Genomic DNA, 115,343 nt, shown 5'->3' on the forward strand with positions numbered 1-115,343 from the left:
TTGGAATCGACTTGGGCACAACCTCCATTATCATCGCAACCGAGGAGCAGGGGGTGATTTTCCGCCAGCCGACCATCGGCGCGGTGGATACCCGCACCAACTCCATCCTTGCGGTGGGGGACGAGGCACTGAAAATGGTGGGCCGCGCACCCGCCCATATTGATTTGGTGCGCCCCCTGCGGGACGGCATCATTCAGGACCACCGCATGACGAACGAGCTGATTGTGCGCTTTGTCAACGAGGTTTGCCGTTCGCGCATCTTCAAGCCGCGCATTGCGGTCTGCGTGCCCGCGGCCATCACCGGCATTGAGGCGGACGCCGTTGTGGAGTCCGTTATGGCGGCGGGGGCCAAGCAGGTGTTTCTGGTCGATGAGCCGGTAGCGGCTGCACTGGGCGCAGGCCTGCAAATCCGCCAGCCCCACGGCTGTATGGTTGTGGACATCGGCGGCGGCTCCACCGATATTGCCGTGATCAGTATGGGCGGCCGTGTCAAAGCGGCCAGCCTGCCTGTGGCGGGCAACGCCTTTGATAACTGCATTGCCCAGTATATCCAGGAAAAATACCAGATTGCCATCGGCCCGCTGACAGCCGAGCAGCTGAAAAAACAGGTTGCCTGCTGCACCAAGAGCGAGTTTGAGGGTGTGATGGAGGTGCGCGGCCATTCGTGGGAGACAAATCTCCCGGCGCGCCGCCTTGTCTACACCCGCGATTTGTATGAGCCTGTGCAGGAGCTTGCCGCCCGCATTGCCACCACGGCCCGCAACGTGCTGGAAAGCACCCCGCCGGAGCTGGCGGCAGATGTTTCCTCCACCGGCGTGCTGCTCACCGGCGGCGGGTCCCTGCTGCGCGGCCTTGCCAGCTATATTGCAGGGGAGCTCCACACCGATGTGGCCATTGCGCCTGACCCGCTGAACTGCGTTGCCCGCGGCACGGCCATCAGCCTGAGCGAGGGTAAGTACCTGACGGCGGGTTTCCGGGACGCCACGCCCAAAACGTGGAACCGCCGCCTGAACCATACCCATGACCCCTTCACCGGGGAGTAAGGTTGCTACCTTATAATATATATCACCAACGAGAGGTCATTATTATGTCCGATATTACCGCTGAATATCTTGCCCTTCGCGACCAATATATCGAAGCCCGGTTTACCCGGCTCAACCCGGTGCAGCGTCAGGCCGTCTTTGCTACCGAGGGGCCGCTGCTCATTCTGGCAGGCGCGGGCTCCGGCAAGACCACCGTGCTGGTCAACCGCATTGCCAACATCATCCGGTTCGGCTCGGCCCATGGCAGCCGGGAACTGCCCCGCCCTGTGACCCAGACCGACCTTGACGAGCTGCGCAGCGCCGTGGCCAGCGGCCGCGACCTGCCGCGGGAAACCGCCTACCTTGCGGTGCGCCCGGCACGCCCCTGGAATGTGCTGGCCATCACCTTCACAAACAAGGCGGCCGGGGAGCTGAAGGAACGTCTGCGCGCCATGCTGGGGGACACCCTCGGCGGGGACGTAAACGCCTCCACCTTCCACTCGGCCTGTGTGCGGATGCTGCGCCGCGACGCTGAGCGTATCGGCTTCCCCAAGAGCTTTACCATCTATGACTCGGACGACCAGCAGCGTGTCATCAAGCAAATCTACAAGGATTTGATGATTGATGACAAGTTCCTGCCGGTCAAGTCGGCCATCGGGCAGATTTCCTCCTACAAAGATAAGCTCATGTCTGCGGAGGATGTGGCCGCGGAGGTTCCCGCCAACACGAAGGCACAGCTGATTTCCAAAATCTACACCGCTTACGCCAACCGCCTGAAGGCGGCGGGCGCAATGGACTTTGACGATCTGATTTTCCACACGGTCAAGCTGCTGCAAAATGACGCGGAAGCGCGGGAATACTACCAGAACCGTTTCCGCTATGTGGTGGTGGACGAATATCAGGACACCAGCATTGCGCAGTTTCATCTGGTGCGCCTGCTGGCGGGCGGTACCAACAACGTCTGCGTTGTCGGTGACGATGACCAGTCCATCTATAAATTCCGCGGCGCCACGATTGAGAATATCCTCAACTTTGAAAAGGTCTTTACCGGTGCCAAAACCATCCGTTTGGAGCAGAACTATCGCTCCACCGCCAATATTCTGAACGCCGCCAACAGCGTTATCAAGAACAATATGGGCCGCAAGGGCAAGACCCTCTGGACCGAAAGCGGCGAGGGCGAAAAAGTCCACCACTACACCGCCACGAACGAGCAGGACGAGGCCAGCCATATCGCAGATATCATCGGTGAGCATCTGCGCGAGGGTGCCAGCCTGAAGGACCATGCGGTGCTCTACCGTATGAACGCCCAGTCCAACCCCATCGAGACCTACTTCGCCCGCGCCGGTATCCCATACCGCATTGTGGGCGGCCAGCGCTTCTTTGACCGCAAGGAGGTCAAGGACATCAACTCCTATCTGGCCGTCATCGTCAACCCGCGGGACGATGTGCGCCTGCGCCGTATCATCAACGAGCCGGCGCGCAAAATCGGCGCAACCACGATTGAAAAAATCGGTGAGCTGGCCGCAGGCAAGGGCGTCCCTATGCTGGAAATCATTGCCCATGTCCGTGACTACCCCGAGCTGCAGCGCGCCGCCGCCGCATTGGAGCGCTTCTATGAGATGTACCGTGAGCTCTGCGATTTGTCCGTGAGTGAGCCGCTGGACGAGTTTGTCGGCGATGTGATTGCCAAAACCGGCTATGAGGCCATGCTCAAGGCGATGAAGGAGGAGGGCGAGACCCGGCGGGAGAACCTGGGCCAGCTCGTCAGCTCCATCAAGACCTACGCCGACCAGAACGGTGAGGACGCCACCCTGTCCGGCTTTTTGGAGGAGGTCGCGCTGATTTCCGACCTCGACAGCTATGATACCGATGCCGACAGCGTCACGATGATGACGATACACTCGGCAAAGGGTCTGGAATTTCCCTATGTCTTTGTCGTAGGCATGGAGGATGGTATCTTCCCCGGAGATGCAGCCAAGTATAACGAGGAGGACATGGAAGAGGAACGCCGCCTGTGCTATGTGGCCATCACCCGCGCCAAGAAGGAGCTGTATCTGTCCAGCTCCCGCACGCGGATGATTTTCGGCCAGACGCGCCGCAACCCGCCATCCACCTTCCTGAGCGAGATTGACCCCGGCCTGCTGGATGAGACCCAGAGCCCGGAGCTTTCCTCCTATGGCAGCGGCTTCGGGGCCGGGTACGGCAGCTACAGCACCAATGTGCCCGGCGGGCGCAGCGGCTACTCCGGCGCATCCCGCGGCTACTTGAACAGTGAATATAACGCAAAACCCCGCGGCGGTTTCGGCAGCGGCTACAGCAGCGGCTTTGTCAGCGGCGGGCACGAAAGCCCCAATTCCTACGGCGGCCGCCACACGGTGCAGTCCGTGGGCTTTGGCTCCGGCTATGGTCGCAGCCGCGGCGGCAGCACCGCCCCGGCAGGCGCAGGCACATCCACGCTGACCGGGACTGTATCCGCCGCACCCAAAAAGAAGGAAGCTGTCAGCTATGCGCCCGGCGATTTGGTTGACCACCGCGTCTTTGGTCGCGGCAGGGTCATCAAGGCCACGCCCATCGCAGGGGACTGCATTGTGGAAATTCAGTTTGACCGTGTTGGCGTCAAAAAAACGATGGCCAACTACGCACCGCTGAAAAAAGTGGAGGAATGATATGTTAGTTCAGCTCATTGCCCATACGAATGACCCGGAAAAGACCATTGCCGCCGCGGCAAAGCTCTGCTATTCGGACGCCCATATTGAGACGCTGCTGGACGGCCTGACGCCGGAAAAGACTGAGGCCTTCCTGCAGCGCCTGAACGATGTTGGCCACGCCAGCCCCATTGAGCACGCCAGCTTCACCTTTGGCATTGAGGGTGTTTCCCGCACCTTCCTGGCGCAGGTCACCCGCCACCGTCTGGCCAGCTTCAGCGTGCAGAGCCAGCGCTATGTCCGCCTGGAGGACTTCCGCTATGTCATCCCGCCGGAGATTGAGGCCATCCCGGAGGCAAAGGCACAGTTCATTGCCTCGATGAATGACGATGCGCGCAAGTATCTGGAGCTTGTCCACACGCTGGAAAACGCCCACACCGCACGCCTGATGGCCGAGGGACTGGATGAGAAGGCAGCCCGCGCCAAGGCCAGCAAGCAGGCCAACGAGGACGCACGCTTTGTACTGCCCAATGCCTGCGAGACCAAGATGGTTATGACGATGAACTGCCGCAGCCTGCAGAACTTCTTCAATCTGCGCTGTTGCAACCGCGCCCAGTGGGAAATCCGCGCTGTGGCGGATGAAATGCTCCGTCTTGTGCTGCCGGTTGCCCCGCACATCTTTGCCAGTGCCGGGCCGCGCTGCCTGACGGGCCCCTGCCCGGAGGGCCGTATGTGCTGCGGCAAGCAGGCCGAAGTGCGTGAAAAGTATGCCAAGCTCAGGGAGGAGGCAGTATAATATGGGAAAGCTCATCATTTTTGAGGGACTGGACGGCTCCGGCAAGGGCACCCAGACAAAGCTGACGGCCCAGCGACTGCAGGAGCAGGGGCATGACCTGCGGCAGATTACCTTCCCGGATTATGAGAGTGACTCCTCGGCACTGGTCAAGATGTATCTGTCCGGCGCCTTCGGCGATAAGCCGGACGATGTCAACGCCTACGCGGCGTCCAGCTTCTACGCGGTGGACCGCTATGCCAGCTACAAAACCGACTGGGGCGAGTTCTACCGCGAGGGTGGGCTGGTGCTGTCTGACCGGTACACCACCTCCAACGCGGTGCATCAGTGCTCCAAGCTGCCGCCGATGCACTGGGATGGCTTCCTGAACTGGCTGTTTGACTTTGAGTACAAGAAATTCGGCATCCCCGCGCCCGATGCGGTGATTTATCTGGCGGTTGACCCGGAAATTTCCCAGAAGCTCATCACCGAACGCTACCATGGCGATGAAACCAAGAAGGATATTCAGGAAAAGGACACCGACTATCTGGCCCGCAGCCGCGCCGCAGCTGAGTACTGTGCCCGCACATTGGGCTGGCATCGCATCGAGTGCACCGCGCAGGATGCAAACGGAACAAAATTCATGCGTTCTGTGGAGGATATCAACGCTGAAATCCTTGCAGAATTGCAGAGAATACTGTAAAATAAGGGTATCTGATACCAACAAGCAAAAGAGGTGAGGCCCATGCTGCGTAAGGCAACCGCAAAAGACCTGTCCGCACTGGCGGCGCTGCGCTGCAGGGCGGCCGGAACCAGCCGCGCCGATGCCGAGGGCTGGCTGCAGAACGTTGCAGGGCTGGAAAATATCCTTGTGCTGGAAAAGCCCGGCCAGCCGCCCGCGGCCATGCTCGCCGCAGTGCCGGTCGAATACGGCCAGCACCGGGGCATCTGGCTGTGCGGCGCAGCGGGGAGGCAGGGCGTCCCGATGGAGCGCCTGCTGCCCAAGCTCATTGAAAGCTGCCTGCGCGCCTATGGGGCCAGCGGCTTTGACTTTGCCGTTATGACGCCGGAGGACGCCCGCAATGCCGGGGAGCTGAAAACGCTGGGTTTCACAAGCCAGCTGCCGCTGCGCGTGCTGCACACCCAGATACGCCGTGACCTGCTGGCACAGGCAGCGTTTGACAGCCTGACCGTGCACAAGTTGCTGGAAATGCGCTGCATCTACCAGCCCGGCTGCATCTGCCTGCCGGAGAGCGCCATGAATGAGATTATGACCCAGCTCTACCGCCGCGGTCTGACGGTGGTCTCCACCCGGCGCGGGTACGGCCTGTACTACACAAAGGGCGACACACTACAATTTCTGGAGCTGCAGGCTGACAATGACCACTGCGCCGACCAGCTTCTGCAGGCGGCGCGGGAAAAGACCGGCGCTGCCAACGCCCGCATCCTGCTGGCCGAAAACCAGACGCTGTATCTGGGTGCAGGACGCCGCTGCGGCTATGGTGTGGTGGCATTTCTGGGCAAGAGTTTCCCCTTGACAGACGCCTACTTCAGGATGTTGCTGTAATTTGCGTAAGGCAGACGCCTTGCATCGTTTAAAAAGTTAGGAGCACTCATGAGAATCAATCGTTCAAATTCCGAACAGCCCGCGGCACCGCAGGCGCCGCAGCCTGCACCCCGCCGCGAGGCCCCGCAGCAGGAGCCGCCGCGCCCCAAAAAAGAAAAGCCGAAAAAGAAACCGAAGCAGGAAGAATATGACGAGTATGAGGACGATGAGGAGGATGAGGAGCCCAAGCGCCGCTTCCCGGTGGGCTGCCTGATTGTCATTATCCTGCTGGCACTGGTCGGCTTCGGCGGGTACAAGGTCTCCCAGTTCTATGCAGAGCTGGACGGTCAGGGCACGCTGGGCACCGTCCAGACCATCACCGTGCCGGAGGGATCCTCCGTGGCCAGCATTGCCACCCAACTCAAGGATGCGGGTGTCATCAAGTATGACTGGCTGTTCAAGCAGTATGTCAAGTACAGCGGCAAGGCGGACGCCATCCAGTACGGCGATTTTGAGGTTCAGTCTGGTATGGCCTACAATGACATTATCAAGGCACTGTCCGTTGTGACCCGCCGCCCCACCGTAAACGTCACCATCCCCGAGGGCACCACCGCCGTGGGAGTGGCGCAGATTTTTGTGGACGCGGGCCTTGTGGACGATGTGGACACCTTCCTTGGCTGTGCCAACGGCACCGATGGCTCGGACTTCAGCCAGTATGATTTCTGGAACGCCATCCCCGACAATGACCGTCTGATGAAGTGCGAGGGCTACCTCTTCCCGGACACCTACAACCTCTACGCGGATGAGGATGTCTATTATTATGTAGACCAGCTCTACAACGAGTTTGCCAACAAGACGGCAGGTCTGGCCGATACGATTGCCGAGAAGGGCACCTCTCTGGACGATGTGGTCAAGCTGGCCAGCTTCATTCAGGAGGAGGCCGGTCTCGAGAGCGAGGACGCCAAGGTCAGCGCCTGCTTCCACAACCGTCTGGAATCCAGTGACCCGCTTTGGGCGGAGCACAAGCTGGAATCCAACGCCAGCAGCTATATTATGCGGGACAGCGAGAATAACTACCTCTGGAACTCCCCGACAGCTGAATACTTCGGCTGGCCGGAGGCTGGTGCTATCCCGGACGATGTGCTGGCGCTGTATGACACCTACGCCATCAGCGGCCTGCCTGCCGGTCCCATCTCCAACCCGGGCTATGCCGCCATCGAGGCTGCGCTGAACCCTGACCAGGAGTATATCAACGAGGGTTACTACTTCTTCGTCACGGGCCACCCCGATACCGACGTGGCCGGGCAGTATTTCTACGCCAAGACCGCAGACGAGCATTACCAGAACTGTGTCAAGGCGGGCTGGGCTCCGTAATCTCTTGCCCTCTCTGTAAGAAGGCGGTTTATCAACACAGCAGCGCCCGGCGCGAACCGGGCGCTTTTTACGCAAAAACGGAGGAACAATTATGCTGCAACAGCCGGAACTGCTGGCCCCTGCGGGCAGCCTGGAAACACTGAAATATGCTGTTATGTACGGCGCGGACGCAGTCTACTGCGCCCTGCCGGAGTTTGGTATGCGCGCCGCCCCGGTCAACCTGACGGTCGGCGAGCTGCGGGAGGGTTGCATCTTTGCCCATGCCCGCGGCAAAAAGGTCTATCTGACGCTGAACACCCTGCCCACGAATGAGGAGCTGGCCAAGCTGCCCCAGTACATTCAGGATGCCGCCGAGGCGGGCGTGGATGCCTTTATCATTGCCGATCTGGGCGTGCTGGCGCTGGCCAAGAAGTACGCCCCGCAGGTGGAGCGCCATGTCTCCACGCAGGCGGGCATTACCAACTACGAGGCCGCAAAGGTCTGCTATGAGCTGGGCGCAAAGCGTGTTGTGCTGGCGCGTGAGCTGCCCTTGACCGAGATTGCCCAGATACGCGACAACTGCCCCGAGGATCTGGAGCTGGAAGCATTCGTGCACGGTGCTATGTGTATGAGCGTTTCCGGCCGCTGCCTGCTGTCCAGCTATATGGCGGGCCGCAGTGGCAACCGCGGCGAATGTGCCCAGCCCTGCCGCTGGAAGTACAGCCTTGTGGAGGAGCACCGCCCCGGTCAGTATATGGAGATAGGGGAGAGCGCGGACAACGGCAGCTATATCCTCAACGCCAATGACCTGTGTACAGCGCCGTTCATTGACCTGATTTGCAAGGCGGGTGTGGACTCGCTGAAAATTGAGGGCCGCGCCAAGACCTTCTACTATGTGGCCTCGGTGGTCAGCGCCTACCGCCGCGCATTGGACGCCTTCCTTGTAGACCCCTTCAATGATAACTTTGAGCTGCCCGATGATGTGATTGAAGAGCTCAACCGCACCAGCCACCGCCACTATTCGCCTGGCTTCTACTTCGGCAAGGAGCAGGCCCAGCAGACGCCCAGCCACACCTATGTGCGGGATTGGGATTTCATCGGCACGGTGGACGGCTGGGCGGACGGCGTGGCCCACTGCACCCAGCGTGGTAAATTCAGCGTGGGGGACAGCATCGAGATTCTGCAGCCGGACGGGACTGTGGTCAAGCTGACGCCGGAATGGATTGAAAACGCAGACGGTGAGCGCGTGGATGCCACCCCGCACCCGATGATGCAGTACACCATCCCCTGTGAAACGCCCCTTGCCCCCTACAGCCTGATGCGGATGCAGAAAAATAATTAAAAAATTCTGCAAAAACGCTTGACTTTTCTTCACTCATCCCTTATAATTATTCCTGCGCTGGTCGTGAGGCACACACCGCCAAGCACAGCGCAGGCTGGGTATGGCCCGGTAGTTCAGTTGGTTAGAACGCTAGCCTGTCACGCTAGAGGTCGTCAGTTCGAGCCTGATTCGGGTCGCCATATGCTGCTATAGCTCAGTTGGTAGAGCGCATCCTTGGTAAGGATGAGGTCAGCAGTTCAAATCTGCTTAGCAGCTCCAGCGCTGATGCCCACAGTGCAAGATATGCATTGTGGGCATTTATTATAGGGGCATAGCTCAGTTGGTAGAGCAGCGGTCTCCAAAACCGCGTGCCGAGGGTTCGAATCCTTCTACCCCTGCCAAAAAAGCCAGATGGTTTCTTTATGAAACCATCTGGCTTTTTTTGTTGAAATGAACAGAACAATCTGATACAATCAATTTAACAAATCGAAATTTATGGAGGTAAAATAAAATGATGAAACTTGATAATTTTATTGGTATGATGACGGGACATTTTGATAACAAAGAGCAGTTTAATATGATGCAGGCAACAGGAAAAATATATCCTTATGCTAAGCATGTAAATACAGTCTGCAATGACAAAATAAATAATATTCCTCAAGATTTCAATGGAAAATTTGTTGTTGAAGAAAGTTACTATGAGACCAATGGTAACCGTCATGCATCACCGCACCTTTTCCTTATTACAGAAAATGAAGATGGAATTTTACTTTCCTCCTATGAGATTCCGGAAGGAGAAGACAAAAATACATTCTCATATGATTCTATGAAAAATGTTGATTATAGTGAACTGAAAAAATCTAAAAAGTTTACTCCGGCACTTTATCATGAAAATGATGGCATCTGGGAGGGAGGCAGCACAAGTCAGTTTTCACCAGTAATGACATTTAAGCTTTGGGAAAAGTTTTCTGATAGTTGTTTGGAAGTATCTGAAATTATAGAAGTTAACGGAAAGCGGACTTTTGGATACGATGATCCCATTATTTACAAACGTGTATAAATAAGTGATGAACATGGTGACCACTTCCAGTTTATAGAACAAATTCGTATAGGTCCGCTTCCACCGCTACGGTTTCATTTTTGAGTGAAATTATTTGAAGCCATAACAGTATTATCAACTGATGCCAAAAGCCGCTTATCTCGTTTGAGGTAAGCGGCTTTTGATTGTTTCTGTTCCGTGGTCACACCAGCTCCAGCGCCAGTATGTCCGGCACGGGGATAGTGGTGCCGTCCGTGAAAACCAGCTTGTTTTCATCGGTCAGCTTTTTGGCCTTGCCTACTGCAGTGCAGTAGGTGCCACCCTCCTTGAAGGCATCCGCCACAAAGTAGGTCACAGTGACCTGCGGCTGGGTCTTTATGGTGTCACGCAGCGTTTGCAGCCTTGCATCCAGCGCGGCCTGCTCATACTCGTCCAGCGTAATGCGACGGTCGGTCAGGCGGGCCGTTTCCTGCAAAGTGGCTTCCAGTCCTGTCAGCGCCGCAAAGGGCGAAAACTGCGCGGCGCGGTCCCCGCGGGGCATCTGCGGATGGCGCGCAGAGACGTGATGCGGCAAGCCGATAATATCATCATAGCGGCCCATTATGCGTTGTGCCCTCCAATCTGCGCGTTGCGCTGCTGGGTGGTTGCGCCGTCCTGCAAATCCATTCCTTTTAAAATGGCATTCTTGCCGAATTTCTTGCGGATGGCCAGCAGCGCCTCCTGCCGCTTACGCTCCCGTTCCAGTTCCTTTTCCTCGGCAGCCTTCTGCGTCTGTGCGGCCGCGGAGATGGAAAAGAAGTCCATCTGCTCATAGGATTCCCTCTCCTTGGCGGCGTCCTCACTCAGGATATTGCAGGCCGTCAGGTTCAGCCACTTGGCAATCAGATTTTTGTCCATAATGCGCTCATACAGCTGGGTCACGGCCTCCAGAATCAGCCGCGAGGAGGAGGCGTAGTGCGCAAGGTTGGCCGTGCCGTGGGCCGCCTTGGGCACCCTGCGGCCATAGCGGTCAACGGTAATCGGGCCGTGGTAGCCCGCCCGCCGCACAGGGTCCGTTAGGTTCTCAATGTCATAACCGATGGTCAGCACCAGCTGCTTTGTCATCATGCCCTTTTCCAACAAATCCATGGCAAGCTGGTCGGCCATTTCCCGCACAATCAGGCGCGTCTGCGCGTAGTCCGTGCCGCAGTGCAGCACCTGCCCGCTGCCGATGCTGGTGGTTTCCGGCTTGTAGACCTTGATGTCCTGCATGGTGCAGGGCTCCCAGCCCCACGCGTGGTCGATGAGCAGCTCGGCATTGACGCCAAACAGGTTGTAGAGCAGCTCCTCATTGTAAAAGTCTGTTGCCCCGCCCAGAGAGCACCGGGCAATGTCTCCCATCGTGTACAGACCGTGTGCCTCCAGCTTTTTGGCGTAGCCGTGGCCCACCCGCCAGAAATCCGTCAGCGGGCGGTGCTCCCACAGGTTGCGGCGGTAGCTCTGCTCATCCAGCCGGGCCATCCGTACGCCGTTTGCGTCCGGCGGGACGTGCTTGGCTTGAATATCCATAGCCACCTTGGCCAGATACAGGTTGCTGCCGATGCCCGCCGTGGCTGTGATGCCGGTGGTCTGCAAAATTTCAGAAATCAGCTTGCGGGCAAGCTCCTCCGCCGTCAGGTTATACAGCGGCAGATAGGCCGTGGCGTCGATAAAGACCTCGTCGATGGAATAACTGTGGATATCCTCAGGCGCGATGTATTGGAGGTATACCGCGTAAATCCGTGCACTTTCCGCCATATAGCGGGCCATATGCGGCGGGGCGATGATATAGTCCAGCTCCCAGTCCGGGTGGGCGGCCAGCTCGGGGGCGTTGCTGGATTTGCCGGTGAACTGCCGCCCCGGTGCCTTGGTGCGCCGCCATGCGTTGACCTCACGCACCTTCTGCACTACCTCAAACAGACGGGCGCGGCCCGGTATGCCGTGCGCCTTGAGGGACGGCGAGACGGCCAGACAGATGGTTTTCTCAGTGCGGGAAACATCCGCCACGACAAGATTGGTTGTCAGCGGGTCCAGCCCGCGGGCCACACACTCCACCGATGCGTAAAAGGATTTCAGGTCAATCGCAAGATACGTTCTGTCCGGCATTTCGTTGCCTCCTTCCCTCAAAGCTTATACAACAGTTGGTTGTATACAGTATACTGCGTGCCGGGTGAAATGTCAACCTGCCGCCCCATACACAAAAAACGCCGCCCCGGGGCTGTGCAGCTCCGGGACGGCATGGCTTTATGGATGGGTGTACTTGCAGATAGTCTTGATGATATCGTCAATGTTCAGCGGCTTGGACAGATGCTCGTTCATGCCGACGGCAATGCTCTGGTTGATGTCCTCCACAAATGTGTGGTCATAATCCTTGGCAAAGGCCACACCCAGATTCAGCGGCATCATGGATTCATCCAGATAACGGTACAGCGCCGGATTCTGCTCGGTAAAGGAGCGCAGGGAGGCGGTATGGCCTGCCACGGCAACGCGGCCTTGCCAGAATGGCAGAGCATACACAATTTGACACTATAAAATTACAGTATTATGGTATCATTTTTAGCGGAGCGCGTCAAAAATCGGCCATACAGCGTCAGATACCGACACACCGCGCCAAATTTGTTTTATTGCAACCGTACAAATGCAAGACACAGAAGAAGTCCCGGCAGAATTTTTTTGCGGTATATCCAGAAAAAGAAAAATTTCACAAATTTTCACAGGTGTTTTCGCCATAGTAAACAAAAAGCCGCTTACCTCAAACGAGATAAGCGGCTTTTGGCAGGGGTAGAAGGATTCGAACCCTCGGCACGCGGTTTTGGAGACCGCTGCTCTACCAACTGAGCTATGCCCCTATAATAAATGCCCACAATGCGTATCTTGCACTGTGGGCATCAGCGCTGGAGCTGCTAAGCAGATTTGAACTGCTGACCTCATCCTTACCAAGGATGCGCTCTACCAACTGAGCTATAGCAGCATATGGCGACCCGAATCAGGCTCGAACTGACGACCTCTAGCGTGACAGGCTAGCGTTCTAACCAACTGAACTACCGGGCCATACCCAGCTTTGTGCGCTGCCGTGGCAGCTGCAACGTTGACTATTATAGCGGTTGCAGCGCAAAATGTCAACACTTTTTTTGCAAATTTTGATAAAAAATTGCACGGCGTACTATACGGCACAGCAACGCACAATTTTGCAGCGTTGCAATATGGGCCGCACAGTGGTATCATACTATTAGCCGCTGTTGTGCCGGTGCTGGAAAAAGCGCGGCTCCTCGCCGCGGCGTATCCGCTGCAAACCTGGCCAATGCCGCGAGAGCATAATAAGCGCGCTGGCAGCCATCACAAGGCCGCTTTCCGTGCCGTACTGCACCCACGCAATGGGCACAGCCAGCGCGGCAATCAGCACAGCCCCCAGCGGCAGATACCCGGTCAGCAGCACGGCAATGCCGCCCGCAAGGCAGCACAGCACGCCGGTAATGGGCAGATAGAGTATCACCCAGGCACAGCTTACGGCTACGCCCTTGCCGCCGTGCCCACGGCACCAGAACGGCCAGTTGTGGCCAACCACCGCCCCAAATCCGCCGTACAGCAGGGCAGTAAGCCCCAGCTCCGGCGCGGCCTGCCAGCAGAACCAGCAGGCAGCCGCGGTTTTCAGCACATCACCGGCCAGCACAAGAAAGCCGGCCCTTTTGCCAAGGTGGGTCATTATATTGGCCATGCCCGGGTTGCCGGTGCCGATATCCCGCGCACTGACGCCCGCCGTGCAGCGCGCCACAACCTCGGCGGTGAGAAAACAGCCGAACAGATACCCCGCCGCAAGGCAGAGCCCGCGCAGGAAAACCGCATGTCCCCAACTCATAGTGCATCCCCCTTATTGCTACCGTTCAGGCGTACCGCGCCCGGTCAAACCATTGAGGTGTTACATATGGAAATAGATGTTTTGCAGCAGCAATGTCTGGCCTGCCGCCGTTGCGGCCTGTGCGAAACCCGCACAAATGTTGTGTTCGGTATGGGTGTGCCGGATGCCGAGGTTATGTTTGTGGGCGAGGGCCCCGGTGCCAGTGAGGATGAGCAGGGCCTGCCCTTTGTGGGGCGCAGCGGCCAGCTGCTCAACCATTATCTTGAGGCCATTGACCTGAGCCGCGAGACCAACGTCTATATAGCCAACATAGTCAAGTGCCGCCCGCCGCAGAATCGTGACCCTCTGCCGGAGGAATCCCAAGCCTGTATGCCGTGGCTGCGCCAGCAGTTTCAGTGCATCCGGCCCAAAATCGTGGTCTGCCTGGGCCGCGTGGCCGCCCAGCAGATGATGGACCCCGGCTTTTCTATTTCCCGGGACCACGGCAAATTCTTTGAAAAACAGGGCACACTGTTTATGGCAACCTACCACCCCGCAGCGCTGCTGCGCTATCCGGTCAATAAGCCTGCGGTTTTCGGTGACTTTGTCAATCTGCGGGAGAAAATCACACAAATCTGTGAGCACACCTATTAAACCTAGTATACCACCAAATGCAAGGGGGCAAGCGGTATGGAGCCTGAAAATTTGGCACTGACGCTGCCGATCCGGCGTCTGGTGGAATTTTTATTGCGAACCGGCAGCATCGACAGCCGCTTTACCGGCTTTGACCGTGCGCTGGAGGGCGCCCGTCTGCACCGCAAGCTGCAGCGCGCCGCCGTCAAGGAGCACCCGGACTATCAGGCGGAAGTCAGCCTTAAGCAGGACTATCTCTGCGCCGGAGTCGCCTACATGCTGGAGGGCCGTGCCGACGGTATCTTTACCGACACCGACGGCACACCAACGATTGACGAAATCAAAACCACAACCCTGCCGCCAGAGCTGATTACCGGGGAGCAAAGCCCTGAGCACTGGGCGCAGGCCCAGATTTATGCGGCTATCTACGCCCGCCAGCAGGGGCTGCCCGCCATGCGGGTGCGCCTTACCTATCTGCAGGTGGATGAGGAGCTGGAATTTCACTTCACCCATGAGTACACCGCAGACGCGCTGGACGAAATTGTCACCGGGCTGCTGACTCAGTATGCACCGTGGGCCAAGCGCGCAGCCGAGTGGCAGCGCATCAGCCGTGCCTCGCTGGAGGTACTGCAGTTTCCGTTTGCCTCCTACCGCCCCGGCCAACGGGCAATGCTCGGCGCGGTGTATAAAACCTGTGCCGAGGGCGGGCAGCTGCTCTGTCAGGCACCCACCGGCATCGGCAAGACGATGAGCGTGCTATTCCCGGCACTGAAGGCACTGGGGCAGGGTGGGCCGGTCTTTTACCTGACGGCCCGCGGCACAACCCGTGCGGCAGCAGAAAATGCGCTGGCGCTGCTGCGCGGGGCAAACCCGGAGCTGAAGCTGCGCAGCGTCACTTTGACCGCCAAGGACAAAATCTGTATGCAGGAGCACCGCGAGTGCACGCCGGAGGCCTGCCCTTATGCCAAAGGCTACTTTGACCGCGTCAAGGAGGCTCTGTGGGACGGTCTGGATACCCACACGCTTTCGGCCGATGCTTTGCAGGCGCTGGCCCGCAGGCACACGGTGTGCCCCTTTGAGCTGGGTCTGGACCTGAGCCTCTGGTGCGATGTGGTGATAGGGGACTACAATTACCTGTTTGACCCGGTTGTGCATCTGGCACGCTTTTTTGATACGGCGGGGGACTACCTGTTCCTGATTGACGAGGCCCACAATCTGCCCGGCCGCGCCCGCGATATGCACAGCGCCACCTTGGCGAAAAGTGCCTTCTATGACGCCAAAAAGCTGCTGGGCCCAGGTAAAAGCAGCCTGAAAAACTCCTTAAGCAAGGTCAATAATCTTTTTATCGGCTGGCGGCATCGCTGTGAGGAGGCCGCCGCAGACACCCGCTTTGGCAAGACCTTCTTTGAAAAGACCCGCGCCGAAGAATTTGACCGGGCGCTGCAGAAGCTCTGCGAGCCGCTGGAAATCTGGCTGGACGAGCACCGTGAGCCCGGCGAGGCCCACGATGCACTGCTGCAACTATATTTTGACATCCGCGCATGGCTGCGGGTGGCGGATACCTTCGATGACCACTTCGTGCTGCAGGTATCCGCCCGCGGCAGTGAGGTGCGTGCCACGATGCTCTGCCTTGACCCCAGCGCCTTTCTGGCGGTGGACTTTGCGAAAGGGCGTGCGGCGGTTCTTTTCAGCGCCACGCTGGCTCCGGCCGGCTACTACAAAGACCTTTGCGGCCTGCCGGACGCCCGCGCTGTGGCACTGCGCAGCCCCTTTGATGCCGACCGGCTCGGCCTGTGGTGCGCCCGGCAGGTCAGCACCCGCTATAAGGACCGGGAAACCAGCATTGCCGCAATTTCGGATTTGCTGGCTGTGATGGCGGCGGCACGTCCGGGACATTATCTGGCATTCTTCCCGAGCTACAGCTATCTGCAAACCGTCTGGCAGGATTTTACCGCCCGCTACCCGGACCAGCCCACCCTGTGTCAGGAGTCCGCCATGGACGAGGACAAGCGTGCGGATTTTCTGGCCCGCTTTATGGCGCAGGACGGCAAGGCGCTGCTGGGCTTTGCCGTGCAGGGCGGTGTCTTTGGCGAGGGTGTGGATATGGCAGGCGAGAGCCTGATTGGCGCGGCCATCATCGGCCCTGGCCTGCCGCAGGTCGGCCCCCGGCAGGAGCAGCTGCGGGACTACTTTGAGCAGACCCGCGGCTCCGGCTTTGATTACGCCTACCGCTACCCCGGCATGAACAAGGTACTGCAGGCGGCCGGGCGGGTCATCCGCACCCCGCAGGACAAGGGCGTTGTGCTGTTGATTGATGACCGCTTTCTCGCCCCGGAAACTCGCCGTCTGATGCCTGTGCACTGGGAGCAGCTGCGTGCCGTGGACACCGCACAGGCGCTGGCCGCAGAATTACAGCACTTCTGGAAAAAATAGCATACGAACAGACAAAAGACCGCAATATTTGCATGATTTTTCCTCTTGCATTTACAGGCGTGCGTGCTATAATACAATCCGCACGTTACTTCTCAGCAAAATAAATAGGGTAGGAAAATTCATGACAAAGGATCTCACAAGCGGAAATCCCCTCAAGGTTATACTTCTGTTCACACTGCCGCTGATGCTGGGCAACCTGTTCCAGCAGTTCTATGCGCTGGCCGATACAATTATTGTCGGCCGGTTCTGCGGCGTCAGCGCGCTGGCCTCGGTCGGCGCAACCGGCTCGGTCAACTATTTGATTCTGGGCTTCGTTGGCGGTGTCTGCAACGGCTTTGCCATTCCCATTGCACAGCTGTTCGGTGCGCGGGACTACAAGGACCTGCGCCGCCACGTGGCCAACGCGGCATGGCTCTGCATTGTGGGTAGCGTAGTGCTGACGATCGCCACCGTGGCGCTGACCCGCCCGATGATGGAGCTGATGCAGACGCCGGAGGACATCATCGATGGCGCAGTTATCTATATCGGCTGGATTTTTGCCGGTATTCCGTTCATCTTTCTGTACAATATGGTGGCGGCTATTATGCGCGCGCTGGGCGACAGCAAAACGCCGCTGTACTTCCTGATTCTGACCAGCGCGCTGAACATCGGGCTCGATTTGCTGTTCATCATACCGTTCCAGTTCGGCATCTTTGGTGCGGCGCTGGCCACCGACATCTCTCAGATTATCTCCGGTGTGCTGAGCTTTATTTATCTGCGCCGCAAATTCATCGTCCTCAAGATGGAAAAGGACGAGTTGGCCTACAGCAAAAAGGCCTGCGCACGGCTGCTGGGCATCGGTGTACCGATGGGCCTGCAGTGCAGCATCACAGCCATTGGCAGCGTCATTATGCAGTGGGCGGTCAATATTCTGGGCAGTGCCGCTGTGGCCGCTGTCACGGCTGCCAGCAAGACCCAGAACCTTCTGACTGTCCCGATGGAGAGCATCGGCACGGCCATGGCCACCTACGCCGGGCAGAATCTGGGCGCGGCCCGCATGGATCGTGTGCGTCAGGGCGTGGATGCCTCGCTGCTGGTGGTGCTGGTGTACGGTATTACGTCTGCTTTCATTCTGCATTTTACCGATATCTACATTATGAGCCTTTTCCTCGACACCGCAAAGGAACTCGATATCGTTGCCATGGGGCGCGAGTATCTGTTCTGGAACAGTGTGTTCTATGTGCCGCTGGGCGCACTGATTGTCTGGCGCTATACCATTCAGGGGCTGGGCTTCTCCACGCTGGCCATGATGGCCGGTGTGGCAGAGATGATTGCCCGCACGGCCGTAGCCATTGCGCTGGTGCCGCCGCTTGGCTACTTTGGTGCCGAGCTTTCCAACCCGGCGGCATGGGTGGCCGCCTGCGTATTCCTGCTGCCCGCCTACAACTGGACCTGCCGCCAGCTGGACAGCCGCCTGCTGGCCGCCAAGCTCCATATGAAGGGCGACCACGCAGAGACAGTGCTGTAAATTCCAAGACCGTTCCGATGCCTTCCGGCGTTCGGAAACGGTCTTTTTTATTTATCATTCGGCAAATTCTTTTGGGACGGCAAATTCTTTTGGGAAAAGCCTTGCCCGGGTGCAGCAAACCGACTATAATAAAAATGTTAGTATATAAAGGGAAAGGAAAGAGTACCATGACGCAGAAAAAGCCGTTTATCACACTCGCCCAGGCAAAAGAGATCGCCGCTGATATCCCCACTCCGTTCCACCTCTATGACGAGAAAGGTATCCGGGAGAATGCCCGCAGGGTCAATGCCGCGTTCAGCTGGAACAAGGGCTTCAAGGAATATTTCGCCGTCAAGGCAACCCCCAACCCCTATCTGCTGAAAATCCTGCAGGAGGAGGGCTGCGGCGTGGACTGCTCCAGTTACACCGAGCTGCTGATGAGTGAGGCCTGCGGCTTTTCCGGCAGTGATATTATGTTTTCCTCCAACGATACGCCTGCGCAGGATATGAAGAAGGCCTACGAGCTGGGCGCATATATCAATCTGGACGATCTGACCCACGTGGAATTTCTGGAGAAGGTTGCAGGCGTGCCCGAGACTGTCTGCTGCCGTTACAATCCGGGCGGCGTGTTTGAGCTGGGCAACGGCATTATGGACAACCCCGGCGACGCCAAGTACGGTATGAGCGAGGATCAGATGGCCGAAGCCTACACCAAGCTGATGGCTGCAGGCGCCAAGGAATTTGGTATCCACTCCTTCCTTGCCAGCAACACGGTTACGGATGACTATTATCCGAAGCTGGCGGGGATTCTGTTTGAGCTGGCGGTGCGCCTGCACAAGCGCACCGGCGCCAAAATCAAGTTCATCAACCTGTCCGGCGGCGTGGGCATTGCCTACCGCCCTGACCAGCGCAGCAACGATATTGCCGCCATCGGCGAGGGCGTGCGCAAAAAGTTTGAGGAAATTCTCGTGCCCGCAGGTATGGGCGATGTCGCCATCTTTACTGAGATGGGCCGCTTTATGCTGGCACCCTATGGCGCACTGGTCACAACGGTGCTGCACCAGAAGCATATCTATAAAGAGTACATCGGTGTGGACGCCTGCGCGGCCAACCTGATGCGCCCGGCTATGTACGGTTCCTACCATCACATTACCGTGCTGGGCAAGGAGGATGCTCCCTGCGACCACAAGTATGACGTCACCGGCGGCCTGTGCGAAAACAACGATAAGTTTGCCATTGACCGTATGCTCCCCGAAATCGAAATCGGCGATATTGTCTATATCCACGATACCGGCGCACATGGCTTCTCGATGGGCTATAACTACAACGGCAAGCTGCGCAGTGCCGAGGTGCTGCTGAAGGAGGATGGCTCCCACCAGCTGATTCGCCGCGCCGAGACCCCGGCGGACTACTTCGCAACCTTCGATTTCAGCCCCTTCTTCAAAAAATAACCGCGGGAGGAAACACCCTTGTTTGAGTTTCTGTTTGTCATTGGCATTGTGCTGGCCTTCTACGGCTATTCCGCTATGAAAAATCCCAACGTCTGGGGGGACCAGGGCCGTGACGAGATACGCCCCGAAAACTGGAACGGCTATGTGGTGCATAACGGCCAGTTCCTGATGTACACCGGCTTTTTTCTGGCGGCACTGGCGGCGCTGGATGTCATCTTTAACTTTGCCAACTGGCTGTACATTCTGCTTTTACTGGGTGGCATTGCACTGCTGTTCTACCCGCTGGCCCACTGGATGCACGAAAAAGAGGGCAAATGGTGGCCATGGCCGAAGCATAAAAAGAAAAAGTGAGGTTCTGCCGTTATGGCCTTCGACTTCAAAAAAGAGTATAAGGAATTTTACCTTCCCAAGGCAAAGCCGGAGCTTGTCACGGTGCCACCTATGAACTATATTGCCTTGCGCGGCAAGGGCGACCCCAATGAGGAAAACGGTGCCTATAAGCAGGCCATCGGCCTTCTGTACGGCGTTGCTTATACCATCAAGATGAGCAAAAAGGGCGACCACCGCATAGAAGGTTATTTCGACTTTGTGGTGCCGCCGCTGGAGGGTTTCTGGCAGCAGGAGGGTACTGCAACGATTGACTATGCCCGCAAGGAAAATTTTGAGTGGGTATCGGTCATCCGCCTGCCGGATTTTGTGACCGAGGCCGACTTTGACTGGGCTGTGCGGGAGGCAACAATCAAAAAGAAGCAGGACTTCTCCGCAGTTGAATTTCTGACGATTGAGGAGGGGCTCTGCGTGCAGTGTATGCACACCGGCCCCTATGACAATGAGCCGGAAACCGTCGCGGCTATGGATGCCTTTCTGGCGGAAAACGGTTACGCCAATGATATTACGGACACCCGCTGGCATCACGAAATCTATTTATCCGATGTTCGCAAAACTGCCCCGGAAAAGTTAAAGACTGTCATACGGCATCCCATCAAAAAACTGTAATAGTAAAAAATCTCCTGTGCGTTTCTGCACAGGAGATTTTTGTATAGCATATCAGATTTATTCGGCGGTTTGCGCCAGCATTTCCTCCACGTCCGCTTTGGTAAAATCACCGAGAGGAAGAACCAGCTTTGCCAGAACACTCTGCGGTAAATCTGCCAGCCGTGCGCTCTGGTCGGCGTCCTTATCAGCGGCGGGCAGCACGTGGGAAAGCCCATTGCTGTCCACATCCACGCGGGCAAAATGCCCAGTGGCGATAAACGCGCAGTCCAGCTCGGCAGCCTTGTTGGCCAGAAGCTGCAAAAGCTCTGCCGTGGAAACCTCGTTTTCTGCGGTGAAGGTCTGCACCGCAAAGCCCTGCTGCTGCAAAATGCGCATTGCGGCAGCGGCGTCGTTGCCACTGTTCAGGCCAAGCAAAATCTTGTCCTGCTTTTCAAAGGTATTGAATCCGTCCATGCTTTTCTCCTTGTTCAAGCGGTCAGGCCTGCCGCCCGCCGTATTTTTTGCTCTGTTCCACGGCCATACGGTCGCAGCGCTCGTTTTCCGGATGGCCGGCGTGGCCCTTCAGCCAGTGGTAGGTAATCTCGTGCTTCTCGCTTTCCGTCAGAAGCGGGGCCCACAGGTCGGGGTTCAGGGCGGGGGACTTGTCGGCCTTTTTCCAGCCGCGGGCACGCCAGCCTTTGGCCCAGCCCTTTTGCAGGCTGTCAATGACATATTTGCTGTCACTGAACAAATCAATGGCGCACGGCTCCTTCAGCTGGCGCAGTGCCTCCAGCAGGGCGGTCATCTCCATGCGGTTGTTGGTGGTGGTGGCATCGCCGCCGGAAATTTCTTTCTCGTACACCTTGTCTGCCGTGCGGAACCGCAGAATCGCACCCCAGCCGCCCGGGCCGGGGTTGCCGCTGCACGCACCGTCCGTATAAATTTCAATATGCTTCATTGCGTTGTACTCCAAATTCTTGCCTATAATAAAGTTATTATACCCGCTTTCAATTCATATGGCAAGATATTTGACAGGAACGCTGAATGTGATATAATAAGATGTAATTGCAATGTTGTGTGTTTTATCGGGCCTGGCTGCGCCTTTTCAGGCGGGCTTTCCGCGCCCATCCCATAGGCATAGGAGTGTATTCGCTCTGAAAAATACATAAATAGCAACCGTCTTAGAGGGAATTCGGTGTCTGCAGCTGGCAGATATCAGCCCGGAAATTTGTTGATTCGGAGGTTATCTAATGGAAGAATTCAAGCCAAAACGTAGAAATACTGCACCGTCTGCCCAGAATGACCAGACTGCACCCCGCACTCGCAAGCCCCGCGCACCGCGCCCGCAGGGAGAGAACGCTGCCCCTGTGCAGCACCGGCCCCGCAAGCCGCGTACCCCGCGCCCGGCTGCTGCCGCAGAGCAGACCCCCGCAGCAGCCCAGAGCATCCCGGCTCCGCGTCCGCGCCGCCCGCGGCAGAACAATGCTGCGCAGCAGGGTGAGCATACCACCGCACCGCGCCCGCAGGGCCAGCGCCGCGGCCGCCGCCCGCAAAAGAGCCAGGAGCATCCGGAAATGACCCCGGCCATCCCCATGCACATCTGCCCGCTGGGCGGTCTGGGCGAGGTCGGCAAGAACATCACGCTGTATGAGTGCCAGGGTGATATGATTCTGGTGGACTGCGGTCTGGTGTTCCCGGATGCGGATATGTTCGGCGTGGATCTGGTCATTCCTGACTTCACCTATGTGCTGGAAAACAAGGACCGCATCAAGGGCCTGTTCATCACCCACGGCCATGAGGACCACATCGGCAGTCTGCCGTATCTGCTCAAAAAGTTCAATGTGCCGATTTACGCCGCCCGCCTGACCATCGGCCTTATCAAGAATAAGCTCGAGGAGCACGGTCTGGCCTCCAGCGCCATCTTCCATGAAATCCGCCCCCGCCAGAAGGTTACGCTTGGCTGCTTCACCGTGGAGCCCATCCATGTCAACCACTCCATCCCGGACTCGCTGGCTTTTGCCATCGACTGCCCGGCCGGCGTTGTTATTCATACCGGTGACTTCAAGGTGGACTACACGCCTCTGTCCGGCGATGCCGTGACCGACCTGCCCACGATTGCCGAATATGGCCGCAAGGGCGTGCTGGCCCTGCTGGCGGACTCCACGAATGCAGAACGCCCCGGCTTTACCGCCACCGAGCAGACCGTGGCCGAGGGTGTGCGCCGCCTGTTTGCCAAGGCGGGCAAACGCCGCATCATTGTGGCAACCTTTGCCTCCAACATCTACCGCGTACAGCAGATTATCGACCTCGCCATTGAGTCGGGCCGCAAGGTTGCCGTCAGTGGCCGAAGCATGGTTTCCAACACCGAGATGGCCCGCGAGCTGGGCTACCTCCATGCGCCGGACAATGTGCTCATCACGATTGATGAAATCAACAAGTACCCGCCGGAGAAAGTCGTGCTGATTACAACCGGCAGTCAGGGCGAGCCGCTGAGCGCTTTGTCCCGTATGGCGCAGGCCAGCCACCGTCAGGTGCGCGTTGGCCCCAATGACTTCATCATCATCTCCGCCCGCCCGATTCCCGGCAACGAAAAGACCGTCACCAAGGTGGTCAACGGTCTGCTGACGCTGGGCGCGGAGGTCATCTATGAGAATATGTATGACACCCACGTGTCCGGCCACGCCTGCCAGGAGGAGCAGAAGCTCATGCTGACGCTGGCCCACCCGCAGTTCTTCCTGCCGGTGCACGGTGAGTTCAAGCAGCTCAAGCGCCACGCCGAGACTGCGGAGCATCTGGGCTATATTCCGAAGCAGAATATCTATATCGCTGAGAACGGCCAGAACATCCGCCTTTCTGCGGACGGTATGACCGTGGAAAACACCGTCACGGCGGGCGCTGTGATGGTGGACGGCTACGGCGTTGGTGACGTGGGCAACGTGGTTCTGCGCGACCGCCATCACCTGTCGGAGGACGGCATCATCATCGTGACTGCCGCCATCGACGGCAGCAATGGTCAGGTGCTTTCCGGCCCTGACCTTGTCAGCCGCGGCTTTGTCTATGTCCGCGAGAGCGAGGAGCTGATGGAGGGTGCCCGCACACAGGTGGAGATGGCACTCGACCGCAGCCTTGCGGACAATATGCACGATTGGGCCAGTGTCAAGGCCCGCGTGCGGGAGGCGCTGTCCAGCTATATCTACCGCCGTACCAAGCGCAGCCCGATGATTTTGCCAATCCTTCTGGAAGTGTAAAAGAGTTCCTGAACCGGGGAGTATACGATGAAACGCAAGGATGGTCTGAATGTAGCGGCCGTTGTGCTGCTTTTGGTTATCGCTGTGGCCGTTATGGTTGTGCCGGTGGCTTTGGTTAAGCCGCAGCTGCTGGTTGTGCCTGCGCTTCTGGTGCTGGTCGCGCTCTGCGTGGTGCTCTGGCAGCGCCGCCGCCTGCGCGCCTTTCTGGCCAAGCAGCTCTGCAGCACTGAGTTTGAAAATAGCCGCATCCAGTACAGCCTTGCCAATCTGCCCATCGCCACGGTGCTCATCAATGATGGACGCATCCTCTGGTACAACGGCCACTTCAAGGAGCAGGTCCTCAATGGCCATGACGCCGTGACCCGCCCGGTGGACCGCGTGCTGCCGGAGCTGGATTTGGCCGTCTGCTCCCGCCCGCATGGGCAGGATTTGAAGGTGGCCGAGCGCTGCTTCACGGCTTACGCCGGTTCTGCCAAGGGCAGCCGCGGTGCCAGCATTGTCTACCTGATTGACGATACCTTCTACAAGGAAACACTGGACGAATACAACGAAAGCCGCCCGGCCTGCCTGATTATCGTCATTGACAGCTATGATGAGCTGTTCGATGATATGAAGGACAGTGAGCAGGCCAAGGAGCTTGAGGCCATCAACAGCCTGCTGGAGGAGTATATCGGCCGCAGCACCGGATTTCTGCGCCGCGTATCCAACAGCCGCTACATTGCGGTTGTGGAGGAGCGCGATGTCCGCTGGATGCTGGAAGGGCGGTTCGAGATTCTGGATAAAGTTCGCGCCCTGCATCCCGGCGGGCTGACAACCCTTTCCATCGGCGTTGGCCACGGCGGCAAAACCCTGCAGGAATGCCACCAGATGGCCCGGGAGAGCATTGACATTGCGCTGGGCCGCGGCGGCGATCAGGCTGCCGTCAAGACGGTGGACGGCTTTGAGTTCTACGGCGGCATATCGCACGGCGTGGAAAAGCGCAGCCACGTGCGCAGCCGAATCATCGCCAATGCACTGTGCGACCTTATCAGGCGCAGCGACAGCGTTATCATTATGGGCCACCGTATGTCGGATCTGGACGCGGTCGGCTCGGCAATCGGCGCACTGCGCATCTGCAAGATGTGCAACGTGCCCGCAGTTATCGCCATCAACAGCGAGGCCACGCTGGCCGGGCAGCTGCTCAAGACATTTCTGGACGCGGGCGAGGGGCATAACTTCATAGCCCCCGACCAGACCCTTGACATCATTACGCCGAACACGCTGCTAATCGTAGTGGACACCTACCAGAAGCGCCTGCTGGAAAGCCAGCAGATTTACGAAAAGTGCGAAAGGGTGGTAGTCATCGACCATCACCGCATGGCGGTGGGGCATATCGACAACCCGCTGCTGCTCTACCATGAGCCCTACGCGTCCAGCGCCAGTGAGCTGGTATGCGAGCTTCTGCAGTTTATGCCCAAGGAAAACAACATCACCCCGCTGGAAGCACAGGCGCTGCTGGCCGGTATTATGCTGGACACCCGCAGCTTTGCGCTGCACGTGGGTGTGCGCACCTTTGAGGCTGCCGCATGGCTGCGCAGCCGCGGCGCGCAGACCGCCGAAACCAAGCTGCTGTTCAACACCTCCAAGGAGGAGTATGAGGCCCGCGCTCACATCGTGGAGGCTGCCTACATATACAAGGGCTGTGCTATCGCATTGTCCGACGAGCTGGAGGCCGGTATGAACGTTGTGCTGCCTATGGCGGCCAATGATTTGCTGACCATCAACGGCGTGGACGCCAGCTTTGTGGCGGTTGCCAAAAATGGCGGCGTCAATATCTCTGCACGCAGCATGGGTGCGCTGAATGTGCAGGTCATTCTGGAACCGCTGGGCGGCGGCGGCCATCTGATGATGGCGGGCGCACAGCTCCAAAATTGCACCCTGCAGGATGTCGAACGGCGCATCCGTGAACAAATCGACCTTTACCGTGCAGCCCAAAAGGAAAACACCGCACGGTAATTGTGACATATTTTTTGGGAGGGAAATCCTATGAAGATCATTCTCAAGCAGGACGTAAAAACCATCGGCAAGAAAGATGAAATCCATGAGGTTTCGGACGGCTACGCCCGCAACTTCCTGTTCCCCCGCAATCTGGCAGCCCCTGCGGATGCCGCGGCCTTGAACCAGGCCCGCACCAAGAGCGAGGCCAAGGCCCATCACGAGGCAGAGGCCCGCGCCGCCGCTGAGGAGCTGGCCGCTAAAATCAAGGGTCAGGTTGTCACCGCTAAGGTCAAGGGCGGTGCCTCCGGCAAGCTGTACGGCAAGGTCACCGGCAAGGAAGTCGCCGAGCTGCTGACCACCCTGACCGGCACCGAAATCGACAAGAAAAAGGTCGAAATGCCCTCCGCCATCAAGGAGTTCGGCAGCTATGATGCCTCCGTACGCCTCTACGCAGGCGTTGTTGCACCCTTCAAGCTGAAGGTTGAGGAGCTGTAAAATACCACCGGCAAAGGAAGGAGGGTATCCGCTGTGCCGAAAAATGAGGAAGTAAGCCTTTCCAGTCTGGGTATGCAGATGCCTTACAATATGCAGGCTGAGCAGAGCGTGCTGGGTGCTGCGCTGATGGATGAGACGATTCTGAACCGCCTTATCACCGATATGGAACCCGAAATGTTCTACTCGGACCAGAACCGCGCCGTGTATGAGACGATGCGTACCCTCTACACCGACAGCGAGGCCGTGGACGTCATCACGCTGGTCAATGCGCTGGCCGCAGGGGATACCTTTGCCAGTGCCGATGACGCCAAGGTTTACATTACCCGCATTGCCGAGACTGTGCCCGCAATCTCCAATGTCGATTCTTACTTCAAGATTGTCAAGGAAAAGTATCAGGCACGCCGCCTGATTGACGCGGCACGTTCCATTTTGAACGAGACAGCCTCCGGTGAGGATGCAGACCTCTTGCTGGAAAGCGCCGAACAGAAGATTTATGATATCCGTTCCGGCCGCGACAAGACCGGCGTCAAGACCATCCGGGAATCCATCCTGGAGGTCATCGACACGATGCAGAAACTGAGTGGTGCGGATCGCGACAAGTTCGCGGGCATCCCCACCGGCTTCAACTATCTGGACACGGTGCTGACCGGTCTGGGCCGTTCCGACCTGATTATTCTGGCGGCACGTCCCGGTATGGGCAAAACCTCCTTTGCGCTGAACATTGCTACAAACGTGGCACGCCAGCAGAAAATCCCCACCATCATCTTCAGCCTTGAAATGACCTGTGAGCAGCTGACCGACCGTATTCTTTCCAGCACGGCCAACATTGACAGTCAGGCGTTCCGTACCGGCCGCCTGAACAGCTCTGACTGGAACGATTTTGCGCAGGCTACCTCACTGCTCTACAATGCGCCCATTTATATGGACGATTCCTCCGGTATTTCGGTGCCAGAGATGAAGGCAAAAATCCGCACCATCAATCAGGACCCCAAAAAGGAAAAAATCGGGCTTGTTATCATTGACTATCTGCAGCTTATGCAGAGTGCCAAGCGCACCGAAAGCCGCGTGCAGGAAATCAGTGATATCACGCGAAATCTGAAGATTATGGCCAAGGAGCTGAATGTGCCGGTTATCGCACTGTCGCAGCTTTCGCGTGCGGCGGAAAAGACGGCGGGCCGTTCGGACCACCGTCCGCAGCTTTCGGACCTTCGTGACTCTGGCTCTATCGAGCAGGACGCGGATATTGTGCTTTTCCTCTATCGCGCCGCCTACTACAACTCCCAGAACGGGGAGGAAAGTCAGGCCAACGAAAACGAGGCCGAGTGCATTGTGGCCAAGAACCGCCACGGCGAGACGAGCGTTGTCCGTCTGGGCTGGGATGGTGCCCACACGCGGTTCAGCAATCTGGATGTGACCCATGAGTTCTGACGCAGAAAAAACAGTACAGCGTATTGAGGAGACTCTGTTGGACAACTGCCGCCGACAGGGTCTGTTCAAGTCTGGCGACAGGGTCATTGCGGCCTGCTCCGGCGGAGCAGACTCAATGGCTTTGTTGCTTTTTTTGCTGCGTAACCGCCGCAAACTGGCCATTGAGGTGCTGGCCACCCACGTGAACCATGGAATCCGGGGCGAGACCGCCCGCCGCGATGCTGACTTTGTGGCGGATTTCTGCCGCCGGAACGGCGTGGAGCTTTTCCTGTACGATGCCGTGCAGGAGGGGATAGACGTGCCGCCCAACCCCAGCGAGGACTGGGCACGCGGCCTGCGGTACGGTTGGTTTGATGAGCTGGCCGCCCGCGAGGAGGCCGTCATTGCCACGGCCCACACTATGTCCGATCAGGCCGAGACGGTGCTCTTCCGTATAGCGCGGGGAACAGGGCTGCATGGTCTTGCGGGTATTCCGCCGCGCCGCGGCTGCTATGTGCGCCCTTGCCTCTGCCTGACCCGCGCCGACACCGAGGCATACTGCGCCGCGCTGGGGCAACACTATGTGCAGGACGAAACCAACGCCGAGGACACCTACGCCCGTAACCGCATCCGGCACGAGGCTGTCCCCGCGCTGCAGTACGCAAACCCGGCAGCGGAGCGCAGCATTGCCCGGCTCTGCCGCCAGATGCGCGCACTGGATGACTGGCTGAATGCCGAGGCTGCCGCACTTTTGCAGGCGGCCGCCGTGCCGGGCGGGTACGATGTTGCCATATTGCGCCGCGCCGAGGGGCCTGTGCTGGATGCCGCACTCCATGCGCTGGTCAGCCCGGTGCGGGACGCGGAGGAAAAGTATATCAGCCTGCTCCGGTTTGTGGTTCTGCACGGCGAGGGCAGCGTTCAGCTGACGCCGGATGTGAACTACCGTGTCCGCAACGGCCTGCTTGTCTGCCATACGCAGGAGGGGGCAAAGGTCCATCCGGCACCCCCGCAGCCCTTTGAACCCGGTGAATATCGCCTTCCGGGTGGTTATTTTGTGAAATTTCAGGTAGTAAAGTATGAAAATTTTCTAAAAAATCAATCAATTTTCAAAAAAGACTTAAACTGTTGCGCGGATTGTGCTAAAATACAAGGGAATGTTATTCTGCGCACACGGCAGGCAGGGGATTTCTACCGCCCGGCAGGCCGCCATCTGCGCAAGACACTCAAAAAATATTACAATGAACTTGGCGTACCGCAGGCCGAACGGCCGCTGCTTCCACTGCTGGCTGATGGCAGTGAGGTGCTGTGGCTGTGGGGCTGCGGCTTCGCCGAGGGATGTGCCCCCGATGAGTACACCCATGAGGTACTGACGGTGCGGACGGAAAAAACAGGGGAGGCATAATATTTATGCATAATATGGACAATGACATTGACCATGTTCTGGTATCCGAAGCTGAGCTGAAGGCGAAGGTGGCCGAGCTGGGTGCCCGGATTACCCGCGACTATGAGGGCCGGGATCTGCTGCTGGTCTCTATCCTGAAGGGATCGGTTGTCTTTATGGCAGACCTGATGCGCGCAGTGAAGATGCCCTGCGCCATCGACTTCATGGTGGTTTCCAGCTATGGCGGCGCAAACACGTCCTCCACCGGCCTTGTCAAAATCATCAAGGATCTGGACGCCGATCTGACCGGCAAGGATGTGCTGATTGTGGAGGATATTCTGGATACCGGCATCACCCTGTCCAAGCTGGTGCCTGTTCTGAAGATGCGCAACCCCAGCAGCGTCAAAATCTGCACCATCCTCAGCAAGCCCAGCCGCCGCATGGCCGACATTGAGCCGGATTACTGCGGCTTTGAGGTTCCCGATGAGTTCGTGGTCGGCTACGGTCTGGACTATGATGAAAAGTATCGCAACCTGCCCTACGTGGGTGTCCTCAAGCCGGAGGTTTATTCCCACTAAAGCCAAAATGCCCGGCAGAAACGCCGGATAGGAGTTGATTTCTTGCAGCAAAAACAGCCGAAATTCAGCGGCATCCTTGTGGTGGCCGTCCTGATGGTATTGGTTCTCTTCTTTATCAGCCTTTCTCCGCTGCTGGCGGAAACCGGCAATAAGGACACAACCTATTCCGAAATTTACTATTACTTTGAAAATCAACAGGTGACCTCGTTCCGTCTGAATCTGGGCACCGGCTCGCTGGAGCTCTGGCTCAAGGAGGGCAACATCCCTCTGCCGGAGTCCAACGCCGCGGCAAGCCTGCCCAACGGTGGCCTGCTGAGCCTGAACAGCTCTGACAATGACGCACTGCCTGATAACGGCGGCACGGTCTATATGACCTACAAGCTGCCCTATGGTGGTGACTTCAACACCGGCAAGATTTCCGACTTTGTGGATGAGTACAACGCCGCAAACCCGGACGCACCGATGGTATTTGACTACGTTGCCGCCAAGACCAGCGTGCCATGGCTGGAAATTATCTTCTACGTGGCCATGATTGGCAGCATCGGTATGCTGTTTATGTCGATGTACCGCGGCGGCGCAGGCGGCGGCATTATGAATGTCGGCCGCGCCAAGGTCAAGGACCAGCAGGAGAGCCAGCGCAAGGCGACCTTTGCCGATGTGGCCGGTGCCGATGAGGAAAAGGCCGAGCTACAGGAGGTTGTCGAATTCCTGAAGGCTCCCGACAAATTCAACTCTCTGGGCGCACGGATTCCCCACGGTGTCCTGCTTGTCGGCCCTCCGGGTACCGGCAAGACGCTGCTGGCCCGCGCCTGTGCGGGTGAGGCCGGTGTGCCGTTCTACGCCATTTCCGGCTCTGATTTTGTGGAGATGTATGTCGGCGTCGGCGCGTCCCGCGTGCGTGACCTGTTTGAGAAGGCCAAAAAGACGATGCCCTCCATCATCTTCATTGATGAGATTGACGCGGTGGGCCGTCAGCGTGGCGCAGGTCTGGGCGGCGGCCACGATGAACGTGAGCAGACACTGAACCAGTTGCTGGTTGAGATGGATGGCTTCGATGCCAACGATGGCGTCATTGTTATGGCTGCTACGAACCGTGCTGATATTCTGGATAAGGCGCTGCTGCGTCCGGGCCGTTTCGACCGTCAGGTCTATGTCGGTTTGCCCGATGTGAAGGGCCGTGAGGAAATCCTGCGCGTTCACACCAAGAACAAGCCCCTCGGCCCCGATGTGAGCCTCAAGACGATTGCACGCTCCACGGCTGGCTTCTCCGGAGCCGATTTGGAAAACCTTGTCAACGAGGCCGCCCTGCTGGCGGCACGTCAGGGCAAGAAGGCGATTACCGAGAAGGAAATCGAGGAAGCCTCGGTAAAGGTTATGATGGGCCCCGAGAAGAAGAGCCACGTTGTCACCGATGAGGAGCGCCGCCTGACCGCCTACCACGAGACCGGCCACGCAATTACCGGCTATTTCAGCAAGCACCATGACCCGGTGCACCAGATTAGCATTATCTCCCGCGGCGGTGCGGGCGGCTACACAATGTATCTGCCCGAAAAGGACCCCAGCTATGTCACCAAGACGGCAATGTTTGAGAATATTGTCACCCTGCTGGGCGGCCGTGTGGCAGAGCAACTGGTGCTGGACGATATCTCCACCGGTGCCTCCAACGATTTGCAGCGTGCCACGGATACGGCGCGCTCTATGGTAACTCGCTACGGTTTCTCGGAGCGTATGGGCCCGGTTGTCTACGGCAGCGACCCCGGCGAGACCTTCCTGGGACGTGACTTTGGACAGGGCAAGGGCTATTCCGAGGCGATTGCCTCCGAAATTGACAACGAAATCCGCGACATTGTGGATGAAGCCTATGAGACGGCCCGCCGCACCCTGACCGAGCATATGAGCGAGCTGCACAAGGTGGCCGGCGTTCTGATGGAGCGCGAAAAAATCAGCGGTGAGGAGTTCAAGACGCTGATGGAGGGCGGAACCCTGCCGCCCTATGACCTTGCCAAGGGCGAGACCGCCCAGCCCGAAACACCTGTGCCGGAAACTGCAGAACCTGTGCAGCCTGCCGAACAGACCGAAAACCCGCAGCCTGCCGAGACGGACAACACCCACCCCGGCACCCAAGAGTAAAGAGTAGGTGTAACTATGGATCAGAATTTTTCCCTGATGGCGCAGTCCCGCGCCAACTATTACACGGCTGGCAGCCCGGTGCAGTTTGTCCGTGTTGAGCTGCTGAAAGGCGATGTCACCGGCGAGGTGGCTGTCTGCCTGACCTTCAAGAACGTTGGCACAGAGCCGTTGACCGGCCTCGTTGTCCACTTCAAATGTAAGGACGCTGCCGGTCAGATTCTCTGCGAGGATGACTTCTACTATGAGCAGCTCAACGCGCAGCCCGGTGATGTTTTCGGCAGCGATGATGCCGTCTACGTCAGCGATACGCCGGTTTCCAGCGTAGAGGTTGAGCAGGATCGCGCCTTCCTGAACGGACGCGGTGTGGATCTGCGCGGCTATAAGCGTGTGCGTCTGGATATGCCCCGCGTGCTGCCTGCATCCATTGCCAAGACCCTGCAAAAGCGCGCCAACAACCCGCAGCTGACCTGCGTGCCGCAGGATACCCAGTATGGCTGGTTCTGCGCCTGTGGTGCGTTCCATCCCAATGAGGAAAACTGCACGGTCTGCTCGGAGTGTGGTGGTGACCGTGCCGGCATCAAGGCCACGCTGACCTCCATTCTGGAGGAGGCACGTCAGGCCGCAGAGCGCCAACAGCAGGAAGTCAACGCTGTGGCAAGCAGCGTTGCACCCGCCCCGCAGCCCCAGCCTGCAGCTCCCGCCGCCAAAGACCCCCGCGCCATGGCCAACGCCGTGCAGGCAGCTATCACGGGCCAGCAGGAGATTCCGCCGAAGAAAGCCTATGAGCCTGAGGAGGCCACCGCCGCCTTTGAGCCGCAGGGCTACGCCGACAATGATGTGGATGAGGAAGCCGAGCGCGTTCGCCGTTACGCCCCCAAGGGCCGTCTGTTTGACGATGATGAGGACGATGACGAAGGTACCCAGATGTATGACACCGATAATCTGGACTACGATGATGACGATTACGAGGATCGCAAGAAGTCCAAGAAGCGCGGCCGTTACGCCGATGATGATGAGACCAGCGAGGATGATGTTATGGCCGAGCGCATCATCCATCTGGCTCCGCCCATCACTGCCATTGCCTGCGCCCTGATTGTGGCACTGTCTCTGGTATACCATTTCGTTCTGGCATAAAATGATTCTGTAGGGCTTGGGCACGAAGAGGCTCTGCAGTAGTACAAAACAACACCCGGAGGGCTTTGCGAAACCCTCCGGGTGTTGTCTTTACTTCTCGTTTTCAGCGGTCAGGCGCTCATAGGTCTTTACGATTTCCGGGTCATTCAGCTTGATGACTTTGCCGGAGAGATAATGCAGCGTGTTTTCCTCCGGGATACGTCCAAAGGTCAGCCGCTGGGCACAGAGTGCCTGTGTTTTCAGCCCGGTGCGCTCGTTCATCTTGCGGTTGCCGTACTTGATATCGCCCAGCACCGGGTGGCCCAGATAGGCAAGGTGGGCGCGTATCTGATGGGTGCGCCCGGTGATAAGCCCAATGCGGCAGAGTGCGAACGGCCCGGATTGGCGAATTACGGTGATCTCTGTGATAATCTGTTTGTAGCCCTCGCTCTCCCTTGCGTGGATGCGGACCTTGTTGGTCTTTTCGCTGTGCTGCAGCCAGGCCACAAAGCGCCCCTGCGGCGGTGCGCCCACGGTGATGGTCAGATATTCCTTCTTCATCCAATCATCGCGGATTATCTCGTTCAGGTCACGCAGTGCGGCGTAGCTTTTGGCAGCCAGCACCAGCCCCTCCGTGCCGCGGTCCAGCCGGTTGCACAGGGCAGGGGCAAACCGCTTTTCGGCGTGGGGGTCATATTCGCCCTTCGCTTCCAGATAGGCGGCAAAGGCATCCACAAGGTTCGCGTCGCCGGTGCGGTCACTGTGGCAGAGCAGATGCGCGGGCTTGTACAGCACGGCAAGGTTTTCGTCCTCATACACCACGGCAACAGGCGGCTGCCTGCGGGGCGGCTTGGCCGCTTTGGCGGCCGGGCGTCCCACCGGGAAGAACTCATCATTGATGTATAGTTCAATCAGGTCACCGGTCTGCAGCCGGGTGTCCGGCTCGGCGCGCTTTCCGTTGACCTTGATGCGCTTGTTGCGGAACGCCTTGTACATCATACTGCGGGGCATATCCTTGGTCACACCCTCCACAAAGCGGCTCAGGCGCACACCGTTCTCATTGGGGCCTGCGGTAAAACTTTTCATTGTATCCTCGTATTTCCTTTAAAAAATCGGTTGGCAAAATGGTATTTTCATTATATAATGAAAACAGGAAAACGTAAAGACAGGATGTGAAAAAATGGCAGGGGAGAATCTTCATGAGGAGCATCGTGCCCGGATGAAGGCCCGCGTGGAGCGCGATGGGCTGGAAAGTCTGGCAGAGCATGAGGCACTGGAATATCTGCTGTTTATGTCCATTCCGCGGCAGGATACCAACGTACTGGCCCATCGGCTGATTGAGCATTTCGGTGATTTCTGTAAGGTTATGGAGGCTGAACCCGAGGAGCTGGAACAGGTGCCCGGCATCGGGCCCAAAAGTGCACATCTGATTTCTACCGTTATGGCGTTCAGCCGCTATTATACGCTGAAAAAGCGCGTTACCCGGCAGGCGTTGAGCACCGCCGAGGCCGCCATTAACTACGTCAAGCCGTTGTTCCGCGGCCTGCAGAATGAGCAGCTCTATCTGATTCTGCTGGACGATGCCTGCCGCCCGATGCAGGATCTGCGCATTGCCGAGGGTGTGCCCAACCGCGTGACAGTGGACACCCGCAAGCTGCTGCGCGCTGTGGCCCGCACCAATTCCACCTGCGGGATTCTGGCGCACAACCATCCCACCGGTATGGCCGTCCCCTCGGAGGCCGACCGCCTGACAACCTATCGCATTATGGAACTGACCGGTCAGCTTGGTTTTACCGTCATTGACCACATCATCATCGCCGGGGAGGATGCCTGCTCGATGCTGAACCGCGGCAGCCTGCCGGAATACCGCCCGGGCGGCGGCATATTGCAGGCCGCCAGCCGCTGAAATCAACGCTCTGCGCTCTGCCACTTGGCAGGGCGCATTTTTCTGCTTTTTGCGCACAAAATATCGGCAAAGGGCTTTACTTATAAAAGAGGCCGTGCTATAATCGTTATACAACTAATCGTTGTACTCTGAAAGGAGAGACAATGGACGAGGTTTTTCATTTAAAGGCACCCTTCCAGCCCACCGGCGACCAGCCGCAGGCGATAGAAGCCCTTGTGCAGGGCATCAACGAAGGGAACGAGGCACAGACGCTGTTGGGCGTCACCGGCTCCGGCAAGACCTTCACAATGGCGAATATTATTGCCCGCTGCAACCGCCCCACGCTGATTCTGGAGCCGAACAAGACGCTGGCCAGCCAGATTTGCACCGAGATGCGCGGCTTTTTCCCGGAGGATGCCGTCGAATATTTTGTCTCCTACTATGACTACTACCAGCCGGAAGCCTACATTCCGTCTACGGATACCTATATCGAGAAGGACAGCGCTATCAACGATGAAATTGACCGCCTGCGCCATTCGGCCACGGCGGCGCTGTCGGAACGGCGCAACGTGATTATTGTGGCATCGGTGTCCTGCATTTACTCCTTGGGCGATCCTATCGACTACCGCAGTATGGTCATCAGCCTGCGCCCCGGCATGCAGATGGAGCGTGACGAGCTGTGCAGCCGCCTTGTCAAGCTGCAATATGAGCGCAACGATATGAACTTTATCCGCAACAAATTCCGCGTAAAAGGGGACACGGTGGATATTCATCTTGCCTATAACGATGAATTTGCCATCCGCGTGGAGTTTTTCGGGGATGAGATTGACCGCATCATTGAGTTTGACCCGCTGACGGGCGAGCACAAGAATGTGGTGCGCCATGTGGCCATCTTCCCGGCCAGCCACTACATTGTCGGGCCCGAGAAAATGCAGGAGGGCCTGAAAAAAATCCAGCTGGAAATGGAGGAACAGGTCAAGAAGTTTACGGCGGAAGGCAAGCTCCTTGAAGCACAGCGCATCCAACAGCGCACTAATTATGATATGGAAATGCTGCAGGAGGTAGGGATGTGCAAGGGCATAGAGAACTACTCTGCCGTACTTTCCGGCCGCGCACCGGGGTCAACGCCCACAACGCTGCTGGACTACTTCCCGGACGATTTCCTTTTGATGGTGGACGAGAGCCACGTTATGCTGCCGCAGGTGCGGGGAATGTTCGGCGGTGACTACAGCCGCAAAAAGACGCTGGTGGAGTACGGCTTTCGCCTGCCCTCAGCCTTTGACAACCGCCCGCTGAAATTTGAGGAATTTGAAGCCAAAATACACCAGAAAATATTCGTTTCTGCCACCCCGGGTGAATATGAGCGCCAGCACTCCAGCCGTGTAGCGGAGCAGGTTATCCGCCCCACCGGCCTTCTGGACCCGCTTATTATGGTGCGCCCGGTGGAGGGCCAGATTGAGGATTTACTGGGTGAAATACGCACCCGCATTGACCGCGGCGAGCGTGCGCTGGTCACCACCCTGACCGTCAAAATGGCCGAGGATCTGACCGACTATCTGGAAGAACACGGCGTCAAAACCAAGTATATGCACCACGAGGTGGACACCTTTGAGCGCATGGAGATTATCAAGGATTTGCGCGTAGGTGCCATTGATGTGATTGTGGGCATTAACCTTCTGCGCGAAGGTCTGGACCTGCCGGAGGTATCGCTCATCGCCATTCTGGACGCCGACAAGGAGGGCTTCCTGCGCAGTGAGACCAGCTTGATTCAGACCATCGGCCGCGCCGCCCGCAATGCCAACGGCGTGGTGCTGATGTACGCCGATGAGGTCACCCCCAGCATGGAGCGCGCCATTATGGAGACCGAGCGCCGCCGTGCAATTCAGGATGCCTACAATAAAGAACACGGCATAACCCCCAGAACCATCGTGAAAGCCATCGGTGATGGGCTGGAAATCAGCATGAGCGAGGAAAACAAGCGGATGCGCCAGCACCGCATGAGCCGCGCCGAGCGCCAGCAGACCATCGAACGGCTGACAAAGGAAATGAAGGAGGCTGCACGGCTGCTGCAATTTGAGCTGGCCGCGCAGCTGCGTGACGAGATTGCACGTCTGGAACGCGGCGAGGACCCCACCGCCGTGGACACCAGCGAGCGCAGAGCTGCCGCCAAAACACGCAAGGGCAGGAGGAAATATAAAAATTGAGTACAACACCCGAAAAAACGCCTGCAAAGCGCAATTCCAAAATCAAGATTGACCCGAACAACCGCATTGTCATCAAGGGCGCACGGGAGCATAACCTGAAAAACGTCAGTCTGGAGCTGCCGCGGGATAAGCTCATCGTTATGACGGGCCTGTCCGGCTCCGGCAAGTCCAGCCTTGCCTTTGACACGATTTTTGCCGACGGCCAGCGCCGTTATATGGAGAGCCTTTCCAGCTACGCCCGCCAGTTTCTGGGCCAGATGGAAAAACCGGACGTGGACGAAATCACCGGCCTTTCCCCGGCTATTTCCATTGACCAGAAAACCACCAGCCACAACCCGCGCTCCACGGTGGGCACCGTCACCGAAATTTATGACTATCTGCGCCTGATGTACGCCCGCATCGGCGTGCCGCACTGTCCGATTTGTGGCCGCGAAATCACCCAGCAGTCGGTCGATGAAATGGTCGATGAGGTGCTGAAGCTGCCGGAGCGCACCCGCTTTCAGGTGCTGGCCCCGGTGGTGCGTGCGCGTAAGGGCACGCAGGCTAAGGAGCTGGACGCTGCCCGACGCGCAGGCTTTGCCCGCGTGCGTATTGACGGCAATATGTACGATTTGAGCGAGGAAATCAACCTCGAAAAGAACATCAAGCACACAGTGGAAATCGTTGTGGATCGCCTTGTCATCAATGATACGGTCCGCGGCCGTCTGGCGGATTCCATCGAAACCGCCCTTACACAGGCCAATGGTCTGGTCGTTATTGACGTGATTGGCGGCGAGCCGATGATGTTCAGCCAGAGCTATGCCTGCCCCGAGCACGGCATTTCGGTCGAGGAGCTGACACCGCGTATGTTCAGCTTCAATAACCCTTTCGGTGCCTGCGAAAAATGCACGGGTCTTGGCACCTTTATGAAGGTTGACCCGGCCCGCGTCATTCCCGACCAGCGCAAGTCCATCCGTGAAAGCGCCATCAAGGCCAGCGGCTGGTACTATGCGGAGGGCTCTATCTCGGAAATGACCTACAAGGCGCTTGGCAAGCGCTATGGCTTTACACTGGACACCCCCATCAAGGAGTTCAGCAAGGAAGCCCTCCATGCCCTGCTGTACGGCACCGGCGAGGAACGCATTGAGATGCAGCGTGAGAGTATGTTCGGCTCGGGCACCTACTACAACCAGTTCGAGGGCATTATCCCCAATCTGGAACGCCGCTTCCGCGAAACGAGCAGTGAGTGGGTCAAGGAGGAAATCGCCCTCGTTATGTCCAGCGAGGAGTGCCCGGCCTGCCATGGCCGCCGCCTGAAACCCACCAGTCTGGCCGTGACGGTGGGCGGTATCAATATCTCCGACTTCTGCGACAAGAGCGTCAATGAGGAGCTGGAATTCATCAACACCGCCAAGGTCAGCGCCCGCGATGAGATGATTGGCGCCCCGATTTTCAAGGAAGTAAAAGAGCGTCTCGGCTTCCTGAAAAGTGTGGGTCTGGGTTATCTGACGCTTTCCCGCGGTGCGGCGTCCCTGTCCGGCGGCGAAAGCCAGCGCATCCGTCTGGCCACCCAGATTGGCAGCGCCCTGACCGGCGTGCTGTACGTGCTGGACGAGCCGAGCATCGGCCTGCACCAGCGCGATAATGACAAGCTGATCGCCACGATGAAGCGCCTGCGCGACCTTGGCAATACCCTGATCGTGGTCGAGCATGACGAGGATACCATGCGGCAGGCCGACTACATCGTGGATGTCGGCCCCGGTGCGGGTGTGCACGGCGGTGAAATCGTTGCGGCGGGCAGCGTGGCGGACATCTGCAAGGCCAAACGCAGCGTTACCGGCGCTTATTTGTCTGGGCGCAAATTTGTCGAGGTGCCCGCCATCCGGCGCGAGGGCAACGGTAAATTCCTGCGCATTGTCAAGGCACGGGAAAACAATCTGCAAAATATCACGGTGGATTTCCCGCTGGGCAAAATGATTTGCGTGACCGGTGTGTCGGGATCCGGCAAATCGACACTTGTCAATGAAATTCTGTACAAGACGCTGGCTGCCGCCCTGAACGGCGCACGCAGCCGCCCCGGCCAATGCGAAGAGGTCGAGGGCATGGAATGGGTTGACAAGGTCATTGGCATTGATCAGTCGCCCATCGGGCGCACACCGCGCTCCAACCCGGCCACCTACACAGGTGTGTTCGGGGACATCCGCAGCCTGTTTGCCAACACGCAAGATGCCAAAATGCGCGGCTACGGCCCCGGTCGGTTCAGCTTCAACGTCAAGGGCGGCCGCTGCGAGGCCTGCGAGGGCGGCGGTATCCTGACCATTGAGATGCACTTCCTGCCGGATATCTACGTGCCCTGTGACGTCTGCAAGGGCAAGCGCTACAACCGCGAGACGCTGGAGGTCAAGTACAAGGACAAGAATATCTCCGACGTGCTGGATATGACGGTGGAGGAAGCCTGCGTTTTCTTTGCCAACATTCCCAAGATTGCCCGCAAGCTGCAGACGCTGCAGGAGGTCGGCCTCGGCTATATTCAGCTGGGGCAGGCCGCAACCACGCTTTCCGGCGGCGAAGCGCAGCGCGTCAAGCTGGCCAATGAGCTGGCCCGCCGCGATACCGGGCAGACGGTGTATATTCTGGACGAACCCACTACCGGCCTGCACGTGGCGGATGTTCACCGTCTGGTCAAGGTGCTGGATAAGCTGGTGGACGCCGGCAATACGGTCATTGTGATTGAGCACAATCTGGACGTCATCAAGCGTGCGGATTATATCATCGACCTTGGCCCCGAGGGCGGCAGCGGTGGCGGTACGGTAGTAGCCACCGGCACGCCGGAGGAGGTTGCAAAGAACCCCCATTCCTTTACCGGGCAGTATCTCAAGCCTGTGCTGGAACGCGCCGCCGAGCTGCAACACACACAGGAATAACACAGACAGCCTTCCTGCGGGAGGGCTGTTTTTGTTGTATGAACGTCCTTCCGCAATTTTTGAGCCAAACATTGGGATTTGCATCATCGGCCGCTTTGTGGTATAATACGTACATATGGGCTTTAAGGAGGGCGGCACTGTGACCGTTTTGCGATATACCGTGCCGCCGGAAAAGGATGGCTGCAGGCTGGGGCTTTTCCTGCGCACGCAGGGCGTCACAGCGGGGCTTATCAAGTCCGTCAAATACGATGGCGACGGCTTTTTTGCCGACGGCAGGCCTGTGCGCACCAATGAGCCGGTTCACACCGGTCAGTGCATCCACTTTGCACTGCCGCCGGAGCAGGAAACCTCCGTCACGCCACAGCCGGTTCCGTTTTCCGTTGCCTATGAGGATGAATTTACCGCCGTGCTGGATAAGCCCGCGGGCATTGCCGTGCACCCCACGCTGAACTATCCGGATGGAACACTGGCCAACGGCTGGCTGCACTATCTGCAAGCGCAGGGCAGAACCGGCGTTTTTCGTCCTATCAATCGCATTGATAAAAACACAAGCGGTCTGGTGCTCTGCGCGCAGAACGCCTTTGCCGCGCCGCTGCTGGCTGCCAGCGCCCATAAATGCTACCTTGCCATTGTGCAGGGCACGCTGCCCTTGGGGCCCGGCCGGGTGGAAGCGCCCATTGCCCGCCGCGGGGATTCCATTATTGGCCGCTGCGTGCGGGAGGACGGCAAGTACAGCCTGACGGAATATACCGTGCTGGCTGTCGGCCACAGCCACAGTCTGGCTGCCTGCTACCCGCGCACCGGGCGCACCCACCAGATACGTGTCCATATGGCCTACATTGGCCACCCATTGGCGGGGGATACGCTCTACGGCGGGTCGGATGCAGTCATCCACCGCCACGCGCTGCACTGCGGCATCCTGTGCTTCAGCCATCCGCTGACAGGGCAAGCCCTCCGCGTGGAGAGCCCTCTGCCCGCCGATATGGCCGCATTGGCGCAGGCAGAGCAGCTTTTGGACGGCTGGCAACTGTCCGCGCTGCCCTGCGGCGCGCCCGATGAAACCTGACTATGCTTACCACGGAAAGGAGCTTCCGTATTTTGAACCCTACCCAGATTGACCCGACGCCCAAGACCGAGAGCAGGCCCGAAGCGCCGGAAATGACAGGAGAAACGCGCTTTGCGCATACCTCTCAAGAAAAGAAACGCAATGAAAACCGCCGCAAGGCTGCAAATTATATGAAAGACCTGAACCGCCGCAACGCCGTTGGCGATATGCTGTATATGGTCGGTTTCTGGGTCGAGTATGTCTTTGTCTGCATCGGCCGTAAGCTGAGCGCTGTCGGGCGCGGCATCAGCGACACCGTAGTGAATCTGCTGCTCATCGTGCTGCGCCCGATTTTGCTGGGCATCATCACGCTGATTGAGGATTTGACCGGGCCGTTTGTGCGTATGATTTCCGGCATCCGGCATATTCACGCCCTGCCGGAAACACTGGAGCACCCCGAGGCCGGTGAAATCCGTGCGGCCAAGGCCAAATATCTGGCAAGCGGCATCAAAAAATACGGTATTGTTCTCTGGAACGCCATCACCTACATACTTCCGGCGGTTGCCGCAGCGGCCCTTGTGGTCATGGTGCGCAGCGCCCTCGGCCTGCATTTTGTGCTGAATGTCCAGGTGAACGGTACAAACGTCGGTTACGTGGAGAGCGAGCAGGTGTTTGAAAACGCCCGCGAGGATGTGCAGTCCCGTATCAACACGGCTAAGCGTATGCTGCAGGCGTCCGGCACGGCTGTGCCCGATACCCAGTGGGACGTCTACCCGACCTATTCGCTCTCTATAGGCAACCAGACCATGACCGAGAGCGAGATTGCCAACGCCATCCTGCGCACCGCCAGTGATGAGATTATCAACGGTACCGCTGTCTATGTCGATGACCAGCTGCTCTACGTCACGACTGAGGGCGACCATCTGCGCCGATATCTGGAAAACATCAAGGCACCCTTTGAGGATGCCATGGACAGCAACGTGTATACGGCCTTTGCCCACGATATCCGCCTTGTGGACGGCGTCTATCTGCAGGAATCCGTCAGTTCCTATGCGGACGTGATTCAGGCCTTGAACGAGGGCGGCGGCATCCACAGCTACACCGCTGTCGAGGGCGATACCGTGCAGAGCGTTGTGGACACCACCGGCGTGAGCTTTGACTCTCTGGCCCAGATGAACCCCGACCTGCTGACGCTGGATCAGGAAATCCCGGAGGGCACAGTGGTGCTGACCGGTGCATCCACGGCTGAGCTTATCAAGGTCAAGGTTGTCCGCCGCGACACCGAGACGGTCGCTATTCCGTATGATACCCAGAACTCTGAATCCGACCAGTATGACTTCGGCAAGGTAGTGACCCTGCAGGATGGTGTAGAGGGCTCGGAGGAGATCACCTACGAGACCACGGTGATTGACGGCACCGTTACCGACCGTCAGGCGGTGGCCTATAACGTGCTGCAGGCCCCCACACCGAAGATTACCGTCACCGGCACCAAGCTGAAGAACGGCATGGTGGCCAAGGTCGGCTCCGGCTCCTTTGTCTGGCCGGTGCCCGGCTACAAGTACGTCAGCCGCTGGATGGGCAACGGCCACCGCGGTGCGGATATCTGCGCCGCCTACGGCACCCCGATTATCGCTTCTGACTCCGGCACGATTATTGCTGCAGGCTGGCACTATTCCTACGGCAACTATGTCGAAATCGACCACGGCAACGGTTACAGGACACTGTATGGTCATATGTCCAGCATTGCCGTCACGCAGGGGCAGGCTGTGTCGCAGGGGCAGACCATCGGCTATGTCGGCTCCACTGGCAACTCCACCGGTAACCATTGCCACTTCGAGATGTCCTACAATGGCACACTGTTCAGTGCCTACACGCTGTTTGCCGGTATGTGATATGTTTTGAAATCACAGCACAGTGTCAACACATCTTGTGCGATTTCACAAATATTTTGCAGTTCTATCAAACAGGACTTTTCAATCAACGCAAAATGTTGTATAATCAGATAAAGTGTGTACTATAGGTCTGCCTGCCGCTAAGAAAGCTTCGGGCGGGCCGCTGCACAAAGGAGAGTTACACTTGGAAAAATACGTTATTCGCGGGGGAAAGCCGCTTGTTGGCGATGTCAACATTGGCGGCGCAAAGAACGCCGCGGTTGCTATTCTGCCTGCCACAATTCTGGCGGGTGGGAAATGTCTGATTGAAAATCTGCCCTGTATCAGTGACGTTATGGCGTCCCTGCAGATTTTGAGCGAGCTGGGTGCGAATATCCGCATGGTCAGCCGCAGTACCTATGAAATTGATACAACCCATATCGACAGCACCGAGGTCTCCAACGAGCTGTCCCGCCAGATGCGCGCCAGCTACTACTTTCTGGGCGCACTGCTGGGGCGTTTCGGCTCCGGTCAGGTGGCCATGCCGGGCGGCTGCAATCTGGGCCCGCGCCCCATTGACCAGCATCTGAAGGCTTTTACCGCCCTCGGTGCGCAGGATTCGGTGGAGTACGGCCAGATTCATGTCCGTGCGGAGCACCTTTCGGGCGGCCATGTCTTTTTTGACACGGTTTCTGTCGGTGCAACGATGAACGCTATGTTGGCCGCCGTGCTGGCCGAGGGTACCACCGTGCTGGAAAACGTTGCGCGTGAGCCGCACATTGTGGACCTTGCCAACTTTCTGAATATGATGGGTGCAGACGTTCACGGCGCAGGCACTGATGTCATCAAGATTCACGGCGTGAAGTCTCTGCACGGCTGCAACTATTCCATCATCCCCGACCAGATTGAGGCGGGCAGCTATATGGTGGCCGCCGCCATCACAAAAGGGGACATCACGCTGCACAACGTGATTCCGAAGCATATGGAGCCCATCACGGCAAAGCTGCGTGCAGCCGGCTGTACGGTTGAGGAATTTGACGATGCCCTGCGCATCAGCCGCACAGGGGAGCTGCGCCCGCTGAAGCTCAAGACCATGCCGCATCCCGGTTTCCCCACGGATATGCAGCCGCTTATGACGGCACTGCTGACGCTGGCCAACGGTACCTCCATTGTGACCGAGGGCATCTGGGAAAACCGCTTCCGCTATGTGGATGAGCTTATCCGCATGGGGGCCAACATTCAGGTGGATGGTCAGGTTGCAGTAATCGAGGGCGTCAGTGCGTTGCACCCTGCGCCGCTGCGGGCAACGGATTTGCGCGCAGGCGCGGCGATGGTTATGGCGGCGCTGGCCGCTGACGGCACCAGCGAGGTGGATGAGACCATCCATATTGAGCGCGGCTATGAGAACATTGTAGAGAAGCTGCAACTGCTGGGTGCGGATATCCGCCGCGTGGAAATTCCGGCTAACGCTGTAAGCCGGGCTATGTAAAAATACTTCTGGGCCGCCAGCCAGCGGCCCAATTTTTCTGGAAAGCGTTAGGAACAACAAATGGCATATTTTACCACCCTGTATTCCGGTTCCTCGGGCAACTGTGCGCTCGTTCGCAGCGGACAGCAGTATCTGCTGATTGATATGGGCAAAAGCTGCCGCACCACGCTGACGGCGCTGAAATCTCTGGATTTGGCCGTCAGTGACTGCGCCGGTATCCTTGTAACGCATGAGCACTCCGACCATGTTTCCGGGCTGGATACCTTCCTGAAAAAGCACCCGATTCCGCTGTATGCCTGCGCGGACACGCTGGATGCACTGGATTCCCGTGGTACGATTCCGCCGGCTGTGGAGGCTACCCCGGTGGATGGCCAGACACTGGAAATCGGCGGCTTTACCGTGACGAGCTTTCCCACCAGCCACGATGTGCCCTGCTGCGGCTATCGGATTCGCACGCCGGACGGCAAGGTTATGGCATTGGCCACCGACCTTGGGTGCCTCACGCCTGTTGTGCAGGACAGCCTGACCGACTGTGACTTAGTCGCACTGGAAGCCAACTATGACGCCTTCAGCCTGCACGGCGGGCCGTATCCCTATTATCTCAAGGTGCGCATTGCCAGTGACCGCGGCCATCTTGACAACAAGGCCTGCGCTGCGGAAATCCTGGATTTGATTCAAGATGGCTGCAAGAAATTTGCGCTCTGCCACCTCAGCCAGACCAACAACTCGCCGGAGCTGGTAAAAACAACCGTGTATAATGTGCTGCTGGCTGCGGGCATCCAGCCCGGGCGCGATGTGCTCATCCAGACGCAGGAGCGCAACACGGTCAGCCCTTACATTGAGTTTTGAGGCGGGACAGCTATGCAGAATATTGATTTGATTTGTATTGGCAAGATGAACGCCTCGTATTTTGCGCAGGGCGTGGCCGAGTACCAGAAGCGCCTTGGCGGCTTCTGCAATTTTCGCATCATTGAGCTGCCGGAGGTGCAGATAGCCGATAAAAACGCCAGTGACAAGCAGATTGCCAAAGCCCTGCAAAAGGAAGGCGAGGCGATTCTTGCCAGTGTGCGCAAGGGTGCGTACCTTGTGGCCCTCTGTGTGGAAGGCAAGCAGATTTCCAGTGAGGAGCTGGCGGCCATGCTGGCAGACCGTGCCATAAGCGGGGCGGGGGATATAGCCTTTGTCATCGGCTCCTCCCACGGGCTGGATGATTCCGTCAAGCGCGCCGCGCAGGCACGCATCAGCATGGGGCGCATCACATTGCCCCATCAGCTGGCCCGCCTGGTGCTGACAGAGCAGCTCTACCGCGCCTGCACCATCAACGCCGGTATGAAATATCATAAATAAAATGTGTAACCGCTGTAGGGGGCCGGGCTCTGCTTCGCCCGCGGCGGCGTGCCCGACCCCTGCAAATCGACGAGTATAAACACAACATCCCCTTGCGGAATCGCTCCGCAAGGGGATGTTGTTTATTCAGAGATTAGTAGTGCAGCAGATTAAGAGAATCCTGATAGGGGGTCTCGGTGGCAACCTTCATGGTGGCCTCGTTCTTGTACTTGTTCAGCATGGCAACGCTCTTGGCGGGGTCAGCCAGCGTACCGGCACCGGCAATGCAGCCGCCGGGGCAGGCCATGCCCTCCAGCAGGTAACCGTTGTACTTGCCGGCCTTGGCCATCATCATCATCTTCTTGCAGTCTGCCAGACCCTGTGCGCTTGCAACCTTGACCTCGCGGTCGGGGTCCATCTTCTTGATGGCGTTCACAACGGCCTGTGCAACGCCGCCGGAAGCAGCGAAACCACGGGCGTCTGCAGAAGCGCTGCTGAAGGAATCCTCCGGGTTGTCCGGCAGGGAAGCAAAGTCGACGGACTTTGCTTCAAACAGGCCCATCAGCTCCTCGAAGGTCAGCACAAAGTCGACCTCACTGCGGACGGAACGGCGGCTGGCCTCCAGCTTCTTGGCGGCGCAGGGGCCAACGAAGCAGATGCGGGCGTTGGGCTTTTCCTTCTTGATGAGACGGGCGGTCAGAACCATCGGGGTCATGGCCATGCTGATGCACTCGGCCTGCTGGGGGAACAGCTTCTTGGCCATAACGCTCCATGCCGGGCAGCAGGAAGTGCCCATGAACGGAATCTTGGTGGGAACTTCCTCCATGAAGTCCTTTGCCTCGTCGATGGTGCACAGGTCAGCACCGATAGCGACCTCGGCCACATCGGCAAAGCCCAGCTGGCGCATAGCTTCCTTCAGCTTGGAGGGGGTCATACCGGGGAACTGGTTGATGAAAGCGGGGGCAACGATGGCCACAACCTCATCACCACGCTTGATGGACTGAATCAGCTGGAAAATCTGGCCCTTATCAACAATGGCGCCGAAGGGGCAGTTGACAAGGCACATACCGCAGGAAACGCACTTATCGTAATCAATCTCGGCACGGCCGTGCTCATCGGAATGGATGGCACCCATGCCGCAGGCGGCCGCGCAGGGACGCTCGGTCTTGACGATGGCGCTGTAGGGGCAGCTGTTGACGCAGCGGCCGCACTTGACGCAGAGGCTCTGGTCAATGTGGCTCTTGCCGTTGCGGAAGCTGATGGCGTGCTTCGGGCAGACCTCCTGGCAGGGATGTGCCAGACAGCCCTGGCACATGGCCGTAACCTTGATGACCTTCTCCGGGCAGGCATTGCAGGCAAACTTGATGACGTTGATCAGCGGCGGCTCATAGTATTTATCCGCAATGACGCTGTGCTCCAGACCTTCGCTGGCGGGGACACTCTCATCCAGCGGGCGCAGGGACATACCCATGGCCAGACGGACGCGCTCGGAGATGATGGCTCTCTCCAGGAAAATGCTGCTGCGCAGGGATTTCTCCTCGCCGGGAATAATCTTGAAGGGCAGCTCACGCATCAGCTTTTCGTAATCAGAAAGCTCGTTGACCTCATAGGCCATGCGGGCAACCTCAGTGAACACCTTACGACGGATATCCGTTACGGGTGTATAAATGCCTCTCATTGTTTTTGCTCCTTTTTAATTGCTCCGTTTGCTACAAAAGTGACTTGTCGGCGGGCATACCCGCCCTGTTAAAATTTTACCAAAAATTCATACTTATTGCAAGAGGGCAGGCAACAAAAACAGGAAAATAAGCACAATTCTTGCCCTGATTATACAAAAAAGGCAGGCCGAAGCCTGCCACGATGAATCTAGTATATTAAAGAAGCTCGGCACGGCAACGCTTACCGTCCCACGCACCCAGCACAACCTCCACAATGTCGCCGGTCTTATGCCCCGGCGCACTGACCAAAACCGGCAGATACTGCTTTGTATAGCCGGTGAACAGTGTGTTGGACAGCGGCGTCTCCAGCAGCACACTGGCGGTGCGGCCTTGCATGGCGGCAACCTCCGCGGCGCGGACCTCCTCCACGGCGGCGGTCATACGGTGGCTGCGGGCCTCCTTTTCGTGCTCCGGCAGCTGGTCGGGAAAATCAAACGCAGCCGTGCCCTCGCGGCGGGAATAGGGAAAAACGTGCACCTTGAGGAACCGCATACCAGTCACAAAGTCCATGCTGGCCTCAAAATCCTCCTCGGTCTCGCCGGGAAAGCCCACAATCACGTCCGTGGTGAAGCTGACATTTTCCGCACCAAATGCCTGCCGCAGTTGGGCGGCAATGTCAGCATACTGGGCCGTGGTGTAGGGGCGGCGCATGGTGCGCAGGGTCTTGTCACAACCGCTTTGCAGGCTCAGGTGGAACTGCGGGCAGAGCTTCTTCACCGCAGCCATCCGGCGGATATCCTCTGCGTGCAGCATATCGGGGTCAAGACTGCCCAACCGGATGCGCTCAATACCGGGCACCTCTGCGGCCTTTTCAATCAGCTCCACCAGACTTGTGCCGCTGTCGGTGCCGTAGCTGGGCAGGCTGATGGCTGTCAGCACAACCTCCTTGTAGCCGGCCTCGGCCAGGCGGCGCAGCTCCTCGAGCACACTGGCTTCATCACGGCTGCGCACCGGCCCGCGGGCGCGGGGAATCACGCAGTAGGCGCAGCGGCGGTTGCAGCCGTCCTCCACCTTGACAAAGGCGCGGGTGTGCTCGGCAAATTTGTCCATCGGCAGCTCTTCAAACTGCTCGCCTTTTTCATGGGGGCGGATATCCACCACCCGCGTCTGCTCACCGTCAAGCACCTTCTGCACATCGGCCAGAATAGCGTGGCGGTTGCCGGAGCCGGTGACAACATCGGCCTCGGTGATTTTGGCAGCTTCCTCGGGGAAGGCCTGCGGGTAGCACCCGGTCAGCACGGTCACAGCGCCGGGATTTTCCCGCTTGGCACGGCGCAGCCACTTGCGGCTCTTCTGGTCGCCGAAGTTTGTCACCGTGCAGCTGTTGACGATATAGACGTCCGCGCCTTCCTCGTAGGAAACAACGGTGTAGCCGTTTTCCTCAAACAGCTGCGCCAGCGCGCCTGTTTCGTTCTGGTTCACCTTGCATCCCAAGGTATAAAAAGTCACCCGCATGGTCTCTGATTCCTTTACAAATAAAATAGCTTTCCTATTATAATAGAAAATCAACGAAAGTGCAATACTATTTCGCAGACTGGCCGCATAGCCTTTAGCAAAGTGATTTGCGCCGGAGGTGTGCTACCCATGAATAAACGTGCCGTGACCCTGCTGCTCTGCCTGATGCTGGCAGCGTTGTCCATTCTGCGCGGGTTCACCGCCTCGGCGGCGGAGTTCACCCCCGCAACTACGGCGGATTTTGACGTACCCTGCGCGGCGGCTATTCTGGTGGATGAGGATTCCGGCACGGTTCTGTACGAGAAAAACGCCGATGCCCGCCGCCCGATCGCCTCCATCACCAAGGTTATGACGCTGCTGCTTACATTTGAAGCGTTGGAGGCCGGCAAAATCAGTCTGGATGATTTTGTGCCGGTCAGTGAGCACGCCTACCATATGGGCGGCAGCCAGATATGGCTGGAGCCCGGCGAGGAAATGACACTGAATGATATGCTCAAGGCCATCTGCATTTCCAGCGCCAATGATGCTGCCGTGGCCGTGGCTGAGTATGTCGGCGGCAGTGAGCCTGCCTTTGCCGAAATGATGAACGCCCGCGCTGCCGAGCTGGGTATGACGAACACCCATTTTGTCAACGCCTGCGGCCTTGATGAACCCGAACACCTATCCACCGCCCGTGATGTTGCTGCAATGAGCCGGGAAATGCTGTTGCACCACACCGAGGTGCGCGACTACTGCTCCATCTGGATGGACACCCTGCGCGGCGGCGCAACCCAGCTTGTCAACACAAATAAGCTGCTGAAAAGCTACAGCGGCATCACCGGGCTGAAAACCGGCACAACCGGCAAGGCGGGCGTCTGCATTTCGGCCTCCGCCGAGCGCGACGGCCTGCGGCTGATTGCGGTGGTGCTGGGCGCTGCCTCCGGCAAGGAACGCTTTCAGGCGGCCAGCACCCTGCTGGATTACGGCTTTTCCCACTTTGAAAGTGCCGCCGCCGAGCTACCCGCCGATGCACCGCTGTCCCTGCCGGTGGAGCGCGGCACCGCCGAAAGCGTGGTCCTTACCTACACCGCGCCGGAGCGCTGCCTGATGCCGAAGGGGGAGAGCAGCACCCTGCAGGTTGCGCTGGATCTGCCGCAAAAGCTGGCCGCACCCATCCGCGCAGGGGAGACGGTTGGCACGGTGAAAATCTCCAACGGAAGCGCCGAACTTGCGTCCTATCCGGTTACGGCGGCGCAGGACGTTGATGCGTTAAGTTTCACTTACTGCCTGCATCGACTGGCCGAAGGATTGCTGCTGACAAGCTGAATTTGTGCAAATTTAATGAAAAAGTCGAAAAAATACCGCTGGTTTTGCTTGACAATACCGACATAAAACGGTATCATTGGGATATAAAAATATCAAAGGAGGAGTAGAGATGGCTGTTAGTTATAACGGTAAGCATCTTGCAAAATTTATCCGTCCTGAAGAATATGAGGCAATCTATCCGCAGGTCGAGTTGGCCCATAAGCAGCTGGAATCCAAAACGGGTGCCGGTAATGACTTTTTGGGTTGGCTTGACCTGCCTGTTACTTATGATAAGGAAGAATTTGCCCGCATCAAAGAAGCTGCACAGAAGATTCGTTCCGACTCCGACGTGCTGCTGGTGGCCGGTATCGGCGGCTCCTATCTGGGCGCCCGCGCTGTGGTTGAGGCCGTCAAGGGCCAGTTCCACAACGAGACCGATGACGGCCTGAAGATTTACTTCTGCGGCAATACCATCAGCCCCACCGCGCTGAATGATATCATCAAGCTGACGAAGGGCAAGCGCTTCTCCATCAACGTTATCTCCAAGTCCGGCACCACCACCGAGACGGCACTGGCCTTCCGCGTGCTGCGCAAGCTGCTGGAGGATTCCGTCGGCGTAGAGGAAGCCAACAAGCGCATTTATGCCACCACCGACCGTGCCAAGGGCACGCTGAAGCAGCTGGCCACCGAGCAGGGCTGGCCCACCTTCGTGGTTCCCGATGATGTCGGCGGCCGTTATTCCGTTCTGACGGCTGTGGGTCTGCTGCCCATCGCCTGCGCAGGCATTGACATTGATGAGCTGATGCAGGGCGCTGCAGACGGCCGCGAGAAGTTTGGCAAGCTCAGCCCCGACAACGACGCTTACCGCTACGCCATGACCCGCAACATCCTGTACCGCAAGGGCAAGAGCGTGGAGACGCTGGCCTGCTTTGAGCCTGACTTCACCATGATGAATGAGTGGTACAAGCAGCTCTTCGGCGAGAGCGAGGGCAAGGATCAGAAGGGCCTGATGCCTACCTCCTGCATCTTCTCCACCGACCTGCACTCTATGGGTCAGTTCCTGCAGGATGGTGCCCGCGTGATGTTTGAAACCTACGTGGACATCAAGAACACCCGCAATGACTTCTACATTGAGGAGCTTGAGGGCAACTTTGACGGCCTGAACTTCCTGGCCAACCAGAATATGAGCGTTGTCAACCGCAAGGCGATGGAGGGCACGATTCTGGCCCACACCGACGGCGGCGTGCCGCTGGGGCTGATTGAGGTTGACAGCCTTTCTGCTCACGATGTCGGCGAGCTGATTTACTTCTTCTGGAAAGCCTGCGCTGTCTCCGGCTATCTGCTGAGCGTCAACCCGTTTGACCAGCCCGGCGTGGAAAGCTATAAGAAGAATATGTTTGCCCTGCTGGGTAAGCCCGGCTATGAGGACCGCAAGGCAGAGCTGGAAGCTGCCTTGAAAGAGTAAAGGAACTACGCGCTCTGCGCGCTGACGAATATAAGGAGGTAACCCCTATGCTGAAACTGATTGTTGGAACCAAAGGCTCCGGTAAGACCAAGACCATGATCGATATGATCGACAAGGCCACCAAGACCACCTCCGGCAACATCGTTGTCATTGAAAAGTGCATGAAGCTCACCACCGAAATCAACCACGCTGCCCGCCTGGTTGACGTGGATGAGTACGGCGTTGTCGGTGCTGATATGCTGTACGGCTTTGTTGCAGGCGTTCTGGCCGGCAACTATGACATCACCGAGCTGTTCATTGACGGCATCCTGCGCATCATCGACCACGATATGGAGGCAGCCGCCAAGGTTCTGAAGGCCATTGACAAGATTACCCCCAACATTGAGGTTGTTGTCACCGTTTCCGCTAATGCAGCTGACCTGCCTGAGGAGTTGAAGAAGTTCATTATCTGAACCTGAGTCACCGCAATTTTAATGGCGTTTTCAGGGCGGGAAAGTGCTTCCCGCCCTGATTTTATGCCAAAAACACAAAAAAATCTCAAGTTTTTGTGTTTTATGTGTTGACAAGACCCCTCAGCTTGTGTATACTATTTAAGCAACCTTTTGAGGTGTACTATGCAATTTAATCTTCGTTCTTTTCTGGAAAGCGGCCGCAAGCCTTACACGGCGCATTTTGAGGCTGACTTTTCACAGGCGGACTTCGGGGGCTATCAAGTGAACACCCCGGCAGTATGTGACTTTACAGCGACGCTCACCGAGGATGGCGCAGCGTTGCTCTTGTGTGTAAAGGCTCATATTGATGCCGAGTGTGCACGTTGTCTGGAGCCGCTGACCCGGGATTATGATTTCCGGCGCGAGTATTTCGTGCGGGATCGTGATTTGGAGGACCCGGATTTTGAATTGCCGTGCAACGAGAACGGCTGTATCGACCTCAAGGAGCTGGCCTATCAGGAGCTGATTTTTGAGGTGCCCGCAGTGCTGCTGTGCAGTGCTGATTGTCAAGGTCTATGCCCCATCTGCGGCAAGAAGAAGGCAGCAGGGTGTTCCTGCCAACCGGCAGACAATGCTGCCCCTGTAGATGCAAGGCTTAGCATATTAAAACAACTATTAAGTTGAATTTCACCAAGGAGGTGTCCGATTATGGCTATCGTACCCAAGAGAAAGCATTCTCAAGCCCGCCGCGATAAACGTCGCTCTAATGTCTGGAAACTGGAGGCGCCTACGCTGGTGAAGTGCCCGCAGTGTGGCGAACTGAAGGTTCCCCATAAGGTTTGCGGCAAGTGTGGCTACTACAAAGGCCAGGAAGTCATCAAGAAAGAGGCGTAAGTCTCTTGCGTGGGGAGGGCGATGCCTTCCCCATTTTTTATTGATTTTACAAGGAGTGTGAGTCATGGCCCTTTACGTTACAGCAGTGGACGAAAATTCCCCGGCAGAAAAAGCCGGTATCACCGTGGACTGTGCACTGCTGGCCATTGACGGCCACCCCTTGAACGATGCACTGGATTACCAGTTCTATACAACACCGGCTGCCTTCACGCTGGAAATCTGCGAGAAGGAGCAACCCCGCACGGTGCAGATTGCAAAAGGGGAATATGAGCCCCTTGGCTGCAACTTCAAGACCTATCTGGGCGATGAAAAGCATAGCTGTGCCAACCACTGTATGTTCTGCTTCATCGATCAGCTGCCTCCCGGTATGCGCGAGCCGTTGTATTTTAAGGATGATGATGAACGCCTGAGCTTCCTGTTCGGCAACTATATCACCTTAACCAACCTGACGGAGCACGAAATCGACCGCATCATTCAGATGCACATCAGCCCCATCTTTGTTTCGGTGCACACCACCAATCCGGCGCTGCGCGTGCGGATGCTGGCCAACAAGCGCGGTGGGGAGGTGTTGCAGTACCTTCCCAAGCTGGCACAGGGCGGCATTGAACTGAACTGTCAGCTTGTGCTCTGCCGCGGCATCAACGATGGCGAGGAGCTGCGCCGCACCCTGACCGATTTGCTGGCGCTGCGCCCGCAGGTGGGCAGTATTGCCGCCGTGCCTGCCGGTGTGACCGATTACCGCAAGGGCCTGTTCAAGTTGACGCCCTACGATAAGGAAAGCGCCGCTGTCACGCTGGATATTTTAGAGGAGTTTGCCTACAAATGCCGCGATGAATACGGCCGTAGCATTGTCTATCCCAGCGATGAATGGTATCTGACAGCAGAGCGCCCGCTGCCCCCGGCTGAATTCTACGATGAATTTGCCCAGCTGGAGGACGGCGTCGGAATGTGGCGGCTCTACCATGATACTTTCTTGGAGGAGCTGGAAAATTATTCCGGTCTGGTTCTGCCCCACAGCGTGGACGCCGTGACCGGTACGTTGGCAGGGCCGCTGATTCAGGACTGCGCCAACGCGCTGATGCAGAAATACCCGCAGGTAAAAATCACGGTACACCAGATAAAAAATGAGTACTTCGGCGGCAATGTCAGCGTGGCCGGGCTGATCACCGGCACAGACATCATCAAGCAGTGTACAGGCCGCCTGCACAGCGATTTGCTGACCGTGCCCGAGGTTATGGTGCGGGATGAAAAGGGCCAGTTTCTCGATGATATCACCTTGAAGGAGCTCGGCAAAGCGCTCAGCTGCCGGGCTGTCAGTATCCCCACCGATGGCGGCGGCTGCTGCAAGGCGTGGCTGAGCACCCATAAGCGAAAAATCAAGCTGAAACGATAATCTTTGATAATCTGAACGAACAGAGGGAGGAAGGCAGATATGGCAAAACCCATCGTAGCTATCGTGGGCCGCCCCAACGTGGGCAAATCCACCATTTTCAATAAGCTGACCGGCCAGCGCCTCGCCATTGTGGAGGACACGCCGGGCGTTACCCGCGACCGCATCTTCTGCGATTGCGAATGGTCCGGCCACAAGTTCCTGCTGGTGGACACCGGCGGTATTGAACCGCGCATTGATGACGGCCTGCTGGCCCATATGCGGGAGCAGGCCCAGCTGGCCATTGACTCCGCAGACTGCATCGTTATGGTGACTGAGCTGTCCGCAGGCGTTACGCCGCAGGACCAGGACGTTGCCGGTATGCTTATGCGCAGCGGCAAGCCGGTTGTGCTGGCCGTCAACAAGTGTGACAAGGTCGGCGAGCCGCCGATGGAGCTGTATGATTTTTACAGCCTCGGTCTGGGCGAGCTCATCCCGGTTTCCGGCGTGCACGGCCACGGCACCGGCGATTTGCTGGATGCCGTCTGTGCGCATCTGAACTTCGAGGAGGAAGAGGAGGACACCGATGACCGCATTTCGGTTGCTGTCATCGGCCGCCCCAATGTCGGCAAGTCCAGCCTGATTAACCACATCCTCGGCGAGAACCGCCTGATTGTTGCCAACGAGGCCGGTACCACCCGCGATGCCATCGACACGATGGTGGAGAACAAATTCGGCAAGTTTATCTTTACCGATACCGCCGGTCTGCGCAAGCGCGGCAAGGTGGAAAGCGGTGTTGAGCGCTACAGCGTCCTGCGCAGCCTGGCCGCTGTGGAGCGCAGCCGCGTCTGCGTTATTATGATTGACGCCACGGTCGGCTTCACCGAGCAGGACTCCAAGGTGGCGGGCTACGCCCATGAGCAGGGCAAGGCCTGCATCATTGCGGTCAACAAGTGGGACGCCGTTGAGAAGGACAGCTACACGATGGATGCTATGCGCAAGAAGCTGGAGGACGATTTCAGCTTTATGTCCTACGCGCCGATTGTCTTTATCAGCGCCAAGACTGGCCAGCGCGTAGACAAGCTGTTTGAGACCATCCACTTTGTGGACGTCCAGAACGGCACCCGCGTGCCCACCGGTGCATTGAACGAGATGCTGGCCCGCGCCACCGCCAAGGTACAGCCGCCGTCTGACAAGGGCAAGCGCCTGAAGGTGTTCTATATCACCCAGATTTCTACCCGCCCGCCGACGTTCGTCTGCTTTGTCAACCAGAAGGCATTGTTCCATTTCTCGTACCAGCGCTATCTGGAAAACCAGATTCGGGAGACCTTCGGCCTGACCGCAACCCCCATCAGGATGATTACCCGTGAGCACGGTGACGGCGCGGTCAAGGCAGGAAAGGTGTAACTATGTTTCTTCACATTGTAGAGGCCTGCCTGCTGACGGCGGGCAGTGCCTATCTGCTGGGCAGCCTCCTGTTCGGCGTGCTGGTTTCCAAAATCATGTACAAGGATGATGTGCGCCAGCACGGCAGCGGCAATGCCGGTATGACGAATGTCCTGCGCACCTACGGCAAGCTGCCCGCGGCGCTGACCACCATCGGCGATGTGGGCAAAAGCGTGGTGGCTGTCAATCTGGGCCGCTTCTTCTTTGATGCCCTGCTTTCCGGCACGGGGGCAGGCTGGCAGAACCCGCTGGACCCGGTTTGCGGTGCGTATCTGGCCGCCATCTTCTGTATGATTGGCCACAGCCGTCCCCTTTTCTTTGGCTTCAAGGGCGGCAAGGGCGTTCTGGTCGGTGCGGGCGCAGCCCTTGCCACCGAGCCGCTGGTCTGCCTGGTACTGCTGGTTATCTTCCTTATTGAGGTTGCTGTTACCCGCATTGTCTCGCTGGGCAGCATCATCATTGCCGCACTGTACCCGGTGGGCACTTTGCTTCATCTGATTGCAAAGGGCGCCAATCTGCCCACCATTCTGTTCAGCACAATTTGTTGTGTCATTATGGCCGCTATGGTCATCTGGCTGCATCGTTCCAACATCGAGCGCCTGAAAAACGGCACCGAATATCGTTTTGGACAAAAGAAATAACCTGTCCCATTTACACCGTATGATTTTGGTCATGCGGTGTTTTTTGTACATTGAGTCTTACTCTGTTTATACGATATACTAAGTAGGTGATGTGAATTGACTATTTCCATCGAAAACGTCTGGGCGCTTCTGCAACAGCATCAGCAGGAGACCTTCTACACGGCCAAGGGCCTGCCCTTCACCTACACCATTCGCGGTGGGGAGCTCTTTGTTGACCGGCGGCAGAAATCCATCACAATTTCCACGGTGGAGAAAGCGCTGGAAAAAATTGGTCGGCTGCAGGCGGACGGTATTGCCATCACGGGCCCAAAGAAAATCGGCTGCTATGGGGCAAGCTATCTCTATCCGGTGCTGCTGGCATTGGGAATTTTCAGCCTTCCCACGCCGGAGGAAGCAGGCCAGCTCCACTTTTAAAACACAGCATATAGCACTCAATCTGTACAAAAACGGCCACATACGTGAAAAATAACTGTTGAATTTTTGTGCAAACTGTTGTATACTGTGAACATACGGCAAAGGCAGGGGAGGCAGAAGATGAAGGGTATTTATGACGTTGCCCGGCATCTTGTCTGGCTTACCCAGTTCGGGCTCAGCGTGGTCATTCCGCCGGTGCTCTGCATACTGGGTGCTGTCTGGCTGAAAAGGCAGTTCGCGCTGGGCGGCTGGGTTGTGGCGGTCGGCGTGGCCGCTGGTGTGCTGGCGGCCATAAGCTGTCTGCACGGCTCCCTGCAGGCATTGAACCGGCAGGGGAAGGGCTTTGAAAAAAAGCAGCCGCCGCCCGTCAGCTTTAACCAACATTGAGAAAGGAGAGACCTTATGCAGAAGCATCGTGATGTTTTTGCGCAGGCCAGCCGTCTGGCTGTGGCTGTGGCGCTCTGCATTGCTGCCATGCTGGCCGTCTATGCACTGGCCGGGCACTTCACCAATGCGGTGCTGCTCGGTGCGATGATCGGCTTTGTGCTCTCGATGGGAAATTTCCTCTCTCTGAGCATCACGGTCTCCAACGCATTGGACCGCGCCGCCAACGGCGGCAGCCCGCAGAAGGCACAGCAGGAGATACAGACCTCCAGCGTTGTCCGCCCGGTTGTGCTCGTTATTATCTACATCCTGATTTTCCGGGCTAAGCTGTGCGACCCGCTGGCGGCAATTCTGCCGCTGCTTTTCGCGCAGGTATGCCTGAAGCTGATTGATTTTTTCCGCAAAGATGATTCTTCAAAGCCTGAAAAGGATGGTGATACACCCCGATGAATGGCCCTAAGATTTACTTTACCATTCCCTTGTTCGGCGGCATTGACATTACGCAGACGACAGTCTCGTCCTTCGTGGTTATGGTGCTGCTCTGCGTGGCCGCCATTGTGCTGGGACGTGATTTGCAAAAGCGCCCCGGCCGCCGTCAAGTCCTTGTCGAAAAGGCCGTGACCATGCTCTATGATATGGTGGAAAGCACGATGGGCAAGCATAACAGCTATTGGACGCCCTACATCGGCGCGCTGTTCCTCAGCTCAATGTGCGGTTCCTTTATCGGTATGACCGGCATTTTCCGTTCGGCCACGGCCGATTTGTCCACTACCGTGACATGGGCGCTGATGACCAGCTTCCTCTGCTGGGGCTGCTCCATCAAGCGCAACGGCGTCGGCGGCTGGCTGAAAGGCTTTACCGAGCCGATTGTGGTTATGACCCCGATGAACCTTGTCTCCGAGATTGCCCAGCCGATTTCGATGGCGTTCCGTCACTTCGGCAACATTGCGGGCGGCAGCGTGCTGACCAGCCTTGTGTATTCTGCGCTGGCCACCGTTTCTGCCGCTGTGCTGGGCCTTGTAGGCAAGAGCTTTGTGGTGGGCATCCTTATCCTTGTCATCGGTGCGGCGCTGCTCTACAGCGGCGTAAAAAGCAAAAAGATGGCGCGCAAGATTTTCGGCGTTGTCTTTGTGGCAACCGGTGCACTCTCTCTTTTGGGGCTGACAGGCGTACCTTATCTGGAGGTCGGTGTTCCCGGCATCCTGAGCCTGTATTTTGATATTTTCTCCGGCGGTGTACAAGCACTTGTTTTCAGCCTGTTGACAATGGTGTATGTGGGCAATGCCTGCCCGCCGCCGCAGGAAGCGTAACACTGTATTCATTATTTTAGGAGGATACTTTTATGGAAGCTGCAATCGTAAAAGCTGCCTGCGCCATCGGCGCCGGTATCGCAATGGGCTTTGGTGCTATCGGCCCGGCTATCGGTGAAGGCAACGCCGTTGGCAAGGCACTGGAGGGCATGGCCCGCCAGCCCGAAATGGCCAATGACCTGCGTACCAATATGATTCTGGGCTGCGCCATCACCGAATCTACCGGTATTTACTCGCTGGTTATCGCGCTGCTGCTGCTCTTCGTGGTCAGATGAAACTGCTGGAAATGGAGGAATAGCTCATGACGGGCTTTGAAAGTTTTGTAGGCATCAACCCGTGGACTGCGCTGTTTACCTTCTGCAATATGCTCATCACCTTTTCGGTTCTGAAGCATTTCCTTTTCAAGCCGGTCAAAAAGATGATTGACGATCGCCAGCAGGAGATTGATACGATGTACGCCGATGCCGATGCCGCCAAGCAGAAGGCCGCTGCCCTTGAAAAGGAGTACGCGGACCATCTGCAGAGCATCAAGGATGAGCGCGACAGTATGCTGCGTGAAGCCACCGCCCGCGCCCAGAAGCGTGAGGAGGAAATCCTCAACGAGGCAAAGAATGAGGCAGCCTCCATCCGCGCGGCGGCAGAGGCTGACATCGCACAGGAACGCAAGAAGGCTGTCAACGATCTGAAAAACGAGATTGGCGGTATGGCCGTTGAAATCGCCGGTAAGGTTGTGGAGCGCGAAATCAATGAGTCCGACCATCAGGCGCTGATTGATGAATTTATCCGGAATGTGGGGGATGCCTCATGACCGAGCTTGCGAAGCGTTACGGCGGCAGCCTGTATGAGCTGGCGGCAGAGGAAAACCTTGCCGATGAGCTTTTGCAGCAGCTGCAGACCGCAGTGGACAGCATTCAGGCTGAGCCGCAGTATCTGCGGCTGCTGGCAACGCCCAGCGTCCCCAAAAAGGAGCGCTGTGCACTGCTGGCACAGGCCTTTGAGGGCGCACATCCGTATCTTGTCAACTTCCTCAGGCTTCTGTGTGAGGAGGATTTGATTGCAGAGCTCCCGGGCTGCCTGCGGGCATTCCGCGACCGCTACAACGCGGACCATGACATTCTTGAGGTCACAGCGGTGTCGGCGGTTGCCCTGACCGTGCCCGCCCGTGAAAAGCTGCTGGCAAAATTGCAGACAATGACAGGCAAGAATATCGTTCTGACCGAGACCGTGGACCCGTCCGTTATTGGCGGTATGCGGCTGGATATGGGCGGTACCCGTCTGGACGGCACCGTGCAGCGCCATTTGGAGCATCTGCGGGAAGAAATCGACGGTGCAACCCTTTAACATTGCACTCATTCTATAGATTGTGTGGTGAACCAAACAGTGCAACTGAAACCCGAACAAATCTCCCGCATCATCCGTTCCCAGATTAAGTATTATGAAAACGCCATTGAGCAGACGGAAACCGGAACGGTAACGATGGTGGGCGACGGTATTGCGCGTGCGGCAGGACTTGACAACTGTATGGCCGGTGAGCTGGTGCAGTTTGAAAGCGGTACCTACGGCATGGCACAAAACCTGGAAGAAAACAGCATCTCCATCGTCCTGCTTGGTGACGATGAAGGCATCAAAGAGGGCAGTACCATCAAGCGCACCGGCAAGGTTGTCTCCGTGCCGGTCGGCGAGGGTATGATTGGCCGCGTTGTCAACGCGCTGGGCCAGCCTATTGACGGCAAGGGCCCCATCGAGGCCTCCGACTACCGCGCCATTGAGTCCCCGGCGCCCGGTATTCTGGAGCGCCAGCCGGTCAAGCAGCCGCTGCAGACCGGTATCAAGGCCATTGACTCGATGATTCCCATCGGCCGCGGCCAGCGTGAGCTGATCATCGGCGACCGTCAGACCGGCAAGACCGTTATCGCTACCGATACCATCATCAACCAGAAGGGCAAGGATGTCCTTTGCATTTATGTTGCCATCGGTCAGAAACGCTCTACGGTGGCAACGCTGGTCGAAAACCTGGAAAAGAACGGTGCTATGGCCTATACAACTGTTGTATGCGCCACAGCGTCCGAGCTTTCTCCCTTGCAGTATATTGCACCCTATGCGGGCTGTGCAATGGGCGAATACTTCATGAACAAGGGCAAGCACGTCCTTATCATCTATGATGATTTGTCCAAGCACGCTGTTGCCTACCGTGCACTTTCTCTGCTGATTCGCCGTCCCCCGGGACGCGAGGCTTACCCCGGTGACGTTTTCTATCTGCACAGCCGCCTGCTGGAGCGTGCGGCCAAGCTCAGCGATGCCAAGGGCGGCGGCTCTCTGACCGCACTGCCCATCATTGAGACACAGGCCGGTGACGTTTCCGCGTATATCCCGACAAACGTCATTTCCATCACCGACGGCCAGATTTTCCTGGAAACCGAGCTGTTCCATGCGGGCATCCGTCCCGCTGTCAACCCCGGTATCTCGGTCTCTCGTGTCGGCGGCAACGCCCAGATTAAGGCGATGAAAAAGGTTGCCGGTACGCTCAAGCTGATTTACTCCCAGTATCGTGAGTTGCAGGGCTTTGCCCAGTTCGGCTCTGATCTGGACGCCGATACCAAGGCACGTCTGGCACAGGGCGAGCGCATTGTGGAGGTCCTCAAGCAGAACCGCAACAGCCCGGTTGCCGTCGAAAAGCAGGTGGCCATCCTCTATGCAACGATTCACAGCTATCTGAAGGATGTGGCCGTTGCGGATATTGCCGAGTATGAGCAGCGTCTCTATGAGTATCTGGACGAGAACGTCACCGCCGCAGGCGTGATGGAAACCATCCGTACTACCGGTGATTTGAAGCCCGAAACCGAGGAACAGCTCAAGCAGGTGCTGGCTGATTTCACAGCCCAGTTCCTCAAAGAAAAATAAACTGCAAAGGAGGTGCCGCCGATGGCCGGTTCCATGAAGGAAATCAAGCTGCGTATCCGAAGCGTCGAAAGCACCATGCAGATTACCAAGGCAATGGAGCTTGTGGCGTCCAGCAAGCTGCGCCGCGCCAAGGAGCGCGTGGAAGGCAGCCGCCCTTATTTTGAGACGCTGTACCAGACGCTGTATGACATTGTCAGCACGGACTCTGCCTTTGACAGCCCCTATCTGGAAAAGAGGGAGAGCAAGTGCCGCCTGTATATCGTTATCGCGGGTGACCGCGGTCTGGCGGGCGGTTACAACTCCAATATCCTGAAGGCTGTGGAGGCGGACGCCGCAGGCAGTGACTACTGTGTTCTGCCCATCGGCAAGAAGGCAGTCGAGTTTTTTGAACGCCGCAAGGCCAATGTCCTGACTACTGCTTTTGCGGAGGCGGGGGACTTGTCCGTCAGCGACTGTTTTGAGATTTCCCGCCTTGTCTGCCAGAAATTTCTGGCAGGGGAGATTGACGAAATCCGCCTTGGTTTTACGCAATTTGTCTCTATGCTGACCCAGACGGCTACCGTGCTGCCGGTTTTGCCCTTTGACGCTGCACCGCCCGCACCGGGCCATGAGCGCGAAAGCCTGATGCTCTATGAGCCGGACAGCAAGTCTGTCTTTGAGGCCATCATTCCGGAGTATCTGGCCGGTGTTGTCTATGGTGCGCTGTGTGAGAGCGTTGCCAGTGAGCAGGGGGCACGCCGTATGGCAATGGATGCCGCCACAAAGAACGCAGGCGAGATTATTGACCATCTGAACCTGTACTACAACCGCGCCCGTCAGGCTGCTATCACGCAGGAAATTACCGAGATTGTGGCTGGTGCTAACGCGGAAAGCTGAGGCAACACCGCACAATTCGCGCCTGACGGCTTAAGCACCGCTGCTGCGGCTACGAAGCACAATCTGCGTTGCAAAAATGCTCGATAATACATCCAGTATTATCTGCGCTTTTTGCTTAGCAGCTTGCACTTCTCGCTCGCCGCATCGGCACTTAGAATTATGCGGTATTGCCCTGAGTAAAAGAAGCCCACTAAAGGAGTGTGTGCTATGCCAGAAAAACACATCGGAAAGGTAGTACAGGTCATGGGACCTGTGCTGGACATCCGATTCAAGGACGGTGAATTACCCGCCCTGCTGAATGCCATCGAGCTGGAAAACAACGGCAAAAAGCTGATTGTCGAGGTTGCCCAGCACATTGGTGACAATGTGGTTCGCTGCATTGCAATGGCAGCCACGGACGGTCTTGTCCGCGGCGCTGACGCCGTTGATTTGGGTGAGCCCATCAAGGTCCCCGTTGGTGACGAGTGCCTTGGCCGCGTGTTCAACCTATTGGGTGAACCTGTGGACGAGCAGCCCGCCCCCGAAACAACCGAGCGCTGGCCCATTCACCGCGCTGCCCCTAGCTTCGACGAGCAGGAGTCTGCCACTGAGATTCTGGAAACAGGCATCAAGGTTGTTGACCTGATTTGTCCCTATGCCAAGGGCGGCAAGATTGGCCTGTTCGGCGGTGCCGGTGTCGGTAAGACCGTTCTGATTCAGGAGCTTATCTATAACATCGCCACCGCCCACAACGGCTATTCCGTTTTTACCGGTGTCGGCGAGCGCACCCGTGAGGGCAATGACCTGTACGGCGAAATGCGCGAAAGCGGCGTTCTGAACAAAACGGCGCTGGTCTACGGCCAGATGAACGAGCCGCCAGGAGCACGTATGCGCGTGGCACTGTCCGGCCTGACGATGGCGGAGTATTTCCGTGACGTCAAGCATCAGGATGTGCTGCTGTTCATTGACAACATCTTCCGTTTCACGCAGGCAGGCTCTGAGGTTTCGGCCCTGCTGGGCCGTATGCCCTCTGCCGTTGGCTACCAGCCCACGCTGGCCACCGAGATGGGCGCTCTGCAGGAGCGCATCACCTCCACCCGCAAGGGCTCCATCACGTCTGTGCAGGCCGTTTACGTGCCCGCCGATGACCTGACCGACCCCGCGCCCGCTACCACCTTCACCCACCTGGACGCCACTACCGTTCTGAGCCGTGACATTGCCTCGCAGGGCATTTACCCGGCTGTTGACCCGCTGGATTCCACCTCCCGCATTCTTTCGCCGGAGGTTGTCGGTCAGGAGCACTATGAGGTAGCCCGCGCCGTGCAGCAGGTGCTGCAGCGCTATAAGGAGCTGCAGGACATCATTGCCATTATGGGTATGGATGAGCTGTCCGAAGAGGACAAGATTACGGTTGCCCGCGCCCGCAAGGTGCAGCGCTTCCTGTCGCAGTCCTTCCACGTGGCAGAGCAGTTTACCGGTATGCCCGGCCAGTATGTGCCGCTGAAGGAGACCCTGCGCGGCTTCAAGATGATTCTGAACGGCGAATGTGACAGCATTCCCGAAAGCTGCTTCCTGTTCGCCGGTACGATTGACGATGTTCTGGCCAAGGCCAAGCAGCAGTAAGGCGGTGGGAATATGGCAACTTTCCCGCTGAAAATTATGACGCCGGACGGTGTAGCGTTTGACGGCGAGGTTGTCTCGCTGTCCTGCCGCACCATCAACGGCCAGATTCAGCTGCTTGCTAAGCACATTGACCTGTGTACCGCACTGGGTATGGGCGAGGCCCGCATCAAGCTGGAGGACGGCACAACCCGCCGCGCCGCCTGTATGGGCGGTATGCTCAGCGTGCTGAAGGGGGAGTGCCACCTGCTGGCAACCACCTTTGAGTGGGCTGATGCCATTGATGCAGAGCGCGCCGCCCGCAGCAAGGCACGCGCCGAGGAAATCCTTGCCCAGAAAAATCTGGACAAGCGTGATTTGGAGCTTGCCGAAGCCCGCCTAAAGCGTGCGCTGGTGCGCAGCAGTGTGGTAGCCCGCAAGGATATCTGATTCTGATTCAGCCCCCGCCTGGCGGGGGCTTTTTCGTGGTTTTACAAGAGGGCAGGAGCGTATACAGAATTTATGAATACAGCTGTGATTTATCTTATTTTTATGAACCTTATCGGCTTTGGTCTGATGGGCATTGACAAGCAGCGCGCCCGCCGCAGGGACTGGCGCATCCCGGAAAAAGTCCTGTTTGGTGCTGCACTGCTGGGCGGCAGCGTAGGCGCTTGGGCCGGAATGTATCTGTTTCACCACAAGACAAGGCACTGGTATTTTGTGGTGGGTATGCCGCTGATTCTGGCCGTACAGGCGGCGCTTGTGTGGTATTTTCGGCCGATGCTGTTCGGTCACATTTGATAAATAATCTACAATCCCACCTTGACATTTTATTAACTTTGTGAGATATTTTGCCTTGCACCTGCTTTCCGCACATATGTTGCCCAGATTCGCCGCAAAGCGCACAATTTCTTTGCAAAGGGTAAAATGGGTGCTATAATAGCAGTGTAAGTGTTATGCAGCCGTGTGCTGCTGGAATTATGGAGGTTATCAGAGTATGTCCATTTTCGAGGATTTTGAGAAAAAGCTGCAGGCTGAGCCGAAGTCTATCGTCTTTACCGAGGGTACCGATGCCCGCATCCTGTCCGCTGCAAGCCGCCTGCTGGCTGGTAAGACGTTGAAGGTCATCCTGCTGGGTGAGGTTGAGGCCGTCAAGAAGGCCGCAGCAGAGGGCAGCTTTGATATCACCGGTGCCGAGATTATCGACCCGACCAACTACGAGGGCTTCGATGAGATGGTTGCCAAGATGGTTGAGCTGCGCAAGGGAAAGATGACCGATGAGCAGTGCCGTGCCGCCCTGTCCAAGGGCAACTACTTCGGCACCATGCTGGTCAAGATGGGCAAGGCCGACTGCCTGCTGGGCGGCGCTACCTACTCCACCGCTGACACTGTCCGCCCCGCACTGCAGCTCATCAAGTGCAAGCCCGGCATCAAGTCTGTCAGCTCCTGCTTCATTCTGATGCGCGGCGATGAGAGCATTGCTATGGGTGACTGCGCCATCAACATCGACCCCTCCGAGGACGAGATTGTGGAGTCCACCGTTGAGACTGCCCACACTGCTGAGATTTTTGGCATTGACCCCCGCGTTGCACTGCTGTCCTATTCCACCAAGGGCTCCGGCAAGGGCGAGACCGTGGACAAGATGCGCAACGCCACCCTGCGTGTGCAGGAGGCTCACCCCGAGCTGAAGGTTGACGGCGAGCTGCAGTTTGACGCTGCCGTTGCCCCCGAGGTCGGCCAGCTGAAAGCTCCCGGCTCCAAGGTTGCCGGTTACGCCAACACCTTCATCTTCCCCAACATCAACGCTGGTAACATTGGCTACAAGATTGCCCAGCGTCTGGGCGGCTTTGAGGCCTACGGCCCCATTCTGCAGGGCCTGAACGCCCCCATCAATGACCTGTCCCGCGGCTGCAACGCCGAGGAGGTCTACAAGATGGCCCTGATTACCGCCGCACTCATCTGATTGCATAAACAGCCTACATAAAAACAAAATCGGCCGCCTGCCGTGAGAAATCACAGCAGGCGGCCGATTTATTTGATAGCGCTGTAGGGGCCCGGGCACGCCCGGCCCGCAAGTTCCCCGTAAATAGCATTTGTCGGGAAACTTCACCCTCATCCGGCCCTGCGGGGCCACCTTCTCCCATGGGGAGAAGGCTTTTCGGAGGGGGATTATATCTTAATAGTGCAGCTGTTCTGCGGTCAGCTTTTCCAGCACCGGCAACATAGCGGCGGCTTCGGCGCGGGCGGCGATGGGATCCATCATCAGATAGTTGCCGCACTCCACCGCGGAAGCGCCGGGAATTTCGCCGGTGTATCCGGCCATCCACGCAAAGGCACTGCGGGTCAGCTCCAGCGCTTCAGCAGGGGTCAGCCCGGTGGTCAGCAGATAGAATCCGGTCAGGCAGCCCATCGGGCCGACATAGACAACACCCTTGCTGTACTTGCTGTTGCGGGCATAGGTTGCAAACAGGTGCTCCAGCGTGTGGGCGGCGGCGGGGGAAAGATAGCTGCCCTTGTTGGGCTGTTTCATACGGATATCCCACGTCAGAATTTCGCCGTTTGCGCCGTCCTGCCGGGACAGATACATACCTGGCAGCAGCTTTGTGTGGTCAACGCAAAAACTTGCAATTCGCTCCATTGTGCTGCCTCACTTTGCCATAGCCTGCACAACACCGCGGGCGCAGTCCATCGAAATCAGCATACCATCTTTCAGGGTGCGGGTGGCGTTGGTGGCACCAACAATGACCGCCTTACCCAGCGTCAGGCCGACAATGGCGGAATGGCTGTTCGTACCGGCTTCCTCGGTGATGATACCAGCCGACTCGCGCATAAAGGGCAGCATATCATTCGTGGTGAAGGGAACCACCAGAATCTGGCCGGGCTTGAACTTTTTGGCGGCCTCGGCGGCACTGCGGCAGACACAGACCTCGCCCTTGGCGTTGTACTTGCCGATACCGACACCGGCGAGCAGGGAATCGCCCACCATATGCACCTTAATCATATTTGTGGTGCCAGAGACGCCCACCGGGACACCGGCGGTAACAACAACCAGGTCACCATCCTGCACGAGACCTGCATTGCGGGCCTTCTCTACAGATTTGCTGATCAGTTCATCGGTGGAGGTGGCATAGTCCATCAGCAGCGGGGTCACACCGCGGTACACGTTCAGCTGGCGGCGGGTCGTCTCGTCGAGCACGCAGGCAATAATCTGGGTATCGGGGCGGAAGCGGCTCAGCAGGCGGGCCGTCTCACCACTCTTGGAGGCCGTGATAATCGCGGAAGCACCAATGTCTGCAGCGGTGGTGCAGGCGGCATGGCCCACGGCAGCGCTGACGTTCAGGCGGGAGGAATCCGCACGGCTGTGGTGAACCAGACTGTCAAAGTTGGAGTCAGCCTCGGTGGTCTCGGCAATCGTAGCCATTGCCTTCAGGGCCTCCACCGGATACTTGCCCGCAGCGGTCTCACCAGAAAGCATAACCGCGCCGGTGCCGTCATAGATGGCATTGGCAACGTCGGTAATCTCGGCACGGGTGGGGCGGGGGTTGACAATCATAGAGTCCAGCATCTGGGTGGCGGTAATACAGATTTTGCCGGCGCTCATGGCACGGTCAATCAGATGCTTCTGGATAGCAGGAATCTCGGCAAAGTCAATTTCAACGCCCATATCGCCGCGGGCCACCATAATACCGTCGGCAACGGTCAGGATTTCATCAATGTTGTCGATGCCTTCCTGGTTCTCGATCTTGGCGATAATACGAATCTTGGAGTTGTGCTCATCCAGAACGTGGCGGATTTCCATAATGTCCTGCGCATTCCGGGCAAAGCTGGCGGAAATCAAATCAAAGCCCTGCTCAACGCCAAAGAGAATATCACTGGTGTCGCGCTGGCTCATATACGGCATGGACAGGTGCACGCCGGGAACGTTGACGCCCTTCTTGGTCTTGATGGTGCCATCGTTGCAGACCGTGCAGCTGATGTCGGTATCGCCGACCTCGTCAATGCGCAGCTCAATCAGGCCGTCGTCCAGCATAATGCGGCCGCCAGGCTTGACATCGTGGGGCAAATCCTTATAGGTGACAGAGCAGATTTCATTCGTGCCCTCCACATCGCGGGAGGTCAGGGTGAATTTCTGGCCGGTAACCAGCTTCTCAACGCCGTTCTTGAACTCGCCCAGACGGATTTCGGGGCCCTTGGTGTCCAGCATACAGGCGATGGGCAGATCCAGCTCCTTGGACAGCGCACGCACCTTGTCAAAGCGACCCTTGTGCTCCTCATAGTCGCCGTGAGAGAAGTTGAAGCGGGCAACATTCATTCCATTTTCCATCAGCTGGCGCAGGATGCCCGGCTTGTCGGTGGAAGGACCCATAGTGCAGACGATTTTGGTTTTACGCATAAAAACATTTCCTCCGTTTGATTGCTCTACCTATTTATATATACTTTATAGAAAACCACAGCGATATTATACTACAGGTTCCCCGGGATAAACAAGTAGGTACAGAAATTTGACAGAAATTATACCGTACATATCTTGCTGTATTTGCCTATGTTATTTTTTGGACAAATGCGCCGCGTCCCGGTATGGATTTTATGTTTACTTTTTTAATGGTTTACGGTATAATAAGTACAAAAAGATTTCTTTACTATAAATCATACAGGAGAATCATTATGGCAAAACGTGTATTTTTGATTGTGCTGGACAGCTTCGGCATCGGTGCAGAGCCGGACGCCGCTCTTTTCGGTGATGCCGGTACCAATACGCTGGGCGCGATTGCCGGTCACCCCAGCTTCAAAGGGGACAACCTGGCCAAGCTGGGTATGTTCAATCTGGACGGCGTGACCTGCGGTACCCCGGTTGCACAGCCCCTCGGCAGCTTTGCCCGCCTGCGCGAGGCCAGCGCTGGCAAGGATACCACCATCGGCCACTGGGAGATTGCCGGTCTGCTCAGCGCAGAGCCGCTGCCCACCTTTCCGGACGGCTTCCCGCAGGAGCTGCTGGACGAATTTACCGCCCGTACCGGCTACAAGGTGCTGTGCAACAAGCCCTATTCCGGCACGGATGTTATCCGCGACTACGGCGAGGAGCATATGAAAACCGGCGCGCTCATCGTCTACACCTCCGCGGACAGCGTTTTCCAGATTGCCGCCAATGAGGCCCTTGTCCCGGTGGAGAAGCTGTATGAAATCTGCGCCACGGCCCGCGAGCTGTTGACCGGCAAGTACGGCGTCGGCCGCGTGATTGCCCGCCCGTTCGTGGGGGACTGCGCCGCCAACTTCACTCGCACGCCCCGCCGCCACGATTACAGTCTGGTGCCGCCCCGCGCTACGATGCTGGACGCCATTCAGGCCGCCGGAAAGGCAACCATCGGCGTGGGCAAAATTCATGATATCTTTGCAGGCAAGGGCGTTGGCGAGACCATCCGCACCAGCGGCAACACTGAGGGGCTGAAAGTCACGCTTGCGCTGGCAGACCGCGATTTTGAAGGCCTTGCCTTTGTCAACCTTGTGGACTTTGATATGCTCTACGGCCACCGCCGTGACGTGGCAGGCTATGCCGCTGCCGCCGCTGAGTTCAATGACTGGCTGCCCGGCTTTATGGAAAAAATGCGCCCCGGCGATATCCTGATGGTCACGGCAGACCACGGCTGTGACCCCAGCTACACCAAGACCACCGACCACACCCGCGAGTATGTGCCGTTCCTTATCTATGGTGACGAGATTCAGCCCGGTGTGAACCTGCACACCCGCTACAGCTTTGCCACGATTGCGGACACGGTCTGCAAGGCGCTGAACGTGGACTACTGCCCGGCAGGTTGCGGTGTCTATGATGAAATTTCCAAGTAAGGTGAGCCCGATTTTACTGAATATAGCAACTGTCGCGCTGGTTGTATATTCGATTTCATTGGTATTTTTGTCCAATTTCAATATGGGCAACCTTATGGTCTGGCTGCTCACGGCGTGTGTGGCCGGGTACGCGGTGTTCCGCCGCCCGGTCAACGCATGGTTTTCTGCCGGAGCGGGCCGTGCCGTATTCTGGATTCTGGCGGTGCTGGCGGGCGTTTACCTTGCGGTTATCGCATTTGTCGCGGTCAGTGGTTACACAAACCCGCCCACCGGGCAGGAAAAGGCAGTCATTGTGCTGGGTGCTGGCCTGCATAAGGATAAGCCCAGCAGGCTGCTGCAGTACCGGTTAGATAAGGCGTATGAATTTGCCGCAGCGCACCCGGATACGCTGGTCATCACCAGCGGCGGGCAGGGCCGTGATGAATGGCTGCCTGAGGGGGACGCCATGCGGGAATACCTGATTGCCAAGGGCCTTGACCCGGCGCGGGTGCTTTCGGAAGCACGTTCTACCTCCACCGAGGAAAACTTTGCCTTCTCTCTGGAAATCCTGCGTGCACAGGGCTATGACGAGACAACACCCATTGTCTATGTTTCCAACGCCTTTCATTGCTACCGCGCAGGAAAGTACGCGGCCATGGCAGGCTTTACCTCCGCTACCGCGCTGGCTGCGGGCACGCCGCTGCGCAGCGTTCTGCCGTGCTATCTGCGCGAGGCGCTGGCACTGCTTTACTACTGGGTATTCAAGACCTCTGCTGCCGGGCCGATGCACGCCATGGTCGGTTTGCTGGATATGAATAAAAAATTCTTTTACAAATAGGAGGGGACTGCCATGCAGATTCGCTATTATAAAGAGTACAGCCGGTTTCTGAACCGCTTTATGGAGTTCAAGGTCTACGGCCACGCCGGACGTCCCATCGTGATTTTTCCGTGCCAGAGTGGCCGCTTCTTCGATTGGGAGGACCGCAATATGTGCAATGCCGCCGCCAAATGGGTGGACAACGGCAAGCTGCAGATTTTTACGGTGGACAGCATTGACCCCGAAAGCTGGGATAACCACGGCCCCGAGCGCCCGCGCATTGAGATGCAGGAGCGCTGGTACAACTATATCTGTGAGGAATTTGTGCCCCGCCTGCTGGAAATCAACCGCGAGCAGGGCGAGGACCATACCGGTCGGATTCTGACCGGCGGTGCCAGCATGGGCGGCGGCCATGCCGTCAACTTCTATCTGCGCCGCCCGGATATTTTCAACGGCACGATTGCCCTCAGTGGCCTGTACTCCTCCGGGATGTTCTTCGGCAACTACATGGATGACCTCGTCTACCGCAACTCTCCCTGCGATTATATGCGCAACTTTCCCGCAGACCACCCCTATAAGGAGCTGTACGCCAAGGCCGACAAGTTCATTATGTGCTGCGGTCAGGGTGCGTGGGAGGATGATTTGCTCGCTTCCACCAAAGAGCTGCAGGCGATTCTCGAAAGCAAGGGCATCCATCCCATTGTGGATATCTGGGGCACGGATGTTTCCCACGATTGGTACTGGTGGGAAAAGCAGTGGGTCTACTTCCTGCAGATGACCCTTGGCAATTGACAGAGTACGATTGCAGAATTTGAGTAAAACTACTGCCCCTGCTTTACCGCAGGGGTTTTGCGCGGGTGCATTTCCTATTGATAAAGTAGGAAACCGCGCCCTGTACTATGAGGCAAACCTATGATTTATCTTGATTACTCTGCCAACACCCCGGCGGATCCGGAGGTCCTGGACGCCTATGTGGCAGCGGAACGCCGCTATATAGCCAACCCCAACTCCACCCATATAGCCGGGCAGGAGGCACGCGCCGAGATGGAACGCGTGACCCAGTCCATTGCGCAGCGTCTGGGTGTGCAGCCCGCCGAAATCATCTACACCTCCGGCGCCAGCGAAGCCAACAACCTTGCCATCAAGGGGATTGCGCACGCTTCGCGGCATATCGGCAAACACATCATCTCCACCCAGCTTGAACATTCCTCCGTGGGGGCCTCGCTGACGGCCCTCCAGCAGCAGGGCTATGAAATCGACCTGCTGGACATCAACCGCGACGGCAGGGTAGACCTTGACCAGCTGCGGGAGCTGATGCGCAGCGATACCATTCTGGTTGCCGTCTGCGCAGTGGACAGTGAGCTTGGCACGATACAGCCCATCCGGGAAATTGCTGAAATCGTCAAGCCGTACCCCGGTTGCCGCCTGCACGTGGACGCCACACAGGCCGTCGGCAAAACAGACCTCTGGCTGGACGGCGTGGATACCATGAGCTTCACAGCCCACAAATTCTATGGTCCCAACGGCATCGGCGCGCTGTACAAACGCCGTGGTCTGGTGATTGAGCCGCAGATTTCCGGCGGCGCCAGCACCACGATTTACCGCAGCGGCACACCCACACTGGGCTTGGCCGTCAGCCTTGAGGCTGCGCTGGCCAAGGCGCAGGACGAGCAGCCCGCCCGCACAGCCCATGTGCAAACGCTGCATGACCGCCTGCTGTCTGCCCTGCAGGGCTACAGTCTGGTGCGGGTAAACAGCCCGGCCCACGCTGTGCCGCACATTCTGAATGTCAGCGTCACCGGCGTCAAGGGCACACGGTTTCAGCAGGCCCTCAGTGAGCAGGGCGTCTGCGTTTCCGTCAAGTCGGCCTGCTCGTCGGACGGTCTGCCGTCCAAGGCGGTGTTTGCCGTCAGCCGTGACCGCCGCAACGCCCTTTCCAGCTGGCGCATCAGCCTGAGCCACCTGACCACGGAGGAGGAAATCGACGGTTTCCTGAAGGCCTTCGACCTCTGCTACAAAACTCTCACAAATAAGGAGAACTGACCCTTGGAACGTCAATTAGAAACCTATCAAAAAATTGAGCGCAGCATCATCAAAAAATTTCGCAAGCAGCTCTGGACGCCGTTCATCGTTGCCATAAAGCGCTATGAGCTGATTCAGGCCGGGGATAAAATCGCCGTCTGTATCTCCGGCGGCAAGGACTCAATGTTGATGGCCAAGCTGATGCAGGAGCTGCAGCGCCACAGCGAGGTTCCCTTTGAGCTGGTTTTTCTGGTGATGGACCCCGGCTACAACGAGGTCAACCGCCAGAAAATCGAAAGCAACGCTGCGATTCTGAATATCCCCATCACCATCTTTGAGACGAACATCTTTGACGTTGCCAACAACAGTGACAAATCGCCCTGCTATCTCTGTGCCCGGATGCGCCGCGGGCATCTCTACAAAAAAGCGCAGGAGCTGGGCTGCAACAAGATTGCACTGGGGCATCACTTCAATGACGTCATCGAGACTACCGTTATGAGTATGTTCTACGGCTCCCAGCTGCAGGCCATGCCGCCGAAGCTGCACAGCACAAACTTCCCGGGTATGAGCCTCATCCGCCCGCTGTACTGTGTGCGGGAGGCTGACATCATCGCATGGAGCCGCTACAATGAGCTGGAATTTATCCAGTGCGCCTGCCGCTTCACCGAGGCCTGCGCCATCTGTGACAATGGCGGCGGCGGTTCCAAGCGGCAGGAGGTCAAAGTTCTGCTGCGCCGTCTGATGCGGGACAACCCGAACATCGAGAACAGCATCTTCCGCAGCATCCACGCGGTCGCGCTGGACACCATGCCTGGCTACAAAACCGAAGGGGAGGAACACTCCTTCCTGGAGCGCTTTGACCGCATAGAGGATGAGCTGAAAAAGAGCCGGGAATAATCACCACTGGCGTCTGTACTCGCCCGGCGGCGTGTCGTTTTAGAAGGCCGCGTTTGTCTGCCCGGTGCGGATTTTCGGGGAAAGGCCGATGTCCCAGGCTTGACAGTGCGCGGATTCTGCGCTATACTAATCAAGTATTCGCAAAAACACATTGACGGAGAAAGTATCTGCAGGGCGTTTTAGTCCAGAGAGGGCGGCCACCGGCTGTAAGCCGCCTGTAAAGACCCTGCAGGAAAGTTCGCTCCCGAGTGGTGCGCGGGAAAGGCTCTTCCGGCCCGGTAGTGCGCAACGGCCCTGCACCGTTACCCGCAGCAAAGAGTGCCGTCGTTTCGGCGGAACACGGGTGGTACCGCGGAGAATTGTATTCACAAGGCTTCGTCCCTGATAGAACACAGGGACGGGGCCTTTTTATTTTGGTCCCGGCCCCCAGCAAACAGAGGTGTACTATGGAAGAAAAAATCAAGGAGCTGCGCGCCGCCATTGAGCAGGACTGCGCAGCGGTCACTGACAAAGCCCAGCTTTCTGACTTCTGGCAGAAATACCTGAGCAAGAACGGTGAGGTTGCAGGCCTGACCAAGAGCCTGCGCGATGTTCCCAAGGAGGACCGCCCCGCTGTCGGCAAGACCATCAACGAGTTCAAGCAGTGGGCCGAGGCCCAGTATCAGGCCCTGTCGGAGCAGGTCGAGAAGGCCGCGCTGGCTGCCCGCAACGCCGCGGAGACTGTGGACATTACGATGCCTGCCAAAATCCGCAAGACCGGCAATCTGCACCCCATTACCCTTGTCAAGAACGAGATTATCGACGTTTTCTCCGGCATGGGCTTTGAAATTTATGAAGGCCCTGAAATCGAGGATGATGACCACAACTTCACCCGCTTGAACGTGCCCAAGAATCACCCCGCCCGCGATATGCAGGACACCTTCTATGTCGCGGATGACATTGTGCTGCGCACCCAGACCAGCGGCGGCCAGATTCGTGTTATGGATATGGAAAAGCCGCCTATCAAGGTGCTGGTTCCCGGCCGCGTTTTCCGTTCCGACTCTGACGCAACCCACTCCCCGATGTTCCATCAGATGGAGGGTCTGGTTGTCGATAAGGGCATCACGCTGTGCGACCTGCAGGGTATGCTGGACAAGTTCGTGCAGGCCCTGTTCGGCCCCGAGGTCAAAACCCGCCTGCGTCCGTCCTACTTCCCGTTCACCGAGCCCAGCGTGGAGGTTGACGTCTCCTGCTTTGAGTGCGGCGGCAAGGGCTGCCCGCTTTGCAAGCACACCGGCTGGATTGAGGTTCTGGGTGCCGGTGTTGTGCATCACAGCGTGCTGGAAAACTGCGGCATTGACCCCAATGTTTACTCCGGCTTTGCCTTCGGCATTGGCATTGAGCGTATTGCCATGCTGAAATACGGCATCAACAACATCGGCCTGATGTTTGAAAACGATCTGCGCTTCTTGAAGCAGTTCGAGGATTGACGGAGGAGGAGTACGGACTATGAAAGTACCATTCAGCTGGTTAAAGCAGTATGTTGATATTGACGTGACCGCACAGGAGCTTGAGGACAAGCTCTTTGGCTGTGGCTTTGAGGTCGAGGAGCTCATCGACCTCGGCGGCGAGATTTCCAAGGTAGTTGTCGGTGTTGTGACCGAGTGTGTCCCGCAGGAGGGCACCCATCTGCACATCTGCAAGGTGGATTGCGGCGAATATGGCCACGATATCCAGATTTCCACCGGTGCCCCCAACGTCTATGCCGGTATGCACACCCCCGCCGCACTGGACGGCTCCACGCTGCCCGGCGGTGTAAAAATCAAGGCAAAGCCCCTGATGGGCATTGAGTCCAACGGTATGCTCTGCAGCGGCGAGGAGCTGGGTCTGAATGAAGACCTGTATCCCGGTGCCGAGGTGTACGGCCTGCTGGATTTGCCGAAGGACACCGTGCCCGGCACGCCCATCCAGCAGGTTGTCGGTCTGGATGACTGCATCTTTGACATTTCCATCACCGCCAACCGTGCCGACTGCCAGAGCGTGCTCGGCATTGCCCGTGAGGTTGCGGCTGTGCTGAACAAGCCCCTCAAGATGCCTGCCACCGACTACACGGCCAGCGATTATGTGGACCCCCGCCTCTCCATCAGTGTGGAGGCAGGCGACCTCTGCCCGCGCTACATCGGCCATTATGTGCGCAACATCACCCCTGGCGAGTCTCCGCGCTGGATGCGCCGCCAGCTGGCCCTGTGCGGCCTGCGCAGCATTTCCAATGTGGTGGATATCACCAACTATGTCATGCTGGAAATCGGCCAGCCCATGCACGCCTTTGATATGGACACGCTGGAAAGCTGCCAGATTCTCGTCCGCCGCGCCAAGGACGGCGAGAAGATTACCACGCTGGACGAGAAGGAGTTCACCCTGACGCCCAACAACCTCGTCATCTGCGACGGCTCCAAGCCCGTGGCTCTGGCCGGTGTTATGGGTGGTCTGAACAGTGAAATCAAGGACACCACCACCCAGCTGCTGTTTGAGAGCGCCAAGTTTGCCCGCGACAATATCCGTAAGACGGCCCGCGGCCTCGGTCAGAATACCGATGCCTCCAGCCATTACGAAAAGGGCATTTCCGAGTACACCACCGAGCTGGGGATGGCACGCGCCCTGCACCTGATTCAGGAGCTGGGCTGCGGTGAGGTTACCTCCACCCACTTCGACTGCTCCGCCGGTGCCCCCCGCGAGGGCAAGCACTTCACGGCCAGAATCAGCGGCATCAACGCAATTCTGGGCATTACCGTGCCTACCGAGGCGATTCTTGATATTCTCAGCCGCCTGCAGTTTGAGGTTACCCTCGCCGAGGATGGCGACACGATGCAGGTGGTAGCTCCCCGCTGGCGTGAGGACATTGAGGTCGGCGAGCCCGATCTGGCCGAGGAGGTTATCCGCGAGTACGGCTATGAGCACATTGTGCCCACCTTCCTGAAGGCTGCCACGGTCACCACCGGCGGTCTGACCGCCGAGCAGAAGGCAGAGGCCAAGGCCAAGCGCACCATGTGTGCACAGGGCTTCTACGAGGCCGAAACGCTGGCCTTCTATGCGGACGCCGATTTGGATATGCTGCACATTGCCGCCGATGCACCGGAGCGCAACGTTATCCGCATCCTGAACCCCATTTCCTCGCATCTGACCATTATGCGCCCGCTGCTGGCACCGTCCCTGCTGAATGTGGTGGTAGACAACCTGCGCAAGGGCAACGCCGAGGGCCGCCTGTTTGAGCTGTCCAACATCTACATTCCGAAGCAGCAGCCTGTGACCGAGCTTCCCGATGAGCGCCTGCATCTGGGCTTTGCCGCCTGGGGCAGCGAGGAGGACTTCTTTGCCGTCAAGGGCGCAGTCGAGAGCTTTGGCGCCGCGTTCGGTGTGGAGCTCACTGTTGAGCGCGCCACCGATGTGGCATGGCTGCATCCCGGCATTGCCGCCTATATCCTGTGCAAGGGGCAGCGTGTCGGCGTCTTTGGCAAACTGGCCAACGATGTGACCACCGAGCTGAAGCTGCCCAAGGACAGCCGCGCCAACCTGAACATCTATCTGGGTGAAATCGACTGGGTGGCCTTCCATGCACTGGTTCCCGCCGCCCTGCATTATCAGCCCATTCCGGAGTTTGCCCCGGTGCAGCGCGATCTGGCCCTTGTTGCGCCGGAGAGTATGGAGTGCGGCACCCTCATCACCGAGATGAAGCGTGCCTGCAAGCAGCTGACAAAGGTCGAGCTGTTTGACATCTACCGCGGCGAGAAGCTGGGCGCAGACAAGAAGAGCATGGCATTCAGCCTGTTCTTCCAGCCCGCTGACAAGCCCCTGCCCCCTGACGAGGTAGACCGCTTTGTCAAGAAGATTCTGGGCAACCTCAAGTTCAAGCTGGGCATCGAAATCCGCGAGTAATTCTCTATAGCTACAGCAGAGCCGATTTGAACCGTGCGTTCAGATTGGCTCTTTTTTGCCTTGCCTTCCAAGCCGGATGAAAGCCGCAATCCGGCAAATTCCGCTTGCTTTTTCCGGAATTTGGTCGTATAGTGAAGGAGCATACAAAACCAAGCAGGGAGGATCATTATGGCAAAAATACGTCGCAGCGATATGCCACAGCCCGCAGCCGCCGGGCTTACTGAACGCGGGCAGCAAACGCCTGCCCCCACACAGCCCGGGCACGAAGCGCCTTCCGCACCCGCACCAAAAGCGAAACGCAGGCGCAGCAGCATCGGCTACACGGTTGCTATGATTTTTTTCGGTGCGGTCTTTCTTGTCAGCGCCGGGCTGCTCGTCAAACGCTTTCTTGATGACCGCAAAACCGAGAACGAGTTTGCCAGCCTGCAAGCTATGATTGATACCACCGCCACCACCGACACTCCGGACCCGACAGGGGAGAACGTCAACCCCAACGGCGCCAAATTTGCCGCCTTGCGGGACAAAAACAGTGACTTCATCGGCTGGATTTCCATTGACGGCACAAATCTGGACTTCCCGGTCATGTACGCACCCACAAACAAGGACTTCTATCTGCGCCATGACTTCAACAAGGAATACAGCATCTACGGTGTGCCGTATCTGGACGAAAAGACAACGCTGGGAGCCAATGCCGAGAGTGACAACCTGATTATCTATGGGCACAATATGAAAACTGGCACCATCTTCGGCTGTCTTACCGGCTACAAAAAGGTGGACTATTATCAGCAGCACCCCTATATTGAGTTTGACACCGTCTATGGAGACGCGCAGTATGAGGTATTCGCCGCCTTCGCCATTGATGTGGTGAACGATACCTCGTTTGTCTATAATCAGTATGTCGATATGGACGAGGAAAGCTACAACGCTTATGTGGAGGAAGTTTGTCACCGCAGTGACGTGGATACCGGCATCCGCCCTGCCTATGGTGAGCAGCTGCTGACGCTCTCCACCTGTGAATACTCCACCGACAACGGCCGCTTTGTGGTGGTGGCCCGGCGGGTTGCGGCCTAATTATCACAGTTTAGAGGGCCGTATACTTAATTTTCTTTTGCAAATGCTGCTTTTACGCTGCAAAAATCTGTTTTGCACTTGCCAATCTTCGCCGAGTGTGCTATCCTAATAAATGCACGATAACTTTTGATACGTTACTTATATGGTGTAAGAAACGGGAAAAGGGGACTGTGCAGCGGGCAGCCGTAGCCCTTGACGGCTGCCCGTTTTGTTTTTCCGGCAACTACAAGGTCACAAATTGGGGCGAAGGTGTAGACATTTTGCGCTGGATGTCATATACTATATGAGTATTTTGTTTTAAAGCGCTAAAAAGAAACTGTATATATTACGCCAAAATAAGGGAGGAAACCTGCTATGTGTGGAATCGTAGGCTTTACCGGTGCGGCGCAGGCTGCGCCGATTCTGCTGGATGGTCTGGCCAAACTCGAATACCGCGGTTATGACTCTGCCGGCATTGCCGTACAGAACGCCGCCGGCAAGATTGAGGTTGTCAAGGCCAAAGGCCGCCTGAAGGTTTTAAGCGAAATGACCGATGGCGGCAACGCCGTGTCCGGCAGCTGCGGCATCGGCCATACCCGCTGGGCAACCCACGGTGAGCCGTCCGTTGTCAACGCGCACCCCCATTATTCTCGTGACCAGAAAATCGCAGTGGTACACAATGGCATCATTGAAAACTATCAGGAAATCAAGGAGCGCCTGCTCAACAAGGGCTTTACCTTTGTTTCCCAGACCGATACCGAGGTTGTGGCCCAGCTGCTGGACTACTACTATACCGGCGAATCCGCAGGCAATCCTCTGGATGCCATCACCCGCATGATGCTGCACGTCCGCGGCTCCTATGCGCTGGGTGTCCTCTTTGCCGATGAGCCGGGTGTCATCTATGCCGTGCGCAAGGACAGCCCTCTCATTGTCGGCAAGTGCGAGGACGGCGCCATCATCGCTTCCGATGTGCCCGCCATGCTGAAGTACACCCGCAATGTTTACTACATTGACAATCTTGAGATTGCCCGGCTGACCCCCGACTCCATCGAGTTTTTCAACGTTGACAAGGAGCCCATCACCCGGGAGCCCACCACCATCGAGTGGGACGCCGAGGCCGCAGAGAAGGGCGGTTATGAGCACTTCATGATGAAGGAAATCTACGAGCAGCCCGCCGCTGTGCGTGACACGATTTCCCCGCGCCTAAAGGATGGCAAGATTGATTTGTCGGAGCTGGCACTGGACGAGGACGCCATCAGGAGCGTGCGTCGCCTGTATATCATCGGCTGCGGTTCGGCCTACCACGTTGGTATGGCAGCGCGTTATGTCTTTGAAAGTCTGGCCCGCATCCCGGTGGAGGTCGATGTGGCCAGCGAGTTCCGCTACCGCAACCCTGTGCTGGAGCCGGACTCTCTCGCCATGGTCATCAGCCAGAGTGGCGAGACTGCCGACACGCTGGCCGCACTGCGCCTTTGCAAGGAGCGCGGCGTGCGCACCATCGGCATCGTGAACGTGGTCGGCTCCAGCATCGCCCGCGAGGCCGATGCCACCATGTACACCTGGGCCGGGCCGGAGATTTCCGTTGCCACCACCAAGGCCTACAGCACCCAGCTTGCGGCCTGCTATCTGCTTGCCACCGAGTTTGCCCGCGTGCGCGGCACGCTGGAGGATGGCCAGTATGAGCATCTGGTTTCCGAGCTGGAGGTTCTGCCCGAAAAAATCGAAAAGACGCTCTCCGACAAGGAGCGTATCCAGTGGTTTGCCAGCAAGTACGCCAACGCGAAGGACGCCTTCTTCATCGGCCGCGGTCTGGACTACGCCGTTGCGCTGGAGGGCAGCCTGAAATTCAAGGAAATCAGCTATATTCATTCCGAGGCCTTTGCCGCGGGCGAGATGAAGCACGGCCCGATTTCCCTTGTTGAGAACGGCACGCTCGTTGTCGGCATCCTCACCCAGCCCGACCTCTTTGAAAAGAGCGTCTCCAATATGGTGGAGGTCAAGAGCCGCGGTGCCTTCCTGATGGGCCTGACCACCTACGGCAACTACAGCATTGAGGACACAGCGGGCTTCACGGTCTATGTGCCCAAGACCGACCCCCATTTTGCCACCAGCCTGTCGGTCATTCCGCTGCAGCTGCTGGCCTATTATGTCAGCTGCGCCAAGGGTCTGGATGTCGATAAGCCGCGCAATCTGGCCAAGAGCGTCACGGTTGAGTAAAATTTCTTAGAAAAAATCAAGAAAATATTTCCCTTTGCCCCGCAAAATCGGGACAAAGGGATTTTTTTGTGCTATAATAGAGGAATCATATGATTATAAGTGCGGCTTTTTGAAGCCGATATGCTATATTTTGGTTAGGGGAAACAAGATGCAACAGGATTCCAAGCAACTTATCAAGGGTCTGCCGCGCCGCATTGCGCTGATGCTGCTGGACTGCGGGCTTATCGTAGTATGTTACTGGCTGGCCGTTATGCTGCGCTTTGACAGCGGCGATGCCTACCGCCGTGTGGAGATACTGCGGGCAATGGCCCCCATGCTGCTCTACGTGCTGCCCATCTATATGATTGTTTTCTGGTTCGGCGGCCTGTATGAAATTATGTGGGAATACGCCGGTATGCGGGACCTTGCCCGCCTGACCTGCCTTTCGGGTCTGGCCACCGGCCTTATTATGCTGTTTGACCTGATTTACCACAACCGCCCGATTTCCGGCGCAGTGCTGATTTTCGGCGCAGTGTTCAACACCGCAGCCATTGCAGGCGTCCGCTTCCTGTGGCGGCTGGTGCGCACGGTGCAGGATGCCAAGGCCAACAAGCCGGCCGATGATACACCGCTGCTGATTGTCGGTGCCGGCAACGCGGGCGCGTGGGCCGTCAACCTCTGCAAGAACAAAAACCAGAGCTTCGGCAACCCGGTCTGTCTGGTCGATGATGATCTGACTAAAAAGGGTCTGCGTGTGCAGGGCGTGCCGGTGTGCGGTACGATTTCCGATATTCCGGAGCTTGTGCGCAAGTACCACATTCTGGAAATTGTCATCGCCATCACCACGGTAAAGGGTGACCGCCTGAGCGAGATTATCAACCTCTGCAACTCCACCCACTGCCGTGTGCGGATGCTGAGTGACCCGCAGGCTGTGGACGAAAACGGCAACCCTGTGGCCGCAGGCTTCCGTGAGCTGAACACGGCGGATTTCCTTTCCCGCGATGAAATCCAGCTGAACAACGCCCAGATTTCCGAGTATCTGCACGATAAGGTGGTGCTGGTCACCGGCGGCGGTGGTTCCATCGGCAGTGAGCTCTGCCGCCAGATTATGCGCTACCAGCCGCGCCGCCTGCTGATTTTTGACATTTATGAAAACTGCGCCTATGAGCTGGAGACCGAGCTGAAAAACAAATACGGCCCCGAAGCGCCCATCATTACCCTCATCGGCTCTATCCGTGACAAGGCACGTCTGGACGAGGTGTTTGACACCTACCATCCGTCGGTGGTTTTCCACGCGGCGGCGCACAAGCACGTGCCGCTTATGGAAATCAGCCCCGCCGAGGCCGTCAAGAACAACGTCTTTGGCACAAAGAATCTGCTGACCTCCGCCGCCGAGCACGGGGTAGAGCGCTTTGTGCAGCTCTCCACCGATAAGGCCGTCAACCCTACCAACGTTATGGGCTGCACAAAGCGCCTGTGCGAAATGCTGATTCAGACCTTCTCCCGCGGCACCACCATGACCTGTGTGGCGGTACGCTTCGGCAACGTGCTGGGCAGCCACGGCAGTGTTATTCCACTGTTTGAGGAGCAGATTAAGCGCGGCGGTCCTGTGACCATCACCCACCCGGACATTGTGCGCTACTTTATGACGATTACCGAGGCGGCGCAGCTTGTGCTGCAGGCTGGCGGCCTTGCCAAGGGCGGCAGCATCTACGTGCTGGATATGGGTGAGCCGGTCAAGATTATGGATCTGGCCACCCGCCTGATACGCTTCTACGGCTATGAGCCGGGCGTGAATATGCAGATTAAGGTTACCGGCCTGCGCCCGGGTGAGAAGCTCTATGAGGAGCTGCTGATGGACACCGAGCAGGACAAGATGGGCAAGACTGCCCACAACAAAATTTTCATTGCCCCGCCGATGCAGATTGATCTGGAGTTCTTCTATAACGAGCTGCAGAAGCTCAAGGAGGCCTCCAAGCACAATGACGACGAGGTTGTGACTGTGCTGCAGGAGATGGTGCCTACCTACCACCCCAACCGCCGTGTACGCGCCGACCACACGGTTGTGGCCGCCACCGGCAACACCGAGATTTTCTCGAAGGAGGAAATCGAAAAGCGCCTGCAGAGTTCCGAACACAAGGAGGGCTGACCCTATGTACGAGCGTTATATCAAGCGTCTGCTGGACATTATCCTCTCGCTGACAGCCACAATTATTCTGGCTATCCCGATGGGCCTTGTAGCACTCTGGATTAAGATTGACTCCCCGGGGCCTGTTTTCTTCAAGCAGCGCCGTGTGGGCAAGGGGAAAAGCCACTTCAACATTTTGAAGTTCCGCACCATGCGCGGCGATACCCCGCACGATGTGCCCACGCACCTCTTGCAGAATCCCGACAGCTACATTACCAGAAGCGGTGCCTTCCTGCGCAAGACCAGTTTGGATGAGCTGCCGCAGATTTACAACATTCTGGCCGGGCAGATGAGCGTTATCGGCCCGCGCCCGGCGCTGTACAACCAGTATGACCTGATTGAGGCGCGGGATAAGGTGCACGCCAATGATATCCGCCCTGGCCTTACCGGTCTTGCCCAGATTAATGGGCGCGACGAGCTGCCTATTGACGTGAAGGCGCGCTATGATGGCGAGTACGCCGCAAATGTTACATTCTTACAGGATTTCAAAATCTTCTTCCACAGCATCACCTATGTGTTTGCGCGCCGCGGCGTTGTGGAGGGCGGAACCGGCGCCATGAACCAGACAAATAAAGAGAAACCGTCAAAATGACGGACGCTGTACCCGCCGCAAACCCTGCGCCGGGTACTTTTTGAGTGACAAATTGAAATATGTACAAGAAAATCTTTCTTTTTTCGTGAAAATATGTTGCAAAAGCCAAGTGAATTGTGTAAAATATACATTACAAGGTTTTGGCTTTCGGGCAGATTACCAAACGGCATTTTGCCAAAAAATATAGCCCGCACTGCACACCGGTGCAGACTGTCTAAATAACAGCTAAAGGGGAGTCACATAGTATGGCTAACAGGGTATTCCAGAACGTGGTCTACCAGATGAAGGACGCAGTGGATCGTGTTGTCGGCGTGATTGATGAGACCGGCACCGTCATTTCCTGCTCCGAACTGGGGCAGATTGGTGAGGTGCGTGAGGGTGTTGCCGCTGTACGTCAGACAGCCGGGGATGCCTTCGTGCGCGATGGCTATGCCTATCACCAGTTCTCCAACGCAAAGCACAATGACTACGCCGTCTTTGTGGAGGGCACGGACACCACGGCAGAGCAGTTTGCTGCCATGCTTTCCATCAGCCTGCAGAGCATCAAGCAGTACCACGATGAAAAGTTTGATAAGACAAACTTTATCAAGAATGTGGTGCTGGATAACATTCTGCCCGGTGACATTTACGCAAAAGCGCGGGAGCTGCATTTCGTCTCCGATGTGCAGCGCGTTGTCCTGCTGATTCGCGTTACCTCCGGCAATGATATTTCCGCCTATGACGTTGTCAGTGGCCTTTTCCCGGACAAGCAGAAGGATTTCGTTTTCAATATCAGCGAGACTGACACCGTTCTTGTCAAGGAAATCAAGCCCGAAAACAACACCCGCGATATGGAAAAGCTGGCAGCCTCCATTGTGGATACGCTGCAGGGCGACCATTATATCAAGGCGGTTGTCGGCATCGGCACGCCTATCGGCAACATCAAGGATCTGGCCTCCAGCTTCAAGGAAGCCCAGATTGCGATGGAGGTCGGCAAGGTGTTTGACACCGAGCGTCAGGTTATCAGCTATGATCATCTGGGCATTGCCCGCCTGATTTACCAGCTGCCCACCACCCTGTGCGAAGCCTTCCTGCGTGAGGTATTCAAGCAGGAGAGCATCGACAGCCTGGACGCCGAGACGCTGTTCACCATCCAGCGCTTCTTTGAGAACAACCTGAATGTCTCCGAGACCAGCCGCGGTCTGTTTGTCCACCGCAACACGCTGGTCTATCGTCTGGAAAAAATCCGCAAGCTGACCGGTCTTGACCTGCGCAACTTTGATGATGCCATCGTCTTTAAGGTAGCGCTGATGGTCAAGAAGTATCTGTCCGCCAATCCGGCCAAATATTGATTTTAATAAAACTTTCACAAATGGCGCTGCATCGCAATGTAGCGCCATTTTCCTTGTTTGGCAGTCAGAAAGCACCTTGACCGGAGCCGGGCTTCATGGTATTCTATTATATGTATGACTGTAACCTGAAACAACCAAAGCCGCACCGCGGCAGGAGCTTGCCCCTATGATTGACTTTGAACACGTCTATAAAACCTACGAAACACACAACGATGAAAACGTTGCGCTGGAGGATATCAATATTCATATTGATGAAGGTGAATTTGTCTTTATTCTGGGCCATTCCGGCGCAGGCAAGTCCACCTTCCTGAAGCTGATTCAGATGGAGGAAAAGCCCACCAAGGGCAAGGTATTCATCAACGGTCAGGATCTGACCCGCATCAAGCGCCGCAAGGTTCCGTATCTGCGCCGCCAGATGGGCGTGGTCTTTCAGGACTTCCGCCTGATTCCCACCATGACCGTCTATGAGAACGTGGCCTTCGCCATGCGCGTGACGAATATCTCCACCAAGAAAATCAAGGACCGCGTGCCCTTTGCGCTCTCCCTTGTCGGTCTGGAGGATAAGCTCGACCGCCTGCCGGACGAGCTTTCCGGCGGTGAGCAGCAGCGTGTGGCGGTCGCCCGCGCATTGGCCCACGGCCCCAAGCTCATCATTGCGGACGAGCCCACCGGTAACATCGACCCCGAAATGTCCATGGACATTATGCAGCTGTTTGAGGCTATCAACAAGGTCAACATCACCGTTGTGGTTGTAACGCATGAGCATGAGCTGGTTCACAAGCTGGCCCGCAAATACGGCAACCGCGTCATCACGCTGGCCAACGGTATGGTTGCCTCGGATACAGCCCACCCGGAGGTTGCACGCCGCTACGCCGCCGCTATGGCCGAGCGCGAGGCCGACGAATACGATGATGACGCGTACGATGACGAGGATTGATTACTGACAAAGAGGGGACACCATGCGTTTTTCCAGCTTTACTTATCTGGTCGGTCAGGGCCTGCACAATCTGCGGGCCAACCGGCTGATGACCTTTGCCTCTATGGGCGTTCTGACCGTCTGTATGCTGTTAATTGGCGCAGCGTATCTGCTGGGCGTCAACATTGATGCAATGGTTGCCTACATCGGCGACCAGAACGAGACGGTTGTCTATATGAATGACGATGCCAGCGAGGAGCAGATTGCCGCCGCCGATACCGCCATCCGCAACACCCCCCACGTGGTGGGCGTGACCTATATGTCGCCCGAGGACGTTCTGGCAACCTACGGCGATATGCTGGCAGAGTACACGAACCTGCAGCAGGTCTTTGAGAATGATAACCCCTTTACGCCGAACTACCGCGTCTCGGTGGACGGCCCGGACAACATCGGGGCTGTCTCCGCGCAGCTTCTGCAGATTGACGGCGTGGCCAGTGTCAATGCGCCGCTTGCCATGGCCGATACCTTCACCTCTCTGCAGCGGGTCATCAACTACGCCTGCTACGGCATTGTTGCGGTGCTGGCCATCGTGTCCATCGTGGTCATCAACAACACCATCAAAATCACCGTCTTTAACCGCCGCAAGGAAATCGGCATTATGAAGCTGGTCGGTGCCACCAACGGCTTCATCCGCTTTCCCTTCTTTGTCGAGGGTGTCACCTCCGGCCTGATTTCGGCCGGCATTGCCTCAGGCATTGTCTGCGGTGCCTATTATGCGCTCTGCCGCTGGTATGCCGAGAATCCGTCCAACCTTTCCCAGATGTTCGGCGGCTCTCTTGTGCCGCTGGAAAACGTCTGGTACTACATCGTCGGCGGCTTTGTACTGCTGGGCTTTGTGCTCTGCGGCCTTGGCACAGCCACCAGCATCCGCAAGCATCTGAACGTATAACAGGGGACTACGAGGAAAGTTAAACAACCATGAAACATCTATCAAAAGGGAAGAAGTTTATTTCTCTCCTGCTCAGCGTTGCGGTTGCCATGACCATGACGCTGTCCACCGTTATGACACCGCTGGCAGCCTCCTCCAGTGTCAGCGATTTGCGCCAGAAGCTGCAGGAGCAGCAGGCCGAATTGGAAAAGGTCAACCAGCAGCTGAAGGAAACCCAGAGCACCAAGGCGGACGCGCAGGCCCTCAAGCAGCAGCTTGAGCAGCAGAAATCCCTGCTGCTTGGTCAGATTGCGAACCTGACGGAGCAGATTGGCAAGCTGGACAATGACATTGTGAACAAGCAGGATGAAATCGCCCAGAAGCAGCAGGAGGTTGACCAGAAACAGGCCGAATATGACCAGCGCTGGGAGGACTTCAAGGGCCGTATGAAGGCCATGCAGCGGCTGAATGACGGCGGTTCGATTGCGTTGCTTTCCAGCGCAACCAACCTGTATCAACTGCTGACCTTTGCCACCACGCTGGAGCAGATTGTCAGCAAGGATGAGCAGATTTGCCAGCAGCTGGAGGACGAGCACACCCAGCTGGAACAGCAGAAGGCAGAGCTTGAGCAGGCCAAGGCCGATTTGGAAGCCACCAAGGCCGACTATGAATCCCAGAAGGCCGCGCTGGACAGTAAAACCAGCGAGCTTGCCCAGAACATTTCCCAGACCAATGCCAGCATTTCCGAGGCTGAGGCCGAGGAGCAGGCTCTGAAGGAAGCCCAGATCGAGGCCAACAAGCGAGTCGATGAAGCCGCCAAAGAGCTGGACGCCGCGCTGAACGCTGCCAACCAGGCCTACGGCAATGCGTCCATCCAGTGCTCGCTGGACTTCGGCCGCCCGCTGGCCACCTACAAGTATGTTTCCTGCTACTTTGGCGGCAACGGCCACCGCGGCACCGACTACGCCGCACCGGGCGGCACCTCGATTTACGCCGTCACCGGCGGCGTTGTCACCGCCGCCGCTTACCACTACAGCTGGGGCTACTATGTGCAGGTCTACCACGGCAAGGATGATAAGGGCAACAGCTATTCCACACTGTACGCGCATATGAACAGTGCCCCCATTGTCAGTGTGGGAGATAGCGTTTCCAAGGGCCAGACCCTCGGCTATGTCGGCTCCACCGGCAACTCCACCGGCAACCATCTGCACCTGGAGATGAAGGTCAACAACGTTCTGGTCAATGTTATGAACTACCTCTCATAATCGGAAAGGGGAGCTTTGTATGAAACCGCAGAAGCATAAAACCGCCGTGCGCATTTTCTGCCTGGTGGTTGCCGTTCTGATGGTGCTGAGCCTTTTCTCTACGGTATTTTTCTCGCTTACCTACGGGGTATAAACGCAAAACAGTAAGGAGCCATCAGATTCATGAGCAAAAAAATCAGTCTTGGCGTGGCCGCTACCATCGCCATTATTGCTATGGCCGTAACCTTTTCGCTGACTATGGTTGTTTCTATGCAGATGTTCAACACCACCGTGTCCAGCGTCAAAAACAAGGAACGTCAGTATAATAAGCTGTCCGAAATCGACCGCTTTGTCCGTTCGGGAGAGTACTTTTCCATCGACGAGGACACACTGAATGACCGTCTGGCCGCTGGCTATATGAACGGCATCGGCGATAAATACGCCGTCTACTATACCGCTAAGGAGTACAGCGAAAAGCAGGCTGTCGAAAAGGGCACCCTGACCGGCATCGGTGTGGCGGTTGTCAACGATTCTTCCTCCGGCTACGCCCGGGTTATCCGCGTGTATGACAACTCCCCGGCCAGCGAGGCGGGGATTCAGGTCGGTTGTTTCATCACCGCCATTGACGATGAGCCCACCCGGAATATCACCTCCAGCGCCCGGCTTACCTCCAAGCTGCTGGGCGAGGAGGGCACCACCACGAACATCACCTACCTGACGCCCGACCGTCAGGAGCAGCAGCTCAGTCTGGTGCACTCCAACTATCGCACGCCTTCCATCTCCACCGCACAGCTGACGGCCGAGACCTGCGGCTATATCCGCATTGACGCCTTCTCAACCGGTACGGCCAGCGAGTTCAAGACCGCAGTTGATAACCTGCTGCAGCAGGGCGCTGCCTGCCTTGTCTTTGACCTGCGCGACAACACCGGCGAGAATCTGAACGCGGGCCTGGTTGCCGCTGACTACTGCGTGCCTTCCGGCGAGATTGCCAAGGAGCAGGACAAGGACGGCAACATAACCGTGTTGCGTATGTCTGACGAGAACGAAATCAACGTCCCGATGGTCTGCCTTGTCAATGGCTCCACCGCAGGCAGCGCCGAGTTGTTTGCCAACGCACTGCGCAAGATGGGCGGTGCCACGATTGTCGGCACCAAAACCGCCGGTAAGGGTGTTGTGCTGAGCGATGCACAGAGCTTCTCTGACGGCTCTGCCGCGTATATTACAACCGGTCTGCTGCTGGACAACGAGGACCAGACCTGGGACGGAACCGGCCTGACGCCGGATATTGACGCTACGCTCTCTGTCGATGAGCAGAACGCCTACTACGATTACACCATCAACACCGACCCCCAGATCAGCAAGGCTGTCAATGCAGCCATGTCACTGACGGGCCAGAACTGACACCCGGAAAGGAAGTCCACCGTGCCCACATTGACCGATTTGTCTACCATCCGTGACCTGTGTGCACGGTACGATTTTGAGCTGTCCAAGGGCTTCGGCCAGAATTTTATCATCAACCCCGGCATCTGCCCCCGCATTGCGGATGCCGCCGGCATAGGCCCCGGCTGGGGCGCGCTGGAGGTCGGTCCCGGCATCGGCGTACTGACCGAGCAGCTTTGCAAGCGTGCGGATAAGGTTGTTTCCATTGAGGTTGACAAGCGTCTGCCCCCGCTGCTGGAGGAGACGATGGCCGACTACGATAACTTCAAGCTCGTTTTGAATGACGTGCTGAAGGTCGATTTGAAGGCTCTGCTGGCGCAGGAATTTGGCGATAAGCCCGTGGCGGTCTGCGCCAACCTTCCGTACTACATTACCAGTCCGATCCTGATGCGTCTGCTGGAGGAAAAGCTGCCCATCCGCAACATTACCGTTATGGTGCAAAAGGAGGCCGCACAGCGCCTTTGCGCCGCCCCCGGCACGCGTGACGCCGGTGCCATCAGCTATGCGGTTTCGTATTACGCCGAGCCAAAACTCCTGTTCAGCGTGCAGCCCGGCAGCTTCTATCCGGCCCCCAAGGTGACCAGCGCTGTTATCCGTCTGGATGTCCGCGAGAAGCCGTCTGTGGAGGTTCCGAACGGTGATGAGGCCACGTTCTTTGCCCTCATCCGTGCCGCCTTCTCCCAGCGCCGCAAGACCGCCGCCAACGCGATTGCCAACGGTCTGCACCTGCCCAAGGCGCAGGTTCTTGCCGCCCTGCAAACCGCCGGTCTTGACGAGCGCAGCCGCCCCGAACAGCTGACATTGCAAGACTACTGCGCCCTGCAGACTGCATTGTCCAATACATGATACCCCACGTTCCCGGTAAGTTTTCTGCTTACCGGGAATGTTTGCGTGTAGAACATACCACAAAAAAATCACCCCATAGATTTTTACGCAAGATAACATACTTACGTAATTCTCTATGGGGTAATTCTATGGGTGAAGAGTTTTTCTTCACAATCGCGTGGGAGTATATAGAGTAAGGTGCAATAAGGAAATTCTATTCAAAACATTCCTTACATACGCACTTTTTTGCTGTTTCTATATTGCGCTCTTTCCGTTAAAGAGAGCGTTGAATGTTTATACAAACAAAAGCAGCCGTCTTTATTATACCAACATCAGCTAACAAGGCAACCGTCCTCGCATAGAGGGCGGCTGCAATCTAAAGATTTCGTTGTAACTGGATATCGATTAGCGTTACTTGACTATGTAGAATCACTCACAAGTGCTGAAGATTACCATTCCTCAATTACCGAAGCCATACTTTTCTTCCAGCGACTTTTCCTTTTCAGCATCAATGTCGCAGGAATTTTTTATGACCCCAGTAAGAGAATCTGTCAAGTCAATGCGTGCTGACTTATCAGCGATTACCACAGAATCAGGTTCCACACACTTTGAATTGGTGTGTTCTGCGCAAATCTGCTGCTGTTTGCCTTCATCAGCAACCATACCGTATCTCCAATAGTTCCAATCCAACAAAAGAAAACATAGCGTCAACTATGAATTGTGCGCTGTTGTATCCGACCTTGCCCGCATTTTCAAATAATCGCCCCTGTATATCGCACAACTACGACTGCCACAGTCCTAGCATTTTACCACAACTCTTCAATTTCGATATTGGGGGTCGCCCCATATTTTCCAAGAAGGTATCCTTTGCGGATATTTTCTGTTGTTTGAGCCGAGAAATCACGGATACCATATAGTTCCGACACGCCCTCGCTATTCTTGTCCACGAAATAGAGTTGTTCTTTTCGGAGCAATTCCATGTCCAGCAATTCGGTGTTGTGCGTTGTAAAAACAATCTGTGCGCCATTGGGGTTAGTCTTTTTGCTCTGGAACTTAGCAATGACAAATTCGACTAAGGCCGGATGCAGTTCTTTTTCTATACCATCTACCAGCAAAAGCCCACCTTTGGTCAATACAGATTCAATCGCGGGAGCAAGCGCCATCAGTTTTCTGGTGCCGTCCGATTCATCGGCAAGTTCCATCGTATAAACACTGGGTTTTCCGATTTTATCTTTGCCTTGGTGTATTGATATTGCCTTTAGATTCGTTTCCGAATCATTGGAAGTCTCTGAAAGCAATCGCATAAATTGCACCAGCTCAGCTCTGATTTCTTCCGAGGAAGCAGCTTCTTCATCAATTTGTTTACCGTTGATTTCGAATCGCATATCTTCGATACCAACATCCGCAGCCTTCGCATAATTAGAAATGGCTCTCAAAATATTGGCATCATTGGGGTATTCAAGTAACTGCCGTGGAATATCCGAGTAATCTCTTGAGAAATAAATCATTTCCCGGAACCACATCATAGCCTTAGCGCAATCCACATCATTCATTGTACAAGCAACCGAGAAGAATAACTGATTTTCTGCTACGACTTGACTAATCAGTTTTCTGCGGGCTTTCCCTTCTGTGAACGAAAATTCTTGTCCCTCTCTGGCAAAAACCAGCGTTTTTCGTCCTTTTGGCGCATGATACAATAATTCGGTATACACTTTTTCCCTTGTAGCTGAAAACGAATACCAGTATCTGATTCCATCCAGCGTATATAGGAAGGAAAATTTAGTCGGCTCAGATGCAGAATAATCATTTAGTGCAAAGGGAGTCACAGGTATCGAAGCTTTTTCGTGCTGTGTTCTCTGCGCATTTCTAATGAACTGAACAGCAAGCCAAAAAGCTCGAATTACGTTACTTTTTCCTCCACCGTTTTTTCCATAAATGGCAGTGCTTGGCAAAATAGGCGTTCCGCCAAATGGAATAAGGACGCTCTTTAGTGTGCTTGACTTGGTTGCTTCCAGAGAAAGAATGGCTTCATCACGAAAAGACCTATAGTTCTTTACACTAAATTCAATCAGCATATTCTCACCTCTTGCGACACCTTATTTCAGAGCATTGCATACTTTTAGCATTCTATTAAAAGAGGCCCTATCAGCACGATAGAGCCTCTGTATGTGTTGTCTGCCTTTACCAGTATTATACTAAGGGCAAAAAAGACTGTCAACCGTATATTACCCAAACAATTCGTCCAGCTTCTCGCTCAGCGTGCCATCCTTTGCATAGGGCAGCGCATCGCACCTACGGAAGTTATACTGCTTTCCGCTATGCTCCTCAGAGAATCCAAGAATATAATTTGTCGCAATGCGATAGATAATTTCGGACGGGGCCAGACCATAGACCTGCTTTTCAAAGATATGTTCCAGCCGCTCCTTGGGGTCAGGGAACGCGGCTTTCATACCCTCGCTTTGGTACAGGCGCTTCACGATTTCGGTAATGTACAGACCCGATTTCATGTATAGGTCAATAAAGGTCTTGTTCGGGTCGTCAAAGCAGCCGGGATTTTCTTCTTCCAAAAGCGATACCATCTTTGCCACGGTTGCTTTCGGGGTAAAGATTTGGTTCGTGCGCTGCGGCGGGATGTAGTCGAAGATGTCCTTTTCGTTTGCCGGGTCAAAATAGTTTGCCAATTCACGCTTTAACCGCAGGAACTCTTTGATGGAATCATCAAACACGACTTCATCGAACAGCTTTCCATCAAAATGCTTTGTCTCTCCTGTAGCGGTATCCTTGTAATCGCCGCCATCGCGCAGGAACCGGAACTGCTCCAGCGTGATGCTGGTGACCTCTTGGAAAACTTCATCGGGAACGATTTGGTCGAAGTTAGCAAGGGTGGTATCCCCTGTACCGTAGGCCATCAGGAACGATGGAATCGTGCGGGCAAACCCGCGCAGATGGTCGCGGATGGTATCCTCCACATCGTTCTTTTTGCGCTCCTCAATTTGCGTCTCATAGCTGCGGACAGTCTCTTTGGCGGCATCCTCCACAAAACTGCTGACTGTATCATTCAAAGCAGCTTTCAGCTTTTCAGTAGCCTCTGCCTTTTTCTGGTCGAACTCCTGATTGATTTTTTCCTGCTCGTGGGGCGCAGCAGCGGCCAACTGTTCATGGCGCTCTTTTTCGATTTGGTTGGTTTCGATACGGTAGTCACCGTAAGTCCGCGCCACCAGACGGTCCGCATCCTCGCCCAGCTTCTTTTCTACGCGCTTGGCATCCGAAGCCTTGATTTCCGTGCCATAATTGGAGGTAGCAGCGGCAACGATAGGTTTAACTGCCTGCGCCTTGAAAGCCTCCTGCAACGCTTCCAGCGCCTTATCCTTGGGCTGGTTGTCAACGGCGACTTTATCAATAGCCTGCGTAACCTGTTCACCGACAGTATCATAGATTTTATCGCCAAAAATGTCATCAGCCAGACCGATAACATAGCCCTCATCTACTTTGACATCGCCGTTTTCATCCACATGGACGCGGTCCAAGTCTTCTTTCTTAACTTCCTGCTTTTTCGGTTCATCCACGGGGGTGAACTTTGTAATAATGTCCACAACCGCCTGCGGAGCACCGAAGATGTTGGAAATGTTTTGGAACAGATAATTGGACATAAATCCGCGATTCACAACTTCTGTGGAGCGAATCTTTCGCGGAATAGAAAGCACCTTTTCGGCATCCAGCTCCACCATCTCGCCGTCTTCATCCTCACCGATGACCGGGAAGAAGTTCAGCAGTTCCTTGATGTGCTTTTTGCGGGTTTCGGTATCTCCGCGCCCGTCGGATGTGCTGGTATACAGGTCATTTGCGAACTCCTCAAAAATCATAAGGGTTCGCGCAGGGTCGAAGTCGAAGATATATGCATTCTCCTTGCGGTAGAACTTGCCTTTGTCGCGGAACAAGCACGGATTCTGCGCACGGAACGCCGCCTGCATATACAGGGATGCGCTCTTGATACTGCTCAGCATCAGCACCGCAGTCCATTCCGGAATCGTAACGCCTGTGGTAAGCTGACCGACAGACAACGTAATCGTCTTGTCGTTCTGGGCAATAGCCTCGGTCACGCTGTCAAACGCTTTCTTGGCAGAATCATCATCATTCAGCCTGCCGTCACCCACTGCCGCGACGACCTTGTAATCCTTGAAAACAGGATGGTTGTTCAGCTTGCGGGCCAGAGCCTTGGCGCTGTCCACACGGTTCAGCAGCCAAAGCGTATGCTTTAATTCATCGCGCAGTTCCGGGGTAGAAAATGGGAACTTGGTCTGCGTTGTCAGTGCATCAAGGAACTTGTCCACCGCGCTGTCATGCACAAAGTTTCCGGCCTGATTAACTGCAAAAAACTCATTCAGGTCAAACGCCCATTCTTCTGTCTCGCCGTTGATTTCAATGCCCTGCTTTAGTTCATCCCGAACGACCTCGGACATCTGATAGGTGAACATATTAAGCTGCGGCAGATTCGCGTAGGGATTCTGCTCGCTCTGGTCGCCCTGCCAATCGCGTTTTTTCTTCTGCTCGTCTGCATAGGTCCAGTTATAGATGGCGTCCTCTTTGAATTTTTCGCTGGCAATGGCCTTAAACGGCGTGCCGGACAGATGCAGCGTAAAGTTGCGGTCAATATGGTCGAACGCCACATCCGTCTTGTAGGTGTCTACGCCCTCGTGGGCTTCGTCAATAATCAGAACATCCCAGTGAATGTCGTTGACCTCTTTCAGCTTTTCAAATTCACCGCCAAAGTAAATGGAGCCTTTGAGGTCCTGCAAGCTGACGAACTCGATGCACTTGTAGTCGCCGTTGTTCAGCATATCCAGATACTGATTGCGGCTCACAACAAAAGGCTTCCCCTGCAGGGAGCTGGTATCGCTCACAAACAGATACCCGGAATCGGGACCGAGAAACTTCTCGTAGTCGGAATACCACGAGTTTGCAATCGCGGGGCGGTTCGTCACGATAAGGACCGTGTCCGCGTTCATCTGCTTACACAGTTCATAGGCTGTCAGCGTTTTGCCAAAGCGCGGCTTAGCGTTCCAGAGATATTCGCCCTGTGTATGTAGACGGCTATAATCCAGCGTTTTCTCTACGGCTTCTTCCTGCTCCTCGCGCAGATTATACGGGGTTGCGGCGGTCAGCGATTGCAAAATACCGCGATTCGCACGGAAATCATAGAAGTGGTTGCGGGAAACAGGTCCCGTCACATGGAACCATTCGTTCTTGGGGTCGTTCTCAATGTTCAGCTTGCGCAGGTAACGGTGGAAATCCTTATCGGTAAATGTATCACCGGAGCCGTCCTCGAATGTAGCATTGCCGCGCCATTCTTCCTTGTATTCCACATCGGCAGTATGGGTTTGCTGACTCAGACGCTTGTCTACGTCCTGCTCGGTGTAGCCGATTTTCGTCCAACCGTTGTGGCGGGCAATCTCAGGAGTGGTATAGGCATAAATCATCGGAACAACGCGGTCCGTTGTTTTGATGACGATTTTGGTGCTCATATTATGCCATCTCCTTTACATGAGATTCGATGAAGTCGATTTCCTGCTGGGAAAGACCGTATTTCTTGTAGAGCTGCTTGTCGACGTCACGGATGGAGGCTGACCAGTTAATGTCAGAGTTGGGGGTGAAATTTTGGATGGGTATTGTACTCCATACAGATTTTGGTGTATGCTGTGTAGCTTTTTTTATGCCAAGAAGTGCTCTAAATAGCTTTGTTTTTATATATTTAGCTTCGGAAACCGCCTCGTCTTCTGTCAAAAATTTTCCTACACTCATAAAGGTATCCGTTGACCCTTCATTTGGCTTTCCAATTTCTGGCAATGTCAATGTTTCTCCAAATTGTCCGTTGCCATTTGCTTCAGGAAAGAATACTTTGTATTTATCAAGATAGTCATTATTTATGACATATTCGGTCTTTACATACTTATATACTCGACTACCTTTTGTCCTCCCCAAAACTGTGTAATATGGAGAACCGTCTTGTGGTGGATTCTCTGTAAAAGCTTCCGGCAATTTGTCAAAGATATTTGAAACAATCATATTTCCTGTACCTTTGCCAACCTTAGATGCCGCGTCTGGAAAGGCATTAAAAAAGGCATCTGTCAAGCGATACATACCTCTTGGTGAAACAATGCTATCCATAAAGCCAAAATTTGCCATGTGCTTTACCTTGCCATAGATATGATTTAATTCATCATAAGGAGAAAAGACACCAATTTTTTCGAAGATTTTATTTTTATCCCGCAGCGTAATTGCTACACCGCCCTTTATTTCAGTAGATGGAAAAATTGTCGAGGCATCTTTTTCATACAGCAGAACTTTAAAGTGTTCATCGTTGAGCATTTTTTCATTCCACTCTTTTGGTGTTTGTCCAGCATCGAAAAGGAATCTCGCTGGAGTAATAAGCTCGACAGTATTAGCAATTTTATAGGCTTCATCCATGAAAAGGTTATATACTGGGTTGGAGCGCCCATTATTTTTTACAGGTTCTTGGTAGGCCGGATTGCCTATAGAATAATCAAACTTCATATTGCTTATTTCTCTCCTTTCATTTTATTGTAAGTGATTGCCCGCATTGCACGCCAATCACGGATTTTACATTCGTACTTTTTATTCTGCTTAGCCGCCTCATCGAACAGCGTTTCCTGTTCAAAGTCACTTGCAAACAGGGATAGCTGCTCGTAGTCGTCTGATATGTACAGCTCTTTGCCCGGAATCGTCCCTTTTAGGCCGTCCATCTGCCATATATTCCAGCAGATTACATTGGCAATCTGGTTCAGTTCCTTGGCATTCGGCTCCCGCCGCCATCGCTCCTGCATATAGTCCACAAAGGTCATCAGCAGGTTGATACGGGCCACCAGCAGGTTGTCACCCTGATATTCGTAGCCGTAGGTGCTTTCAAACGCCCGCCGCGTCCATTTCAGCCAGTCAGCCTCATTGTCGGTGTTCTCGTTCACGACCCGCAACTTTCTGTCGAGAATTCCGATTCTGCTTTCAATCGGCAGTTCTTCGCCAGTAGCGGCATCATAGCGGGACACCAGATAAGGGGCCTCGCCGCAGGTGATTTCCAGCCGCCGAGAATCAACATACCGCTGCCAATCCCGTTCTTTCTCAAAGTAAACAGGTTCTTTCGTTGGCTCCCAGTGTTCACCGTTCAGAGTATTAAATACATTTTCGCGTCCAAACCAATCGTCATCGCATTTATTGTTCATGTAGCAGACGACCCAAGAGGGCGTAAAGACCTCGGCTTTGGATTTCGTTCTTGCCGCCTGTTCTTCTTCCGCTTTCAAAATGCGTGGCTGGATAAGATTGGCATATACCCCGGAAATCAGCTCCGGCGTGATTTGATTATCCTGCCGATAACCATCGCCATATCGTTCATAAGTGTTTGTTGCCCAGATTATATTTTCACCTGTCGTCTTATCTGCCAGCAGAAACCGCATTGCCGTTCTGACCGGATAAGAATACAGGTCAATCAGTTTGCCCAGATGTGCCACCCCCGCGTCCCGGACGCAGAGAAAGGCAAACGAAACTTATCATTGCATGACCTAGGTCATGCAATGGGAAAGGCGCCTTTCCGCGCCGCTTTATTCTTTTGTGCAAATTATACCATATTGGCAGAAATTTCGCTATCCTTTGTGGAATTATTTTGCCCCTTCATCCCCTTCATAAAAGGAGTTTTTTTACTAAAAAAATGATTTTTTGTTCTCTTAACTCCATTCTACCATTTTGCGATACCTATAAATCGGACTTCTGGCGTTTTGGGCATTGGAATAATTACCAAAGATTTCATCTCAAAATGTCGTTGTTGCACAAAAACAGATTAAAAACACCGATTTTTGAATTTTTTTGTAAAAGAAACTCCTTTTGAATATAAAAATAGCCGCCCTCGCAAGGAGAGCGGCCATCCTAAATGTTTACTTTACAGTGGCTAATAGTTTTGTTGTCCATTGTGGGTGATAATCACCAACAGACTCTATATGCCCATCAACCTTTCTCGCAATAAGAGCAAATCCATTATAGTTGTCGTAGAAATCGGCGCAATCACAGTAAGGAAGAACCACAGTTAAATCATCCATTCGGTGAGCATACTGGTTCTGTACCTCTTGGCAAACAGCATTTGCCCCACTGTTCTTTGCGCGATTCTTGATGCGAAGGAGATTTTCATCAACAGGGTCCAAGCCAACATAATATAGACGAACCGTGTATCCAGCATCCTTGGCTCTACGGCACAGTTCCTTGGAAAACTCTCCGTGCAATGTAGCCTCATAACTAAAGCTGATTCCATCTTTCAAAGCAGTCTCAATGCGCTCTGAGGCTGCTTTTTCCTTTTCGTCGACAACCAATCCCAAATCCGTTCGCACGGCTCTGAGAACTCCGAGCAGGCTGGATTTTCCTACGCCGTCAATGCCGCCAATAATCGTGCAAATCTTCATGTTCTGACACCCAATTTTAGTTTATGGCGCACCTTTATTTCCTAGCTGATTCATTAACATCTTTACGATTTCCTCGGCCTGTTGTTTCTTAACTTCTTCAATTCGTTTTCGATAATATTTGGCATTTGGACCACGATGCACATCGCAGTACATTCTTGTGACATGATTGCTAAGTTGGAAATATCGGTTGCAAAGCAAACATTTACGGTAACGGACATTATTGGTCTGTTCGTTGACAATGGCTGCATAGAGCATCGCATCAAGAGTCGGTGACATCAGGCGTTTCTTTTTGCCTCTGCTGTCGTAATTATAGGTGATGTCCTTCATGTGCAGATTTATATAATCATCTAAGGCGAGTTTCATATATTTGCTTGGGTATGAAGTGATATTTAAAAGCATTTCATCCGCTGTTTCCCAGCGAGGTCCGGCATTGGCAGATTCATAGGTGGAAATCACCTCTCTCCAAGCGCCGGGATATGTATAGATTTTGTGGTTTCCATCAACCCCTTTACGTCGGTAATACTTTAGACCATTAAGAATATCTTTTGCGAATTTTACCAACGCATTGGCTGCGTAATGTTGTCCTAAGAAATTATCGTACCACGGGATATGTACCGATATGTTATCGCCTTGTTGCTTTCTTTTCTCAGATTTGTATGCACGGCTCGAAAACTCCGCCGTCTTTACAACTTCATCAGGTACATTGGCTTCTACATCGGCCCAAATGCAAGACAATACATAACCCGCAGCCAGATAATTGCTTTGCCGGGAGAAATGCCCACAGAGCATAGAGATGGCTTCATCCTTATATCCGTAATATTCGGCAATACCAAGTGGCATATCCGGACAGAGGTTCCGCAAACGCCACACGTGCTGCTCTTTGGTTTCTTCTGGAACAAATAGTTCCCGGAACTCATGCAGCGCAGGTATCGCGTTGGATAATACAAGCGGATAAAGTTTTTCCTGCTCATCATCCCCCTCATCCCTCAATAGCGAATAGGCCCGCGTGACTGCTCGTGCATCTGCCGTTGATTTCGTCATTTCTGCCAATGCGTCATCTGAAATCGTTCCGTCATAGGGAGATGTATAGCCATCAGGAGGAACGTGATTTTCCTCCAGCCATTGGCGCACGTTATCTTCCGTGATTCCATGTTCGCGTAAATCCACCAGTGCATCGTTGCTGATGGCAGTATATTGCGTTCTGCCTCGGTCCTGCTTTAATTGCGAATCGTCCGCCTTGTACCATCGCAGGACCATGTCCGTTGAATAGTAAAGTCCCATAATTACGTCCTCTCAGCATTTTTTACAGCCTCATAATAACAGTATATTTGCTGTCAGACACATCTGCAATAGGTTCAAAAGGCAAATTGAGCGGAAAATTTTCAAAAAAAGTAAATGTTATCCCTATGTTATCACTTTTTGTAGGAACAATTACACGCTACAATGTAAACAGAATCAACCAGATTCATTATCCAAATGCCATCTATGAAAGGGGAAAAATAAAATGACCGATTTTCTTAACACCTATAAAACACAACCCGCCGAGCTTTCGGTTAACGAGGTTGCCAAAATCCTGCGTTGCTCAAATCAAATGGTTTTCAAGCTCTGCCTTCAGTATAAGGACCTATCATACTACAAGGTTGGAAATCGCTATTGGATACCCAAAAAGAGCGTACGGGATTACATTCTTCGGAACCGTGGCGGGCGCAAAGAAAAGGAGCATGACAATAAATGCGATTCAAAGTAAAGAAATTTTTATACCCCTGTGGGGCAAATGATGAACGGAAAGAAATGAACCTTATTATTGACGAGCATTTTGCTGATGCAGAAATAAATCGTCATCTTGTTTTAGCACAAATGGACAAAGGAAAACCTATATCTACTCCGATTTACTATTTGTGCATCTATTTAAATTATCTTGACGAACATGGTCTTGAAGCGGTGGATGTCAAAATGTCAGACATTCAGGATTTCTTGCAGGAAATTTATATTGATGGACTTCCGTATGCAGGAAAAGGAAAACCTTGCAGCTACGCGGTGATTCAAGACTATATTGAAGCTTTGTCAAAACTGTATGATAATCTTACCCTTAGAGGGTACAAAATGGATGAAAGCCTTTATACTCGTTCACAGATGATGATACTTGCACCAACGAAAACACACAAAAAGGCTCACATTTTAGGAAGAAACGAACATCTTACGATGGTTCATTATCTCACCTATATGTTCAGCCCCAATCAAAATGATGTACCAAAATCCGCCTATGTAAAATGGTATAGCGCAGAGCAAATCAATGCTATCGCAGACGCACTTCCATTAGTCTACCGTTGCATATTTCTCGACACTGTCTACGTAGGGCATCGTGTTGGCGGAGCATTATCGCTTACGCTGGACTCTGTTGACCTTTACAACGGCACAGTAACACCCACAAAAAGCAAAACAGGAAAAATCCACACATCTTATATTCCTGCACCGCTGATTGAAGATATGAGACAGTATCTAATTGAAGTTCGTAGAAATATTGCAACGGACAGTAATGCTTTTTTCATTGGAAGAAATGGAAAATCTGTAACATACCAAGCATATCGTATGGCGCTCGAATCTGCAAGAATAGCGGTAAATAAAAAATATGGTTGGAACATTGAAGCGCTTCATACCCATGCAGGTCGGAGTACCTTTGCAGCAGCACTTCGGACGTATCAACTTGATTGCAGACGAAACGGAGTTCCAACATTCAGTGATGTTGATTTTTGCAACTTAATGGACTGGAAATCGCTCGATTCCTTAAAGCACTACGACCTTATCAATCGCATACACGAAATATCTCCGCTGATAAAAGAGCTCTATTCTAATTTTGATTCAGTCGTTGAGGAAAATGGAAGCCTTATTAACGCAGATATGGAGCGTGTATGAGCAGAGCGATAAAAATCATTGATACCAGTGGATTCTATTGGACGGTTTCTATTGACGGGAAAGTTATCCAACTTGGAAAGCGTTTATGCCGAGTTGATTTTGGAAATGCTGATAATTTGAATTCTGTGCTTAAGGACATTGAGGATATTTTCATCTGGCGACATACGTTTAGCGATGTTCAATCAAGAACCAACACCTTTAATTTACTTATACTTCTTGATTCCATATATTACGAAAGTACGCTAGAATTGTTTCAGTACCATTGTGCAGAAATAATGAAGCAGTGCGATACGCCGTTTGCAGAAACATTCACGAAAGTGTTTGGCTCCTGCCCTGAGAAGAAATATCGTCGTCTTTCTATTGTATCTGAAATATCAAAAATCTATAAGGATATCCATTTTCAGTTCTACGGCCCGCAAAAGTTAAAGCGGTCTAAGTACGCATCAAATAGCCAATTTTGCGTAAAATATTTCTCAGCTACATGGAACGTAATTTCTTACAAAATAAATGATGAACCCTTGGATATTTGTCTTAGTGGTAAAACTCATTTGGCCGAAGCCACGAATGTATTATCTGTAATTGAAAACTTACAGGAGGCATTAGCATCGGAAGACAAAACTACCATTATTTCTATATTCGAAGAAGTCGGTTATCTTAATGCGCTCGACATCATTCGAATTTGCTATCCTGAACTTGCTGTACGCTTTTTCACAAAAATTGCTGAAAGAATGGTTCGCACACGTCAACGAGTGCATCCGTTTTTGCTTCTTAAAAATTATATAAAAACCGTTCCATATCAAGGAAGTGCAAGGCGCTTTTTCTATACATTATTGGAGCATCTCGAAGACCAAGTTCCTTATTATGATGAGCAGTTGATAGCAGGCAATGAACAAGAGCTACTTTCAGACAAGGGCACATATACTCTTTATTTTCGAAATGCAAATGCTATTTATTCCACAGAACTCGTCTTTCTCGGAGACTTCCAACTGCGAAAAGAGTGTAAAGAATTTTGTTTAAGCTATGCTAAATTCGGAAATAAAAATTTAAATATAGAAAAAGCATCCCATGTCAGTGGAATTTTTCGGCAACTTTTTTCGATTATGTTCAATGACTTAGATATTTATATTGAATCCATCGTATCCTTGACCTCCTCCGATGTAAAAATTCTACTTTCATATCTGATTCAGTCCTCTGAATTTGCTTACACAACAATAAAGAAGCGGATTCTCCTTCTCGGAAAATTTTATGCATATATCACAGGCATGGAACCAACAAACCCTGCATCTGCTTTTTATAAACTAAAGCTCCCCATAGGGGAGTCCATTCACACCACGCCAATTTCAAAAGATGCTAAGGAATGTATTATCCGAGAAATTTCTACTGCACCTCCGGTTTATTCCGTTGGAATCAAAATCGCTTTTGCAACCGGGATGAGAGATGGAACATTTGATACGTTAACAACGGATTCGTTGGTCTACACGCAAGGGCATTATGTCATACGCTATTTTTTGAAAAAGACCTACAAATACCGCATTGCGAATGGCTTACCCGTTTATAATGAATGCCAGATTCCGAATGAGCTTGCAATGGAAATCAAGGAATTTATCAATCAAACAAAGGACCTGCGTTCTCAACTTGATAAGCCATATCTTCTTGTTTATCAAGACCTGCATAGAAGAGCAGGAACACATCTGCTGCCAAGAGTTCTTAACGGTAAATGTCTACAATACTTTATCTGTAACATTCTTTCAAAAGCAAATATTCGGGATGCAGACGGTGTCATTGATAGAGAGTCCCTTAGAAGTATCCGTGCCGAAGTAGGCAGAGCACTCTTTGCAAGCGGAAAGAATGCTGATGAGGTATCTTCCTTTTTAGGTAACTCCCCGGTGGTTGCGAGTCAGTCTTACAACAAGTGTTATCCTACGGATGAGGCACGCAAGTACAATTCATTTTATAAGGAAACCTTGGAGAAATCCGCGTTTTCTTCAAACAATATAGAACCAAAAAAACAAAATCGAACGGTAATGTTTGGGACTTGTTCTTCCAGTAAAGTCTGTAATGGAAAAGACTGTCGAACCTGTCCCGAACGAATTGTTCGAAAAGGAGGTGCAACTACATGAGTTCTGCGGCTTTGAAAGAAATCAAGCCCATTAAAATTCCAGATGAGATTCCATACGAAGAAAAACAATCCTGCAAAAAGTTACTTGCTCTATATACAAGCGATACTTTTGATAATAATAGTTGGGATGTTGTCTTGGCTTCTTCCGGAAAAAAGGGGACACTACATTTTCCAAATTTGAATCAATATCCATTGCTAGAAATTGAAATTTTGAAGGCTACGATTCTTAGTATGCTTTCTGCTGGCGCAACACTGTCGACCTGTTCAAGCAGAATTCATGATTCCTGCTTTGTGTTCGATTACTTTGAGAATAAAGGACTTTCGATTGCACAGCTTAACCAAGAACTCTTTTATAACTTTTATAATTATCTCGGTATAATAAAACTTGAAAACTGGCATCGCAATCGATATCTCCAAACATTACAGGCGCTTGCTGAAACAGGCGAACGACTTGGAGTGCTGAACATACTATCAATCGTTCCTGTTGGCAGACGCTTTAAAAATTCAGCAAGTCCGAAACGGGCTCCAGAAGTTCAAGTCATTGCTCAAGTGGACAGCCTATTCTTCAACCTAAGTAATGATATTCCGCTAGGATATCGAGTAATGTACTTTACACTTCGTTTGCGAACCCATCGGATTTCCGAGGTTATTGCAATGTCGCTAGATTGCATCTCATATCCAGAAGAAAATGTATTTGCTATTTCCGTTCCAACAGCTAAAGAAACAGCATATCATGTGCCCGTATTCCATCAATATAGTTTTCTTGCAGATGGCGTATGTGAAAGCATTTACTATAAGCTACTAATACAACAACACGACTACGCATTGTCAATGCAGGGACAATTAAAACCTCAATATCAAGGATACTTATTTGTACATCCGAAATTGCAACGTATTATTACCACTAATGACTTTAATAGCTATCTTGTCAAACTCTGTGCTGATAATAATGTTGTTGATTCAGATGGAAATGCAGCAAAAATCACCTCACATGACCTACGCCACATAAATGTGTGTGAACGCTTACAAGGAAACGTGATTTCCGCAACAGAAACAATGGTAGAATGCAATCACTCTTCAATGGACCAAACTTTGGGGTATGGTTATCCATCGAAGAAAGATGAAGCCAAACATCTTGCCAAAATCACAAAACAAATACCCTTGTTCGGAGAGCAGAAAGAAGTACAATGTCTGCAAGTTCCATCATTCAAATATGACCGCCTTCTGGATGAACCTACGACCCGTATGATACCCGGTTACGGTATCTGTTGCAATCAAACCTGTAAACCACAATTTGAAAAATGCCTTGCTTGTGAGTCGTTCTTGCCTGACCCTGCGTATCGAGACTACTTTTCTGCTGCAATTGATTTGCTATTGAAACGTAATCAGCGAATCGTCCAAAAGCATGGCGACAATACTATTGTCCAGCATAATGAAGAACTAATCCGTCTATACCAAGTATGTATTAAAACTATTGATAGTGAAAGCATACATAGAAGTTGAGGTTAACATGAAAACACAAAATGAAGGTATTCGCACATACCAAGAGAGCAAGCGACAGGAAAAATTATCGAAAATCGATGAGGCATATCAATACCTAAAGGAATCACACCTGTCAATCACAAAGAAAGCATTAAGCGACGCAAGCGGTATCCCACTAAGAACAATCCATCAGCCTTATGTACAGCAACATCTGTTACAATATCCTGAGTTCAATCCTGACTCTGTGTCATGTGATTCTACTGGTACTATTACAGCGTTAGAAAATGAAGTAAAACGTCTGAAGTGTTTGCTCTCGAAATCAAGAAATGATAACAACCGATTGAAAGCAGAGAACCTTTCATTGAAAGAAGAGTGTCGGAAGCTGAACTATGAATACGCATGCGTCTTGGGTGATAACCAAAAGCTGCGTGAGAATAAACTGATTCGACTGTAAAGAATAGCCCCTATGGCTCAACCATAGGGGCTATTATAAACAAAAGCGCTCCTTGCATATTTATACAAGGAGCGCTCTGGATTGCGTGAAAAACTCTTATGGAATGTGTGCAACATAGAGCCTTATACATGAACAGCGTCACAATAAGGTTTGTTCTATATTGCACTGTACATTGCATCTTTATTTTTCACAATCGTTTGGAGCTAGTAATAGGACTCGAACCTACAACCTGCTGATTACAAATCAGCTGCACTGCCAATTGTGCTATACTAGCGGGTACTTTTATATAATACCACAATCGGCAGTAATTTGTCAAGTATTAAAGCAGCTCTACGCCTGCGGCCTTGCAGGCCTGCACGGTGGATTCATCCCACAGGCTGACCTGAACCTCGCCGACGTGAACCTTGCCCAACAGCAGCATACACAGGCGGCTCTGGCCAATGCCGCCGCCCATTGTCAAGGGAAGTGTGCCGTCCAGCAGCATCTTGTGGAAGGGCAGCTCCTTGCGCTGCGGGCAGCCGGCAGCCTCCAGTTGGCGGCGCAGGGCATCGGCATCCACGCGGATACCCATGCTGGAAAGCTCCAGCGCACAGCCCAGCGGCTTATGCCAGAACAGAATATCGCAGTTCAAGGCCCAATCATCGTAGTCGGGGGCGCGGCCATCGTGGGGTTTGCCACTCTTGAGCTTGCCGCCTATCTGCATAATGCAGATGGTACCGTGCTCCTTGGCAAAGGCATTTTCTCGCTGTTTCGGGGTCAGGTCAGGGTAGGCGTCCTCCAGCTCCTGCGTGGTGATGAAGGTCACCTCACGGCCCAGACTGATTGCGTTTTTCAGCTCCGGGAACTTCCAGCGCAGCTCGTCAGAGGTTGCACAAACAGCATCCACAATGTCGCGCACCGTCTCCTTGAGAAATTCCAGCGTGCGCTGGTCGGCAGTGATAACACGCTCCCAGTCCCACTGGTCCACATAAATGCTGTGCAGATTGTCCAGCTCCTCATCGCGGCGGACGGCGTTCATATCCGTCACAATGCCCTGACCGGGGCGGAAGCCGTACTTGTACAGCGCGTAGCGCTTCCATTTGGCAAGGCTGTGGACGATTTCGGCCTGCTCGTTCAGGCTGGGCACATCAAAGGCAACCGGGCGCTCTACACCGTTCAGATCATCGTTCAGGCCGCTGCCCTGCATAACAAACAGGGGCGCGGTGACGCGCTTGAGGTGCAGTGCCATACAGAGCTTTTCCTGAAAAATCGTCTTGATTAGGCCGATGGCCTTCTGGGTGTCATAAAGCCCCAGCAGGCTTTGGTAGCCTTCGGGAATCGTAATGTTGCTCATACTTACATTCTCCTTTTTGTTTTGTACTTTCCCTATATGCTTACGCCTTGGCAAACTGGCTTTCGTACAGCTGCTTATAGAAGCCGCCCTGCGCCAGCAGTTCCTCATGCGTACCGCGCTCAATGATGTTGCCGGCCTTCATCACCAGAATCTGGTCAGCGTTTTTGATGGTGGACAGACGGTGGGCCACAATAAAGCTCGTGCGGCCCTTCATCAGCTCCTCAAAGGCGTCCTGCACCAGAACCTCGGTGCGGGTATCAATGCTGGAGGTTGCCTCATCCAGAATCAGAATCGGCGGGCGGCGCAACATCACACGCGCAATGCAGAGCAGCTGCCGCTGGCCCTGACTGATGTTGCCGCCGTCCTCCGCCACCTGCGTATCATAGCCATTGGGCATACGGCAGATAAAGCTGTGGGCGCGGGCCTTTTTGGCGGCCTCGATGATTTCCTCGCGGGTGGCGTCCGGCTTACCGTAGGCGATATTTTCGGCAATCGTACCGGCCTTCAGCCACGTTTCCTGCAGCACCATGCCCAGATTGGCGCGCAGGCTGTCGCGGGTCACCTCGTCAATGGGATGGCCGTCCACCCGCAGTGTGCCGCCGTTGATTTCATAGAACCGCATCAGCAGATTGACCAGCGTGGTCTTACCACAGCCGGTGGGGCCAACCAACGCAATCCGCTGGCCCGGCATAACCTTCAGATTCATATCCTCAATCAGTGGCACATCGTCCATGTAGCGGAATTTCACATGGTCAAACTCCACGCTGCCGGCACCATGGGGCAGGGCAATAGCCCCCGGGGCATCGGGTGTAATGGGGGTCTCGTCAATCAGGTCAAACACCCGCTGTGCGCAGGCCAGCGCGTTCTGCAGCTCGGTCATAACGCCGGAAATATCATTGAAGGGCTTTGTATACTGGTTGGCATAGTTCAGAAAGACCGACAGCTGACCAACCGTAATGCCGCCCGCAATCGCAACAAAGGCGCCCAGCACGCCCACCGCGGCATAGACCAATGCATTCACAAAGCGGGTGCAGGGGTTTGTCAGGGAAGAAAAGAAAATGGCACGAACGCCACATTTCTGCAAATCAAGATTGATTTTGTCAAAGCGCTCTTCGGCTCGGCGCTCATAGCCGAAGGCGCGGACAAGGTGTTCGTTGCCGACCAGTTCCTCCACAAGGCTGGTCATTTCGGCACGGGTCTCGCTCTGCACCTTGAACATCGAATAGGTGTGTGTCGCAATGAAACGCGCCACAAAGATGGACAGCGGGGTGAGTGCAACAACCACCAGTGCAATGCGCCAATCAATGGCTAGCATAACGCCAAGTGTGCCTAAAATCGTCAGCACGCCGGTGAACAGCTGGGTAAAGCCCATCAGCAGGCCGTCACTGAACTGCTCCACATCGGTGGTAATACGGCTGATGGCGTCACCGGGGCGGTGCGCGTCCATATACTTCAGCGGCAGAAGCTCCAGCTGCTCAAAGGCCCTGACGCGCATATCCCGCACCACCTGAAAGGTAATGCGGTTGTTTACCACATTCATAAGCCACTGGGCCACGGCAGTGCAGAGAATCGTGCCAGCAATCTCCAGTGCCAGCTTGCCAAGCCCTGCAAAGTCCACTGCACCGGGGCCGAGAATCATATCCACGGCATCGCCGGTCAGCACAGGAGCCAGCAGGGTAGTCACCACGGTAATCAGTGCCAGAATCAGCGTCAGGATGACTAGTGGCGTGTACGGGCGTATCAGCTGCAAAACGCGGCGGATGGTATTCTGATTGCTTTTCTTGTTTTGCTTGCTCATAGCGTTTTTGCCACCTCCTCCTTGCTCAGCTGACTCAGGCAGATTTCCTTATAGACCTCACAGCTGTGCAGCAGCTCGGCGTGGGGTGCATCACCCACCAGACGGCCGTCGTCCAACACCAAAATGTGGTCTGCACGCTGCACACTGGCTGCACGCTGGGAGACGATGAACACTGTCATACCCTGCGTTTTTTCCTTGATGGCTTTGCGCAGGGCGGCATCTGTTGCGAAATCCAGCGCCGAGGCGCTGTCATCGAGAATCAGTATCCGCGGCTTGGGCACAAGTGCGCGGGCAATCGTCAGACGCTGGCGCTGACCGCCGGAGAAGTTGCGCCCTGCGGTTTCGACCGGGGCGTCCAGCATACCCGGCTTCCCGCGGACGAACTCTGCCGCCTGTGCAATTTCCAGAGCCTGCCAGATTTCCTCATCCGTGGCGCCGGGGGCGGCCCACTGCATATTATCGCGAATCGTCCCAGTGAACAGCACTGCCTGCTGTGGTACAATGCCGACCAGCCCACGCAGCTGTGCAAAGCTGTACTGCTTTACATCATGGTCAAACAGCGTAACGCCGCCGTTGTCGGCATCATAAAAGCGGCAGATCAAATCAATCAGCGTTGACTTGCCGCTGCCTGTGCCGCCGATAATGCCGATGGTCTCGCCGGTTCTGGCCGTAAAGCTGATATCCGTCAGGCTGGGTGCGGCGGCGCCGCGGTAGGTGAAGGTTACGTTGTCAAAGCAAACGGCATTTTCCGCGTCTGCTGCGAGCTCTGCTGTGCCGGGGTCTGTCATGGTGGAATGGGTGTTCAGAATTTCATTGACACGCATACCGCTGGCCAGTGCGCGTGTGACAGAGACCACAAGGTCTGCCAGACGAAGCAGGTTGACAAGAATCTGGCTCATATAATTGATGAGCGCGATAATCTCGCCCTGCGTCAGCGTACCGTTATTGACCTCACTGCCGCCGCGCAGCAGCAGGGCAATAACGCCCAGATTGACAACCAGATAGGTCAGGGGATTCATCAGGGCCGAGATACGCCCGGCGGAAATCTGAATCTTTTTCAGGTGGTCATTCGTCTCCACAAAGGCCGCCAGCTCATCCGCCTGACGGGCGAAGGCACGCACCACGCGGGCACCCACGTAGTTTTCGCGGGTCAGCAGGGTCACACGGTCCATGCCGTTCTGGGCCTCATGGTAGATGGGCACGGTCAGACGCATAATGCCCCAGATGATGAGCGATATCACAACCGTCACCAGCACAAAGAGCAGCGTCAGCTTCGGGCTGATGGAGAACGCCATGATGAGCGCACCCAGCACAATGAATGGGCTGCGCAGCAGCAGACGTAGCGTCAGGTTTACGCCGTTCTGCACCTGATTGATGTCACTGGTCATACGCGTAACCAGCGTCGGGGTGCCGATACCGTCCAGCTCGCTGTAGCTCAGCGTATCGATATGGCGGTACAAATCCTTTCGCAAGGCCGTGCCGAAGCCCAGCGCCGCCGTGGCCGAGAACCACTGTGCTGTCAGGCTGCTGGCCAGACCGACTGCCGCCAGCAGCACCAGCAGGCCGCATCGCGTCCAGATGAAGGTCGCATCACCGTTTTTGATTCCGGTGTCGATGATACTGGCAATGACCAGCGGCACGAACAGCTCAAAACAGGCTTCCAGCATTTTGAACAGCGGTGCAAGAAGGGCTTGCTTTTCGTAACCCTTGATGTAGCGCATCAATTTGTGCATTGAAACCACCTCTGAAAGAGAAAATTGTGTAACTGGTTTATTATACCACCATTTTACTGATTTGTCATTGCAGAATCCGCCCGATTTCGATGATTATTTATCTGCCTGGCGTCTATACTTTCATTGGGCACTTCACAGAGGAGGAAATGCGGATGTTCTGGTTCTATCAATATAAAGGTTTTTCCCATACGGCGGCGCATACCGTACACACAGCGCTCGTGTTGGCGGGGCAGCAGGGCTGCAGTCAGGCCGACACCGGCCACCTGTTGCTGGCGCTGGTACAGACAGCGCGGGGCACTGCGGCGGATTTTCTGCGCCGCAAGCGGGTGACCGCCGCCTCGCTGGCAGACTGCCGGGCCGAGCGCCCGGTGGGCAGTCCACGAAGGCTGCACCGGCAGGATATTGCCCCGGAGCTGTGTAAGGCAATGGAATTTGCGGTACTGGGCGCGCACGCCGCCAGCGCGGCCAGGGCTGAAAATGAGCATCTGCTCTGCGCCATATTGGAGGATTCTGCCTGCACGGCAAGCCGCTGGATGGCGTCCCTTGGCGTGGAGCTGCCGCAGGCAGCGCGGGAGTGCCGCCAGCTTTCGGGCCAACAGGTGCTGCCCGCACAGCCGCGTATGTCGACCAGCCGCAGCGGCCGCCCCAGCGAAAAATACGGCCGTGACCTCACCCGCCTTGCGCAGGAGGGGCGGCTGGACCCGGTGCTCTGCCGGGAGGAGGAGCTGGAACGCATGGTGGAAATCCTGTGCCGCCGCCAGAAGAACAACCCCTGCCTGCTGGGGGAGCCGGGTGTCGGCAAATCCGCCCTTGCCGAAGCGCTGGCGCAGCGGATAGCCTCCGGGCAGATAACGCCCGCCCTGCGCGGCAAGCGGGTGCTGGCGCTGGATATGGCCTCTATGGTGGCGGGCACCAAGTACCGCGGCGATTTTGAGGAGCGCTTCAAGAATCTGTTGGAGGAGCTCTACCGGGACCGTTCGACGATTCTGTTCATTGATGAAATTCATATCATTACCGGGGCCGGTGCGGCAGAGGGGGCCATTGACGCCGCCAGCATCCTGAAGCCGATGCTGGCCCGTGGGGAAATCCAGCTTATCGGCGCAACCACGCCGGAGGAGTACCGCAAGACCATCCAGAAGGATTCTGCACTGGAACGCCGCTTCGGCAAGGTGATGGTGGAGGAGCCGACCCCGGCGAATACCGAGGCTATCCTGAACGGCCTGATGCCGCGCTATGAGCGCTACCACGGTGTTTCGATTCCGCCGCAGGCCATCCATGCCGCTGTGGAGCTCAGTGTGCGGTATCTGCCGGGGCGCTATCTGCCCGACAAGGCCATTGACCTGCTGGATGAAGCCGCCGCGGCCTGCCGCATTGCCGAAAAAGGCAGTGAGAAAAAGGCATTGACCCCTGCCGATATCGCCCACGTTGTCAGCAAGGCCAGCGGCGTGCCCGCAGAACGTGTGGGGGAGGCCGAGCGCGAACGGTTGGCGCAGCTGGAGGAACGTCTCAGTGCGGAGGTTATCGGTCAGCCGCGGGCGGTGGCCGCTGTGGCGTCTGCCATCCGCCGCAGCCGTACCGGCCTGCGGGAAACCGGGCGACCCATCGGGGCCATGCTCTTTCTGGGGCCTACCGGCGTAGGCAAAACCCAGCTGGCCCGCACACTGGCAAAATGCTGGTTCGGCAGCGAGAAGGCCCTGCTGCGGTTTGATATGTCCGAATATATGGAGCGCCACACCGTGGCACGGCTTATCGGTGCGCCGCCGGGGTATGTGGGCCATGACGAGGGCGGCCAGCTTACCGAGGCCGTGCGCCGCCGCCCCTACAGCGTTGTGCTGTTTGACGAAATCGAGAAGGCGCACGGGGACATCCAGAATCTGCTTCTGCAGATTTTAGAGGACGGCAGCCTGACCGATGCACAGGGGCGCAGGGCAGACTTTTCCAACACCATCATCCTGCTTACCTCCAATCTGGGGGCACGGTGTCTCGCCGGGCAGACAGCGCCGCTGGGCTTCGGTGCTGTTGCGGCCGAAAACAAGCGCCGCGGCCAGCAGGCCATACAAGAGGCAAAGGAGTTTTTCCGTCCCGAGCTGATGGGCCGCCTTGATGAGGTTGTCCTGTTTGATCCGCTGGGCCCGGCACAGCTTACCGGCATTGCCGACCGTCTGCTGTGTGAGCTGGAGGAGCGCGCCGCACGGCAGGGCTACACACTGCGCCATACCCCCGCCGCCGCCAAAGCGCTTGCGGGGGAGAAGGTGCCGCCATACGGTGCACGGGAGCTGCGGCGCACGGTCAGCCGCGCCGTAGAACAGGCCCTTGCTGACCGTATTGCAGCCGGGACAGCTCATCCCGGTACAGCCTACACTGCCGATGCCGCGCCCGACGGCAGTATCATACTGACGCAGGATACGTTGGCTGCCTGCGTATAAAAAACAGGGCGTTCACCCAATGGCGAACGCCCTGTTCTTGTTGTTGTTCAGTCCTTCACGTACAGACCGCAATGGCAGGGGCCGTGATAGTCAGGGTCGGCCAGCTGCTCCTTGAACTCCTTGCAGATGCAGATATTTTCCGGAATATGCTGCAGACGACAGGGGCAATAGCCGCCTGTGCGCTTGAGCCCCTCACGGATGTTCCGGACGATTTCTTCATCGGGGTTCAGGTGAAATTTCGGCTTGTCCATAGTGTTTACCTCGTTTACGGCTTGACGCGGAACTCCTGCTCGCAGTAAATGCAGCGATAGCGGCCGCTGTGCGTCAGAGCAAAGATGTGGTCGCAGCCCTCCTCAATGGAGGTGATGCAGCGCGGGTTGGTGCACTTGATAACGTTGACCAGGCGTTTGGGCTGGTCCGGGTGCTTCTTTTCTGCCACCTTGCCGTCCTTGATGACGGTGATGGAGATTTTGGGGTCAACGTAGGCAAGAATGTCAAAGCTCAGTCCGCTTACGTCGCCCTCAATCTTTATTATGTCCTTTTTTCCGTCCTTCTGGCTGCGGACGTTCTGCAAAAGGGCCACGCTGGCGTTGGAAAGCTTTTCCAGCTCCATCATATGGTAAAGCGCCAGACCGGTGCCTGCGGTGATATGGTCAATGACCACGCCGTTCTGAATCTCATCAACCTTCAACATTGAACGCTACCTCCCCGGTCTTGGGGTCCTTCAGACCCAGCAAAGTCATAATCAGTGCCATACGCATATAAACGCCGTTCTGCACCTGATCAAAATAGGCGGCACGCGGGTCATCATCCACGTCCAGCGTGATTTCGTTCACACGCGGCAGGGGATGCAGCACCGGCATATCGGCGGGGGCCAGTGCCAGCTTTTCCTTGGTCAGCACGTAGCTGTTCTTCAGGCGGATGTAGTCCTCCTCATTGAAGAAGCGCTCCTGCTGCACGCGGGTCATATACAGCACATCCAGCTCCGGCAGAGCCTCCTCCATGCTGCGGGTCTCCACGTAGGGAATGTTGTTGGGCTCAAGGATTTCCTTGATGATGTAATCCGGCACACGCAGCTCCTCGGGTGAGATAAGCACGAACTTCATACCGGGCAGGCGGGACAGGCTCTTGATAAGGCTGTGCACCGTGCGGCCGAATTTCAAATCGCCGCAGAAGCCAATGGTCAGGTGATCCAGATGCCCCTTGCGCTGGCGGATGGTCATCATATCCAGCAGCGTCTGGGAGGGGTGGCTGTGACCGCCGTCACCGGCGTTGATAACCGGAATCCGGCTGTAGCGGGACGCACGCAGCGGGGCACCCTCCTTGGGGTGACGCATAGCGGCAATGTCCGCCACACAGCTGATTACGCGGATTGTATCAGCAACGGTCTCGCCCTTTGACGCGCTGGAAACGCCCGCATCGGGAAATCCCAGCACCTGACCGCCCAGGTTCAGCATAGCGGCCTCAAAGGAAAGGCGGGTGCGGGTGCTTGGTTCATAGAACAGTGTTGCCAGCCGTTTGCGGGCGGCAACATCCTTGTAGGCGGCCGGGTCATCGTGGATACGGTCGGCAAGGTCCATCAGGCTGAGCGTTTCTTCCAGCGTAAAGTCCGCCGGATCAATCAAATGTCTCATACACAATCCCCTTTGTTTAACACTCTATATTTCAAACAGCCATAGGCCGTTCAAAATCAAAACAATTTGCGCACCATCGTAAAGTCAAAGAAATCCGTGTAGCAGGTCTGGCAGCAAAGCACCGGCTTGCAGGTGCGGGAATAGCAGATTTCATCCAGCTGCAAAAGCGCCTGTTCCGGCTTCAGCCCCAGCTGCCGCCGGATGGCCGGGGTGCCCTGCACCGCGTGGACGGTTGTGAGCGTCTCGGTCACTTCCACATGGCAATACTGCTCTGCAATCTCAAAAATCGGGCGGGTAAAGTCGATGCTGTCAAGCCGCCTGCCGCCGAGCAAATCCAGCGGCAGAATATCGGTGCAGAAGAGCACCGGCGTTTCATCCGCCAGCACGCGGCGACGGATTACGGCCAGCGTGTGCTCCTTTGCAGGGTCAAGGCCCAGCCTTTCCACCAGCTCCGGCGTTGCGGTCTCCCGCGTGACCATCAAGTTATCGCTGTGGGGCACACGGCCCGCCGCACGGATCATGCGGTTGAATTCCAGCTTCTGGTCCATGCGGTTCTCGACCTTGAGCACATCGCGGTTGACCAGCGTGCCGATGCCACGCACGCGCTCCAGATAGCCGTCGCGCTCCAGCTCGCTCAGGGCATCGCGCACCACGGTGCGGCTAACGCCCAGCACCTCGGTCAGCTCCAGCTCACTGGGCAGCTGCGCCGCCCTTGCATACAGGCCGGTGCGCAGCTCCTCCAGAAGGCGCTGTGCGGTCTGCTGGCTGCGCAGCTCGCCGCCAAGGCGGTTTTCCGTCGTTTTATTCATTGCAAAAATCCTTTCGTGCCCGGCAGACATCGGCCAGACAGCATTTGTCGCAGTAGGGCTTTGTGCGGGCTGTGCAGACGGCCCGGCCGTGGTCCACCAGCCGGTGGCAGAAGCCGTTGCCTTCCTCCGGCGGAATAATTTTCCGCAGCTCCTTCTCAACCTTGGCGGGCTCCTTGATGTTGTCCACAAGCCCGATACGGTTGCACAGCCGGATGCAGTGGGTGTCCGTGACGATGGCAGGCTTGCCGAACACATCGC

General features: G+C 55.6%; 100 protein-coding genes and 7 tRNA genes (2 of these 107 running past the window's edge). 77 read left to right on the top strand and 30 right to left on the bottom strand.

Annotated features, from left to right (window positions below):
* From NE623_RS00550 to NE623_RS00600, 11 genes are all read left to right on the top strand, one after another.
* On the top strand, positions 1-1,043 hold the 3' portion of the coding sequence (locus tag NE623_RS00550) for a rod shape-determining protein (protein ID WP_256271137.1). Its footprint begins 16 nt before the window's first position; the window shows 1,043 of its 1,059 coding nt (coding positions 17-1,059); its start codon lies beyond the left edge, outside the window; its stop codon occupies positions 1,041-1,043.
* A 44-nt stretch (positions 1,044-1,087) separates the two neighbouring features.
* On the top strand, positions 1,088-3,688 hold the full coding sequence (locus NE623_RS00555) for an ATP-dependent helicase (RefSeq protein ID WP_256271136.1): 2,601 nt from the start codon (positions 1,088-1,090) through the stop codon (positions 3,686-3,688).
* Between the two features lies 1 nt (position 3,689).
* The gene (gene thyX, locus NE623_RS00560; protein ID WP_256271135.1) at positions 3,690-4,463 is read left to right on the top strand and encodes an FAD-dependent thymidylate synthase; all 774 of its coding nucleotides are present in this window, start codon (positions 3,690-3,692) and stop codon (positions 4,461-4,463) included.
* A 1-nt stretch (position 4,464) separates the two neighbouring features.
* Complete coding sequence (locus NE623_RS00565) at positions 4,465-5,142, top strand: dTMP kinase (RefSeq protein WP_256271134.1); 678 nt, start codon at positions 4,465-4,467, stop codon at positions 5,140-5,142.
* Between the two features lie 42 nt (positions 5,143-5,184).
* Complete coding sequence (locus NE623_RS00570; protein WP_256271133.1) at positions 5,185-6,006, top strand: hypothetical protein; 822 nt, start codon at positions 5,185-5,187, stop codon at positions 6,004-6,006.
* A 48-nt stretch (positions 6,007-6,054) separates the two neighbouring features.
* Positions 6,055-7,359 (top strand): endolytic transglycosylase MltG, encoded by a 1,305-nt coding sequence (gene mltG, locus NE623_RS00575; RefSeq protein WP_256271132.1) that lies wholly within the window; start codon positions 6,055-6,057, stop codon positions 7,357-7,359.
* Between the two features lie 91 nt (positions 7,360-7,450).
* Positions 7,451-8,680 carry a peptidase U32 family protein gene (locus NE623_RS00580; protein WP_256271131.1) on the top strand — a complete coding sequence of 410 codons (1,230 nt, stop codon included), beginning with the start codon at positions 7,451-7,453 and terminating at the stop codon, positions 8,678-8,680.
* Between the two features lie 102 nt (positions 8,681-8,782).
* A tRNA-Asp gene (locus tag NE623_RS00585) sits at positions 8,783-8,859 on the top strand.
* Between the two features lie 3 nt (positions 8,860-8,862).
* Positions 8,863-8,938, top strand: a tRNA-Thr gene (locus NE623_RS00590).
* Between the two features lie 46 nt (positions 8,939-8,984).
* A tRNA-Trp gene (locus tag NE623_RS00595) sits at positions 8,985-9,060 on the top strand.
* A gap of 110 nt (positions 9,061-9,170) precedes the next feature.
* Positions 9,171-9,719 (top strand): hypothetical protein, encoded by a 549-nt coding sequence (locus tag NE623_RS00600; protein ID WP_118544328.1) that lies wholly within the window; start codon positions 9,171-9,173, stop codon positions 9,717-9,719.
* A gap of 181 nt (positions 9,720-9,900) precedes the next feature.
* Here NE623_RS00600 and NE623_RS00605 read toward each other — a convergent pair whose 3' ends face one another.
* The 7 genes from NE623_RS00605 to NE623_RS00635 form a co-directional block, all read right to left on the bottom strand.
* On the bottom strand, positions 9,901-10,302 hold the full coding sequence (locus NE623_RS00605) for a hypothetical protein (RefSeq protein WP_256271239.1): 402 nt from the start codon (positions 10,300-10,302) through the stop codon (positions 9,901-9,903).
* Positions 10,299-11,822 (bottom strand): Y-family DNA polymerase, encoded by a 1,524-nt coding sequence (locus NE623_RS00610; protein ID WP_256271130.1) that lies wholly within the window; start codon positions 11,820-11,822, stop codon positions 10,299-10,301. Before NE623_RS00610 ends, NE623_RS00605 begins: the two co-directional genes overlap by 4 nt.
* 138 nt (positions 11,823-11,960) lie before the next feature.
* Positions 11,961-12,197 carry a hypothetical protein gene (locus tag NE623_RS00615; protein WP_256271129.1) on the bottom strand — a complete coding sequence of 79 codons (237 nt, stop codon included), beginning with the start codon at positions 12,195-12,197 and terminating at the stop codon, positions 11,961-11,963.
* A 292-nt stretch (positions 12,198-12,489) separates the two neighbouring features.
* Positions 12,490-12,565: transfer RNA gene (locus NE623_RS00620), tRNA-Trp, on the bottom strand.
* Positions 12,566-12,611: 46 nt separating this feature from the next.
* Positions 12,612-12,687: transfer RNA gene (locus NE623_RS00625), tRNA-Thr, on the bottom strand.
* Positions 12,688-12,690: 3 nt separating this feature from the next.
* Positions 12,691-12,767, bottom strand: a tRNA-Asp gene (locus tag NE623_RS00630).
* Positions 12,768-12,945: 178 nt separating this feature from the next.
* Positions 12,946-13,572 (bottom strand): glycerol-3-phosphate acyltransferase, encoded by a 627-nt coding sequence (locus tag NE623_RS00635; protein WP_256271128.1) that lies wholly within the window; start codon positions 13,570-13,572, stop codon positions 12,946-12,948.
* Positions 13,573-13,638: 66 nt separating this feature from the next.
* Between NE623_RS00635 and NE623_RS00640 the strand changes: the two genes are divergently transcribed.
* From NE623_RS00640 to NE623_RS00665, 6 genes are all read left to right on the top strand, one after another.
* On the top strand, positions 13,639-14,205 hold the full coding sequence (locus tag NE623_RS00640) for a uracil-DNA glycosylase (RefSeq protein WP_256271127.1): 567 nt from the start codon (positions 13,639-13,641) through the stop codon (positions 14,203-14,205).
* Positions 14,206-14,241: 36 nt separating this feature from the next.
* A complete protein-coding gene (locus NE623_RS00645; protein ID WP_256271126.1) occupies positions 14,242-16,617 on the top strand; it encodes an ATP-dependent DNA helicase in 2,376 nt (791 codons plus the stop codon).
* Positions 16,618-16,738: 121 nt separating this feature from the next.
* On the top strand, positions 16,739-18,124 hold the full coding sequence (locus NE623_RS00650) for an MATE family efflux transporter (RefSeq protein ID WP_256271125.1): 1,386 nt from the start codon (positions 16,739-16,741) through the stop codon (positions 18,122-18,124).
* 167 nt (positions 18,125-18,291) lie between these two features.
* Complete coding sequence (locus NE623_RS00655) at positions 18,292-19,554, top strand: diaminopimelate decarboxylase family protein (RefSeq protein ID WP_256271124.1); 1,263 nt, start codon at positions 18,292-18,294, stop codon at positions 19,552-19,554.
* Between the two features lie 18 nt (positions 19,555-19,572).
* The gene (locus tag NE623_RS00660) at positions 19,573-19,905 is read left to right on the top strand and encodes a hypothetical protein (protein ID WP_256271123.1); all 333 of its coding nucleotides are present in this window, start codon (positions 19,573-19,575) and stop codon (positions 19,903-19,905) included.
* A gap of 12 nt (positions 19,906-19,917) precedes the next feature.
* The gene (locus NE623_RS00665) at positions 19,918-20,550 is read left to right on the top strand and encodes a GyrI-like domain-containing protein (RefSeq protein ID WP_256271122.1); all 633 of its coding nucleotides are present in this window, start codon (positions 19,918-19,920) and stop codon (positions 20,548-20,550) included.
* Between the two features lie 57 nt (positions 20,551-20,607).
* Here the strand turns inward: NE623_RS00665 and NE623_RS00670 are convergent, their stop codons facing one another.
* On the bottom strand, positions 20,608-21,003 hold the full coding sequence (locus tag NE623_RS00670; RefSeq protein WP_256271121.1) for a hypothetical protein: 396 nt from the start codon (positions 21,001-21,003) through the stop codon (positions 20,608-20,610).
* Positions 21,004-21,025: 22 nt separating this feature from the next.
* Complete coding sequence (gene rnhA, locus NE623_RS00675; RefSeq protein ID WP_256271120.1) at positions 21,026-21,487, bottom strand: ribonuclease HI; 462 nt, start codon at positions 21,485-21,487, stop codon at positions 21,026-21,028.
* 292 nt (positions 21,488-21,779) lie between these two features.
* Between rnhA and NE623_RS00680 the strand changes: the two genes are divergently transcribed.
* The 8 genes from NE623_RS00680 to NE623_RS00715 all read left to right on the top strand — a co-directional run bounded on the left by NE623_RS00680 (position 21,780) and on the right by NE623_RS00715 (position 32,879).
* Positions 21,780-23,777: a ribonuclease J gene (locus NE623_RS00680; RefSeq protein ID WP_256271119.1), complete on the top strand. Its 1,998-nt coding sequence runs from the start codon at positions 21,780-21,782 to the stop codon at positions 23,775-23,777.
* A gap of 27 nt (positions 23,778-23,804) precedes the next feature.
* Positions 23,805-25,772: a DHH family phosphoesterase gene (locus tag NE623_RS00685; RefSeq protein WP_256271118.1), complete on the top strand. Its 1,968-nt coding sequence runs from the start codon at positions 23,805-23,807 to the stop codon at positions 25,770-25,772.
* Between the two features lie 30 nt (positions 25,773-25,802).
* The gene (gene rplI, locus NE623_RS00690) at positions 25,803-26,249 is read left to right on the top strand and encodes a 50S ribosomal protein L9 (protein WP_256271117.1); all 447 of its coding nucleotides are present in this window, start codon (positions 25,803-25,805) and stop codon (positions 26,247-26,249) included.
* A 72-nt stretch (positions 26,250-26,321) separates the two neighbouring features.
* Positions 26,322-27,677, top strand: a complete 1,356-nt coding sequence (dnaB, locus tag NE623_RS00695; RefSeq protein WP_256271238.1) for a replicative DNA helicase — start codon at positions 26,322-26,324, stop codon at positions 27,675-27,677.
* The gene (gene tilS / locus NE623_RS00700) at positions 27,667-29,058 is read left to right on the top strand and encodes a tRNA lysidine(34) synthetase TilS (RefSeq protein WP_256271116.1); all 1,392 of its coding nucleotides are present in this window, start codon (positions 27,667-27,669) and stop codon (positions 29,056-29,058) included. Before dnaB ends, tilS begins: the two co-directional genes overlap by 11 nt.
* A gap of 14 nt (positions 29,059-29,072) precedes the next feature.
* A complete protein-coding gene (hpt, locus tag NE623_RS00705; protein ID WP_256271237.1) occupies positions 29,073-29,615 on the top strand; it encodes a hypoxanthine phosphoribosyltransferase in 543 nt (180 codons plus the stop codon).
* A gap of 93 nt (positions 29,616-29,708) precedes the next feature.
* Positions 29,709-31,745, top strand: coding sequence for an ATP-dependent zinc metalloprotease FtsH (ftsH, locus tag NE623_RS00710; RefSeq protein WP_256271236.1), 2,037 nt, complete (start codon positions 29,709-29,711; stop codon positions 31,743-31,745).
* A 15-nt stretch (positions 31,746-31,760) separates the two neighbouring features.
* Positions 31,761-32,879 (top strand): hypothetical protein, encoded by a 1,119-nt coding sequence (locus tag NE623_RS00715; RefSeq protein WP_256271115.1) that lies wholly within the window; start codon positions 31,761-31,763, stop codon positions 32,877-32,879.
* Between the two features lie 90 nt (positions 32,880-32,969).
* Here the strand turns inward: NE623_RS00715 and NE623_RS00720 are convergent, their stop codons facing one another.
* On the bottom strand, positions 32,970-33,944 hold the full coding sequence (locus tag NE623_RS00720) for an RluA family pseudouridine synthase (RefSeq protein WP_256271114.1): 975 nt from the start codon (positions 33,942-33,944) through the stop codon (positions 32,970-32,972).
* A gap of 94 nt (positions 33,945-34,038) precedes the next feature.
* Here NE623_RS00720 and NE623_RS00725 point away from each other — a divergent pair, with 94 nt between their 5' ends.
* From NE623_RS00725 to rlmH, 8 genes are all read left to right on the top strand, one after another.
* On the top strand, positions 34,039-34,764 hold the full coding sequence (locus NE623_RS00725; protein WP_256271113.1) for a JAB domain-containing protein: 726 nt from the start codon (positions 34,039-34,041) through the stop codon (positions 34,762-34,764).
* Positions 34,765-34,907: 143 nt separating this feature from the next.
* Positions 34,908-36,947, top strand: a complete 2,040-nt coding sequence (uvrB, locus tag NE623_RS00730) for an excinuclease ABC subunit UvrB (RefSeq protein WP_256271112.1) — start codon at positions 34,908-34,910, stop codon at positions 36,945-36,947.
* A gap of 47 nt (positions 36,948-36,994) precedes the next feature.
* On the top strand, positions 36,995-39,850 hold the full coding sequence (gene uvrA / locus NE623_RS00735) for an excinuclease ABC subunit UvrA (RefSeq protein WP_256271235.1): 2,856 nt from the start codon (positions 36,995-36,997) through the stop codon (positions 39,848-39,850).
* A gap of 139 nt (positions 39,851-39,989) precedes the next feature.
* Positions 39,990-40,916: an RluA family pseudouridine synthase gene (locus NE623_RS00740; protein ID WP_256271111.1), complete on the top strand. Its 927-nt coding sequence runs from the start codon at positions 39,990-39,992 to the stop codon at positions 40,914-40,916.
* A gap of 32 nt (positions 40,917-40,948) precedes the next feature.
* Complete coding sequence (locus NE623_RS00745) at positions 40,949-42,787, top strand: peptidoglycan DD-metalloendopeptidase family protein (RefSeq protein ID WP_256271110.1); 1,839 nt, start codon at positions 40,949-40,951, stop codon at positions 42,785-42,787.
* A gap of 184 nt (positions 42,788-42,971) precedes the next feature.
* A complete protein-coding gene (locus tag NE623_RS00750; protein ID WP_256271109.1) occupies positions 42,972-44,255 on the top strand; it encodes a UDP-N-acetylglucosamine 1-carboxyvinyltransferase in 1,284 nt (427 codons plus the stop codon).
* A gap of 60 nt (positions 44,256-44,315) precedes the next feature.
* On the top strand, positions 44,316-45,104 hold the full coding sequence (locus tag NE623_RS00755; RefSeq protein ID WP_256271108.1) for an MBL fold metallo-hydrolase: 789 nt from the start codon (positions 44,316-44,318) through the stop codon (positions 45,102-45,104).
* Between the two features lie 12 nt (positions 45,105-45,116).
* Positions 45,117-45,602: a 23S rRNA (pseudouridine(1915)-N(3))-methyltransferase RlmH gene (rlmH, locus tag NE623_RS00760; protein ID WP_256271107.1), complete on the top strand. Its 486-nt coding sequence runs from the start codon at positions 45,117-45,119 to the stop codon at positions 45,600-45,602.
* A gap of 133 nt (positions 45,603-45,735) precedes the next feature.
* On the opposite strand, the gene NE623_RS00765 is transcribed toward rlmH, so the two are convergent.
* Positions 45,736-47,259, bottom strand: a complete 1,524-nt coding sequence (locus tag NE623_RS00765; RefSeq protein WP_256271106.1) for a 4Fe-4S dicluster domain-containing protein — start codon at positions 47,257-47,259, stop codon at positions 45,736-45,738.
* A gap of 196 nt (positions 47,260-47,455) precedes the next feature.
* Positions 47,456-48,754, bottom strand: coding sequence for a tRNA (N(6)-L-threonylcarbamoyladenosine(37)-C(2))-methylthiotransferase MtaB (gene mtaB / locus NE623_RS00770; RefSeq protein ID WP_305146066.1), 1,299 nt, complete (start codon positions 48,752-48,754; stop codon positions 47,456-47,458).
* Positions 48,755-48,883: 129 nt separating this feature from the next.
* Here mtaB and NE623_RS00775 point away from each other — a divergent pair, with 129 nt between their 5' ends.
* From NE623_RS00775 to pta, 21 genes are all read left to right on the top strand, one after another.
* Entirely contained in the window at positions 48,884-50,059 is a 1,176-nt protein-coding gene (locus NE623_RS00775) for a D-alanyl-D-alanine carboxypeptidase family protein (RefSeq protein WP_256271104.1), read from the top strand.
* Positions 50,060-50,168: 109 nt separating this feature from the next.
* Positions 50,169-51,503, top strand: coding sequence for a glucose-6-phosphate isomerase (locus NE623_RS00780; protein WP_256271103.1), 1,335 nt, complete (start codon positions 50,169-50,171; stop codon positions 51,501-51,503).
* A 47-nt stretch (positions 51,504-51,550) separates the two neighbouring features.
* The gene (locus NE623_RS00785) at positions 51,551-51,955 is read left to right on the top strand and encodes a type IV pilus twitching motility protein PilT (protein ID WP_256271102.1); all 405 of its coding nucleotides are present in this window, start codon (positions 51,551-51,553) and stop codon (positions 51,953-51,955) included.
* A 162-nt stretch (positions 51,956-52,117) separates the two neighbouring features.
* Positions 52,118-52,618, top strand: coding sequence for a YceD family protein (locus NE623_RS00790; protein WP_256271101.1), 501 nt, complete (start codon positions 52,118-52,120; stop codon positions 52,616-52,618).
* A 24-nt stretch (positions 52,619-52,642) separates the two neighbouring features.
* A complete protein-coding gene (gene rpmF, locus NE623_RS00795) occupies positions 52,643-52,828 on the top strand; it encodes a 50S ribosomal protein L32 (protein ID WP_007046791.1) in 186 nt (61 codons plus the stop codon).
* 64 nt (positions 52,829-52,892) lie between these two features.
* On the top strand, positions 52,893-54,221 hold the full coding sequence (locus tag NE623_RS00800) for a DUF512 domain-containing protein (RefSeq protein WP_256271100.1): 1,329 nt from the start codon (positions 52,893-52,895) through the stop codon (positions 54,219-54,221).
* A 39-nt stretch (positions 54,222-54,260) separates the two neighbouring features.
* Positions 54,261-55,604, top strand: a complete 1,344-nt coding sequence (gene der, locus NE623_RS00805) for a ribosome biogenesis GTPase Der (protein ID WP_256271099.1) — start codon at positions 54,261-54,263, stop codon at positions 55,602-55,604.
* A gap of 2 nt (positions 55,605-55,606) precedes the next feature.
* Positions 55,607-56,284, top strand: a complete 678-nt coding sequence (gene plsY / locus NE623_RS00810) for a glycerol-3-phosphate 1-O-acyltransferase PlsY (RefSeq protein WP_256271098.1) — start codon at positions 55,607-55,609, stop codon at positions 56,282-56,284.
* Between the two features lie 96 nt (positions 56,285-56,380).
* The gene (locus NE623_RS00815) at positions 56,381-56,698 is read left to right on the top strand and encodes a hypothetical protein (protein WP_256271097.1); all 318 of its coding nucleotides are present in this window, start codon (positions 56,381-56,383) and stop codon (positions 56,696-56,698) included.
* Between the two features lie 120 nt (positions 56,699-56,818).
* On the top strand, positions 56,819-57,085 hold the full coding sequence (locus tag NE623_RS00820) for a hypothetical protein (RefSeq protein WP_256271096.1): 267 nt from the start codon (positions 56,819-56,821) through the stop codon (positions 57,083-57,085).
* A 15-nt stretch (positions 57,086-57,100) separates the two neighbouring features.
* Positions 57,101-57,532, top strand: coding sequence for an ATP synthase subunit I (locus NE623_RS00825; RefSeq protein ID WP_256271095.1), 432 nt, complete (start codon positions 57,101-57,103; stop codon positions 57,530-57,532).
* On the top strand, positions 57,529-58,392 hold the full coding sequence (locus NE623_RS00830; protein ID WP_256271094.1) for a FoF1 ATP synthase subunit A: 864 nt from the start codon (positions 57,529-57,531) through the stop codon (positions 58,390-58,392). Before NE623_RS00825 ends, NE623_RS00830 begins: the two co-directional genes overlap by 4 nt.
* Before the next feature lie 32 nt (positions 58,393-58,424).
* Positions 58,425-58,667, top strand: coding sequence for an ATP synthase F0 subunit C (atpE, locus tag NE623_RS00835; RefSeq protein WP_256271093.1), 243 nt, complete (start codon positions 58,425-58,427; stop codon positions 58,665-58,667).
* 26 nt (positions 58,668-58,693) lie between these two features.
* On the top strand, positions 58,694-59,200 hold the full coding sequence (atpF, locus tag NE623_RS00840) for a F0F1 ATP synthase subunit B (RefSeq protein ID WP_256271092.1): 507 nt from the start codon (positions 58,694-58,696) through the stop codon (positions 59,198-59,200).
* Complete coding sequence (gene atpH / locus NE623_RS00845; protein WP_256271091.1) at positions 59,197-59,733, top strand: ATP synthase F1 subunit delta; 537 nt, start codon at positions 59,197-59,199, stop codon at positions 59,731-59,733. The genes atpF and atpH overlap by 4 nt, the downstream gene beginning before the upstream one ends.
* A gap of 39 nt (positions 59,734-59,772) precedes the next feature.
* Positions 59,773-61,293 (top strand): F0F1 ATP synthase subunit alpha, encoded by a 1,521-nt coding sequence (gene atpA / locus NE623_RS00850; protein ID WP_256271090.1) that lies wholly within the window; start codon positions 59,773-59,775, stop codon positions 61,291-61,293.
* A 21-nt stretch (positions 61,294-61,314) separates the two neighbouring features.
* Positions 61,315-62,169, top strand: coding sequence for an ATP synthase F1 subunit gamma (gene atpG, locus NE623_RS00855; RefSeq protein ID WP_256271089.1), 855 nt, complete (start codon positions 61,315-61,317; stop codon positions 62,167-62,169).
* Positions 62,170-62,376: 207 nt separating this feature from the next.
* Positions 62,377-63,771, top strand: a complete 1,395-nt coding sequence (gene atpD, locus NE623_RS00860) for a F0F1 ATP synthase subunit beta (RefSeq protein ID WP_256271088.1) — start codon at positions 62,377-62,379, stop codon at positions 63,769-63,771.
* Positions 63,772-63,783: 12 nt separating this feature from the next.
* Positions 63,784-64,197, top strand: a complete 414-nt coding sequence (atpC, locus tag NE623_RS00865) for an ATP synthase F1 subunit epsilon (RefSeq protein WP_256271087.1) — start codon at positions 63,784-63,786, stop codon at positions 64,195-64,197.
* An 84-nt stretch (positions 64,198-64,281) separates the two neighbouring features.
* Positions 64,282-64,548, top strand: coding sequence for a DUF1294 domain-containing protein (locus NE623_RS00870; protein ID WP_370866658.1), 267 nt, complete (start codon positions 64,282-64,284; stop codon positions 64,546-64,548).
* Positions 64,549-64,744: 196 nt separating this feature from the next.
* Positions 64,745-65,710, top strand: a complete 966-nt coding sequence (gene pta / locus NE623_RS00875) for a phosphate acetyltransferase (protein WP_256271085.1) — start codon at positions 64,745-64,747, stop codon at positions 65,708-65,710.
* A 213-nt stretch (positions 65,711-65,923) separates the two neighbouring features.
* Here the strand turns inward: pta and NE623_RS00880 are convergent, their stop codons facing one another.
* Both NE623_RS00880 and pyk read right to left on the bottom strand, forming a co-directional pair.
* Positions 65,924-66,385: an S-ribosylhomocysteine lyase gene (locus NE623_RS00880; protein WP_256271084.1), complete on the bottom strand. Its 462-nt coding sequence runs from the start codon at positions 66,383-66,385 to the stop codon at positions 65,924-65,926.
* 9 nt (positions 66,386-66,394) lie between these two features.
* The gene (pyk, locus tag NE623_RS00885; RefSeq protein WP_256271083.1) at positions 66,395-68,140 is read right to left on the bottom strand and encodes a pyruvate kinase; all 1,746 of its coding nucleotides are present in this window, start codon (positions 68,138-68,140) and stop codon (positions 66,395-66,397) included.
* A 272-nt stretch (positions 68,141-68,412) separates the two neighbouring features.
* Between pyk and NE623_RS00890 the strand changes: the two genes are divergently transcribed.
* The 17 genes from NE623_RS00890 (at position 68,413) to rsmA (ending at position 89,946) form a co-directional block, all read left to right on the top strand.
* Complete coding sequence (locus NE623_RS00890; RefSeq protein ID WP_256271082.1) at positions 68,413-69,588, top strand: phosphopentomutase; 1,176 nt, start codon at positions 68,413-68,415, stop codon at positions 69,586-69,588.
* 94 nt (positions 69,589-69,682) lie between these two features.
* Complete coding sequence (locus NE623_RS00895) at positions 69,683-70,405, top strand: YdcF family protein (RefSeq protein WP_256271081.1); 723 nt, start codon at positions 69,683-69,685, stop codon at positions 70,403-70,405.
* 12 nt (positions 70,406-70,417) lie between these two features.
* Positions 70,418-71,176: an esterase family protein gene (locus tag NE623_RS00900; RefSeq protein WP_256271080.1), complete on the top strand. Its 759-nt coding sequence runs from the start codon at positions 70,418-70,420 to the stop codon at positions 71,174-71,176.
* 120 nt (positions 71,177-71,296) lie between these two features.
* Complete coding sequence (locus tag NE623_RS00905) at positions 71,297-72,427, top strand: cysteine desulfurase family protein (protein ID WP_256271079.1); 1,131 nt, start codon at positions 71,297-71,299, stop codon at positions 72,425-72,427.
* 3 nt (positions 72,428-72,430) lie between these two features.
* Positions 72,431-73,303, top strand: a complete 873-nt coding sequence (locus tag NE623_RS00910; RefSeq protein ID WP_256271078.1) for a tRNA 2-thiocytidine biosynthesis TtcA family protein — start codon at positions 72,431-72,433, stop codon at positions 73,301-73,303.
* A gap of 446 nt (positions 73,304-73,749) precedes the next feature.
* Complete coding sequence (gene pheS, locus NE623_RS00915; RefSeq protein ID WP_256271077.1) at positions 73,750-74,772, top strand: phenylalanine--tRNA ligase subunit alpha; 1,023 nt, start codon at positions 73,750-73,752, stop codon at positions 74,770-74,772.
* Between the two features lie 19 nt (positions 74,773-74,791).
* The gene (gene pheT / locus NE623_RS00920; protein WP_256271076.1) at positions 74,792-77,215 is read left to right on the top strand and encodes a phenylalanine--tRNA ligase subunit beta; all 2,424 of its coding nucleotides are present in this window, start codon (positions 74,792-74,794) and stop codon (positions 77,213-77,215) included.
* Between the two features lie 168 nt (positions 77,216-77,383).
* Entirely contained in the window at positions 77,384-78,286 is a 903-nt protein-coding gene (locus tag NE623_RS00925) for a class B sortase (RefSeq protein ID WP_256271075.1), read from the top strand.
* A 354-nt stretch (positions 78,287-78,640) separates the two neighbouring features.
* Complete coding sequence (glmS, locus tag NE623_RS00930; protein ID WP_256271074.1) at positions 78,641-80,482, top strand: glutamine--fructose-6-phosphate transaminase (isomerizing); 1,842 nt, start codon at positions 78,641-78,643, stop codon at positions 80,480-80,482.
* Positions 80,483-80,630: 148 nt separating this feature from the next.
* Complete coding sequence (locus NE623_RS00935; protein WP_256271073.1) at positions 80,631-82,610, top strand: polysaccharide biosynthesis protein; 1,980 nt, start codon at positions 80,631-80,633, stop codon at positions 82,608-82,610.
* Between the two features lie 4 nt (positions 82,611-82,614).
* Positions 82,615-83,241: a sugar transferase gene (locus NE623_RS00940; protein WP_256271072.1), complete on the top strand. Its 627-nt coding sequence runs from the start codon at positions 82,615-82,617 to the stop codon at positions 83,239-83,241.
* 245 nt (positions 83,242-83,486) lie between these two features.
* On the top strand, positions 83,487-84,572 hold the full coding sequence (locus NE623_RS00945; RefSeq protein ID WP_256271071.1) for a PucR family transcriptional regulator: 1,086 nt from the start codon (positions 83,487-83,489) through the stop codon (positions 84,570-84,572).
* Between the two features lie 166 nt (positions 84,573-84,738).
* Entirely contained in the window at positions 84,739-85,509 is a 771-nt protein-coding gene (gene ftsE / locus NE623_RS00950) for a cell division ATP-binding protein FtsE (RefSeq protein ID WP_256271070.1), read from the top strand.
* A 22-nt stretch (positions 85,510-85,531) separates the two neighbouring features.
* Positions 85,532-86,437 (top strand): permease-like cell division protein FtsX, encoded by a 906-nt coding sequence (ftsX, locus tag NE623_RS00955; RefSeq protein WP_256271069.1) that lies wholly within the window; start codon positions 85,532-85,534, stop codon positions 86,435-86,437.
* 29 nt (positions 86,438-86,466) lie between these two features.
* A complete protein-coding gene (locus NE623_RS00960) occupies positions 86,467-87,681 on the top strand; it encodes a murein hydrolase activator EnvC family protein (protein ID WP_256271068.1) in 1,215 nt (404 codons plus the stop codon).
* Between the two features lie 162 nt (positions 87,682-87,843).
* The gene (locus tag NE623_RS00965; protein WP_256271067.1) at positions 87,844-89,061 is read left to right on the top strand and encodes a S41 family peptidase; all 1,218 of its coding nucleotides are present in this window, start codon (positions 87,844-87,846) and stop codon (positions 89,059-89,061) included.
* Between the two features lie 21 nt (positions 89,062-89,082).
* Positions 89,083-89,946: a 16S rRNA (adenine(1518)-N(6)/adenine(1519)-N(6))-dimethyltransferase RsmA gene (rsmA, locus tag NE623_RS00970; protein ID WP_256271066.1), complete on the top strand. Its 864-nt coding sequence runs from the start codon at positions 89,083-89,085 to the stop codon at positions 89,944-89,946.
* Positions 89,947-90,384: 438 nt separating this feature from the next.
* Here rsmA and NE623_RS00975 read toward each other — a convergent pair whose 3' ends face one another.
* The 7 genes from NE623_RS00975 to NE623_RS01005 form a co-directional block, all read right to left on the bottom strand.
* Positions 90,385-90,588 (bottom strand): hypothetical protein, encoded by a 204-nt coding sequence (locus NE623_RS00975; protein WP_256271065.1) that lies wholly within the window; start codon positions 90,586-90,588, stop codon positions 90,385-90,387.
* A 143-nt stretch (positions 90,589-90,731) separates the two neighbouring features.
* Positions 90,732-92,000, bottom strand: a complete 1,269-nt coding sequence (locus NE623_RS00980) for an AAA family ATPase (RefSeq protein ID WP_256271064.1) — start codon at positions 91,998-92,000, stop codon at positions 90,732-90,734.
* A 150-nt stretch (positions 92,001-92,150) separates the two neighbouring features.
* Complete coding sequence (locus NE623_RS00985) at positions 92,151-95,447, bottom strand: DEAD/DEAH box helicase family protein (protein WP_256271063.1); 3,297 nt, start codon at positions 95,445-95,447, stop codon at positions 92,151-92,153.
* Position 95,448: 1 nt separating this feature from the next.
* Positions 95,449-96,477 (bottom strand): Eco57I restriction-modification methylase domain-containing protein, encoded by a 1,029-nt coding sequence (locus tag NE623_RS00990; protein ID WP_256271062.1) that lies wholly within the window; start codon positions 96,475-96,477, stop codon positions 95,449-95,451.
* A 5-nt stretch (positions 96,478-96,482) separates the two neighbouring features.
* The gene (locus NE623_RS00995) at positions 96,483-97,445 is read right to left on the bottom strand and encodes a restriction endonuclease subunit M (RefSeq protein ID WP_256271061.1); all 963 of its coding nucleotides are present in this window, start codon (positions 97,443-97,445) and stop codon (positions 96,483-96,485) included.
* Between the two features lie 420 nt (positions 97,446-97,865).
* Positions 97,866-98,384: a zeta toxin family protein gene (locus tag NE623_RS01000; RefSeq protein WP_256271060.1), complete on the bottom strand. Its 519-nt coding sequence runs from the start codon at positions 98,382-98,384 to the stop codon at positions 97,866-97,868.
* A 21-nt stretch (positions 98,385-98,405) separates the two neighbouring features.
* Positions 98,406-99,665: a hypothetical protein gene (locus NE623_RS01005; RefSeq protein ID WP_256271059.1), complete on the bottom strand. Its 1,260-nt coding sequence runs from the start codon at positions 99,663-99,665 to the stop codon at positions 98,406-98,408.
* Positions 99,666-99,888: 223 nt separating this feature from the next.
* Between NE623_RS01005 and NE623_RS14835 the strand changes: the two genes are divergently transcribed.
* The 5 genes from NE623_RS14835 to NE623_RS01025 are packed head-to-tail and all read left to right on the top strand — an operon-like array spanning position 99,889 to position 105,352.
* Complete coding sequence (locus tag NE623_RS14835) at positions 99,889-100,131, top strand: helix-turn-helix domain-containing protein (RefSeq protein WP_370866659.1); 243 nt, start codon at positions 99,889-99,891, stop codon at positions 100,129-100,131.
* Positions 100,116-101,297, top strand: a complete 1,182-nt coding sequence (locus NE623_RS01010; protein ID WP_256271058.1) for a tyrosine-type recombinase/integrase — start codon at positions 100,116-100,118, stop codon at positions 101,295-101,297. The genes NE623_RS14835 and NE623_RS01010 overlap by 16 nt, the downstream gene beginning before the upstream one ends.
* Positions 101,294-103,417, top strand: coding sequence for a hypothetical protein (locus NE623_RS01015; protein ID WP_256271057.1), 2,124 nt, complete (start codon positions 101,294-101,296; stop codon positions 103,415-103,417). The genes NE623_RS01010 and NE623_RS01015 overlap by 4 nt, the downstream gene beginning before the upstream one ends.
* Positions 103,414-104,919 (top strand): hypothetical protein, encoded by a 1,506-nt coding sequence (locus NE623_RS01020; protein WP_256271056.1) that lies wholly within the window; start codon positions 103,414-103,416, stop codon positions 104,917-104,919. The genes NE623_RS01015 and NE623_RS01020 overlap by 4 nt, the downstream gene beginning before the upstream one ends.
* 7 nt (positions 104,920-104,926) lie before the next feature.
* Positions 104,927-105,352: a hypothetical protein gene (locus tag NE623_RS01025; RefSeq protein WP_256271055.1), complete on the top strand. Its 426-nt coding sequence runs from the start codon at positions 104,927-104,929 to the stop codon at positions 105,350-105,352.
* Positions 105,353-105,550: 198 nt separating this feature from the next.
* On the opposite strand, the gene NE623_RS01030 is transcribed toward NE623_RS01025, so the two are convergent.
* The 4 genes from NE623_RS01030 to NE623_RS01045 form a co-directional block, all read right to left on the bottom strand.
* Positions 105,551-105,626 (bottom strand) — tRNA-Thr (locus NE623_RS01030).
* A 45-nt stretch (positions 105,627-105,671) separates the two neighbouring features.
* On the bottom strand, positions 105,672-106,685 hold the full coding sequence (gene asnA, locus NE623_RS01035) for an aspartate--ammonia ligase (RefSeq protein WP_256271054.1): 1,014 nt from the start codon (positions 106,683-106,685) through the stop codon (positions 105,672-105,674).
* 40 nt (positions 106,686-106,725) lie between these two features.
* The gene (locus tag NE623_RS01040; protein ID WP_256271053.1) at positions 106,726-108,483 is read right to left on the bottom strand and encodes an ABC transporter ATP-binding protein; all 1,758 of its coding nucleotides are present in this window, start codon (positions 108,481-108,483) and stop codon (positions 106,726-106,728) included.
* Positions 108,480-110,216, bottom strand: a complete 1,737-nt coding sequence (locus tag NE623_RS01045; RefSeq protein WP_256271052.1) for an ABC transporter ATP-binding protein — start codon at positions 110,214-110,216, stop codon at positions 108,480-108,482. Before NE623_RS01045 ends, NE623_RS01040 begins: the two co-directional genes overlap by 4 nt.
* 152 nt (positions 110,217-110,368) lie before the next feature.
* Here NE623_RS01045 and NE623_RS01050 point away from each other — a divergent pair, with 152 nt between their 5' ends.
* Positions 110,369-112,642, top strand: a complete 2,274-nt coding sequence (locus NE623_RS01050; protein ID WP_256271051.1) for an ATP-dependent Clp protease ATP-binding subunit — start codon at positions 110,369-110,371, stop codon at positions 112,640-112,642.
* A gap of 47 nt (positions 112,643-112,689) precedes the next feature.
* On the opposite strand, the gene NE623_RS01055 is transcribed toward NE623_RS01050, so the two are convergent.
* The 5 genes in view from NE623_RS01055 to NE623_RS01075 are tightly spaced (at most 56 nt apart) and all read right to left on the bottom strand, a layout consistent with a single transcriptional unit that may run on beyond the window.
* Positions 112,690-112,893 carry a ferredoxin-thioredoxin reductase catalytic domain-containing protein gene (locus NE623_RS01055; RefSeq protein WP_256271050.1) on the bottom strand — a complete coding sequence of 68 codons (204 nt, stop codon included), beginning with the start codon at positions 112,891-112,893 and terminating at the stop codon, positions 112,690-112,692.
* A 14-nt stretch (positions 112,894-112,907) separates the two neighbouring features.
* Positions 112,908-113,336 carry an aspartate carbamoyltransferase regulatory subunit gene (locus NE623_RS01060; RefSeq protein WP_256271049.1) on the bottom strand — a complete coding sequence of 143 codons (429 nt, stop codon included), beginning with the start codon at positions 113,334-113,336 and terminating at the stop codon, positions 112,908-112,910.
* On the bottom strand, positions 113,323-114,276 hold the full coding sequence (gene pyrB, locus NE623_RS01065) for an aspartate carbamoyltransferase (RefSeq protein ID WP_256271048.1): 954 nt from the start codon (positions 114,274-114,276) through the stop codon (positions 113,323-113,325). Before pyrB ends, NE623_RS01060 begins: the two co-directional genes overlap by 14 nt.
* Before the next feature lie 56 nt (positions 114,277-114,332).
* Entirely contained in the window at positions 114,333-115,085 is a 753-nt protein-coding gene (locus tag NE623_RS01070) for a GntR family transcriptional regulator (protein ID WP_256271047.1), read from the bottom strand.
* Positions 115,078-115,343 carry the 3' end of an endonuclease III domain-containing protein gene (locus NE623_RS01075; protein WP_256271046.1) on the bottom strand. Its footprint extends 382 nt past the window's final position, so 266 of the gene's 648 nt are visible here — the last part of the coding sequence; its start codon lies beyond the right edge, outside the window; the stop codon is at positions 115,078-115,080. The genes NE623_RS01070 and NE623_RS01075 overlap by 8 nt, the downstream gene beginning before the upstream one ends.

Source organism: Gemmiger formicilis (assembly GCF_024462815.1).
GTDB lineage: Bacteria > Bacillota > Clostridia > Oscillospirales > Ruminococcaceae > Gemmiger.

What these genes read in the sequence shown, in the direction of transcription:
- NE623_RS00555 (WP_256271136.1), top strand. Translation starts at nt 1,088, where the DNA reads ATGTCCGATATTACCGCTGAATATCTTGCCCTTCGCGACCAATATATC.
- thyX (WP_256271135.1), top strand. Translation starts at nt 3,690, where the DNA reads ATGTTAGTTCAGCTCATTGCCCATACGAATGACCCGGAAAAGACCATT.
- NE623_RS00565 (WP_256271134.1), top strand. Translation starts at nt 4,465, where the DNA reads ATGGGAAAGCTCATCATTTTTGAGGGACTGGACGGCTCCGGCAAGGGC.
- NE623_RS00570 (WP_256271133.1), top strand. Translation starts at nt 5,185, where the DNA reads ATGCTGCGTAAGGCAACCGCAAAAGACCTGTCCGCACTGGCGGCGCTG.
- mltG (WP_256271132.1), top strand. Translation starts at nt 6,055, where the DNA reads ATGAGAATCAATCGTTCAAATTCCGAACAGCCCGCGGCACCGCAGGCG.
- NE623_RS00580 (WP_256271131.1), top strand. Translation starts at nt 7,451, where the DNA reads ATGCTGCAACAGCCGGAACTGCTGGCCCCTGCGGGCAGCCTGGAAACA.
- NE623_RS00600 (WP_118544328.1), top strand. Translation starts at nt 9,171, where the DNA reads ATGATGAAACTTGATAATTTTATTGGTATGATGACGGGACATTTTGAT.
- NE623_RS00610 (WP_256271130.1), bottom strand. Translation starts at nt 11,822, where the DNA reads ATGCCGGACAGAACGTATCTTGCGATTGACCTGAAATCCTTTTACGCA.
- NE623_RS00635 (WP_256271128.1), bottom strand. Translation starts at nt 13,572, where the DNA reads ATGAGTTGGGGACATGCGGTTTTCCTGCGCGGGCTCTGCCTTGCGGCG.
- NE623_RS00640 (WP_256271127.1), top strand. Translation starts at nt 13,639, where the DNA reads ATGGAAATAGATGTTTTGCAGCAGCAATGTCTGGCCTGCCGCCGTTGC.
- NE623_RS00645 (WP_256271126.1), top strand. Translation starts at nt 14,242, where the DNA reads ATGGAGCCTGAAAATTTGGCACTGACGCTGCCGATCCGGCGTCTGGTG.
- NE623_RS00650 (WP_256271125.1), top strand. Translation starts at nt 16,739, where the DNA reads ATGACAAAGGATCTCACAAGCGGAAATCCCCTCAAGGTTATACTTCTG.
- NE623_RS00655 (WP_256271124.1), top strand. Translation starts at nt 18,292, where the DNA reads ATGACGCAGAAAAAGCCGTTTATCACACTCGCCCAGGCAAAAGAGATC.
- NE623_RS00665 (WP_256271122.1), top strand. Translation starts at nt 19,918, where the DNA reads ATGGCCTTCGACTTCAAAAAAGAGTATAAGGAATTTTACCTTCCCAAG.
- NE623_RS00670 (WP_256271121.1), bottom strand. Translation starts at nt 21,003, where the DNA reads ATGGACGGATTCAATACCTTTGAAAAGCAGGACAAGATTTTGCTTGGC.
- rnhA (WP_256271120.1), bottom strand. Translation starts at nt 21,487, where the DNA reads ATGAAGCATATTGAAATTTATACGGACGGTGCGTGCAGCGGCAACCCC.
- NE623_RS00680 (WP_256271119.1), top strand. Translation starts at nt 21,780, where the DNA reads ATGGAAGAATTCAAGCCAAAACGTAGAAATACTGCACCGTCTGCCCAG.
- NE623_RS00685 (WP_256271118.1), top strand. Translation starts at nt 23,805, where the DNA reads ATGAAACGCAAGGATGGTCTGAATGTAGCGGCCGTTGTGCTGCTTTTG.
- rplI (WP_256271117.1), top strand. Translation starts at nt 25,803, where the DNA reads ATGAAGATCATTCTCAAGCAGGACGTAAAAACCATCGGCAAGAAAGAT.
- dnaB (WP_256271238.1), top strand. Translation starts at nt 26,322, where the DNA reads ATGCAGATGCCTTACAATATGCAGGCTGAGCAGAGCGTGCTGGGTGCT.
- tilS (WP_256271116.1), top strand. Translation starts at nt 27,667, where the DNA reads ATGAGTTCTGACGCAGAAAAAACAGTACAGCGTATTGAGGAGACTCTG.
- hpt (WP_256271237.1), top strand. Translation starts at nt 29,073, where the DNA reads ATGGACAATGACATTGACCATGTTCTGGTATCCGAAGCTGAGCTGAAG.
- ftsH (WP_256271236.1), top strand. Translation starts at nt 29,709, where the DNA reads ATGGTATTGGTTCTCTTCTTTATCAGCCTTTCTCCGCTGCTGGCGGAA.
- NE623_RS00715 (WP_256271115.1), top strand. Translation starts at nt 31,761, where the DNA reads ATGGATCAGAATTTTTCCCTGATGGCGCAGTCCCGCGCCAACTATTAC.
- NE623_RS00720 (WP_256271114.1), bottom strand. Translation starts at nt 33,944, where the DNA reads ATGAAAAGTTTTACCGCAGGCCCCAATGAGAACGGTGTGCGCCTGAGC.
- NE623_RS00725 (WP_256271113.1), top strand. Translation starts at nt 34,039, where the DNA reads ATGGCAGGGGAGAATCTTCATGAGGAGCATCGTGCCCGGATGAAGGCC.
- uvrB (WP_256271112.1), top strand. Translation starts at nt 34,908, where the DNA reads ATGGACGAGGTTTTTCATTTAAAGGCACCCTTCCAGCCCACCGGCGAC.
- NE623_RS00755 (WP_256271108.1), top strand. Translation starts at nt 44,316, where the DNA reads ATGGCATATTTTACCACCCTGTATTCCGGTTCCTCGGGCAACTGTGCG.
- rlmH (WP_256271107.1), top strand. Translation starts at nt 45,117, where the DNA reads ATGCAGAATATTGATTTGATTTGTATTGGCAAGATGAACGCCTCGTAT.
- NE623_RS00765 (WP_256271106.1), bottom strand. Translation starts at nt 47,259, where the DNA reads ATGAGAGGCATTTATACACCCGTAACGGATATCCGTCGTAAGGTGTTC.
- mtaB (WP_305146066.1), bottom strand. Translation starts at nt 48,754, where the DNA reads ATGCGGGTGACTTTTTATACCTTGGGATGCAAGGTGAACCAGAACGAA.
- NE623_RS00775 (WP_256271104.1), top strand. Translation starts at nt 48,884, where the DNA reads ATGAATAAACGTGCCGTGACCCTGCTGCTCTGCCTGATGCTGGCAGCG.
- NE623_RS00780 (WP_256271103.1), top strand. Translation starts at nt 50,169, where the DNA reads ATGGCTGTTAGTTATAACGGTAAGCATCTTGCAAAATTTATCCGTCCT.
- NE623_RS00785 (WP_256271102.1), top strand. Translation starts at nt 51,551, where the DNA reads ATGCTGAAACTGATTGTTGGAACCAAAGGCTCCGGTAAGACCAAGACC.
- NE623_RS00790 (WP_256271101.1), top strand. Translation starts at nt 52,118, where the DNA reads ATGCAATTTAATCTTCGTTCTTTTCTGGAAAGCGGCCGCAAGCCTTAC.
- rpmF (WP_007046791.1), top strand. Translation starts at nt 52,643, where the DNA reads ATGGCTATCGTACCCAAGAGAAAGCATTCTCAAGCCCGCCGCGATAAA.
- NE623_RS00800 (WP_256271100.1), top strand. Translation starts at nt 52,893, where the DNA reads ATGGCCCTTTACGTTACAGCAGTGGACGAAAATTCCCCGGCAGAAAAA.
- der (WP_256271099.1), top strand. Translation starts at nt 54,261, where the DNA reads ATGGCAAAACCCATCGTAGCTATCGTGGGCCGCCCCAACGTGGGCAAA.
- plsY (WP_256271098.1), top strand. Translation starts at nt 55,607, where the DNA reads ATGTTTCTTCACATTGTAGAGGCCTGCCTGCTGACGGCGGGCAGTGCC.
- NE623_RS00820 (WP_256271096.1), top strand. Translation starts at nt 56,819, where the DNA reads ATGAAGGGTATTTATGACGTTGCCCGGCATCTTGTCTGGCTTACCCAG.
- NE623_RS00825 (WP_256271095.1), top strand. Translation starts at nt 57,101, where the DNA reads ATGCAGAAGCATCGTGATGTTTTTGCGCAGGCCAGCCGTCTGGCTGTG.
- NE623_RS00830 (WP_256271094.1), top strand. Translation starts at nt 57,529, where the DNA reads ATGAATGGCCCTAAGATTTACTTTACCATTCCCTTGTTCGGCGGCATT.
- atpE (WP_256271093.1), top strand. Translation starts at nt 58,425, where the DNA reads ATGGAAGCTGCAATCGTAAAAGCTGCCTGCGCCATCGGCGCCGGTATC.
- atpF (WP_256271092.1), top strand. Translation starts at nt 58,694, where the DNA reads ATGACGGGCTTTGAAAGTTTTGTAGGCATCAACCCGTGGACTGCGCTG.
- atpH (WP_256271091.1), top strand. Translation starts at nt 59,197, where the DNA reads ATGACCGAGCTTGCGAAGCGTTACGGCGGCAGCCTGTATGAGCTGGCG.
- atpG (WP_256271089.1), top strand. Translation starts at nt 61,315, where the DNA reads ATGGCCGGTTCCATGAAGGAAATCAAGCTGCGTATCCGAAGCGTCGAA.
- atpD (WP_256271088.1), top strand. Translation starts at nt 62,377, where the DNA reads ATGCCAGAAAAACACATCGGAAAGGTAGTACAGGTCATGGGACCTGTG.
- atpC (WP_256271087.1), top strand. Translation starts at nt 63,784, where the DNA reads ATGGCAACTTTCCCGCTGAAAATTATGACGCCGGACGGTGTAGCGTTT.
- pta (WP_256271085.1), top strand. Translation starts at nt 64,745, where the DNA reads ATGTCCATTTTCGAGGATTTTGAGAAAAAGCTGCAGGCTGAGCCGAAG.
- NE623_RS00880 (WP_256271084.1), bottom strand. Translation starts at nt 66,385, where the DNA reads ATGGAGCGAATTGCAAGTTTTTGCGTTGACCACACAAAGCTGCTGCCA.
- pyk (WP_256271083.1), bottom strand. Translation starts at nt 68,140, where the DNA reads ATGCGTAAAACCAAAATCGTCTGCACTATGGGTCCTTCCACCGACAAG.
- NE623_RS00890 (WP_256271082.1), top strand. Translation starts at nt 68,413, where the DNA reads ATGGCAAAACGTGTATTTTTGATTGTGCTGGACAGCTTCGGCATCGGT.
- NE623_RS00895 (WP_256271081.1), top strand. Translation starts at nt 69,683, where the DNA reads ATGGTCTGGCTGCTCACGGCGTGTGTGGCCGGGTACGCGGTGTTCCGC.
- NE623_RS00900 (WP_256271080.1), top strand. Translation starts at nt 70,418, where the DNA reads ATGCAGATTCGCTATTATAAAGAGTACAGCCGGTTTCTGAACCGCTTT.
- NE623_RS00905 (WP_256271079.1), top strand. Translation starts at nt 71,297, where the DNA reads ATGATTTATCTTGATTACTCTGCCAACACCCCGGCGGATCCGGAGGTC.
- pheS (WP_256271077.1), top strand. Translation starts at nt 73,750, where the DNA reads ATGGAAGAAAAAATCAAGGAGCTGCGCGCCGCCATTGAGCAGGACTGC.
- pheT (WP_256271076.1), top strand. Translation starts at nt 74,792, where the DNA reads ATGAAAGTACCATTCAGCTGGTTAAAGCAGTATGTTGATATTGACGTG.
- NE623_RS00925 (WP_256271075.1), top strand. Translation starts at nt 77,384, where the DNA reads ATGGCAAAAATACGTCGCAGCGATATGCCACAGCCCGCAGCCGCCGGG.
- glmS (WP_256271074.1), top strand. Translation starts at nt 78,641, where the DNA reads ATGTGTGGAATCGTAGGCTTTACCGGTGCGGCGCAGGCTGCGCCGATT.
- NE623_RS00935 (WP_256271073.1), top strand. Translation starts at nt 80,631, where the DNA reads ATGCAACAGGATTCCAAGCAACTTATCAAGGGTCTGCCGCGCCGCATT.
- NE623_RS00940 (WP_256271072.1), top strand. Translation starts at nt 82,615, where the DNA reads ATGTACGAGCGTTATATCAAGCGTCTGCTGGACATTATCCTCTCGCTG.
- NE623_RS00945 (WP_256271071.1), top strand. Translation starts at nt 83,487, where the DNA reads ATGGCTAACAGGGTATTCCAGAACGTGGTCTACCAGATGAAGGACGCA.
- ftsE (WP_256271070.1), top strand. Translation starts at nt 84,739, where the DNA reads ATGATTGACTTTGAACACGTCTATAAAACCTACGAAACACACAACGAT.
- ftsX (WP_256271069.1), top strand. Translation starts at nt 85,532, where the DNA reads ATGCGTTTTTCCAGCTTTACTTATCTGGTCGGTCAGGGCCTGCACAAT.
- NE623_RS00960 (WP_256271068.1), top strand. Translation starts at nt 86,467, where the DNA reads ATGAAACATCTATCAAAAGGGAAGAAGTTTATTTCTCTCCTGCTCAGC.
- NE623_RS00965 (WP_256271067.1), top strand. Translation starts at nt 87,844, where the DNA reads ATGAGCAAAAAAATCAGTCTTGGCGTGGCCGCTACCATCGCCATTATT.
- NE623_RS00975 (WP_256271065.1), bottom strand. Translation starts at nt 90,588, where the DNA reads ATGGTTGCTGATGAAGGCAAACAGCAGCAGATTTGCGCAGAACACACC.
- NE623_RS00980 (WP_256271064.1), bottom strand. Translation starts at nt 92,000, where the DNA reads ATGCTGATTGAATTTAGTGTAAAGAACTATAGGTCTTTTCGTGATGAA.
- NE623_RS00985 (WP_256271063.1), bottom strand. Translation starts at nt 95,447, where the DNA reads ATGAGCACCAAAATCGTCATCAAAACAACGGACCGCGTTGTTCCGATG.
- NE623_RS00990 (WP_256271062.1), bottom strand. Translation starts at nt 96,477, where the DNA reads ATGAAGTTTGATTATTCTATAGGCAATCCGGCCTACCAAGAACCTGTA.
- NE623_RS01000 (WP_256271060.1), bottom strand. Translation starts at nt 98,384, where the DNA reads ATGAAGATTTGCACGATTATTGGCGGCATTGACGGCGTAGGAAAATCC.
- NE623_RS01005 (WP_256271059.1), bottom strand. Translation starts at nt 99,665, where the DNA reads ATGGGACTTTACTATTCAACGGACATGGTCCTGCGATGGTACAAGGCG.
- NE623_RS14835 (WP_370866659.1), top strand. Translation starts at nt 99,889, where the DNA reads ATGACCGATTTTCTTAACACCTATAAAACACAACCCGCCGAGCTTTCG.
- NE623_RS01010 (WP_256271058.1), top strand. Translation starts at nt 100,116, where the DNA reads ATGCGATTCAAAGTAAAGAAATTTTTATACCCCTGTGGGGCAAATGAT.
- NE623_RS01015 (WP_256271057.1), top strand. Translation starts at nt 101,294, where the DNA reads ATGAGCAGAGCGATAAAAATCATTGATACCAGTGGATTCTATTGGACG.
- NE623_RS01020 (WP_256271056.1), top strand. Translation starts at nt 103,414, where the DNA reads ATGAGTTCTGCGGCTTTGAAAGAAATCAAGCCCATTAAAATTCCAGAT.
- NE623_RS01025 (WP_256271055.1), top strand. Translation starts at nt 104,927, where the DNA reads ATGAAAACACAAAATGAAGGTATTCGCACATACCAAGAGAGCAAGCGA.
- asnA (WP_256271054.1), bottom strand. Translation starts at nt 106,685, where the DNA reads ATGAGCAACATTACGATTCCCGAAGGCTACCAAAGCCTGCTGGGGCTT.
- NE623_RS01040 (WP_256271053.1), bottom strand. Translation starts at nt 108,483, where the DNA reads ATGAGCAAGCAAAACAAGAAAAGCAATCAGAATACCATCCGCCGCGTT.
- NE623_RS01045 (WP_256271052.1), bottom strand. Translation starts at nt 110,216, where the DNA reads ATGCACAAATTGATGCGCTACATCAAGGGTTACGAAAAGCAAGCCCTT.
- NE623_RS01050 (WP_256271051.1), top strand. Translation starts at nt 110,369, where the DNA reads ATGTTCTGGTTCTATCAATATAAAGGTTTTTCCCATACGGCGGCGCAT.
- NE623_RS01055 (WP_256271050.1), bottom strand. Translation starts at nt 112,893, where the DNA reads ATGGACAAGCCGAAATTTCACCTGAACCCCGATGAAGAAATCGTCCGG.
- NE623_RS01060 (WP_256271049.1), bottom strand. Translation starts at nt 113,336, where the DNA reads ATGTTGAAGGTTGATGAGATTCAGAACGGCGTGGTCATTGACCATATC.
- pyrB (WP_256271048.1), bottom strand. Translation starts at nt 114,276, where the DNA reads ATGAGACATTTGATTGATCCGGCGGACTTTACGCTGGAAGAAACGCTC.
- NE623_RS01070 (WP_256271047.1), bottom strand. Translation starts at nt 115,085, where the DNA reads ATGAATAAAACGACGGAAAACCGCCTTGGCGGCGAGCTGCGCAGCCAG.